Source organism: Paenibacillus sp. FSL P4-0176 (assembly GCF_037975265.1).
GTDB classification, from domain to species: domain Bacteria; phylum Bacillota; class Bacilli; order Paenibacillales; family Paenibacillaceae; genus Paenibacillus; species Paenibacillus amylolyticus.
Map to the genome: position 1 here is coordinate 2,652,891 of NZ_CP150242.1, position 115,343 is coordinate 2,768,233.

108 protein-coding genes (2 of these 108 cut by a window edge) are annotated in these 115,343 nt (G+C 46.3%); 99 read left to right on the forward strand and 9 right to left on the reverse strand.

Annotation, left to right across the window (positions count from 1 at the left end):
- The 54 genes from MKY95_RS12285 to MKY95_RS12550 all read left to right on the forward strand — a co-directional run.
- On the forward strand, positions 1-478 hold the 3' portion of the coding sequence (locus MKY95_RS12285; RefSeq protein WP_036670385.1) for a phosphatidate cytidylyltransferase. It extends 317 nt beyond the left edge of the window; 478 of the gene's 795 nt are visible here — the last part of the coding sequence; the start codon falls outside the window, past its left edge; its stop codon occupies positions 476-478.
- A 70-nt stretch (positions 479-548) separates the two neighbouring features.
- A complete protein-coding gene (locus tag MKY95_RS12290; protein WP_036670386.1) occupies positions 549-1,688 on the forward strand; it encodes a 1-deoxy-D-xylulose-5-phosphate reductoisomerase in 1,140 nt (379 codons plus the stop codon).
- 113 nt (positions 1,689-1,801) lie between these two features.
- Positions 1,802-3,073, forward strand: a complete 1,272-nt coding sequence (gene rseP / locus MKY95_RS12295; RefSeq protein ID WP_036609317.1) for an RIP metalloprotease RseP — start codon at positions 1,802-1,804, stop codon at positions 3,071-3,073.
- Positions 3,074-3,135: 62 nt separating this feature from the next.
- Positions 3,136-4,590 carry a proline--tRNA ligase gene (proS, locus tag MKY95_RS12300; RefSeq protein WP_036670387.1) on the forward strand — a complete coding sequence of 485 codons (1,455 nt, stop codon included), beginning with the start codon at positions 3,136-3,138 and terminating at the stop codon, positions 4,588-4,590.
- A gap of 382 nt (positions 4,591-4,972) precedes the next feature.
- A complete protein-coding gene (locus tag MKY95_RS12305; protein ID WP_036609313.1) occupies positions 4,973-9,292 on the forward strand; it encodes a PolC-type DNA polymerase III in 4,320 nt (1,439 codons plus the stop codon).
- A 256-nt stretch (positions 9,293-9,548) separates the two neighbouring features.
- Positions 9,549-10,010, forward strand: a complete 462-nt coding sequence (gene rimP / locus MKY95_RS12310) for a ribosome maturation factor RimP (RefSeq protein ID WP_036609311.1) — start codon at positions 9,549-9,551, stop codon at positions 10,008-10,010.
- Between the two features lie 123 nt (positions 10,011-10,133).
- Entirely contained in the window at positions 10,134-11,231 is a 1,098-nt protein-coding gene (nusA, locus tag MKY95_RS12315; RefSeq protein WP_036609309.1) for a transcription termination factor NusA, read from the forward strand.
- A gap of 25 nt (positions 11,232-11,256) precedes the next feature.
- Entirely contained in the window at positions 11,257-11,562 is a 306-nt protein-coding gene (locus MKY95_RS12320) for a YlxR family protein (RefSeq protein WP_036609307.1), read from the forward strand.
- On the forward strand, positions 11,555-11,884 hold the full coding sequence (locus MKY95_RS12325) for a ribosomal L7Ae/L30e/S12e/Gadd45 family protein (RefSeq protein ID WP_017689142.1): 330 nt from the start codon (positions 11,555-11,557) through the stop codon (positions 11,882-11,884). Before MKY95_RS12320 ends, MKY95_RS12325 begins: the two co-directional genes overlap by 8 nt.
- A complete protein-coding gene (gene infB, locus MKY95_RS12330; protein WP_074094581.1) occupies positions 11,877-14,462 on the forward strand; it encodes a translation initiation factor IF-2 in 2,586 nt (861 codons plus the stop codon). Before MKY95_RS12325 ends, infB begins: the two co-directional genes overlap by 8 nt.
- Before the next feature lie 25 nt (positions 14,463-14,487).
- Positions 14,488-14,847, forward strand: a complete 360-nt coding sequence (gene rbfA / locus MKY95_RS12335) for a 30S ribosome-binding factor RbfA (RefSeq protein WP_017689140.1) — start codon at positions 14,488-14,490, stop codon at positions 14,845-14,847.
- Positions 14,848-14,866: 19 nt separating this feature from the next.
- On the forward strand, positions 14,867-15,844 hold the full coding sequence (locus tag MKY95_RS12340) for a bifunctional oligoribonuclease/PAP phosphatase NrnA (RefSeq protein ID WP_076318527.1): 978 nt from the start codon (positions 14,867-14,869) through the stop codon (positions 15,842-15,844).
- Positions 15,838-16,761 carry a tRNA pseudouridine(55) synthase TruB gene (gene truB / locus MKY95_RS12345; protein ID WP_036670396.1) on the forward strand — a complete coding sequence of 308 codons (924 nt, stop codon included), beginning with the start codon at positions 15,838-15,840 and terminating at the stop codon, positions 16,759-16,761. Before MKY95_RS12340 ends, truB begins: the two co-directional genes overlap by 7 nt.
- Before the next feature lie 82 nt (positions 16,762-16,843).
- Entirely contained in the window at positions 16,844-17,770 is a 927-nt protein-coding gene (locus MKY95_RS12350) for a bifunctional riboflavin kinase/FAD synthetase (RefSeq protein WP_339199953.1), read from the forward strand.
- A gap of 159 nt (positions 17,771-17,929) precedes the next feature.
- Positions 17,930-18,199: a 30S ribosomal protein S15 gene (rpsO, locus tag MKY95_RS12355; protein WP_017689136.1), complete on the forward strand. Its 270-nt coding sequence runs from the start codon at positions 17,930-17,932 to the stop codon at positions 18,197-18,199.
- Positions 18,200-18,458: 259 nt separating this feature from the next.
- Positions 18,459-20,561 (forward strand): polyribonucleotide nucleotidyltransferase, encoded by a 2,103-nt coding sequence (gene pnp, locus MKY95_RS12360; protein WP_036609294.1) that lies wholly within the window; start codon positions 18,459-18,461, stop codon positions 20,559-20,561.
- A gap of 175 nt (positions 20,562-20,736) precedes the next feature.
- Positions 20,737-21,732, forward strand: coding sequence for a polysaccharide deacetylase family protein (locus MKY95_RS12365; RefSeq protein WP_339198943.1), 996 nt, complete (start codon positions 20,737-20,739; stop codon positions 21,730-21,732).
- A 99-nt stretch (positions 21,733-21,831) separates the two neighbouring features.
- Positions 21,832-23,115, forward strand: a complete 1,284-nt coding sequence (locus MKY95_RS12370) for a pitrilysin family protein (protein ID WP_339188203.1) — start codon at positions 21,832-21,834, stop codon at positions 23,113-23,115.
- On the forward strand, positions 23,075-23,521 hold the full coding sequence (gene dut / locus MKY95_RS12375; protein WP_017689132.1) for a dUTP diphosphatase: 447 nt from the start codon (positions 23,075-23,077) through the stop codon (positions 23,519-23,521). The genes MKY95_RS12370 and dut overlap by 41 nt, the downstream gene beginning before the upstream one ends.
- 157 nt (positions 23,522-23,678) lie before the next feature.
- Positions 23,679-24,578, forward strand: coding sequence for a dipicolinate synthase subunit DpsA (dpsA, locus tag MKY95_RS12380; protein WP_339198948.1), 900 nt, complete (start codon positions 23,679-23,681; stop codon positions 24,576-24,578).
- On the forward strand, positions 24,575-25,171 hold the full coding sequence (locus tag MKY95_RS12385; RefSeq protein WP_062833836.1) for a dipicolinate synthase subunit B: 597 nt from the start codon (positions 24,575-24,577) through the stop codon (positions 25,169-25,171). The genes dpsA and MKY95_RS12385 overlap by 4 nt, the downstream gene beginning before the upstream one ends.
- A gap of 377 nt (positions 25,172-25,548) precedes the next feature.
- The gene (dapG, locus tag MKY95_RS12390; RefSeq protein WP_036670402.1) at positions 25,549-26,769 is read left to right on the forward strand and encodes an aspartate kinase; all 1,221 of its coding nucleotides are present in this window, start codon (positions 25,549-25,551) and stop codon (positions 26,767-26,769) included.
- Between the two features lie 47 nt (positions 26,770-26,816).
- Positions 26,817-27,695: a 4-hydroxy-tetrahydrodipicolinate synthase gene (gene dapA, locus MKY95_RS12395; protein ID WP_036670403.1), complete on the forward strand. Its 879-nt coding sequence runs from the start codon at positions 26,817-26,819 to the stop codon at positions 27,693-27,695.
- 476 nt (positions 27,696-28,171) lie between these two features.
- On the forward strand, positions 28,172-29,851 hold the full coding sequence (locus MKY95_RS12400; RefSeq protein ID WP_076208870.1) for a ribonuclease J: 1,680 nt from the start codon (positions 28,172-28,174) through the stop codon (positions 29,849-29,851).
- Positions 29,852-30,072: 221 nt separating this feature from the next.
- On the forward strand, positions 30,073-30,846 hold the full coding sequence (locus MKY95_RS12405) for an ATP-dependent Clp protease proteolytic subunit (RefSeq protein WP_235193785.1): 774 nt from the start codon (positions 30,073-30,075) through the stop codon (positions 30,844-30,846).
- Positions 30,843-31,073 (forward strand): YlzJ-like family protein, encoded by a 231-nt coding sequence (locus MKY95_RS12410; RefSeq protein ID WP_339198953.1) that lies wholly within the window; start codon positions 30,843-30,845, stop codon positions 31,071-31,073. The genes MKY95_RS12405 and MKY95_RS12410 overlap by 4 nt, the downstream gene beginning before the upstream one ends.
- 90 nt (positions 31,074-31,163) lie before the next feature.
- Positions 31,164-33,902, forward strand: a complete 2,739-nt coding sequence (locus MKY95_RS12415) for a DNA translocase FtsK (protein ID WP_339198956.1) — start codon at positions 31,164-31,166, stop codon at positions 33,900-33,902.
- 195 nt (positions 33,903-34,097) lie between these two features.
- Positions 34,098-34,928 carry a spore cortex-lytic enzyme gene (sleB, locus tag MKY95_RS12420; RefSeq protein WP_076326812.1) on the forward strand — a complete coding sequence of 277 codons (831 nt, stop codon included), beginning with the start codon at positions 34,098-34,100 and terminating at the stop codon, positions 34,926-34,928.
- Positions 34,929-35,054: 126 nt separating this feature from the next.
- On the forward strand, positions 35,055-36,335 hold the full coding sequence (locus tag MKY95_RS12425; RefSeq protein WP_076326811.1) for a pitrilysin family protein: 1,281 nt from the start codon (positions 35,055-35,057) through the stop codon (positions 36,333-36,335).
- A 3-nt stretch (positions 36,336-36,338) separates the two neighbouring features.
- Positions 36,339-37,619, forward strand: a complete 1,281-nt coding sequence (locus tag MKY95_RS12430; protein ID WP_076326810.1) for a pitrilysin family protein — start codon at positions 36,339-36,341, stop codon at positions 37,617-37,619.
- A gap of 1 nt (position 37,620) precedes the next feature.
- Positions 37,621-38,391, forward strand: a complete 771-nt coding sequence (gene fabG / locus MKY95_RS12435; RefSeq protein ID WP_076326809.1) for a 3-oxoacyl-ACP reductase FabG — start codon at positions 37,621-37,623, stop codon at positions 38,389-38,391.
- A 164-nt stretch (positions 38,392-38,555) separates the two neighbouring features.
- Complete coding sequence (locus tag MKY95_RS12440; RefSeq protein ID WP_017689119.1) at positions 38,556-38,819, forward strand: DUF3243 domain-containing protein; 264 nt, start codon at positions 38,556-38,558, stop codon at positions 38,817-38,819.
- A gap of 197 nt (positions 38,820-39,016) precedes the next feature.
- Positions 39,017-39,784: a DUF3388 domain-containing protein gene (locus MKY95_RS12445; RefSeq protein ID WP_036609270.1), complete on the forward strand. Its 768-nt coding sequence runs from the start codon at positions 39,017-39,019 to the stop codon at positions 39,782-39,784.
- 66 nt (positions 39,785-39,850) lie between these two features.
- Positions 39,851-40,900 carry a RodZ domain-containing protein gene (locus MKY95_RS12450; RefSeq protein WP_076326808.1) on the forward strand — a complete coding sequence of 350 codons (1,050 nt, stop codon included), beginning with the start codon at positions 39,851-39,853 and terminating at the stop codon, positions 40,898-40,900.
- A gap of 67 nt (positions 40,901-40,967) precedes the next feature.
- Complete coding sequence (locus MKY95_RS12455; protein WP_192273551.1) at positions 40,968-41,138, forward strand: hypothetical protein; 171 nt, start codon at positions 40,968-40,970, stop codon at positions 41,136-41,138.
- Between the two features lie 155 nt (positions 41,139-41,293).
- The gene (locus MKY95_RS12460) at positions 41,294-41,785 is read left to right on the forward strand and encodes a YajQ family cyclic di-GMP-binding protein (protein ID WP_036609266.1); all 492 of its coding nucleotides are present in this window, start codon (positions 41,294-41,296) and stop codon (positions 41,783-41,785) included.
- A 319-nt stretch (positions 41,786-42,104) separates the two neighbouring features.
- On the forward strand, positions 42,105-42,692 hold the full coding sequence (gene pgsA / locus MKY95_RS12465) for a CDP-diacylglycerol--glycerol-3-phosphate 3-phosphatidyltransferase (RefSeq protein WP_017689114.1): 588 nt from the start codon (positions 42,105-42,107) through the stop codon (positions 42,690-42,692).
- A 107-nt stretch (positions 42,693-42,799) separates the two neighbouring features.
- Positions 42,800-44,056: a competence/damage-inducible protein A gene (locus MKY95_RS12470; protein ID WP_036670416.1), complete on the forward strand. Its 1,257-nt coding sequence runs from the start codon at positions 42,800-42,802 to the stop codon at positions 44,054-44,056.
- A 242-nt stretch (positions 44,057-44,298) separates the two neighbouring features.
- Positions 44,299-45,363: a recombinase RecA gene (gene recA, locus MKY95_RS12475; RefSeq protein WP_036609261.1), complete on the forward strand. Its 1,065-nt coding sequence runs from the start codon at positions 44,299-44,301 to the stop codon at positions 45,361-45,363.
- Between the two features lie 282 nt (positions 45,364-45,645).
- Positions 45,646-46,383, forward strand: coding sequence for a regulatory protein RecX (locus MKY95_RS12480; protein ID WP_036670417.1), 738 nt, complete (start codon positions 45,646-45,648; stop codon positions 46,381-46,383).
- Between the two features lie 310 nt (positions 46,384-46,693).
- Positions 46,694-48,235, forward strand: a complete 1,542-nt coding sequence (rny, locus tag MKY95_RS12485) for a ribonuclease Y (protein ID WP_036670418.1) — start codon at positions 46,694-46,696, stop codon at positions 48,233-48,235.
- 153 nt (positions 48,236-48,388) lie between these two features.
- A complete protein-coding gene (locus tag MKY95_RS12490) occupies positions 48,389-49,183 on the forward strand; it encodes a TIGR00282 family metallophosphoesterase (protein ID WP_036609256.1) in 795 nt (264 codons plus the stop codon).
- 117 nt (positions 49,184-49,300) lie between these two features.
- A complete protein-coding gene (locus MKY95_RS12495; protein ID WP_007430104.1) occupies positions 49,301-49,561 on the forward strand; it encodes a stage V sporulation protein S in 261 nt (86 codons plus the stop codon).
- Positions 49,562-49,646: 85 nt separating this feature from the next.
- A complete protein-coding gene (locus MKY95_RS12500; protein WP_339198965.1) occupies positions 49,647-50,648 on the forward strand; it encodes a dipeptidase in 1,002 nt (333 codons plus the stop codon).
- A gap of 193 nt (positions 50,649-50,841) precedes the next feature.
- On the forward strand, positions 50,842-51,414 hold the full coding sequence (locus tag MKY95_RS12505; protein WP_017689107.1) for a phosphate propanoyltransferase: 573 nt from the start codon (positions 50,842-50,844) through the stop codon (positions 51,412-51,414).
- A gap of 312 nt (positions 51,415-51,726) precedes the next feature.
- Positions 51,727-53,283, forward strand: coding sequence for a tRNA (N6-isopentenyl adenosine(37)-C2)-methylthiotransferase MiaB (miaB, locus tag MKY95_RS12510; protein ID WP_036609253.1), 1,557 nt, complete (start codon positions 51,727-51,729; stop codon positions 53,281-53,283).
- 256 nt (positions 53,284-53,539) lie between these two features.
- On the forward strand, positions 53,540-53,989 hold the full coding sequence (locus MKY95_RS12515; RefSeq protein WP_036609251.1) for a YlbF family regulator: 450 nt from the start codon (positions 53,540-53,542) through the stop codon (positions 53,987-53,989).
- 209 nt (positions 53,990-54,198) lie between these two features.
- Entirely contained in the window at positions 54,199-54,603 is a 405-nt protein-coding gene (locus tag MKY95_RS12520) for a PaaI family thioesterase (protein WP_036609249.1), read from the forward strand.
- Positions 54,604-54,681: 78 nt separating this feature from the next.
- A complete protein-coding gene (locus MKY95_RS12525; protein ID WP_100529416.1) occupies positions 54,682-55,485 on the forward strand; it encodes an NUDIX domain-containing protein in 804 nt (267 codons plus the stop codon).
- A 67-nt stretch (positions 55,486-55,552) separates the two neighbouring features.
- Positions 55,553-56,110 (forward strand): isochorismatase family cysteine hydrolase, encoded by a 558-nt coding sequence (locus tag MKY95_RS12530; protein ID WP_036670420.1) that lies wholly within the window; start codon positions 55,553-55,555, stop codon positions 56,108-56,110.
- A gap of 197 nt (positions 56,111-56,307) precedes the next feature.
- Positions 56,308-57,762: a nicotinate phosphoribosyltransferase gene (locus MKY95_RS12535; protein ID WP_339198972.1), complete on the forward strand. Its 1,455-nt coding sequence runs from the start codon at positions 56,308-56,310 to the stop codon at positions 57,760-57,762.
- 397 nt (positions 57,763-58,159) lie between these two features.
- Entirely contained in the window at positions 58,160-58,810 is a 651-nt protein-coding gene (locus MKY95_RS12540; protein ID WP_047842521.1) for a hypothetical protein, read from the forward strand.
- 111 nt (positions 58,811-58,921) lie between these two features.
- Positions 58,922-59,941, forward strand: a complete 1,020-nt coding sequence (locus MKY95_RS12545; RefSeq protein WP_339198977.1) for an oxidoreductase — start codon at positions 58,922-58,924, stop codon at positions 59,939-59,941.
- 74 nt (positions 59,942-60,015) lie between these two features.
- Positions 60,016-60,570: a hypothetical protein gene (locus MKY95_RS12550; protein WP_339198979.1), complete on the forward strand. Its 555-nt coding sequence runs from the start codon at positions 60,016-60,018 to the stop codon at positions 60,568-60,570.
- Positions 60,571-60,638: 68 nt separating this feature from the next.
- Here the strand turns inward: MKY95_RS12550 and MKY95_RS12555 are convergent, their stop codons facing one another.
- Complete coding sequence (locus tag MKY95_RS12555) at positions 60,639-61,157, reverse strand: MogA/MoaB family molybdenum cofactor biosynthesis protein (RefSeq protein WP_339198983.1); 519 nt, start codon at positions 61,155-61,157, stop codon at positions 60,639-60,641.
- 171 nt (positions 61,158-61,328) lie between these two features.
- Here MKY95_RS12555 and MKY95_RS12560 point away from each other — a divergent pair, with 171 nt between their 5' ends.
- From MKY95_RS12560 to MKY95_RS12590, 7 genes are all read left to right on the forward strand, one after another.
- The gene (locus tag MKY95_RS12560) at positions 61,329-62,441 is read left to right on the forward strand and encodes a GTP-binding protein (protein ID WP_339198985.1); all 1,113 of its coding nucleotides are present in this window, start codon (positions 61,329-61,331) and stop codon (positions 62,439-62,441) included.
- A gap of 73 nt (positions 62,442-62,514) precedes the next feature.
- Entirely contained in the window at positions 62,515-62,850 is a 336-nt protein-coding gene (locus tag MKY95_RS12565; RefSeq protein WP_036609230.1) for a four-helix bundle copper-binding protein, read from the forward strand.
- Between the two features lie 535 nt (positions 62,851-63,385).
- A complete protein-coding gene (gene argS / locus MKY95_RS12570) occupies positions 63,386-65,116 on the forward strand; it encodes an arginine--tRNA ligase (RefSeq protein ID WP_339198988.1) in 1,731 nt (576 codons plus the stop codon).
- A gap of 6 nt (positions 65,117-65,122) precedes the next feature.
- Positions 65,123-66,178 (forward strand): ABC transporter ATP-binding protein, encoded by a 1,056-nt coding sequence (locus tag MKY95_RS12575; protein ID WP_339198990.1) that lies wholly within the window; start codon positions 65,123-65,125, stop codon positions 66,176-66,178.
- Positions 66,175-66,885 carry a hypothetical protein gene (locus MKY95_RS12580; RefSeq protein WP_339198993.1) on the forward strand — a complete coding sequence of 237 codons (711 nt, stop codon included), beginning with the start codon at positions 66,175-66,177 and terminating at the stop codon, positions 66,883-66,885. Before MKY95_RS12575 ends, MKY95_RS12580 begins: the two co-directional genes overlap by 4 nt.
- A gap of 99 nt (positions 66,886-66,984) precedes the next feature.
- Positions 66,985-67,530 (forward strand): hypothetical protein, encoded by a 546-nt coding sequence (locus tag MKY95_RS12585; protein ID WP_051447120.1) that lies wholly within the window; start codon positions 66,985-66,987, stop codon positions 67,528-67,530.
- Positions 67,527-68,153 carry a YdcF family protein gene (locus tag MKY95_RS12590; protein WP_339198997.1) on the forward strand — a complete coding sequence of 209 codons (627 nt, stop codon included), beginning with the start codon at positions 67,527-67,529 and terminating at the stop codon, positions 68,151-68,153. The genes MKY95_RS12585 and MKY95_RS12590 overlap by 4 nt, the downstream gene beginning before the upstream one ends.
- 182 nt (positions 68,154-68,335) lie before the next feature.
- Here MKY95_RS12590 and MKY95_RS12595 read toward each other — a convergent pair whose 3' ends face one another.
- Together MKY95_RS12595 and MKY95_RS12600 are read right to left on the reverse strand one after the other, a co-directional pair.
- Positions 68,336-70,426 carry an ABC transporter ATP-binding protein gene (locus MKY95_RS12595; protein WP_339199000.1) on the reverse strand — a complete coding sequence of 697 codons (2,091 nt, stop codon included), beginning with the start codon at positions 70,424-70,426 and terminating at the stop codon, positions 68,336-68,338.
- 12 nt (positions 70,427-70,438) lie between these two features.
- Entirely contained in the window at positions 70,439-72,184 is a 1,746-nt protein-coding gene (locus MKY95_RS12600; RefSeq protein ID WP_036609220.1) for an ABC transporter transmembrane domain-containing protein, read from the reverse strand.
- 485 nt (positions 72,185-72,669) lie between these two features.
- On the opposite strand from MKY95_RS12600, the gene MKY95_RS12605 reads away from it, so the two are divergent.
- Positions 72,670-72,966, forward strand: coding sequence for a HesB/YadR/YfhF family protein (locus MKY95_RS12605; protein ID WP_036609218.1), 297 nt, complete (start codon positions 72,670-72,672; stop codon positions 72,964-72,966).
- Between the two features lie 76 nt (positions 72,967-73,042).
- Positions 73,043-73,492, forward strand: coding sequence for an NUDIX domain-containing protein (locus tag MKY95_RS12610; protein WP_036609216.1), 450 nt, complete (start codon positions 73,043-73,045; stop codon positions 73,490-73,492).
- A 99-nt stretch (positions 73,493-73,591) separates the two neighbouring features.
- Here the strand turns inward: MKY95_RS12610 and MKY95_RS12615 are convergent, their stop codons facing one another.
- From MKY95_RS12615 to MKY95_RS12625, 3 genes are all read right to left on the reverse strand, one after another.
- Positions 73,592-74,104, reverse strand: a complete 513-nt coding sequence (locus tag MKY95_RS12615; protein ID WP_036609214.1) for a hypothetical protein — start codon at positions 74,102-74,104, stop codon at positions 73,592-73,594.
- A gap of 193 nt (positions 74,105-74,297) precedes the next feature.
- Entirely contained in the window at positions 74,298-74,741 is a 444-nt protein-coding gene (locus tag MKY95_RS12620; RefSeq protein WP_036609212.1) for a DUF441 domain-containing protein, read from the reverse strand.
- A 5-nt stretch (positions 74,742-74,746) separates the two neighbouring features.
- Entirely contained in the window at positions 74,747-75,745 is a 999-nt protein-coding gene (locus MKY95_RS12625) for a YpdA family putative bacillithiol disulfide reductase (protein WP_036609210.1), read from the reverse strand.
- Positions 75,746-75,923: 178 nt separating this feature from the next.
- On the opposite strand from MKY95_RS12625, the gene MKY95_RS12630 reads away from it, so the two are divergent.
- The 6 genes from MKY95_RS12630 to MKY95_RS12655 all read left to right on the forward strand — a co-directional run bounded on the left by MKY95_RS12630 (position 75,924) and on the right by MKY95_RS12655 (position 81,167).
- Positions 75,924-76,517, forward strand: coding sequence for a metalloregulator ArsR/SmtB family transcription factor (locus MKY95_RS12630; protein ID WP_036609208.1), 594 nt, complete (start codon positions 75,924-75,926; stop codon positions 76,515-76,517).
- Positions 76,518-76,965: 448 nt separating this feature from the next.
- Positions 76,966-78,075: a ribosome small subunit-dependent GTPase A gene (gene rsgA, locus MKY95_RS12635; RefSeq protein ID WP_051447125.1), complete on the forward strand. Its 1,110-nt coding sequence runs from the start codon at positions 76,966-76,968 to the stop codon at positions 78,073-78,075.
- 56 nt (positions 78,076-78,131) lie between these two features.
- Positions 78,132-78,470 (forward strand): L,D-transpeptidase, encoded by a 339-nt coding sequence (locus MKY95_RS12640; protein ID WP_036609207.1) that lies wholly within the window; start codon positions 78,132-78,134, stop codon positions 78,468-78,470.
- A gap of 114 nt (positions 78,471-78,584) precedes the next feature.
- A complete protein-coding gene (locus MKY95_RS12645) occupies positions 78,585-79,124 on the forward strand; it encodes a GNAT family N-acetyltransferase (RefSeq protein ID WP_036609432.1) in 540 nt (179 codons plus the stop codon).
- Positions 79,125-79,293: 169 nt separating this feature from the next.
- Positions 79,294-80,769, forward strand: coding sequence for an aldehyde dehydrogenase family protein (locus MKY95_RS12650; RefSeq protein ID WP_076326805.1), 1,476 nt, complete (start codon positions 79,294-79,296; stop codon positions 80,767-80,769).
- Positions 80,770-81,014: 245 nt separating this feature from the next.
- Positions 81,015-81,167 (forward strand): hypothetical protein, encoded by a 153-nt coding sequence (locus MKY95_RS12655; protein ID WP_164783094.1) that lies wholly within the window; start codon positions 81,015-81,017, stop codon positions 81,165-81,167.
- 122 nt (positions 81,168-81,289) lie between these two features.
- Here the strand turns inward: MKY95_RS12655 and MKY95_RS12660 are convergent, their stop codons facing one another.
- Complete coding sequence (locus MKY95_RS12660; RefSeq protein WP_074094612.1) at positions 81,290-81,529, reverse strand: hypothetical protein; 240 nt, start codon at positions 81,527-81,529, stop codon at positions 81,290-81,292.
- 422 nt (positions 81,530-81,951) lie between these two features.
- Here MKY95_RS12660 and MKY95_RS12665 point away from each other — a divergent pair, with 422 nt between their 5' ends.
- The 11 genes from MKY95_RS12665 (at position 81,952) to MKY95_RS12715 (ending at position 97,203) form a co-directional block, all read left to right on the forward strand.
- A complete protein-coding gene (locus MKY95_RS12665; RefSeq protein ID WP_036609203.1) occupies positions 81,952-82,272 on the forward strand; it encodes a hypothetical protein in 321 nt (106 codons plus the stop codon).
- Between the two features lie 54 nt (positions 82,273-82,326).
- On the forward strand, positions 82,327-86,331 hold the full coding sequence (essC, locus tag MKY95_RS12670; protein ID WP_036609200.1) for a type VII secretion protein EssC: 4,005 nt from the start codon (positions 82,327-82,329) through the stop codon (positions 86,329-86,331).
- A gap of 16 nt (positions 86,332-86,347) precedes the next feature.
- Positions 86,348-87,178, forward strand: a complete 831-nt coding sequence (locus MKY95_RS12675; RefSeq protein ID WP_036609198.1) for a hypothetical protein — start codon at positions 86,348-86,350, stop codon at positions 87,176-87,178.
- 6 nt (positions 87,179-87,184) lie between these two features.
- Positions 87,185-87,733, forward strand: coding sequence for a WXG100 family type VII secretion target (locus MKY95_RS12680; protein ID WP_017689072.1), 549 nt, complete (start codon positions 87,185-87,187; stop codon positions 87,731-87,733).
- Between the two features lie 186 nt (positions 87,734-87,919).
- The gene (locus MKY95_RS12685; protein ID WP_017689071.1) at positions 87,920-88,195 is read left to right on the forward strand and encodes a WXG100 family type VII secretion target; all 276 of its coding nucleotides are present in this window, start codon (positions 87,920-87,922) and stop codon (positions 88,193-88,195) included.
- A 158-nt stretch (positions 88,196-88,353) separates the two neighbouring features.
- Complete coding sequence (locus MKY95_RS12690) at positions 88,354-90,429, forward strand: membrane protein (RefSeq protein ID WP_036609196.1); 2,076 nt, start codon at positions 88,354-88,356, stop codon at positions 90,427-90,429.
- Between the two features lie 32 nt (positions 90,430-90,461).
- Positions 90,462-91,214, forward strand: coding sequence for a vWA domain-containing protein (locus MKY95_RS12695; protein WP_017689069.1), 753 nt, complete (start codon positions 90,462-90,464; stop codon positions 91,212-91,214).
- Between the two features lie 10 nt (positions 91,215-91,224).
- The gene (locus tag MKY95_RS12700; protein ID WP_036609194.1) at positions 91,225-92,067 is read left to right on the forward strand and encodes a protein phosphatase 2C domain-containing protein; all 843 of its coding nucleotides are present in this window, start codon (positions 91,225-91,227) and stop codon (positions 92,065-92,067) included.
- Positions 92,068-92,256: 189 nt separating this feature from the next.
- Complete coding sequence (locus tag MKY95_RS12705) at positions 92,257-93,063, forward strand: SDR family NAD(P)-dependent oxidoreductase (RefSeq protein ID WP_017689067.1); 807 nt, start codon at positions 92,257-92,259, stop codon at positions 93,061-93,063.
- Positions 93,064-93,211: 148 nt separating this feature from the next.
- Positions 93,212-95,731 (forward strand): ATP-dependent helicase HrpB, encoded by a 2,520-nt coding sequence (hrpB, locus tag MKY95_RS12710; protein WP_339199007.1) that lies wholly within the window; start codon positions 93,212-93,214, stop codon positions 95,729-95,731.
- Positions 95,732-96,597: 866 nt separating this feature from the next.
- Entirely contained in the window at positions 96,598-97,203 is a 606-nt protein-coding gene (locus MKY95_RS12715) for a general stress protein (protein WP_017689064.1), read from the forward strand.
- 177 nt (positions 97,204-97,380) lie between these two features.
- Here MKY95_RS12715 and MKY95_RS12720 read toward each other — a convergent pair whose 3' ends face one another.
- Positions 97,381-97,773, reverse strand: a complete 393-nt coding sequence (locus tag MKY95_RS12720; RefSeq protein ID WP_339199011.1) for a DUF202 domain-containing protein — start codon at positions 97,771-97,773, stop codon at positions 97,381-97,383.
- Between the two features lie 72 nt (positions 97,774-97,845).
- On the opposite strand from MKY95_RS12720, the gene MKY95_RS12725 reads away from it, so the two are divergent.
- The 7 genes from MKY95_RS12725 (at position 97,846) to MKY95_RS12755 (ending at position 104,270) form a co-directional block, all read left to right on the forward strand.
- Positions 97,846-98,994 carry an acyltransferase gene (locus MKY95_RS12725; RefSeq protein WP_339199014.1) on the forward strand — a complete coding sequence of 383 codons (1,149 nt, stop codon included), beginning with the start codon at positions 97,846-97,848 and terminating at the stop codon, positions 98,992-98,994.
- A gap of 514 nt (positions 98,995-99,508) precedes the next feature.
- Positions 99,509-99,883 carry a helix-turn-helix transcriptional regulator gene (locus tag MKY95_RS12730; RefSeq protein WP_036609188.1) on the forward strand — a complete coding sequence of 125 codons (375 nt, stop codon included), beginning with the start codon at positions 99,509-99,511 and terminating at the stop codon, positions 99,881-99,883.
- Between the two features lie 2 nt (positions 99,884-99,885).
- Positions 99,886-100,893 (forward strand): Gfo/Idh/MocA family oxidoreductase, encoded by a 1,008-nt coding sequence (locus tag MKY95_RS12735; protein ID WP_076249771.1) that lies wholly within the window; start codon positions 99,886-99,888, stop codon positions 100,891-100,893.
- Positions 100,894-101,162: 269 nt separating this feature from the next.
- Positions 101,163-101,603: a ribonuclease gene (locus MKY95_RS12740; protein ID WP_339199017.1), complete on the forward strand. Its 441-nt coding sequence runs from the start codon at positions 101,163-101,165 to the stop codon at positions 101,601-101,603.
- Between the two features lie 14 nt (positions 101,604-101,617).
- Entirely contained in the window at positions 101,618-101,893 is a 276-nt protein-coding gene (locus MKY95_RS12745; protein ID WP_339199020.1) for a barstar family protein, read from the forward strand.
- 261 nt (positions 101,894-102,154) lie between these two features.
- Positions 102,155-103,444, forward strand: a complete 1,290-nt coding sequence (locus MKY95_RS12750) for an MFS transporter (protein WP_339199022.1) — start codon at positions 102,155-102,157, stop codon at positions 103,442-103,444.
- A gap of 133 nt (positions 103,445-103,577) precedes the next feature.
- Positions 103,578-104,270, forward strand: a complete 693-nt coding sequence (locus MKY95_RS12755; protein ID WP_076326798.1) for a helix-turn-helix domain-containing protein — start codon at positions 103,578-103,580, stop codon at positions 104,268-104,270.
- A 189-nt stretch (positions 104,271-104,459) separates the two neighbouring features.
- Here the strand turns inward: MKY95_RS12755 and MKY95_RS12760 are convergent, their stop codons facing one another.
- Entirely contained in the window at positions 104,460-105,026 is a 567-nt protein-coding gene (locus MKY95_RS12760) for a TraR/DksA C4-type zinc finger protein (RefSeq protein WP_036609176.1), read from the reverse strand.
- 199 nt (positions 105,027-105,225) lie between these two features.
- Here MKY95_RS12760 and MKY95_RS12765 point away from each other — a divergent pair, with 199 nt between their 5' ends.
- The 12 genes from MKY95_RS12765 to MKY95_RS12820 form a co-directional block, all read left to right on the forward strand.
- Positions 105,226-105,603, forward strand: coding sequence for a DivIVA domain-containing protein (locus tag MKY95_RS12765; RefSeq protein ID WP_017689054.1), 378 nt, complete (start codon positions 105,226-105,228; stop codon positions 105,601-105,603).
- A 42-nt stretch (positions 105,604-105,645) separates the two neighbouring features.
- A complete protein-coding gene (locus MKY95_RS12770; protein ID WP_076208829.1) occupies positions 105,646-106,080 on the forward strand; it encodes an Rrf2 family transcriptional regulator in 435 nt (144 codons plus the stop codon).
- Positions 106,081-106,336: 256 nt separating this feature from the next.
- Positions 106,337-106,834 (forward strand): metallophosphoesterase, encoded by a 498-nt coding sequence (locus MKY95_RS12775; protein WP_221825166.1) that lies wholly within the window; start codon positions 106,337-106,339, stop codon positions 106,832-106,834.
- A 342-nt stretch (positions 106,835-107,176) separates the two neighbouring features.
- Positions 107,177-108,091, forward strand: a complete 915-nt coding sequence (locus MKY95_RS12780; RefSeq protein ID WP_339199956.1) for a sugar phosphate isomerase/epimerase family protein — start codon at positions 107,177-107,179, stop codon at positions 108,089-108,091.
- On the forward strand, positions 108,088-109,260 hold the full coding sequence (locus MKY95_RS12785) for a Gfo/Idh/MocA family oxidoreductase (protein WP_339199027.1): 1,173 nt from the start codon (positions 108,088-108,090) through the stop codon (positions 109,258-109,260). The genes MKY95_RS12780 and MKY95_RS12785 overlap by 4 nt, the downstream gene beginning before the upstream one ends.
- A gap of 58 nt (positions 109,261-109,318) precedes the next feature.
- A complete protein-coding gene (locus MKY95_RS12790; protein ID WP_339199029.1) occupies positions 109,319-110,416 on the forward strand; it encodes a Gfo/Idh/MocA family oxidoreductase in 1,098 nt (365 codons plus the stop codon).
- Positions 110,417-110,722: 306 nt separating this feature from the next.
- Positions 110,723-111,121, forward strand: coding sequence for a hypothetical protein (locus MKY95_RS12795; protein ID WP_076318560.1), 399 nt, complete (start codon positions 110,723-110,725; stop codon positions 111,119-111,121).
- A 206-nt stretch (positions 111,122-111,327) separates the two neighbouring features.
- Complete coding sequence (locus MKY95_RS12800) at positions 111,328-111,825, forward strand: DUF2716 domain-containing protein (RefSeq protein WP_076318561.1); 498 nt, start codon at positions 111,328-111,330, stop codon at positions 111,823-111,825.
- Between the two features lie 210 nt (positions 111,826-112,035).
- On the forward strand, positions 112,036-112,503 hold the full coding sequence (locus tag MKY95_RS12805; protein ID WP_076318562.1) for a hypothetical protein: 468 nt from the start codon (positions 112,036-112,038) through the stop codon (positions 112,501-112,503).
- A gap of 395 nt (positions 112,504-112,898) precedes the next feature.
- Positions 112,899-113,339, forward strand: a complete 441-nt coding sequence (locus MKY95_RS12810; protein ID WP_076318728.1) for a hypothetical protein — start codon at positions 112,899-112,901, stop codon at positions 113,337-113,339.
- A gap of 588 nt (positions 113,340-113,927) precedes the next feature.
- Entirely contained in the window at positions 113,928-114,647 is a 720-nt protein-coding gene (locus MKY95_RS12815) for a ferritin-like domain-containing protein (protein ID WP_076318563.1), read from the forward strand.
- Between the two features lie 239 nt (positions 114,648-114,886).
- Positions 114,887-115,343: the 5' portion of an HAD hydrolase-like protein gene (locus MKY95_RS12820; protein WP_076318564.1), read on the forward strand. 188 nt of this gene lie beyond the right edge of the window; only the first 457 of its 645 coding nucleotides appear in the window; it begins with the start codon at positions 114,887-114,889; its stop codon lies beyond the right edge, outside the window.

Here is a 115,343-nt window from a genome sequence, read left to right on the forward strand (position 1 = left end):
GGCCATGCTTTTCCTCGGCGTGTTGTATATAGGGATCGGTTTCTATTACATTGCAGAATCCAGACATCTGCATCATGGGTTGTTCTGGACGTTCCTGTTGCTGGGCTCCATATGGGCCAGTGATGCAGGAGCTTATTTTGTAGGGAAACTCATTGGTAAAAACAAACTGTGGCCTTCTATCAGTCCAAACAAAACTATAGAGGGTGCACTGGGTGGCATCGTAATTGCAATTGTTACTTCTGTTATTTTTGCATTAGTATCAGATGGTTTGCTTTCCTGGCAGAGAGCGATTGTGATCGGAATTGCCTGTGCAGTTGTAGGTCAGATGGGTGACTTGATCCAGTCTGCATACAAACGTGTATATAATATCAAGGATTCAGGCAGTCTTCTCCCAGGGCATGGAGGCATTCTTGATCGGTGCGACAGCTGGATTGTTGTTTTTCCATTCGTACATATACTAATGCTACTGCCCTACTAAAGAAGAACATGAGTCTGAGATAACAGCATTGTTCGCCGTAGGCATTGGATAATTAAAGATGAGGTGCAGCATGAAAAAAATTGCGATTCTTGGGTCAACCGGTTCCATTGGAACCCAGACACTGGATGTAGTTGACATGCATCCAGAACTCTTTCAAGTGGAGGGACTGGCTGCCGGAGGCAATACAGACCTGCTGATCGAACAAACCAAACGTTACCGGCCGAAGAAAGTATCAGTGGGGTCCAAAGAACTGGCGGAGAAGATAGCTCCACATTTGCCAGCAGGAACGCAACTATTTTATGGCAACGAAGGACTCGTAGAAGTTGCGGCAGGAACCGATGCGCATACGGTTGTTACAGCGGTGGTGGGCAGTGTTGGATTGGAGTCAACGCTTGCTGCCATAGATGCAGGCAAACAGATCGGACTGGCCAATAAGGAGACATTGGTTACAGCGGGGCATATCGTTACGACAAGAGCGGCTGCCAAAGGAGTTTCTTTACTGCCCGTTGATAGTGAGCACTCTGCTATATTCCAATGTTTAAATGGTGAAAACAAAGAACGCCTGACAGGCATCACGCTCACCGCTTCAGGTGGATCATTCCGTGATCTTACCCGTGAACAGTTAAAGAACGTGACTATAGAGGATGCACTTAAACATCCAAATTGGTCAATGGGCTCCAAAATCACGATAGACTCGGCAACGATGGTTAACAAGGGGCTCGAGGTCATTGAAGCACATTGGTTATTTGGTCTTCGATATGATCAGATTAATGTATTGCTTCACCCAGAGAGTGTTATTCATTCCTATGTGGAATTTGATGACACAAGCATCATCGCACAACTGGGGAATCCGGATATGCGAGTTCCAATTCAATATGCACTGACTTACCCTGACCGCTTGCCATCACCGGCACAGCGTCTGTCTCTTGCTCAAGCTGGGAAATTACATTTCCGTGATATGGATATGGAACGGTTCCCGTGTTTAAGAATGGCGTATGAGTGTGGTAAAATGGGAGGAACCGCAACAACGGCGTTTAATGCAGCCAACGAGGTTGCTGTAGCCCGTTTCTTGCGTAAAGAGATTTCATTCCTTAAAATAGAAGATATTATTGCTTCTGTGCTGGAAGCACACCACAATGTGGACGAGCCTGATCTTCAGGAGATCGCGCGTTGTGATCAGGAGAGCCGTAAGCTTGCGGCGAGTCTGTAATCTCTTTTTTCATAACAAATTGGAAGAAGTGATTCTCTTGTGCGGCATCAGAGAATAATGATAATCTAGAGGGACAGACTGCGGTATGTGCCGTGAAGGAGGATGGATAGGGATTGGAAACCATACAAGTGGTATTTCTAACGGTGCTCATGTTCTTTGTCATCGTGACGGTTCATGAATGGGGGCATTATTATTTTGCCAAACGCGCCGGTATTCTTGTACGGGAGTTTGCGATCGGTTTTGGTCCCAAATTGTTCTCATATAAAAGAAACGAGACCCAGTTTACATTGCGTTTGTTGCCTTTTGGTGGATATGCACGGATGGCAGGGGAAGATCCGGAACTGGTAGAGATCCAGGAAGGACAGACCATTGCGGTAAGATCAGCGGATGACCAGGTGAAGATGATCTATCTGGATCAGCTGGATAACCGTAAAAATGTAATACGTGGTGAAGTCATCTCCATTGATATGGAGAGAGCGCTGAAGCTTCAACTCGATGTAGATGGAGAGATTCAGGAGTATCGTATTCATCCTCAAGCAATGTTGGTAAGTCGTGGTAAACAAACGCAGATTGCACCGAAAGATCGTCAATTCGGCAGCAAAACTGTTGGACAGCGTGCATTGGCTATTTTTGCGGGCCCACTCATGAACTTTATCTTGGCCTTTGTGCTGTTTGCTGTATATGCCCAGATGGCAGGAGTTCCAGTGGAAAATCCAAAAAATCTTGTAATTGGTGAAGTGCTTGAAGGTGGGGCAGCCGATGAGGCGAACCTGCAAAAGGGCGATATTATCGAAACCATCAATGGTACTGCAATTGGTACGGATTCACAAAAAATGGTGTCGATGATTGCCGATTCCAAAGACAAGCCGATGGAATGGACGCTGCGCCGGGGTTCGGATACGTTTAATATAACGATTACTCCACGTGCTGTAGAAGGACAAGAGGGCGGTAAAGTGGGAATCGTACCTACGTTACCAACCCGATCTGTTGGATTTGTAGAGACATTTAAAGTCTCAGGCGTGGCCATGGTTGATACAACCAAAATAATATTTGAAGGTTTTAAACATCTGATCAATCAGTTCAACATGGATGATATCGGTGGTCCAGTTCGCACATTTGAAGTGACAGGACAAATTGCTAAACAAGGGATTGAACAGTTAACGAGATGGGCAGCGATTTTGAGTCTGTACCTTGGGATTTTCAACCTGCTACCAATACCTGCACTGGACGGCAGTCGTCTGGTATTTTTGGGAATTGAAGCGCTGCGCGGCAGACCTGTTGATCCCAATCGCGAAGGCATGGTGCATTTCGTCGGATTTGCGATGTTGTTTGTGTTGATGCTGGCAGTAACTTACAATGATATATTACGTTTAATTAACGGATAATTACGGTTGGACTACGCTCTGGACATTCAGAGATAGTCGTTATGGGAGGACGCTGGAGTCTTATGTCAAAGGAAAATGATAAACAGTTCGTGACTGAAATCACACCACAGGGTGAGGATTTCTCACGCTGGTACATTGATGTTATCAAAAAAGCTGATCTCATGGACTATGCACCCGTACGCGGTTGTATTGTGTTCAAACCAGACGGATTTGAAATCTGGGAACATATTAAGGATGAGTTGGATCGTCGTTTCCGGGAAACGGGTCATCGCAACGCCTACTTCCCGATGTTCATTCCTGAGAGCTTCTTTCAAAAGGAAAAAGAGCACGTGGAAGGTTTTAACCCTGAATTACCATGGGTTACGGAAGCTGGCGGAGAGAAGCTGGAAGAACGTCTGGCAATCCGTCCTACATCCGAAACGATTATTGGTCACATGTATTCCAAGTGGATTCAGTCTTATCGGGATCTTCCGGTACTGATCAACCAGTGGGCTAACGTAGTTCGTTGGGAAAAAAGAACATTGCCTTTCCTTCGCACAAGTGAGTTCCTGTGGCAGGAAGGTCATACAGCGCATGAGACGGAAGAAGAAGCACGTGAAGAAACGATGAAAATGCTTCAGATTTATCGTGAAGTGGTTGAGGAATACTTGGCTATTCCTGTAATTGTGGGTCAGAAAACCAAGTCCGAGAAGTTTGCGGGTGCGGTGGATACCTACTCGATCGAAGCCATGATGAAGGATGGACGTGCAGTACAAGCAGGTACATCTCACTACATGGGGACGAACTTTGCAAAAGCATTTGAAATCCAGTATCTTAGCCGGAATAATGTGCTGGAGCTGGCTTACACTACTTCATGGGGAGTAAGCACACGTTTGATCGGTGCATTAATTATGGTTCATGGAGATGACCGTGGTCTCGTACTTCCTCCTAAAGTCGCACCGACTCAAGTGGTCATGATTCCAATTGGACCTCCTAAAACACGTGATGCTGTGGTTGGGCGTGCAGATGAGTTGTTCACTGAGTTGAAAAAAGCTGGAGTCCGTGTGAAAATGGATGATCGCAGCGATGTTCGCCCAGGTTGGAAATTCAATGAATACGAGATGCGCGGTGTTCCGATTCGTCTGGAGATTGGTCCACGTGATATGGAAAATGGCGTTTGTGTACTCGTATCACGGATCACAGGTGAGAAGAAAGTGGTAGAACAAGCAAACCTGGTAGAAGAGATCCAGGCTATGCTGACACAGATCCAGGTAGATATGTTAGAGCGTGCTCGCACATTTATGTCGGATAACTTCTACTCCGTGGATACACTCGATGAGATGAAAGAACTGATGGAAAATAAACGCGGGTTTACACTGGCCGGATGGTGCGGTTCGGAAACTTGCGAAGATAAAGTAAGAGAAGTCACAGGTGCAACAAGCCGGAACATTCCGTTCCAGCCTGCGGAAGAAAAGCATACGTGCCTGGCTTGTGGTGAACAGGCAGAACACACAGTTGTGTTTGCAAGAGCATACTAAGTCAGGGTCACATGACTATATACATTGAACTAAACATTTACATGAGAACGTAGAGAACAGAAATAACCTGAAGAAGCGGAGCTAAAAGCTTTCTGAAAGAAAGCTACATCGGAAGCATACACTGCGCCTTTATCCCCGGATTTTCCCCTTTGTAAATGGGAATCAAAAAATCTGGGGGTAACAGCGATCGGAAGGTTGTTCTGTTATAGGAGTGGTAAGTGTAAATATCTTTTTGTTCAATGTATATAATGGCACGTACGGACTGTAAGAGTAATGAATGGAGAGCTTCTGTCGGATAAAATGAGTCGGTGCGAGTTCGGATCGGTGACATTTTTGAATGCAGGGGCTTTTCATGCTTTAAGGGGGTACAAGGAGGAACACGATGAGCGGATTCGAGGAGAAAAGAAAACGGTTTGAGTTGTTGATGAAACAGGCAGAGCTTCCGGCTGGTCTGTTAGAGCCCTATTTTTTGGATGGATGGATTGAACAAGTAGAGACCAATCGAAGTAATCGGGATTGGAATATTCTGATTGCAAAGGATACGTTGGTACCCGCTCCAATCTATCGCACATTTTGCCTGCATATCCAAGAGAAAATGAATCATATCGCCAAAATTTCATTTGGCTTCAAATACACGGACCAAGTACAAAATGGTGATATCGTCAGTGAATATTGGAATCTCTTTCTGGAGTGGGTTACCCGTGAGATTCCATCTGTAAATGGTTGGATGAACCGGACAACCTTTGAATGTGAAGAGGATCTCCTACAACTGACAATGAGTGATGCAACGTCGATGGAATTGGCTCGTAAGAAACAGATTGATCAGGCTATTACGAAATTCTATGAAAAATACTTTCATCTACCTCTTCGCATCAAGATGCAAGTGGGTGAAGTGGGAAGCAATAAAGAGGCCATGGAACAGTTCCAAGCCCAAAAACGTGTAGAAGAACTTGAGGTCATCGAGAAGATGATGAGTGAAGTGGACACAGAAATCCCGGTGGATGAGGAGCAGGGTGATCTGCGTTTGCAAATGGGTTATGACATCAAGGAACCTGCAGTACCTATGCAGGAAATCCAGGATGAAGAGAAAAAGGTCACGCTTCAAGGTTCGGTGTTTGGACTGGATCGTAAAGAACTGCGAAACGGAAATACGTTGTTTACCTTCTACCTGACCGACTTCACGGACTCCATGCAAATGAAGATGTTTGCCAAAACAAAAGAGGATGTTAAAATTCTCAGTTTGTTGGCTAACGGTAAATGGGTAAAAGTGCGTGGTCGTGTAGAATATGACCGGTTTATGCAAATTCCTGAACTGGCCATGATTCCATCGGATTTGATTGAAGTTAAAGCACCGCCGTCTCGCAAAGATAATGCACCAGAGAAACGGGTGGAGTTCCATTTGCACTCTACGATGAGTACGATGGATGCTGTAACTTCAATCGACAAATACGTGAAAATGGCAGCAGAGTGGGGACATAAGGCGATTGCAGTCACTGATCATGGTGGGGTGCAGGTATATCCCGAGGCTTCCAAGGCTGCTAAGAAAAACGGGATTAAAATGATCTACGGCCTCGAGGCCAATGTCGTGAATGACTCTGTTGCCGTTGTAATGGCTCCTCAGCCATTGGATCTCCAAACAGCAACATACATCGTATTTGATATCGAGACCACAGGTTTGTCGGTAACACAGAACAAAATCATTGAGATTGCAGCCGTGAAGATGCAAGATGGTAAAGAAATCGACCGGTTTGCAACGTTTGTGAATCCGCATGAACGCATTCCCTACAACATTCAGCAGTTGACCAATATTAATGATGACATGGTAAAAGACGCACCTGAGCTGGAGCCTGTCATTCGTGAGTTTGTGCAGTTTGCTGGTGATGGTGTGCTTGTTGCGCATAATGCACGTTTTGATATGGGCTTTATCCAGGCTTCGCTGAAGCAAATTGGAATGCCAGAGCTTCCTAACCCTGTCCTTGACACGTTGGAACTGGCGCGATTGTTATTTCCAAAAAATAAGAACCACCGTCTGAATACGATGGCAGATAAATATAAGGTTGGACTTGAAAGTCATCACCGTGCCATTGATGATACGATTGCACTCGCGGGTATACTGATCGGATTATTAAATGATGCTGCTCAGATGAAAGGGTTAACGAGGCTTGATCGCTTGAACGATTATGTAGGTGTCGACTTGTCGAATACAAGACCTTTCCATTGTGGAATCTATGCATTGAATGATGTCGGTAAGAAAAATCTATACAAGCTGGTATCTCTCTCTCATACGGAACATTTCAAGCGGGTACCGTGCATTCCCAAATCAAAACTGATTAATTTGCGTGAAGGCCTTGTTATTATATCGGGCTGTGAAAAAGGGGAGTTTTTCGAAGCGGTGCTTAACAAATCGCTCGAAGAAGCGGAAGAGATCGCTGAGTTCTATGACATACTGGAGATCCAACCACTTACCATGTATATGCATTTGGTGGATAAAGGGTTGGTGGCTACACCCGAAGAAATCAAAACAGCGATCCGTAAAGTCATCGATATAGGTGCAAAATTTAATAAACCAGTCATAGCCACAGGTAACGTGCACTATTTGGAACCGCGTGACAAGTTATATCGGGATATTACCATTCACGGAATTACAGGTTTTAGTCCACTCAAAGATCAACGTAAACCGGATGCACATTTCAGAACGACAGAGGAAATGCTGGAAGAGTTCCAGTTCCTGGGCCAAGATAAAGCTTACGAAGTCGTTGTTACAAATACGGTAGAGTTATCTGACCGCTTTGAGGAAATTAAGTTATTCCCGGACAAACTGTTTACTCCAATTCTGGAAGGTGCGGACGAAGAAATCCGTAATACCTGCTATGACACTGCCAAGTCTATCTATGGCGAGGAATTACCAGAAGTAATCGTTGCACGACTAGAGAAAGAGCTCATTCCAATTATTAAATACGGTTTTTCTGCCAACTATCTGATCTCGGAACGCTTGGTTAAAAAATCGAATCAGGATGGTTACCTCGTAGGTTCGCGGGGATCGGTTGGCTCCTCTGTTGTTGCTACATTCCTGGGTATATCCGAGGTTAATCCACTACCTGCTCATTATATTTGTGTGAATTCAGAATGCAAACACAGCGAGTGGTTCCTGGACGGCAGTGTTCGGAGTGGATTTGACCTTCCAGAGAAAGAGTGTCCGGATTGTGGTGGCACACTTAAAGGAGAAGGCCAGGATATTCCGTTTGAGACCTTCCTTGGATTTAAAGGAGATAAAGTTCCCGATATTGACTTGAACTTCTCTGGTGATTATCAGCCTCATGCTCATAACTATACGAAAGTACTATTTAGTGAGAAGAGTGTTTTCCGTGCGGGGACCATCGGTACGGTGGCTGAGAAAACAGCATTTGGTTTTGCCAAGAAGTACGAGGAACATCATCAGAAGAAATGGCGTGGAGCTGAATTGAATCGTTTGGCCTCTGGCTGTACTGGGGTGAAACGGAGCACTGGCCAGCATCCCGGTGGTATTGTTGTAGTACCTGATTATATCGAGGTCGAAGACGTTACACCTGTTCAGTTTCCGGCTGACGACGTTAATGCGGAGTGGAAAACGACACACTTTGATTATCATGCTTTTGAAGAAAACTTGCTGAAACTTGATATTCTGGGGCACGATGATCCAACTATGATGCGGATGTTGCAGGATTTGACAGGGGTCGATCCAACGACCATTCCGATGAATGATCCGAAAGTTATGAGCATGTTTAACTCAACCGAAGCTTTGGGTGTTACACCGGAACAGATTAGGTCGCCAGTCGCAACGTTTGGCGTGCCGGAGATGGGAACGAAGTTTGTACGTCAGATGCTTGTTGAATCCCAGCCGACGTCTTTTGCCGATTTGCTGCAGATTTCCGGATTGTCCCATGGTACAGGGGTATGGCTTGGAAACGCTCAGGATCTGATTAAGAACGGAACGTGTAACATTAAGACGGTGATCGGTTGTCGGGATGATATCATGTTATTTCTGATCTATAAAACGGGAATGGACGCAAGTCTGGCATTTAAGATTACCGAGAGTGTTCGTAAAGGACGGGGTCTGCCACAGGAATGGATTGACGAGATGAAGAATTGTAAAGTGCCTCAATGGTACATTGATTCGTGTCTCAAAATCCAGTACATGTTCCCGAAGGCTCACGCGGCCGCTTATGTTATTTCGGCAGTACGTACGGCGTTCTTCAAGCTGTATCATCCGATTGAATATTACGCAACTTACTTTACTGTTCGAGCTGATGAGATTGATATCGAACTGATGTGTCAGGGATATGACGCGATCTATCGCAAAATTACGGAAATTGAGCAATTAGGTTTCCAGGCACCTCCAAAAGAGAAAAACATGTTACCTGTCCTGGAAATGGGTCTGGAAATGGCAGCACGCGGATTCTCGCTGAAATCCATTGACTTATACCGTTCAGAAGCGACAAAGTTCATCGTTGACGGAAAAACACTAATCCCTCCATTTTCAGCTTTGGCAGGAATCGGGGATAATGCAGCTCGCAATATCGCTGCGGCAAGAGATCATGGTGAATTCCTGTCAGTGGAAGACTTCCAGCAGAAGTCGAAAGCAAGTAAGACTATTGTTGAACTCCTGTCGAATATGGGATGTTTCCGTGGCTTGCCAGAGAGCAATCAGCTTTCCCTTTTCTAGGATTGAATTTGGATCTAACCATAGCGATTGTTGGGGGAACGTAATTTTTCCTTCATTAGTAAGTAAACTGCCTGAAGCATCGCTTACTTGTCACTATTACCAGACTATGTTATAATTTTTGAAGTGAACGAGATAGTACGAATTTCTAAAGAGTGGGGAAACCCACTCTTTAGTCTTTGGTATACAAGAATCTTGGGTATTGAATAATCTGCCAGTGCTTTTTTGCTGGTGTAACCTAAGTTGGAGGTTATTGGTTTTGAGCACAACGAACATTAAATCTACCGTGGAAGAAATGATCCAACCCTACTTGAACGAACAAGGCTTCGAGCTGGTTGACATCGAATACGTCAAAGAAGGCAGCAACTGGTTTTTACGGGTGTATGTCGACAAAGAGGGTGGCATCGACATCGACGATTGTGTCTTGATCAGCGAAAAGCTGAGCGCCAAGCTGGATGAGAACGATCCGATTCCAACCATCTATTTCCTTGAAGTGTCTTCTCCCGGTGCGGAGCGTCCACTGAAAAAACCTGAGGACGTTACCAAAGCTGTAGGCAAAAATGTTTTTGTTACAACCTACGAGCCGGTGAACGGATTGAAGGAATTTGAAGGCAAGCTGCTTTCCTTTGATGACGATGAACTCGTGATCGAAGCAGGCAAAAAACAGCATGCCATTTCTTATGATAAGGTTGCCAGTGCGCGCCTAGCTATTTTGTTTTAAGTGCCTTGTTCACTTTATTAATGAAAAAGACACATCTCACGATAACGGCAAGGTGCTCATGAGTTCAGAGCCTTTCGCCGTTTTACGTATGAGATGCCATGTTTGAAAGGGGGATCAACATTCATGAGTACGGATTTTATTGAAGCAATGAATGAATTGGAACGGGAAAAAGGGATCAGCAAGGATGTGCTGTTTGAAGCGATCGAGGCTGCACTAATTTCCAGCTACAAGCGGAATTTCAACACGGCCCAGAATGTGCGTGTTGACATGAACCGTAATACGGGAGTTATTCGGGTGTATGCCCGTAAATTGATCGTGGAAGAAGTCCTGGATTCACGTACCGAAATTTCATTGCCTGCTGCACGAGAAATCAACCCACACTTCCAGCTGGAAGATATTGCGGAGATTGAAGTTACGCCGCGTGATTTCGGACGTATCGCGGCACAAACTGCCAAACAGGTAGTGACCCAGCGGATTCGTGAAGCCGAACGCGGCCTGATCTACAACGCTTTCGTAGATAAGGAAGAAGATATCGTTACGGGAGTGGTGCAGCGTCAGGATTTGCGCAATATCTACATCGATCTGGGCAAAATCGAAGCGGCTTTACCGCTGACCGAATTGATGCCGAACGAGAAGTTTGTTCATGGTGACCGTATTAAGGCGTATATCACCAAGGTCGAGAATACGACAAAAGGGCCGCAAATCATTTTGTCCCGTACCCATCCGGGCCTCTTGAAACGTCTCTTTGAACTGGAAGTGCCTGAGATCTTTGACGGTGTAGTTGAAATTCGCTCCGTCGCTCGCGAAGCAGGGTTCCGCTCCAAGATTGCCGTTCATTCCCGCAACGAGGAAGTTGATCCAGTTGGATCTTGTGTAGGTCCTAGGGGAATGCGCGTGCAGACCATTGTGGGTGAGCTGCGCGGTGAAAAAATCGACATCGTTCGTTTCTCCGATCAGGTAGACGAATATGTTGCTAATGCACTGAGTCCTTCCAAAGTATTGGAAGTTCATGTATTTGAGGAAGAAAAGATGGCTCGGGTTATCGTTCCGGACTATCAACTGTCCCTCGCAATTGGTATCAAAGGCCAAAATGCCAGATTGGCAGCCAAATTAACCGGCTGGAAAATCGACATTAAGAGCGAGAGCCAGGCGGAACAGGAATTCGGCAGAGAAAAAGATTCTTCTTCTGAAATGCATCAGGATTCCGTCTCCGTCGACTAAAGTAAAGTACGGGGGGCGCTGACGTATGAAACCAAAAAAAGTGCCGCTGCGCAAATGTGTGGCATGCCAAGAAATGATGCCCAAAAAGCAGCTGATTCGCATTGTTAAAACGCCAGAGGATGAAGTGCTGATCGATTTGACTGGCAAAAAATCCGGACGTGGTGCCTATTTATGCGGCAAAGAGTCCTGTTTTAAGCTCGCACTCAAAAACCGGGCTTTGGATCGGGCGTTAAAAGGCAAAGTCTCACCTGAAATTTACGAGCAATTAGCAGCTGACTTCATCGCGGTTGAGGATGAATTCATAGCAGCACAGGAGCGTGAACATGACTAATATTAAAACGCTGTCTTATTTGGGACTCTCTATGCGTGCAGGTAAACTTGTAACAGGTGAAGAAATTGTACTTAAAGCGATCCGTTCTTCCGAAGCTAAAATGGTTATTGTTGCGGGTGACGCCTCAGCCAATACACAAAAGAAATTTCGCGATAAATGCGGAACTTATAAGGTTCCTCTGTTGATCGGATTTGACCGGGATAGTCTGGGTTCAAGTATCGGTAAAGACACGCGTGTTGTTCTTGCAGTAACGGATCGAGGGTTTGCAAAAATGATCTCCAAGCAAGTCGGTATAATGTCGGAGGTGGAGTATATTGAGTAAACAGGAAAACAAGGATAAATTGCGGGTTTATGAATATGCGAAGTCCCTTAATATGAGTAGTAAAGAAATTATAACCATTCTTAAAAAGCTGGAAATTCCCGTAAACAATCATATGAGTGTCATGGAGAATGGTTCAGTCGGTAAGGTGGAACAATTTTTTAAAGATATAAAATCCACTGCTGCTTCGAAACAAGGCAACGATGCAAAACCAGTTGCAACTTCGGCAGTACGTAGTGACAAACCAGTGGACAGCAACAAGCCGGCCGGCGGAGTGAACACGCCGATTAGCAGCAACCCATCCGGTAGTCCCGTACAAACAAAAATACAACAGGAAAAGCAGGTAGGTATGAACAATAGACCAAATTCCAACAATAACAATGGCACTCAAAGACCCAGCGGCCAAGACAGTCGCAACAGAACGAACTCTTCCCAAGGCTCAAGCCAAGGAGGACAATCAACTAACCGTCCAAGACCAGCTCAAGGTGGACAAAGCAGTACTGCATCCCGTCCGCAAGGAACGGGTCAACGTCCGAATAACAGCGGTGGCGGTCAAGTAAGAACTTCAGGCCCTAACAGCGGTGGTAATACAGGTACTGCTGGCAACCGTAGCGGTGGCCAAGGTCAGAGCCAAGGACAAGGCCAACGTAGAAGCGGCCCAGGTGGTACTACTGGCAGCAACAACAATAGTGGTAACCGTTCGAACAGCGGTGGCGGTGGACGTCGTTATGATGACAACCGTGGCGGTAACTTCCGTGGTAACCGTGGTGGCAAGAACAACCGCAACAGAAATCAACAACAGTACCAACAACGTGAGAAAATTGATAACACACCTAAGAAAATCATCGTTCGTGGTGATATGACCGTTGGTGAAACAGCGAAGTTGCTCCATAAGGATGCTTCCGAAGTTATCAAAAAGCTCATCGCTATGGGTGTTATGGCAACAATCAACCAAGAGCTTGATATCGAAACGATCCTTCTGCTTTCAGGTGAATTCGGTGTTGAGGTTGAAGTGAAGATTGTGCTTGAAGATGACCGTTTCGAAACACTGGAAGAGAATGATGATGCTGCTGACTTGCAGGCTCGTCCACCAGTAGTTACGATCATGGGTCACGTTGACCATGGTAAAACTACTTTGCTGGATGCGATTCGTTCTACGAATGTATCCGATGGCGAAGCAGGCGGAATCACGCAACATATCGGTGCTTATCAAGTTGAAATTAACAACAAAAAAATCACGTTCCTGGATACTCCGGGTCACGAAGCGTTTACAGCGATGCGTGCACGTGGCGCACAAGTTACGGATATGACGATTATTGTCGTAGCTGCGGATGACGGTGTTATGCCACAGACCATTGAGGCGATTAACCATGCCAAAGCTGCTGGGCTACCAATCATCGTTGCTGTCAACAAAATTGACAAGCCGGGCGCTGATCCAGATAAAGTGAAACAAGAATTAACCAGCTATGAACTCGTTCCGGAAGAGTGGGGCGGAGATACCATCTTTGTTAACGTGTCAGCGAAACAAAGAATGGGTCTGGAAGGTCTGCTTGAAATGATTCTGCTCGTTGCAGAAGTGAACGAATACAAAGCGAACCCGGACAAACGTGCCCGTGGTACAGTGATTGAAGCCGAGCTGGATAAAGGACGTGGCCCAGTTGCACGTATCCTCGTACAGCACGGTACATTGAAAGTCGGCGATGCTTTCGTTGCAGGTAACTGCTTCGGTCGTGTTCGTGCGATGGTCAATGACAAAGGTCGCAAATTGAAAGAAGCTGGACCTTCAACACCTGTAGAAATCACAGGTCTGACTGAAGTTCCAGGTGCGGGAGATCCATTCATGGTGTTTGAAGATGAGCGCAAAGCGCGTTCCATCGCTGACAAACGTTCGATCACGCAACGTGAATCCGATCTGGGTACGCATACTCGTGTGACGTTGGATGATCTGTTCCAGCACATCAAAGATGGCGAGATCAAAGATCTGAACGTAATCATCAAAGGTGATGTACAAGGTTCGGTTGAAGCATTGAAAGGTTCCCTTGCGAAGATCGAAGTTGAAGGTGTACGCGTGAAAATTATTCATAGCGGCGCTGGTGCAATCACAGAATCCGACATCATTTTAGCTGCAGCATCCAATGCTATCGTGATCGGTTTCAACGTTCGTCCTGATAACCAGGCGAAATCAACTGCAGATCAAGAGCAAGTAGACATTCGTCTGCATCGCGTGATCTACAGTGTTATCGAAGAAATTGAACAAGCGATGAAAGGTATGCTTGATCCGATCTACAAAGAAAAAGTTATCGGTCATGCTGAAGTTCGGAGCACGTTCTCCATCAGTAAAGTGGGTACCATCGCTGGTTGTATGGTTACCTCAGGTAAAATTACGCGTTCTGCGGAAGCACGCCTGATTCGTGATGGCATTGTCCTTTACGAAGGTAAGCTGGATTCCCTGAAACGTTATAAAGATGATGCCAAAGAAGTAGCACAAGGTTACGAGTGCGGTATCACACTTGATAAATATAATGATCTCAAAGAAGGCGACGTTATCGAAGCTTTCATTATGGAGACAGTACAACGATAAGCAAGGAAGCATGAGGTGAACAACAATGGCTAAGATTCGTACAGGTAGAGTGGGCGAGCAGATCAAGAAAGAAATAAGTCTGCTCATCCAGTCTGAACTGAAAGATCCACGTATCGGCTTTATTACGGTAACGGGAGTCGAAGTGACAGGAGACTTGTCGCAAGCCAAAGTTTATCTGAGTGTCTTCGGTGAACAGGAACAAAAAGATAACACGCTGAAAGCTCTGGCAAAAGCAAATGGATTTTTGCGTTCAGAGCTGGGCAAACGTATCCGGTTCCGTCATGTTCCCGAGTTGATATTTAAGATTGACGAATCCATCGCTTATGGCAGCCGAATTGAGAAGCTGCTTGGCGATATTGGTTCCGACAAGAACGAATCCCAGTAACAGAATAGAGGAGACGGCAATGCACACTTATGAACAGGCGCTCCAGGCCGGAAAGCAATTTCTGCTGGAGCATGATGATTACCTGGTCGTGTCGCATGTACAGCCGGACGGTGACGCAGTCAGCTCGACGGTAACGGTGGGCTGGCTGCTGTCATGTCTGGGTAAGACATTCACGATGATTAATGAAGGTGAAATCCCCGGGCGCATGCAATTTTTGTGGGAAGCAGGCAACATTGTGAACATGACCGAACAACCACCGCAGCGAAAATATAAAGCTGTTATCTGTGTGGATTGTGCAGACTTTGCCAGAGTAGGTCTGACACGTCATTATTTCGAAGATGATGCTGTTATCTTGAATATTGATCATCACCCTACAAATGACGGTTATGGTACAGTCAACATCATTAAGTCTGATGCTGCTGCAACGGCTGAAATCTTGTTCGATTTTCTTAACCTGTTCCAAGTAACATGGGATAAAGATGTTGCGACGGCAGTTTATACAGGATTGCTTACCGATACAGGTGGATTCCGCTATGCCAACACCAGCCCAAATGTAATGACAACGGCCTCCAGACTGCTTGAACATGGCGTGGATGGACCCTATCTCGCCCAGACCTTGTTGGAGCAGGTGACTCTTCCGCAAGTTCGGATTTTGAATCAGGCACTATCAAGCCTGCAGATGACAGATGATGGAAAGATAGCCTGGGTTGTTATTACACCAGATGATATGGTGGCTTGTGGAGCAGCTAATGAAGATCTTGAAGGGGTAGTGAACTATCCGCGCAACATTCAGGGCGTGGAAGTTGGTATCTTTTTCAAAGTCATTAACGAGAATGCAGTCAAGGTTTCTTTGCGTTCAGCTGGTAAAATTGATGTTGCTGCACTAGCACAGACCTTTGGCGGAGGCGGGCATGTGCTCGCAGCCGGATGTCGTCTGGAAGGCAGACTTGATGATATTATCGCAAAAGTACTGAAGCAGGTGAATTCACAATGGTAAAGCCATTTGAAGGTGTACTTCCGGTATATAAACCGGCGGGATTTACTTCTCATGATGTTGTAGCCAAAATGCGTCGCATTCTCAAAATGAAGCGCATTGGGCATACGGGCACACTTGACCCACAAGTTACAGGCGTTCTGCCGCTCTGTCTTGGACGGGCGACACGTGTGGTGGAGTACATGCAGGAGCTTCCGAAGGAATATCTGGCTACGCTCAGATTGGGACTGTCTACTGACACAGAGGATATGACAGGGGAAGTCATCGAGCGGGCTGAAACGACTGTGGAAGTAACACAGGAACAGGTTCAACAGGTGCTTGAGCAGTTTCTGGGCACGATCTCTCAGGTACCACCCATGTATTCTGCGGTAAAGGTAGACGGCAAACGTCTTTATGAGCTTGCTCGTGAAGGTAAGACGGTAGAGCGTAAGAGCCGTGAGGTTACAATCTATGAGCTCGAACTTACAGGGATTGAGACTCAGGGTGAGACCACCGATATATCCTTCCGGGCCTTATGTTCAAAAGGTACTTATATTCGGACATTGTGTGTAGACATTGGCCGGCAACTCGGATATCCATCAACCATGGTTCAACTGGAGCGTACGATATCGGCAGGTATCTCTGCAGATCGTTGTCTTCGAATTGAAGAAGTGGAACAACTTATGGCTGACGGGACTTTGGCGGAGGCGCTGATTCCTGTTGACGAGGCTATTGCTTCAATTCCGGCCCATAAGGTTGGAGAAGAACAGACCAAAGGAGCACTTCAAGGTCAGAAACTGTCTGCACGTCTTCTGGAACCGCCTGTAGAGCAACCTGGTTTATTGCGGTTGTATGCTCAGGATGGTACGTTTCTGGGGATATTTGAACGGGATGAACTAAAACCAACGGTGAGGGCAGTTAAAGTCTTTTTGCCGGAATAAAGAGGTTTCGGGCTTGGAGTTGTGGTGATGCTCTGGCTTGGCCTATCTAGTGAAATGCAGGTGAATGATTGTGAAAACCGTAATGCTAACCTATCCGCAGACGTTACATTCGACTGAGCTGAGCACACTGCCCCAAGTGCTTGCGATTGGTCAATTCGACGGACTGCATCTCGGACATGCAAGTGTCATTTTATCAGCTGTCCGCATTGCGCGGGAAACGGGCATGCAGGCAGCGGTCATGACCTTTCATCCACATCCGAAGGAAGTTATGCGCAAAGGGGATTACGAGGGTTATTTAACTCCCTTGAGAGATAAAGAAGAGATCTTGGCAGGAATGGGCGTTGATGTACTCTATGTGGTGGAGTTCAATGAAGATTTCTCACGTTTGACTCCGCAACAATTCGTACACGACTTGTTGATTCCTCTTCAGACACGAACAGCGGTGGTGGGTTTTGACTTCCGTTTTGGTCACAAGGGTGCAGGGGATGAACAACTTCTTCGTACTTTGGGAGAAGGAGAGATGACGGTGGAAACCGTTCCTCCTTTCTTGTTGAATGGTGAAAAAGTGAGCAGTTCTCTCATTCGTGGCCTGTTGAAGCGTGGGGAGATGGATGAGGCCAGTCAGTGGCTTGGCCGACCTTACAGCATCAGAGGAACCGTCATTCACGGGGAGAAGCGTGGACGAACGATTGGATTTCCTACAGCCAACCTTGAACTCACGGATCATTACGTTACCCCGTCGAAGGGTGTTTACGCTGTTCGTGTGCAGTATGGCGAACAGGAACTGCATGGCGTAATGAATCTCGGTGTGAAACCTACGTTTCACGAAAGTGGGATGAAACCTACGTTTGAAGTGCACCTGCTTGATTTTGATGGACACTTATATGACCAGGAACTAAAGGTTGAGCTCGTTCACTATATTCGTGCAGAACGAAAGTTTGACTCCATTGATGCATTAATTAGCCAGATTCGTGAAGATGCATTAACTGCCGGCCGCCTGTTATCTTAAAGGTTCAGGATTAAATGCATGTTTACATTTACTTTAACTAGGCAATTATGATATACTGTACTACGTTGTCGATTGAGACAACATTAACCTTGGCTTGGTTGCTTGCTCTCACCGGCGGTGACGAGGCTAATGGCGATTATATTGAAGGAGGTGAACAGGATGGCATTGACTCAAGAACGTAAACAACAACTGATCGACGAGCACAAAACTCACGAGTCCGATACAGGATCTCCAGAGGTGCAAGTTGCTATCCTTACGGAAAACATCACAAGTTTGACAGACCACTTGCGTACGCATAAGAAAGACCACCACTCACGTCGTGGACTTTTGAAAATGGTAGGTCAACGTCGTAAGCTTTTGGCTTATGTGAAAAACAAAGATGTTAAACGTTACAGCGCACTGATCGAAAAACTCGGATTGCGTCGTTAATTATCGTACATGTTTTCAAAATCAACCTGGCTGTTATCCGTCATTCTTTTGTCTAAAAGGACAAGCGGAACTTACAGCCGGGTTGTTTTGTAGATGAACATGTTGCCATATATTTGTAGATGGGGCTCCGTGAGGAGCTTTTGTTGTGCAGGTTAGCATGTTGAAAGTTCCATACATAGCTAATGAATGCAGGACAAGCAGGAAATACTGTGAATATGCAGAATCCATTGAATTAGGAACGAATAAAAGGAGGGGTTTCATGGAACAGCGTGTTGAAATGCAGCTTGGTGGAAGAAAACTTACGCTTGAGACCGGGCGTTTGGCCAAGCAGGCTAATGCTGCCGTTAAGGTAACATACGGGGATACCGTGGTATTGTGTACCGTGACAGCATCAAGTGAGCCGAAAGATCTGGACTTTTTCCCATTAACGGTGAACTATGAAGAAAGATTGTACGCCGTAGGTAAAATCCCGGGAGGATTTATTAAACGTGAAGGCAGACCGAGTGAGAAAGCGATTCTTTCAAGCCGTCTGACAGACCGTCCAATTCGTCCTTTGTTCCCGGAAGGCTTCCGGAATGATGTACAAGTTCTGAATATCGTTATGAGTGTGGATCAGGACTGCGAACCGCAAATCGCTGCAATGATTGGTACATCAGCAGCATTGAGCATTTCGGATGTTCCATTCAGCGGACCGATTGGTGGCGTGAAAGTTGGACGTATTGATGGCGAGTTCATCATTAACCCAACGATTGCACAGCTTGAAGTTAGTGATATTGAACTGGTTGTTGCAGGAACCAAGGATGCCATCATGATGGTTGAGGCCGAAGCAAACGAAGTGGCGGAAGAAGTGATGCTCGAAGCAATCATGTTTGGACATGATGAGATCCAAAACATTATTGCTGTAATCGAACAACTTGTGCAAGTTGCTGGAAAAGAAAAAATGGCTGTTAAGTTGCGTACCGTTAATGCTGAAGTTAACAACAGTGTGCGTGAATTCGCCAGCGCTCGTCTGGTCGAAGCGGTTAAAATCGCCGAGAAACATGCTCGTCAAGATGCAATCGATGTAGTGAATGACGAAACCGTTGCTCACTTTGAAGAGAAATATATTGAAAGTCCGGAATTGTTCAAAGACGTGAAGGAAGTTCTGCACGATATCGTCAAAGAAGAAGTGCGTCGTCTGATCACGCATGATAAAGTTCGTCCAGATGGACGTGGACTTGCTGAAATTCGCCCAATTGAATGTGATACATCTCTGCTGCCACGTGCACATGGTACAGGACTGTTTACGCGTGGGCAAACGCAAGCACTTAGCGTTTGTACACTTGGTGCACTGGGTGATGTTCAGATTTTGGACGGAATCAGTCTTGAAGAAACGAAACGATTCATGCATCACTATAACTTCCCACCATTCAGCGTAGGCGAAGCGCGTCCATTGCGTGCTCCAGGCCGTCGCGAAATCGGACATGGTGCTCTGGGTGAGCGCGCACTTTCCAAAGTGATTCCTTCCGAAACGGATTTCCCATACACGATTCGTTTGGTATCTGAAGTTCTTGAATCCAACGGCTCATCATCTCAGGCAAGTATCTGTGCCAGCACTTTAGCTATGATGGATGCAGGTGTACCAATCAAAGCTCCAGTTGCGGGTGTAGCTATGGGTCTGATCAAAGACGGAGATCATGTATCCATTCTGAGTGATATTCAAGGTATGGAAGATCACCTCGGTGACATGGACTTTAAAGTAGCTGGAACACCTGAAGGTGTAACTGCAATCCAAATGGACATCAAAATTGCTGGTATTAATCGTCAAATTTTGTCTGATGCATTGGCGCAAGCCAAAGAAGGCCGTATGCACATTTTGGGCAAAATGAACGAAATTTTGAAAACTCCACGTGAGCAGTTATCACAATATGCGCCAAAAATTACAACGATGCATATCAATCCGGACAAAATCCGTGATGTGATCGGTGCAGGTGGTAAAATTATCAATAAAATCATCGAAGAAACCGGTGTTAAAATTGATATTGAACAGGATGGACGTGTCTTTATCGCTTCTTCCAACCAGGAGATGAATGATAAAGCCAAAGCGATCATCGAAGGTATTGTGCGCGAAGTATTGGTCGGCGAGATTTATGTCGGTAAAGTAAAACGCGTAGAAAAATTCGGTGCATTTGTTGAAGTACTTCCGAACAAAGAAGGTCTGGTACACATCTCGCAACTGTCAACTGAACGTGTTGCCAAAGTGGAAGATGTTGTAGCTATCGGTGATTCCATTACGGTAAAAGTAACGGAAATTGACCCACAAGGTCGAATCAACTTGTCCCGTAAAGCAGTTTTGACTGCTGAAGCTCCGGCTCAATCCTAGGATACCGAAGCGACAGGTTATAAATGGATAGATTGAATGAAGAGACAGAATGTGAATTTCTGGCTCTTTTTTTAACGTTTAAATACGTAAAGCAAGGATGAAACCATGGCTTAGCATTCATATTTTTGCCCTTGTCCTCATATGATGGGGACAAAGACGGCGGGAGGATGGAGCTGTGGGAAACCAATCCAAAAAGCTGGCGGCTGTTCTGGCGGGTGTGACTGCGGTCATATTGATCGGACAAGTTGGCAGTGTACGTACATACATTACGGAGATCCGTGATGGGCCAGGTACGCAAAATGCTTTTGACATGTTTAAGGAGGCAACTGGAGAAGATGCGCTGTTGTCTGCGATTCGGGATAAAGCGGCTGAAACGAAAATTGCTCCGGTAAATGCCAGAGTGGATCGGGTATGGAAAGCGATTCCTGGTTATAATGGCATGGAGATTGATGTGGAAGCGACATACCGTAAGGCGCTGAGTGGAACGTTGAATACCAAAATAGCGTATGTCTACCGTCAGATTGAACCGGAGATCCAGCTTAAGGATTTGGGTGCACATCCGATCTATCGGGGGAATGCAAACAAACCGATGGTTTCTTTTATGATTAATGTGGCCTGGGGGAACGAATACATTAAATCGATGCTCGATACGCTTGATGCCGAGAAAGTGAAGGCTACTTTTTTTCTGGATGGAAGTTGGTTAAGCAAAAACGTTGAACTGGCCAAAGAAATTCAGAAACGTGGGCATGAGATGTCCAACCATGCATATTCTCACCCTAATATGAGTCGATTGAGCGCAGAACGGGCTAAGCTGGAAATTAGCAAAACCCAGGATCTGCTCCATAAAACACTGGGCGTAGAGAATCGTTGGTTTGCTCCGCCTTCCGGTGACTTTAATCAGAAGACCGTTGACATTGCTTCATCCATGGGACTGCAAACCGTGTTATGGACAGTAGATACTGTGGATTGGCGAAAGCCAAGCCCAGATGCCGTTGTTGCCAAAATTGCAAAAAATACCGAGGCTGGAACGTTAATTCTAATGCACCCTACAGCTGCTTCTTCGGGAGCTTTAAAGGGCATGATTCAATTCATACGGGCCAAAGGTTTGGTGCTCGGAACAGTAAGTGAGACGCTGTCTTCGGAACGTGTAAATACGTCTGCGGTTGAGTGAACGTTGTTTTTTTGTTAATATCAAACAGTTGGAACCAAATGTCGATTTCAATTTCAAGGTTGAGATCAAGGCAATTATAGAGATGTAGGAGGGCCAACCATGAAAAAAATTCAGCTGGGCAATGGCCTCAGAGTTGTCATGGAACAGATACCGACCTGCCGTTCTGTGTCTTTCGGAATATGGGTCAAGACAGGTTCGCGCAATGAGCAACCTGCAAGTAACGGAGTATCACATTTTATTGAACACATGTTATTCAAGGGAACAGATCGTTATGATGCCAAGGCGATTGCGGAGCAGTTCGATGCGATTGGCGGTAACGTGAATGCATTCACTTCCAAAGAATATACGTGTTATTATGCTAAAGTGTTGGATGAACATTTGCCGATTGCGGTTGATGTATTGTCTGATATGTTTTTCCGCTCCAAAATGGATGATGGTGAATTGATCAAGGAGAAAAACGTCATTCTGGAAGAAATCTCGATGTATGAAGATACGCCTGATGATATGGTTCATGATCTGATGGCCTTGGCCGCTTATGGTGAGCATCCACTCGCATACCCAATCCTGGGTACGGAAGAACGTCTCAAAGTGATGGATTCCAGCCATCTGCGTGCATATATGAAGGAGCACTACACGATTGAGAACACGGTCATTAGTATCGCGGGTAATATTGATGACAGTGTAATCGATCTGATGGAGAAGCATTTTGGTGCTTTTGATGTAAATGGAGTATCGGAAGCAGTCACGATGCCAGCCTTCCAAAGCGGACAGCTCTTTCACAAAAAGAAAACGGAACAGAATCATATCTGTATTTCGTTCCCGGGCTGTAAAATCGGAGATCCGCTGCAATTCGCTATGGTTGTTCTGAATAACGCCATTGGTGGAGGCATGAGCTCCAGGCTGTTCCAGGAAATTCGTGAGAAACGGGGTCTTGCGTACTCCGTGTATTCCTATCATAGCTCTCATGCGGACAGCGGACTTTTCACGATATACGCGGGTACAGCACCGAAACAGACCAAAGAAGTGCTCGATCTGACCAAAGAGGTTCTACGCGACTTGGCTGTTAACGGCTTGTCCGAAGATGAACTTCGTAAAGGAAAAGAACAGCTGAAAGGTAGCTTGATTCTGAGCTTGGAAAGCACAGGCAGTCGCATGAATCGTCTGGGTAAAAACGAGCTCATGCTGGGCAGACACCATACACTGGATGAGATGATTGCCAAAATTGAGCAAGTTACCATGGACGATATTAACGCGGTACTTGATCTGATGTTTGCTGAACCTTTTGCACTTGCTATGGTTGGCGCTTCAGATAAGACGATCGCTGGATTGAGAAGGGATGATTTTGTTGCATTACGTTCAAATACAGAAACTGCCGGGCAATGAAGATATTAAACTGCCTCAAAAAATGTCGGAGCTGGCATCCGGCTTTGATGTAGTAGCTGCACTTCAGGAAGATGTTGTATTGCAGCCGGGTCAGCGTACGCTGATTCCTACCGGACTTGCGATGGCAATGCCAGCTGGATTGGAAGCACAGATTCGTCCTCGGAGCGGACTGGCTTTCAAACATGGTATTACTTGCCTCAACACACCGGGGACCATTGATGCGGATTATCGCGGAGAAGTTAAAGTTCTGTTGATTAATCTGGGTCAGGAACCGTTCACAATTGTACGGGGAGAGCGCATCGCACAGATCGTCTTCCAGACCGTGCCTGCGGTTGAATTGACGGAAGTGAATGAACTTTCGGAAACGGTACGTGGCGAAGGTGGATTCGGTCATACCGGGAAATAAGCAGCGTAAATATACCTATTCTTTAGAGTCGTCCCTGACAGGGGCGGCTCTTTTTTACATTTGAGAAACGGACGGTGGAATGCAATTATTGTTTTCACCCCCCTGTGGGCCCCTGCATACGATAAGGCATACATGTGGTGAAAGGAGTGACGTCCCGATGCTGACCGGAGTCCGGATTGTAGTCCTGGGCGGAGATGCGCGGCAGCTTGAAGTCATTCAAAAGTGCGCTGAGCTGGATGCAACGGTAAGTGTGGTGGGTTTCGATAAAATAGAGCGTTCCATTCCAGGGATCGAGCACCAGGAACTGGAGGATGAAGTGTTTGCTTCCGCAGATGTACTCGTACTGCCTGTTGTCGGTTGCGATGAGCAGGGAAAAGTAAGTACTTCATTCAGTGACACACCGATCTATTTGAAAAAGGAACATATTGCAGCATTACCAGAGCATTGTATTGTGTTCACAGGTATGGCAAAGCCGTTCTTGCGCGAACTTTGTCTTGAAAATGGGCTGCGACTTGTTGAAGTACTTGATCGTGATGATATTGCACTTTATAACTCTATTCCAACAGCTGAGGGAGCCATCGCCATAGCTATTCGGGAGACGGACTTCACAATCCATGGTTCGGAATGCATTGTGCTTGGCATTGGTCGAACAGGATTCACAATGGCCAAAACACTGCAGGGACTTGGAGCAAATGTACGGGTGGGAATCAGGCGGGAAGAGGATGTTGCCCGCGCTACAATAATGGGCTGGAAGCCTTTCATGACAACGGATTTGGCCGCTCAGACCGGGGAAGTTGACTTGCTTTTTAATACGATACCGACTATGATAATCACAGCACAAATCCTGTCCAGAATGCCGCAAAATGCTGTCATTATCGACCTCGCATCCGCTCCTGGCGGCTGTGATTTCAGGTATGCCGACAAACGCGGTATCAAAGCGCTACTTGCGCCTGGCCTCCCCGGCATTGTTGCTCCCAAAACGGCTGGCGGCATTATTGCCGACGCGTTGATCCGTTTGCTTTTGGAAGAACAGAACGCACGGGAGGTTAAATCATGAACTGGCAGGGAAAAACGGTAGGTTATGCAATTACGGGTTCTCATTGTACGTTTGAAGAGGTTATGCCGGTAATTAGCCGCTTCGTAGCTGAAGGTGCCAACGTCATTCCGATTATTTCGAATTCGGTTCTGACGACGGATACACGCTTTGGTACGGCGCAAAATTGGCAAAAACAGTTGAAAGATATAACAGGTAATGATATCATTTCTACAATTGTTGAAGCGGAGCCATTAGGGCCTTCCAAGCTGCTTGATGTGCTGGTTATTGCTCCATGCACAGGGAATACAACAAGCAAGCTGGCTAATGCGATGACCGACAGTCCAGTGCTAATGGCAGCCAAAGCGCAGATGCGCAATCAGCGTCCACTTGTGCTCGCGATTTCCACGAATGACGGTCTGGGCTTGAATGCTGCGAATATCGCCAAATTGCTCGTGGCTAAATACTTGTATTTTGTGCCATTTGGGCAGGACGATCCAGTGAAAAAACCAAACTCGTTAGTCGCCAAAATGGAATTGATTCCAGAGGCTTGCTGGAGTGCTCTTGAGGGCAAACAGTTGCAGCCGATGATTGTGGAGCGTTCTTCACAGGCTTGATGGAACAATGATTCGGTGACAACGTTTATACGCTTGGAGAAATGAAGAAGGGTTCGAGAGACAAAGAAAATCATGGGGGACAATATGCTGGATTGAACAGCTACTATGTCCACGTTCCTGTCTATAAGGCATTCCTGCTTGCGGGCAGTACAGGTTAAGCAAGCGGGAGAGGTCTATTGTGAATGTATGCATCATGACCTCGATAACAACCGCGACCTTTGATTTGCGATTGTCCCAGACAATTACAGAAAATAAGGAGCGGCATGGAATGCCGTATAAAATGCTGAAATTATCGCATCAGAACGCTCCCTAGAGTGATCCATTTGTTGATTTGACCCGTGTCCAGTCTTCTTGCGTACACAAATGGAGGAATAAAGATGCGTATCATGGTACAGAAATTCGGAGGCACGTCTCTCTCCACTGTTCAGGCGAGAGAGCATGTGCTCCGTCATGTTAAACGTGAACTTGAAGCAGGATTGAGTCTGGTCATCGTTGTGTCTGCGATGGGGCGCCGCGGCGAGCCATATGCGACCGATACGTTGCTGGACTGGGCTGCACAGAACGGAAACGCACTATCCGCACGCGAAAAGGATTTACTGCTGTGCTGTGGTGAAATCATATCGGCGACAACGTTGAGCAGTTTACTCGAACATGAAGGCATTCCAACTACAGTGCTGACCGGTGCACAAGCAGGTTTTGTGACGGACGACAATTTCGGGAATGCCCGGATATTGGATGTCCGTCCTGTTCGTGTGTTGGAGCAGCTTCAGCTTGGCCGTGTCGTTGTTGTAACCGGATTCCAGGGGCAGACAGAGAACGGAGACTTCACGACATTGGGTCGTGGGGGAAGCGATACGTCTGCTACAGCTCTCGGTGCAGCATTACGTGCTGAAATGGTGGATATCTACACAGATGTGAACGGGATACTCACCGCTGATCCGCGAATTGTTGAGGATGCACGTCCACTGACTGTTGTGAGTTATGCAGAGATCTGTAACATGGCCCACCACGGGGCCAAGGTAATCCATCCACGTGCGGTTGAGATTGCGATGCAATCCCAGATTCCAGTGCGGGTAAGATCTACTTTTGCAGACACGGAAGGAACGCTGGTTACGCATCCGGAAGGATTCCAGGATGTGCAGACAGGCATTGTTGACCGTTATGTAACAGGCATCGCCTACGTGAGCAATGTAACGCAAATTACGGTGGATGTGCCTGGTGGTGGTGCAGATCGATTGCAACTAAAAGTGTTCAAAACCATGGCTGAGAATTCAATCAGCGTTGATTTTATTAATGTTACCCCCTCGGGAGTTGTCTATACGGTTTTTGACAGTGATTCCGAGAAAGCCATACAGGTATTGCAGGAGATAGGTCTCAAGCCACAAAGCCTGTCCGGTTGTGCCAAAGTGTCCGTCATTGGCGGAGGCATTAATGGTGTACCTGGAATCATGGCTCGAATCGTGGAGTCCTTGACACTGGCAGACATTCAGATCCTGCAATCGGCAGATTCGAATACAACAATCTGGGTACTCGTAAAAAAAGAAGATATGGTTCAGGCCCTGAGGGCACTTCACGCCTCATTCGAACTTCATTTGTAAATAACTGAAGTTAGAGGAGCCAAACCTGTTTTGAAGGAGGAATCGAATTGGACTTTGGAAGATTGATTACAGCAATGGTCACTCCGTTCAATGAACAAGGAGAGATTCATTGGGAGGAAACGGCACGTCTAATCGACTATCTAATTGTAGATCAAAAGTCGGAGACGCTTGTGGTTTCTGGAACAACAGGGGAGTCTCCAACACTTAGTGATACTGAGAAAGTTCAATTATTCGAATTTGCAGTGAAACATGCGGCCGGTCGGTGCAAAATTATAGCCGGAACGGGAAGCAATAACACGGCACATTCCATCCATTTGACACAGGAAGCTGAACGTGCCGGAGTGGATGGCATTTTGTTGGTTGTTCCGTATTACAACAAACCTAGCCAAGAAGGTTTGTTCAAACATTTTGAAGCGATTGCAGGCTCCACCAAGCTGCCAATTATGCTCTACAACGTGCCTGGGCGTACAGTAACCAGCCTGTCAGCAGAGACAACGCTTCGTCTTGCACAGATTCCTAACATCGTCGCTACGAAGGAATGTGCATCTATGGAGCAGGTTACGCTGATTGCAGCAAGTGCTCCAGAAAATTTCAGAGTTTATTCCGGTGATGATGCTTCAGGCTTACCAGCGATTGCGGTTGGAGCACATGGAATTGTCAGTGTGGCCAGTCATGTCGTAGGGGCAGAAATGAAGAAAATGATTGACGCCTTCTATGGCGGAGCACCTCTTCAGGCTGCTCAGATTCATCAGCAGTTGTTCCCGGTGTTCAAAGGCCTGTTTGAGTGTCCACAGCCTCTACCAAACCCTGTAGCGGTGAAATATGCGCTGACATTGCGTGGTCTAGACGTTGGTTCCGTACGGTTGCCCCTTATTCCCCCAACGGAAGAGGAGCAGGTTTATATCAAAGGTTTGCTTAATTTGTAATCATTTTGGTTGTATATGGACTATTTTATTAATCATGGGAATATCCTTCAGATCAGCAAAAGAACCGCTCCTCTTCGTAGAGGCTGCGGTTCTTTTTTTTACGAGTAATGTGAGGTTTCTTTTCCACTGCTAAGGGGAAACCTACAGGTTAACGAGAGAGTGACTTGTTTTTTTTGTTTTTAATCATGTATAATGATGTCAAGTGACTGGGTGCGGTATTTTTTTGAAATTGAAAGCGACATCGTTTCGTGGTGTAGCTTTGCGGTGAAAAAGGAAGGAACGGCTAAGAGGGAATTTCAACTCCAACTTGTTGGTCAAAGGGAATAACTTCGAAGAACTTCTTCCAAATATCGTGAATAAAGGTGTTCTTTTGCATTCATCCCGATAGGTGGGTATGTGATGTATGGACTACTTTTCTTAACTTACAATAAATAATAAGGTACGACGTCCAACTACCATAGGAGGTTTAGATTCATTTGTCTAAGAAAAATAATAACGATAAACTGATGATTTTTGCTTTGGGCGGCGTAGGCGAGATTGGTAAAAACATGTACGTCATCCAATACGCCAACGACATTGTAGTCGTAGATGCTGGTCTTAAATTCCCGGAAGAAGATATGCTTGGTATTGATATTGTCATCCCTGACATTTCTTACCTGACTGAGAACCGTGACAAAGTAAGAGGAATCATTCTTACTCACGGACATGAGGATCACATTGGTGGTCTGCCATATGTTCTCAAACATCTGAATGTTCCTGTATACGGAACAAGACTTACGCTTGGACTTGTAGAAAACAAGTTGAAAGAAGCGAATTTGCTGGGTGAAACAAAACGTATTCTGATTGATGCTGATTCCGAGATCCAACTTGGATCTGTTCTGAAAGCATCGTTCTTCGCTACTAACCATAGTATTCCGGATTCTGTTGGTGTATGTGTCGAAACACCGGAAGGTGCAGTTGTTCACACAGGTGACTTCAAATTCGACCATACTCCAGTCAATGGTCAATATGCAGATCTTCAGCGTATGGCACAGATCGGAACAAATGGCGTGTTAGCGCTGTTGTCCGACAGTACGAACGCTGAGAAACCTGGATTCACACCATCGGAGAAAAATGTGGGTATCGTGCTGGAAGATATCTTCCGTAAAGCAAGTCAACGTGTTGTTGTAGCGACATTTGCTTCCAACGTACACCGTATCCAACAGGTGATCAATGCAGCAGAAGTGACTGGACGTAAAGTTGCAGTTATCGGACGCAGCATGGTGAACGTGGTTGGTATTGCTTCAGAACTGGGTTATCTTGAGATTCCGGATGGCATGATCATTGAACCTGAAGAAGTAGGCAAGATGGCAGCTGATCGTGTCGTGATTCTCTGCACAGGAAGTCAAGGAGAGCCAATGTCAGCACTGACACGTATGGCTCGTTCCACACACCGTAAAGTGGACATCCTGCCAGGTGACACTGTTATTATTGCAGCAACTCCGGTTCCAGGTAATGAAAAATATGTAGGCCGTACGATTGATGAACTGTTCCGTCTGGGTGCTAACGTGCATTACAGCGGTGCTAACAGTGGCGTCCACGTATCTGGTCACGGTAGCCAGGAAGAGCTGAAACTGATGCTCAACCTGATGAAACCGAAATTCTTCTTGCCAATCCACGGTGAATTCCGTATGCAGCGTCGCCACGCGGTTCTTGCTGAATCTGTAGGGGTAGAACCTGAGAACATTTTCATCACGGATATCGGTGAAGTGATTGAAATTCAAGGTGGAGCAGCACGTAGAGCAGGTAAAGTTACTGCAGGTAATGTGTTGATCGATGGCTTGGGTGTAGGCGATGTGGGTAACATTGTACTTCGTGACCGCAAATTGTTGTCACAAGATGGTATCCTTGTTGTTGTGGTAACACTGAGCAAACAGGATGGAAAAATTGTTTCCGGTCCTGACATCATCTCTCGCGGATTTGTGTATGTACGTGAATCGGAAGGACTATTGGATGAGGCCAACCGGATCGTTAGCAGCACATTGCAGAAGTTGATGAGTGAGAACGTTAACGAGTGGGCTTCACTCAAAACAAATGTTAAAGATGCACTGGGACGCTTCCTGTATGAGCAAACTCGTCGTAGACCGATGATTTTGCCAATCATTATGGAAGTTTAAAATAAGCTAAACAAAAACATATATTCAGGCACACAGTCGCCTCTTCTCTACGAGTAATATTGGACGGTTCCTCGTAGAGAAGGGGCTTTTTTTGCGTTTTCAGGAAGATCTGCAATAGCGTCAATATGTGAAGCAATTTGATGTAGCGGGTATAAGGCGGTTGGAAAAATCCCCATACTAAGGAAATACATTAAATGTTTCTGGAGAAGGGGATTATTGAAATGAATGAACGTATGAATGACAAGCAGGCGTCAAGATCCAATCAACCGGAAGTTGAAGCGCCGGAAATTCCGATTCAGGAGGAAAAGGCCATCTCTCCCGTGACAGAGACTATTCAGCAATTTGGGCAGACACAGTCGCCTGCAGGTGAGTCGAATATTTTCTGTATGACCATTATTGGACAGGTCGAAGGGCATTTGATTTTGCCGCCACAAAATAAAACAACAAAGTATGAGCATATCATTCCACAGCTGGTGGCTGCAGAACAAAATCAGCGTATTGAAGGTATACTGATCATTTTGAACACGGTAGGTGGGGATGTAGAGGCGGGTCTAGCCATTGCAGAGATGATTGCTTCCCTAAGCAAACCTACGGTGACTGTGGTCATTGGAGGTGGGCATAGCATTGGAGTACCGATTGCTGTAGCTTCAACATATTCCCTGATTGCGGGAAGTGCAACGATGACGATCCATCCGATTCGGATGAACGGCCTTGTCATTGGTGTACCTCAAACGTTTGAGTATATGGAGAAAATGCAGGAGCGGGTTGTTCGGTTCGTGACTTCGCATTCGAATATCTCTGAAGAGATGTTCAAAGAACTGATGTTTAAGACCGGTGAGTTGAATCGGGATATTGGTACAGCTGTAGGAAGCGCAGATGCAGTGAAACATGGATTAATGGATGCAGTGGGCGGGATTGGACAGGCTATTGCTCAGTTAAATCAGCTCATAGGAGACAAGAGACAGACTCTGCAAGCGGGAGGTTATACCCAATGACATTATATACAGTGATGCCCCCGGAACAACTCTGGTCGGGAATGTGGAAAGAGGGCGAAGATACAAAGGAGATCAAAATGAATGGTTTGTTAATGCAGGTGAGACCTGTTAATGACAATGAAGCCGTTATCGTACGTTTGCTGGATTGTCCACTTGAAGCCTATCTCAATCCTGCTAATATGCCCGGTTCGACCGTTCCGCTTTCGGGTAACTTGGGATCAGCATAACGCGACGAATTCAGACAAATTGAGCAGAAAAAGAACATATGTACGGATTATATTTGTATGGTATAATATTCTTCTGGGGGTGACCTGATTTTGGCCAGAAGAAAAAAAAGGAAAAAAAAGGGCGCTGGTTTTAGTGGCGTTTTAAAATATGAAATTTACGGGATTGTGCTTATTACCCTTGCTGTCATAGCATTATCGGGTGAAGCCACCGTTGGACGTTCGCTTTCCAAGATGTTCGGACTGATGCTTGGTAAGTTTTATTTTGCGATTCCACTTGTTGGTATTTATTATGGTCTCATGGTGATGATTCACCGGAAATGGCCGAGTGGTTGGACCACACGCAAAACAGGACTTGTTTTGCTGGTCTTTGCCTTAACCTTGATGAGTACTGTCTCTGCAATGCACCAGAAGCTCATTCCGGTTGGTGCGCTTGAGCCTGGTGCTGTGATTACGCAGGTACATAATGATATGCAAACCGAGTTGCTAACCCCTGCTGCGCCAGGTGAGAGGGACTCCATGCTTAACAAGGACATCAGCGGTGGTTATCTCGGAGCTGGGCAATTTGCTCTTTTCTTGTGGCTGTTCGGCAGCCTTGGGGCGAGACTCATCATGATTGTCATGTTTATCATCAGTTTTATGCTGATTACGAGTCTATCTTATGTGGATTTGATTCGAATATTCCGAACCAAGATTTGGGATGCCGGGAGTTCGATGTACAAAAAGCTGGAGTCGAGACCGTCTGCACGTTCTGCTTCAGCATCTGATGGAAGGAAGAAAGGTAACGCTCGTAAAGTGGTGCCTGTTCCTGTTGAAGATGACGAAGACGAGTATGAGGATGAATTAGAGGAACAGCATCTGCCAAAACGAAACTCGCCCATATTCTTCCAACTTTTCGGAAAATGGGGAGCTAAACGGGAACAGGCGACATCAGGACGTGAAATGGATGAGGTCGATTCGGCAGAAACAGAACAGATTTTATACCGCGCCGAACAAGATCACAATCTAGAGGCGTGGCAGGATGCAACCGAAGACGTAGCGAACAAATCAGCTTCATCACGTGTTCCTGTTCAGGCTAAACCTAACTCAGCGCCGATCATTCGAGACTTTTTCGAGCACGTCAGAACAGAAGAGGCAAGCATTGAAGATGATCTGGACGATGCTTATCCTTTCCCGGATAATCTGGCCGATCCAAATGTAGTACAACAGGGCGAGCATGCCATTAAAATAACGGATGAACTGGTAGAGACGGAGTGGTCTGCATCCGATGCGGGTACAAACGGGATGAATGCTGTGGATGAGATTCAGAGTGGAGAAGAAGTACCTAATGATGCAATGCAGGGAACAGATACTCCAACTCCTGAAGGGCAGGACACACAACCGGTGAAACCACCACCGCCACCTCCTAAGCCGTACAAGCTACCATCATTCCGTCTCCTTGCCAAGCCAAACAATGGGGGCAAGGCGGGTGACCAGAAGGATTATATGCAGACAGCACGCAAGCTGGAAGCTACACTGGAGAGTTTCGGTGTTCGCGCCAAAGTGCTTGAAGTGGTCCGGGGCCCTGCCGTTACAAGGTATGAAATTCAGCCTGATATTGGTGTTAAGGTCAGCAGAATTGTCAGCCTAACTGATGATATCGCGTTGGCTCTGGCGGCAAAAGATATTCGGATGGAAGCACCGATTCCCGGAAAGTCTGCGATTGGTATTGAAGTACCTAATGGTGAAGTATCGGTTGTAACGATGCGGGAAGTAATGGAGACAGCAACGTTCCAGGATGCAGAATCCAAAGTGACCATTGCATTTGGCCGAGATATCTCGGGACAGACGATTATTGGTAACTTGGCTCGTATGCCCCATTTGTTGGTTGCGGGTGCTACAGGTTCTGGTAAGTCGGTGTGTATTAACGGAATTATTACCAGCATATTGTACAAAGCCAAGCCGGATGAAGTGAAGTTCCTGATGGTCGATCCCAAGATGGTTGAGTTGAACGTATATAACGGGATTCCCCATTTGCTGGCACCGGTAGTAACTGATCCTAAGAGAGCGTCACTTGCTCTCAAAAAGATCGTGGTTGAGATGGAGAAACGATATGAACTGTTCTCCAAATCAGGCACGCGTAACGTCGAGGGTTACAATAATCTGATGAAAGATAATCCTGCGGCTGTTCTGCCTTATATCGTTGTCATTGTGGATGAGCTTGCAGATCTCATGATGGTTGCTGCCGGAGATGTTGAAGATGCGATTGCTCGGCTTGCCCAGATGGCTCGTGCAGCCGGTATCCATCTGATTATTGCTACACAGCGGCCTTCTGTGGATGTTATTACTGGCGTAATCAAAGCCAACATACCTTCTCGTATCGCCTTCGGTGTATCCTCACAGGTGGATTCTCGAACCATTCTGGATATGGGGGGGGCTGAGAAACTGTTGGGTCGCGGAGACATGTTATTCATGCCAATGGGCGCATCAAAACCGGTTCGTGTACAAGGTGCTTTTATGAGTGATGAAGAAGTGGAAAATATTGTTAATTATGTACGTGGTCAAGGTGAAGCACAGTATGATGAGTCCCTTGTACCTGAGGTGGACGACTCTATCCAGGCTGAAGATGAAGTACAGGACGAGTTATACGAAAAGGCAGTACAGATTATTCTGGAGGCCAAGCAAGCGTCTGTTTCTCTGCTACAACGTCGAATGCGAGTAGGATACACCCGTGCTGCACGTTTGATTGACTCCATGGAATCCCGGGGCGTGATTGGTCCTTACGAGGGTAGCAAACCACGGGAAGTGTTGGTCTCGCTTGAAGAGTACCAACAAAACAAAATAAGCTCGTAGCTTGTAATGCACATGAATATTCAGGCGATTCGAGCCCTCAACCTTAATGGTTGGGGGCTTTTTTCATACAATTTGACTGAAGTTTTACCATGATGTCCAATGATCGGATGATTTGGTGCATAGGAAGCAAGCAGGCTTGTCATAATAACCTTAGCGATTCTGTTAATCCCACAAGAGAAAGGTAGAGCACAGTCGATGCGAAAAATGAACATATGGCTTTTCACTGCTATTTTGCTGATGTCCGCATTGGGAATCCGCTATTTGCTTCCTGAGAATGCAGCAACCGAAAGTTCGAATCAAAACACACCACAAGTTGAAGAGAAAGCCTTGCCTACTTTCAGCAGCAACGCTGTGAAATATGGAAGTTACGGTCAGGATGTGTATGAGCTTCAAGGCCGGCTCAAGTATTTGGGATTTTACAAAGGTAAAATCGATAGCAATTTTGGCAACAGCACGCTGAAATCCGTCAAATGGTTTCAATCCGAATTTGGTATGAAAGCCGATGGTGTCGTTGGAGCTGAAACCAAACTGAAATTGTATAATGCTTCAACCAAATGGTCGCCAACGGAAACGCCATTGCACAAGGAAAAAACTTCAGGTGGAAGTGATAGTAGTAACAATACGGCAGATAAAGAGCAAGATAATATGGGATCTGCCAATGCACTCGGTCTCTCGGAGAATGAACTCAAAATTATGGCTAACGCAGTATATGGTGAGGCCCGAGGGGAACCGTTTGAAGGTCAAGTCGCAGTAGCGGCAGTAATTATGAATCGCGTGAAATCACCAAGCTTTCCAAATACGCCTTCTGGCGTGATCTTTCAGCCAGGTGCATTTACGGCTGTAGCAGACGGACAGATCTATCTGGAACCGAACGCACAAGCCAAAAAGGCAGTTGAGCAGGCCCTGAATGGATGGGATCCGTCCGGTGGATGTCTCTATTATTTTAACCCGAAAACAGCAACATCCAAATGGATCTGGACCCGCCCACAAGTGAAAACAATCGGACAGCATATCTTTTGTATGTGATGATGTTGGAAGCAACCAGAAGGCGTGACTTCGGTTGCTTCTTGCCTTTTGAATGGGTTAAAATGGTTGTTACGTTTAGCTTAATACGATTGCATGATAAATGACGCCGTAAAGGGGTTTTGACATTTGAATACATCAGGATTCGAACGAGGTAGCAAGAGAGAGTTTCGTATACATGTGCTTCCGACTAAACGTTTTAAAACGTTTGCTATATCGTTATATGCAGGAGTTCCCTTACGAGAAGATACAGTAACCAAAGTAGCGCTGACACCTTTTGTTCTGCGACGCGGCACGGAGTCCTATCCGGAAACAACGCAATTTCGTGAGCAACTGGAGCATCTGTATGGAGCAGGTTTTGGTTTTGACGTCTATAAACGCGGGGATTACCAGATTGTACAGTTCCGAATGGATACCATTAATGATTCCTTTGTTGGAGGGGATGAGCAGTTGCTGGATCGTTCATTTGCCTTCCTAGGAGAGGTTCTTACACGACCTGCACAGGAGAATGGACATTTCAGGACGTCTTATGTACAAGCAGAGCGAGAGACTGTTCGGAAAAAGCTGGAGTCCATCGTGAATGATAAAATGCGCTATGCGGCTGAACGCAGTATCGAGGAAATGTGCAAGAACGAGCCATACCGTCTTCATCCATTGGGTGAGCGAAAGGATCTGCCTGGGATTGAGCCCGACACACTGACTGCGTCTTATCAGGAGTGGCTGCAGCAGGCGAGTATGGATCTGTACGTGGTAGGGGATACGACACTGGAGGAGGTCGAGAACCTTGTTCAGCGTCATTTCAATGTAGATCGAACGTCCTCCTCTGATTACCAGACACAGGCAGCGGTTCGAGGAAATAAGGAAGTGGAGACCGTTGTTGAGCGACTGAATGTGAGTCAGGGAAAACTCAATATGGGACTCCGTACATCTATCACTTATGGAGATCCTCAGTATGCCGCAGCACTAATGTACAACGGGATTCTCGGTGGTTATCCTCATTCCAAACTGTTTGTCAATGTTCGTGAAAAAGAAAGCCTGGCGTATTACGCGTCTTCGCGATATGACGGACATAAGGGCATTGCAACGATTCAATCCGGGATTGAAATCCCTAATTATGAGAAGGCTGTCACCATCATCAAGCAGCAGCTGGAAGAAATGAAAAGCGGTACAATCAGTGATCTGGAAATGTCTCAGACCAAAGCAATGATCCGTAACCTGCTCAAGGAAATGCAGGATTCTGCTTTTGAGATGATCGCTTATGACTTCAATCGACAGTTGTCTGGCAAAGAGAGAACGGCTGAAGAACTTTTGGCTCAGGTAGAACATATTAGCAAGGAAGATGTACGTGAGGCGGCAGAACAATTCCGTCTGGATACGATTTATTTCTTGCGGGATGAGAAGGAGGAATAATCGGTGGAGAGCATTCGGTATGAGCATTTGCAGGAGACACTATATTACGAAGTAATGGATAACGGACTGCATGTCTATATTTTGCCTAAACCGGGGTTCCAGAAAACGTATGCTACGTTTGCAACCAAGTATGGATCGGTGGATAATCATTTTCAGGTTGAGGGGCAGGAAGAAGTGAAGGTCCCGGATGGGATTGCTCATTTCCTGGAGCATAAAATGTTTGAAGAACCAACAGGCGATATTTTTGCAACATTTGCGTCTCACGGTGCCTCAGCTAATGCGTTTACGAGCTTTGATCAGACGGTTTATTTGTTTTCAGCGACTGAATATGTGAATGAAAATATACAAACATTAGTCCACTTTGTGCAAAATCCTTACTTCACGGATCAAAATGTGGAAAAGGAAAAAGGCATTATTGGACAGGAAATTGACATGTATGCTGATAATCCGGATTGGCGTGTTTATTTTGGATTGATCGAAGCCATGTATCAGAAACATCCGGTGCATATCGATATTGCAGGAACGGTGGAATCCATCCGTACGATTACCAAAGAGATGTTATATGAGTGTTATAACACCTTCTATCACCCGAGTAATATGCTCTTGTTTGTGGTGGGTGGTGTAGATCCACAAGAAGTCATTGATATGGTTCGATCGAACCAGGAGCAGAAGGACTATAAGCCACAGGGGAGCATTCAACGTTTCTTTGAACCTGAGCCTGAGCAGGTAGGAGAAGCCAGACGGGAAGCGAAACTGGCTGTTTCACTGCCCAAATGTCTGTTTGGATTCAAGGAGACGGACGTTGGACTCACGGGGGAACAATTGTTACGGCGAGATATGACAACGCAGCTGATGATGGATCTTTTGTTTGGCTCAAGCACACGATTATTTCAGAAGCTCTACGATGAAGATCTGATCTCGGACAGCTTTGGACATGAGTATAACAGTTCGCCGCAATATGCGTTTTCAGCCATTGGTGGTGATACAAAAGACCCGGATCAACTGCTCGCGCGTATACGTGAAGAAGTGGATGCCATTGTAGAAAAAGGGTTCGATTCCACGGATTTTGAACGTGCACGCAAAAAGAAAATAGGCGGATATTTGCGTATGCTCAATTCTCCGGAGAACATTGCGCATGAATTTACACGTCAGCAATTCCGTGGCGGTGATTTTTTCAATATGCTGCCGCTCTATGAATCGATTACACTGGAAGATGTAAATCTCAGACTGAGAGAGCATATTCGGTGGGATCATCTGGCTGTATCGCTAGTCGTGAGTCCTTGATATGGAGAGGGGAACGGGACAATTGAAGGCAATCGGGGAAATGACTGTACTGGTAACTGGCGCAAGCGGTGGCATCGGAGCGGCTATCGCAGAACGCTTTGCCAGAGTGGGAATGAATGTTGTTATACACTATATGAAATCGCATGAAGCAGCGAATGAAGCCGCCAGACGGTGCATGGAACAAGGCAGCGGAAAAATCATGACCGTGTCTGCGGATCTTCGCAGCCGGGAACAGATTGAGCGTATGCGTGAGAAGCTGGAGTCGCACAATCTCATGCCAGATATCCTTGTGAACAATGCAGGAATCTCGCACTATGGGATGTTGGCTGATGTTACAGAGGAGATCTGGGATGAAGTGATGGCGATTAACCTCAAAGGCACGTTTATGTGTACACAGGAAATGATGCCTCACATGATCTCCCAAAGGTACGGACGGATCATTAATGTATCGTCGATCTGGGGACTGTCTGGTGCTTCTTGTGAGGTGCTGTATTCCACAACCAAAGGTGGGGTGAATGCATTCACCAAAGCGCTTGCGAAAGAACTCGCACCTTCCGGAGTAACCGTAAATGCCGTTGCTCCTGGTGCCGTTCAGACATCCATGCTGAACCATCTGGATCAGAGTGAACTGAAGATGCTGGAAGAGGAAATTCCGGCAGGAAGACTTGCTCAACCTGATGAAATCTCATCATTGGTTTATTTTTTGGCTCTCCCTGAATCGGGTTATATCAATGGGCAGATCATCAGTCCAAATGGCGGTTGGTTAACGTAAAAAAAGCAAGAAAACTTGACTGGCTGTGAACGAACCAGGTGAAGGTTGCTGAGAAGCAGTCGTCTTCCGGATTATTTTCAAAATGCTCGTATATAAAATGCCTCGAAAGCACATATTACAACTGTTGATTTTAAATCTCATGCGTCATCTAAGGAGGATTTATCATGTCAACAGAAAAAACAGTGCTCTCCAGTTTTGACACATGGAAGAAGTTCCTGGGTGACCGCGTACTGCAAGCAGAGAAGATGGGGATGAGTGAAGAAACCATCAACAAACTTGCGTATGAAATCGGCGACTTCCTTGATGAGAAAGTCGATCCGGCGAACCATTCCAACCGGGCATTGAAAGAGTTATGGGATGTCGGCGATGCTGATGAGCGTCGTACGATTGCGTGCCTGATGGTCAAATTGGCCAAACAAAACGCATAAGATTACAGATGAAGAGCTCCCGCAAGGGGGCTTTTCTCTAATGATTACAAACGGATTACAGAGCTGTTCTTGTAATTCATTTTCATTTTATATATCATTAACGTGACCCATTTTTAGAAGATGTCTCAGATTGTTGTCCAGTGGATATGTTCTGTTGCTGTCGAATAATGGGGAATAATGCATTACGGGGTGTTGAAATGGAATCTAAACAATGGTACATGGAATATAAAATACATAAGAACAGACCCGGTTTGTTAGGCGATATTGCCTCTATGCTGGGGATGCTTGAAGTGAATATATTGACCATTAACGGTGTTGAAGGCAAAACTCGAGGCATGTTGCTTGAATCGGATGATGATGAAAAAATCCGTTTGCTTGGTGAAATGCTTGGCAAAGTAAACAGCATCACCGTATCGGCTTTGCGGCAACCTAAATTGGTGGATATTTTGGCCGTACGTCATGGCAGATACATTGACCGTGACTCGGATGATCGCAAGACATTTCGTTTCACACGAGATGAACTTGGGTTACTTGTGGACTTTTTGGGTGAAGTATTTAAGAGGGAAGGCAATCAGGTCATCGGTTTGCGCGGAATGCCTCGTGTTGGCAAAACGGAGTCTATTATTGCGGGCAGCGTATGTGCAATGAAGCGATGGACGTTTGTTTCCTCCACACTTCTTCGTCAGACGATAAGGAGTCAAATGTCCGAAGACGAATTGAACCCAAACAATGTCTTCATCATTGACGGAATTGTAAGTACGATTCGTTCCAGTGAGCGGCATTACAACCTGTTGCAGGATATTATGTCCATGCCTAGCACCAAAGTTATTGAACATCCGGATATTTTTGTACAGGAATCCGAATATGATTTTAATGATTTTGATATTATTATTGAATTGCGTAACATTCCCAATGAAGAGATTATTTATGATACGTTTACGGCTAGCTACACCGATGAATTGTAAGGAACCGTACGGAATCATGGAATAGATTAGCAACAACTCAAGAGATAAACATAAGGAGGAGATGGCATGTCTGAACTGGGTCAGCAGTTAAGGGAGGCCCGGCTGCAAAAAGGGATGAGTCTTGACGATGTACAGGAAATGACAAAAATTCGCAAGAGGTATCTGGAGGCCATAGAAGCAGGAGACTATAAAGTGCTGCCGGGTAGCTTCTATGTGCGTGCTTTCATCAAAACCTATGCGGAGACCGTGGGACTGAACCCTGATGAGCTGCTGGAGGGACACAAAAAAGACGTACCCGAAGAAGAGACGGAAGCAACGATGGAACCGGTTATTCAGAAGCGTTCCAGCCGTCCGGTTGAGCGTAGTAATCGGTGGATGTCTGTCGCGTTGATGTGGACATTCCCTGTTTTGATCGTAGTACTGTTGTATGTATACGTGGTGTATAACAATGGTGATGAATCAGATAATCCGGGTCTTGATCAGGTCAAAATTACAGACAGTCAACAACAGCCTGAGGATAAACCGGATCCACCTGCCGACAACGGACAGGCATCTAATCCGCCTGCGACAGACTCAGGTACTGACGGTACTGGTGAGGGCGACGCTGGCGGTAACGGTGGCGGTACAGACACTGAAGGACAGACGGACGGTCAAACTGATGGCCAAACGGACGGACAGACGGATGAAACTGAGGAAAAACCAACTGACAATTCACCGTCTAATGTGACTGTTGCAGAAGATGGGAAATCAGGGAATATTACGAACTTTAAAGTTAACGGTAGTGCAGGGCAACCTGTAACGGTTACGATCAAAGCAACAGGTCATAGCTGGCTGGAAGTGTATAAAGGCGAAAACTCCAGTGGAGAGAAGTTGGAGTATGGTAACACAGCCGAAGGTGACAGCTATACCTTTGAGTTGGATAGTGTAGGTATGTATATTAAGTCTGGTTACGCTGCAGCGACCACGATTGAGGTTGGCGGGCAGGTTGTAACGGATGGCAAGGCGACCAATCGGATCCGTTTGAAGCTTGGTGAAGATAGTAGTGACACTACTTCTTCCACAGGTGTTGAAAATGGATCAACGGACGGTACAGGGGGTACCACGGGTAGCGAATAACCGGGTCAACTGCAGGAGACAATAATCGTGTCTTAACTTGCAGTTAACTTTTGGTGAAGTGAGGTGGATGGCTGTGACAGTCAGCTGGATCGTAACAGGTTTAGGGATCATTGTCAGCCTCCTGGGTTATTACCTGACTCCAAGTGCTTGGGGTTACGGAATATTGGGTTTTGGACTTGCACATATACTTTTGGGTGTGCTCGATATGTTCAGACAGCCCAACCGCAGCCGCTATTAGGTTGGAAGCTAAACCAGCGAGCATTTTTGGCAGCCACTTGAAGTGGAAGCCAAAAATGCTTTTTTCTTTGTGTAAAACAGCTTGAAATTAGACTTTTGCTTAAGGTATCCTCTATAATGTTACAGAACATACGATTAACTGAAAGGGTGACTGGTTTGAGCTCAGAAAATTCATTTGATATCGTGTCCAAAATGGACTTGCAAGAACTGACAAATGCCGTTACACAAACCGAGAAAGAAATTGGCGCTCGTTATGACTTCAAGGGCAGCAAGAGCAGCCTGAAACTGGATAAGGATGCGTTAACGATCGTATCTGATGATGAGACCAAACTCAAGGCTGTCATTGAAGTGCTGCAATCCAAAATGGCGAAGCGTGGTCTACCATTGAAAAACATTGATTACGCAAAGGTAGAGCCAGCGTCTTCTGGTACAGTCCGCCAGCGTTTGAATTTTAAACAGGGGATTGATCAGGACATCGCCAAGAAAATCAATATCCTGATTCGGGACTCCAAGATGAAGGTGAAGAGTCAGATTCAGGGAGATCAACTTCGGGTAACTGGTAAGAGTAAAAATGATTTGCAAGCTGTCATGCAGCTGCTAAATGGTGCTAACCTGCCTCTGGATTTGCAATATACAAATTTCAAGTAATAAGGCCTTTTTGTAGCAAAAGTGTTTTTTGACACGGTATTGGGCGTATATTATACTAAGTGTGCATTGCTGGCAGTCAAGCATCAAGTCCAGTCCTCATCGTTTGCTGACTTTGTGAAAAGCAGTACATCTTCTGGAAGTCACCGGAACGTTTAAAGCGTTTTGCTTTTGAGCGGTTGACTTTATTTTTTGCGTTTCTACATAGTGGGATCATGTTAATATGGATTGACATTGAAACTGTACATTTCATGTTCCGGATGATGATAACGGGATTATGATGATTGTTTGGAGTAATGGAGGATATGAGGGAGGGCGTCTTGTGAATTTACCCAACCGGATTACGCTTGCACGAATTTGCTTAATCCCTTTTTTGATGGTGTTCCTGCTCGTGGATTTTCCATTTTATCCAGAGCCGTTGCAGCTTGGAAGCTTGTCGCTTCCGTATAATCAACTGATTGCTGCTGTTATTTTTATCATCGCCGCAAGCACAGATGGAATTGACGGATACCTTGCGCGGAAAAATAACATGGTTACCAATCTGGGGAAACTGCTCGATCCACTCGCAGACAAGTTGCTGGTTACTGCAGTTTTGATCTCGCTTGTGGAGATGGGCAAGCTGGATTCCTGGATTGCAGTTGTGATTATTAGTCGTGAATTCGCAGTTACCGGCTTGCGTCAAATTGCATTGCTGGATGGTTCGGTTGTTGCCGCTAGTGCTTGGGGCAAGCTGAAGACTGTAGTGCAGATTGTGGCGATTGTGCTGTTGCTGTTGAACAATTTCCCGTTTTCATACACGGGTATTCACGTCGATATTATCGCGGTATGGGCAGCAGCGCTTATTACTATCTGGTCGGGTATCGATTACTTTATCAAAAACAAAAATTTGCTTCATTTAACAAAAGCATAATGGTTTGTTCTTAAATGGGTAATCATGAAGGAAGCATTGGGTCAGGGGCAATAGGAAATTATCCTATTGCCCTTTGATCACTCACCACGTGTACAGGAGGATGCTCAATGAAGGCAGAAATCATTGCAGTTGGCACAGAGCTACTGCTTGGACAAATCGTCAATACCAATGCCAGATACCTATCCCGTGAATTGGCTGCGATGGGGATCGATGTATATTTCCAAACGGTGGTTGGGGATAACCTGAACCGACTTAGTGAAGCTATTCGCATTGCGCAGAGCCGTGCAGACGTTATTTTATTTTCCGGTGGCATCGGACCTACCCAAGATGATCTGACCAAGGATGCGCTCGCAGCTGTTCTTAACCGGAAACTGCATACAGATCGAATGGCAATGGACAAAATTGAGAGCTTTTTCAGAGATCGTAATGTGGATATGACAGAGAATAACAGACGTCAGGCGATCGTTATTGATGGCGGAACACCTCTGGCCAATGAAACGGGCCTTGCGGCAGGAAATGCGATTTCTGACAATGACAAATATTATGTTGTGATGCCTGGACCACCTAAAGAGTTGATTCCAATGTTTGAACAGGAAGTCAAACCTTGGCTGTTCCAGCATGTACTCACAGAAGAGATGCCGATCTATTCCCGAATGCTCAAATTCGCAGGTATTGGTGAATCTGCTCTGGAAGATCGACTTCTGGATCTGATTGACGCGCAGACAGACCCTACGATTGCTCCTTACGCGAGCGAAGGCGAAGTTACGGTACGTGTCTCCACAAAGGCTGCGAGTGAGGGAGAGGCGAAGCTGAAGCTGGATGCGATGGAGGTTCAGATTCGGGAACGTTTGACAGAACATCTCTACGCGAACGAGGATGTGCCTATAGAGTACACGATTGTAACCATGATGTCTGACATGGGGCTGACACTCAGCGCTGCTGAGAGCTGTACAGGAGGGCTTGTCATGCAAAGTCTGACCTCTGTACCCGGAAGTGCATCAATGCTCAAAGGTGGAATTGTTTGTTACTCCAATGAAATTAAAGAAAAGCTGCTGAATGTGCCTCATGATTATCTGGAGGGTGAAGATGCACCTGGGGCGGTAAGCCCTGAGGTTGCAAAAGTGCTTGCTGAGCAGATCCGCATGATTGGCGATGCTGATTTTGGCTTGGCTGTTACCGGTGTAGCTGGACCGGGATATTCGGAACGCAAACCACCCGGACTTGTCTTCATCGCTCTTGCTGAACGTGGAAAAGAGACGGAAATTCATGAGTTGCGTATTAATGGTAATCGCGAGACGGTTCGCATTCGTTCAGCCAAAGCTATTCTCTATCGCTTATGGCAAAAACTTGTGGCGATGGATTGATTAGTTAATAGCTTCGATTGCATTTACAGTTCCAAGCAAGTATAATTAAGGAAGACGGAAGAACCGTAGAATTAGGCTTTACAGCCTTGTTTACGGTTCTTTTTTCTGTTTAATGGAAAGTTTCCTTGAGGAAGAGGCGCCTCGGCCTTCACAAAAAAACGAATGTATGTTCGAAAAAAAGCTTGGCAAACGTGTTAAAACAAGGTATCATTATCTTATAAACAGTAAAGGGTGTGAGCTTATTGTCAGACCGTCGTGCCGCGCTTGATATGGCGCTCCGTCAAATAGAGAAGCAATTTGGTAAAGGATCCATCATGAAACTGGGTGAGTCCACTCATATGAATGTGGAAATTATTCCCAGTGGTTCCTTGGCTTTGGATATTGCATTAGGAACAGGCGGCTTGCCTAAAGGCCGTATTGTTGAAATATATGGACCCGAATCCTCTGGTAAAACAACCGTAGCATTGCATGCTATCGCTGAAGTACAAAGAGCGGGTGGACAAGCTGCATTTATCGATGCCGAGCATGCTCTTGACCCACAGTACGCAAGCAAACTTGGTGTTAATATTGATGAATTGCTTCTGTCTCAGCCAGATACGGGTGAGCAAGGGCTGGAAATTGCAGAAGCTCTTGTACGCAGTGGTGCAGTAGATATCGTCGTTATTGACTCTGTAGCCGCATTGGTTCCAAAAGCAGAGATTGAAGGCGAAATGGGCGATTCACACGTTGGTTTGCAAGCGCGTTTGATGTCTCAGGCGCTGCGTAAACTGTCTGGTGCAATCAGCAAATCCAAAACAATCGCAATCTTCATTAACCAGCTTCGTGAGAAAGTCGGCGTTATGTTTGGTAACCCGGAAACAACACCTGGTGGTCGTGCTCTGAAGTTTTATTCCACAGTACGTCTGGATGTGCGTCGTATTGAGAGTATCAAATCAGGCAATGACATGATTGGTAACCGTACTCGTATTAAAGTTGTGAAAAACAAAGTGGCACCTCCGTTTAAACAAGCGGAAGTGGATATCATGTATGGCGAGGGTATTTCGAGAGAAGGCAGTATCATTGACATTGGTACAGAGCTGGACATCGTTAATAAAAGTGGTGCTTGGTACTCCTACGAAGGCGAGCGTTTAGGACAAGGCCGTGAGAACGCAAAGCAGTTCATGAAAGAGCATAAAGATATTGCTGACATCATTGAACAAAAAATTCGTGTAGCCAGTAACTTGGTTACTGCAGTTCCTGCGCCAACTAGTGAAGAGCAACAAAAAGAAGCAGCAGAAGAACAAGAATTGTTTGAAATCAACGAGTAATCTCTCAAAACCTCTCTTGTAGGGAGGACCCTGAGGGTGTTCCCCACTGGACTCCGTAAACTTATCTGATTGAGCTTGGATCAATCTGGATAATGGATTGTAGTGGGAGTACTCGTGCTGTCTAACAGCCCCTGTCCCAATGGACAGGGGCTGTTAGCACGCTAACTGTGGAGTAAAGGCCGGGCAGAGTTCCCGGTCTTTTGTATTATTGGTGTTCTTTGTCTTATGTGAAGATGTGCTTGGCGTAGTCAGAATGAAAATGTTATGAAAGGGGAGACCAGAATGGATCAACATGACGAGGATTTATATGAAGAAGCAGAACAGGACGGCCTATCCCAATTTCCGGACAACGAAGAACTTATTATTACACGTGTAGAACGAACGAAGAGCAGGCAAGCTCGTTATCGAATCACTTTTGGCATCCACTCCATTACGGTTCTTGAAGATGTGATGATTAAATACAGGATGACTCAAGGTAATACGTTTATGAAGAAGGATCTGGAAGATATCATTCTAGCTGATGAGCGACAGCGGACGTATGCACAGTCTCTGCGTTTTTTGGAGCATAAGCCACGTACGCGCCATGAATTAAGTCAGAAACTTCGTCAGAAGGAGTTTGCTGCACCTTTGATTGAAGAGGCGCTGGATCGGCTTGAGCGGGAGAACCTGGTGGATGACGATCTATTTGCGAAGGAATGGACAAGACAGCGTATGGAGGGCAAGCGGAAGGGAAAACTGTGGATAAGGCAAGAGCTGCGTCAAAAGGGCATTGCCAATGATCTCATTGTTGAGGCACTAGAAGGGATCAGTACAGATGCGGAATTTGAGACTGCCTTGAGTGCCGGACGCAAAAAATGGAATCAGGTCAAAGGGGACGTCAAAGAGAAGAAAAATAAAACGCTTCCCTTCCTAATGAGACGTGGTTTTTCAATGGATATGGTGCGCAAGGTCGTGAATTGTTTAATTGAAGAAGATGAGGCTGGGGACCCTGAAGATGACGAAGCGTTGTTATGGGATTAGCAGACTAGAGTCTCTATACTGCATTCTCTTGACAATTTCTTTCGTCAAATACTAAAATGGACATGAGTCTGTAAGAAATGGACAACCCTTTTTCCTTCCAAAAAAGCGGTTTCGGTTTCTTAAGATTTATACCATTCTTAATTATGGGTTCGCTGGAAACAGTGAATAGTACGTGGAAACATGTACATGTGAAATGAAAATCGGCGGGGGATCGCCGTGAGTATTCGTTATTCCCAAACATATGTAAGGTTTGAAAACTGCAAATTGACCCAAGGAATGCCTTGGAGGAACCAACGAGGAGGTGAACAGTATGGAAATTGCAATCACGATCGCTCTCGTTGCAGCCGCGCTATTCATTGGGTTCGGAGTAGGATATTTTATTCGCAAATCTCTTGCAGAGGCTAAAATCTCTAGTGCGGAACAAGCTGCCGTACAAATCGTGGAGAACGCGAAGAAAGAGGCAGAAGCACTGAAGAAAGAAACGGTGCTGGAGGCGAAGGATGAAATCCATCGCATTCGCGCTGAAGCTGAAAAAGACACTCGTGAACGTCGGAATGAAATTCAACGACAAGAAAGACGATTGTTGCAAAAAGAAGAGTCGCTGGATAAAAAATTGGAATCACTCGAACGTAAAGAAGAGCAAGTGGCTAACAAAGAGAAACGAATTGATGAGACTCAGCAGCAGATCGAAATGATTTACAAAAACCAGGTGACAGAGTTGGAACGTATATCCAACCTCACCATGGAAGACGCACGCAGTATCATACTGTCCAACGTAGAACAGGAAGTTCGTCATGAGACGGCTCAAATGATCAAGGACATTGAACAACAAGCGAAGGAAGAAGCGGACAAAAAGTCCCGCGAGATTATTACACTCGCCATCCAACGCTGTGCGGCTGACCACGTAGCGGAAACAACGGTATCTGTTGTTACCCTGCCAAATGAAGAAATGAAAGGCCGGATTATCGGTCGTGAAGGACGTAACATCCGTGCGCTTGAAACCCTTACAGGGATTGACCTCATTATCGATGATACGCCAGAAGCTGTTATTCTGTCGGGCTTTGACCCGATTCGCCGTGAGATCGCCCGTACTGCCCTGGAGAAACTGGTGGCTGATGGACGTATTCACCCGGCACGGATTGAAGAGATGGTTGAGAAATCCCGCAAAGAAGTGGATGAGCGCATCCGTGAATACGGTGAGCAAGCTACCTTTGAAGTGGGCGTGCATGGTCTGCATCCGGATCTGATCAAAATTTTGGGCCGGTTGAAGTTCCGTACAAGTTACGGTCAGAACGTCTTGAAACATTCCATGGAAGTCGCTTATCTGGCTGGACTGATGGCTGGCGAACTCGGAGAAGACGTAACTCTGGCAAGACGTGCAGGTCTATTGCATGACATCGGTAAAGCGCTGGATCACGAAGTGGAAGGATCACACGTCGAAATTGGCGTGGAACTGGCGAAGAAATACAAAGAACATCCGGTTGTAATCAACAGTATCGCGTCCCATCACGGAGATTGCGAAGCGACTTCGGTCATTGCCATGTTGGTTGGCGCAGCAGATGCGCTCTCCGCAGCAAGACCAGGCGCACGCCGCGAAACGCTGGAAACGTATATCAAACGACTGGAGAAGCTGGAAGAAATCTCAGAATCCTTCGAAGGTGTCGAGAAATCGTACGCCATTCAGGCCGGACGCGAAGTTCGCGTTATGGTACAGCCTGAGAAGATCGATGATGCTGAAGCCTTCCGCTTAGCCCGTGACATCACGAAGATGATTGAGAATGAACTCGACTATCCGGGTCACATCAAAGTCACCGTCATCCGGGAAACCCGTGCGGTTGAATACGCAAAATAGAGCATTACGGAAAAGTGGCCGCAGTAGTGGGCCACTTTTCCTGTTGATAGCCTGTTAAAAGGCAACTACACATCATGTAGCATGAGATAGAGTCCTGCAAAGGTTCAACATTTGAATAAGAGGACTTTGCAGGAATTGAGGAGGCAGTAATCAATGAAAGTTTTGTTTATTGGTGACATTGTAGGCAACGTGGGACGTAAGGCATTAAAGGAAAATTTACCATACCTGAAATCGAAGTATAAGCCACATGTGGTGATTGTGAATGGTGAAAATGCGGCAGCAGGTCGCGGCATTACCGGTGCAATCGCGAATGAGTTTTTCAACTGGGGTGTACATGGTATTACACTTGGTAATCATACTTGGGACAATAAGGATATTTTTGATTTTATAGATGATGAGCCCCGCATGATTCGTCCAGCGAACTTTCCACCAGGCACACCAGGACGAGGGTACACGGTTGTCAAAGGCGAAGGGAAAGAGCTAGCGATTGTCAATCTTCAAGGAAGAACGTTCCTGCCTGCTCTGGATTGTCCATTCCGTGTAGCTGATGAAATTGTAGATGAGCTACGCCAAGACCATAAATGTATTTTGGTCGATATGCATGCTGAAGCGACGTCAGAAAAGATTGCTATGGGATGGCATCTGGATGGACGTGCGTCTCTCGTTGTAGGTACACATACGCATGTACAGAGTAATGATGATCGGATTTTGCCTGGAGGAACAGCTTACTTGACGGATGCGGGCATGGTAGGACCTCGTGACGGCATATTGGGTATGGAGCGTGAGGCCGTGCTGCGTAAGTTCTACACCCAGCTACCTGTACGTTTCGTTGTAGATGATGGCAAATGGCACTTCCATGGTGTTTTTGTTGAAATTGATGAAGCCACAGGTGCGGCAACACGCATCGAAAAAATTCGTCTGACGGAGGACGAGTGGCGCATGGAATAGGGGTATTGTCCCAATTTGCAGGGAAACCCGTCTAAAAAGAAGGAATTTTTTTGCCTCCCGCGAATAACATCTAGTAAGTGGAAACAAACTTTCAACATTCCCAGGGAGGTACTTACCATGGATGTATTAAAAGTTTCAGCAAAGTCCAATCCTAATTCTGTAGCCGGCGCTCTTGCAGGGGTTCTTCGTGAACGTGGAAATGCTGAACTGCAGGCAATTGGAGCGGGAGCACTGAACCAAGCCATTAAAGCGGTAGCGATAGCCCGGGGATTTGTAGCACCAAGCGGAGTTGACCTGATTTGTATTCCAGCTTTTACAGACATTGTGATCGACGGCGAGGACCGAACGGCCATTAAGCTGATTGTGGAGCCCAGATAATACATGCAGTATGCATTGAACCTGTTTACGATGTAGACAGGTTTTTTTGCGTTTTTTTGCAATAACATATGGAGGAGGGTTTAAGATGTCCATGTCTGATTGGCGTGTAGCTGATTTTCACTGTGATGCACTGAGCAAAATTTTGATGCAGCCTGCTCTTTCATTTGAAAATGCTCCACAACTGGATGTGAACTTGCAACGTTTGAAAGAGGGGAATGTAGGGTTGCAGGCGTTCGCCATCTATTTACCCGAAGTACTTGGCAGAGGCAAGTTTGAACATGTGATGGGGCAGTTGGAGATCTATCGTAGACGTGTGGAGAGAAGTCAGGAGCGGCCTGGCGGCACACAGACGTTGTTATGGCGTGAACAGGTGGCTCAGGTGGGGCAAACAGGGGGGCCGTGGGGATTAATCACACTGGAGGGTGTGGATGGCCTGGAGGGCAACCTGTTCTATCTGGAGTTATGTTATCAGATGGGCGTTCGAATTATTGGACTAACGTGGAATTATGCCAATTGGGCGGCTGACGGAGTAATGGAGAAGCGTGGAGCAGGTCTGACCGAGAAGGGGAAGGAACTGGTGCGCCAGTGTAATGAAATCGGAATGCTGCTCGACGTGTCACATCTGACAGAGAAAGGGTTTTGGGAACTGGCTGACTTGAGCAAACGTCCTTTTATCGCCTCCCACTCCAACAGTTATAGCGTATGTCCCCATGTGCGTAATCTGAAAGATGATCAGATTCAGGCTATTGTTGCCCGGGAAGGGCGGATCGGACTGACGTTTGTACCCTGGTTTGTCAAGCAGGAGGGTGAGGTACGTATAGAAGATCTGCTGCCTCATATTGAGGAGATTTGTTCTCTCGGCGGGCAGCATCATGTGATGATGGGGTCTGATTTTGATGGAATTTCAACGTATATTCAGAGACTTGAACATTCAGGACATTATCCGAGACTGACGGAAATCCTGCTCAAGCATTATGATGAACATTTAGTGCGCGGCTGGTTGTGGGGGAATGCGATGAGTTATCTGGGGGAACACTTGCCAGAGAGCAATCCGAAGATGCAGATGAAGGGGAATTCCATGAAATAGTGAACTGGTGTGTGCTTTGAATGTGTTGAATTGAAACTTGTTTTCCAAATAAAGGAGGGGAATGATGGTGAAATAAGTGTATTTCATGAATTTTCACCAGTTCGTTTTCATTTCACTCCAAAAAGGGGTATAATACCATTGGATTGTTAAGAGCCTGAGTACAGGCCATAGATAAACAAGGAGTGAATTTACAATGAGTAAAACAGTACCTGTGGGCGTATCTGCCCGTCACATTCATGTATCCCAAGAGCACGTTGAAATTTTGTTTGGTAAAGGTTATGAACTGACTGAATTTAAACCTCTGTCCCAGCCTGGCCAATACGCTGCTAACGAAACTGTAGCGGTAATTGGTTCGAAAGGACAGTTTGATAAAGTGCGTATCCTTGGACCTGTTCGTCCTGAAACGCAACTGGAGATCTCCATGACAGATTCATTTGCGATTGGTGTTAAAGCACCTGTACGTGAATCTGGAAGCATTGAAGGTACACCAGGAATCACAATTAAAGGTCCTGCTGGCGAAGTAACGATTGATAAAGGTGTTATCGTTGCTGCTCGTCACATTCACTTCCATACTTCTGATGCTGCTAAATGGGGTATCGAGGACAAACAAATGTTGAAAGTTCGTCTGGGTGGAGATCGTGGTCTGGTACTGGAAAATGTACTGGCTCGTGTATCCGATTCTTTTGCACTGGACATGCATATTGATACAGATGAAGCTAACGCTGCTGGCGCTCGTAATGGCGACACTGCTGAAATCATCGATTAATTACATGTAATAGCCTCAGCCCCCAATTATGGCGGTCTGAATAACAGTTAAACCTGAGCACAGCCAACAGGGGCCGGTTAATTCCAGCCCTGATGGCAAGGCTCAGGTTTTTGTGTTTTCTGAGTGTTCTTCTGAGCATGGCATGTTTCGGATTAGACGAAGGGAGATGCGCTTTGGATGTGGAACTACAGCCCAATTCATGCTATAATTTGCTGTAATGCTCTTTTAATGTTCCAAGCAAGATATTCATGTGGAACAGGGATGAATGAACGATTTTTTATTAATAGAGGCTGTAAGGAGTGACCGAAGGAAATGGCTAAAGACTCAAAAAAGGATTACTCCCAATATTTTGATTTCTCCGATGCCAAAGTAATTTCGCAAGATGAATTCAGCAAAAAGATAAGAATCCGGGGCCGTGAGATTAACATCAAATCGGAACCCAATCATCGTCAGGAGAAACAGCGGGGCAAGGAAGACGTCCAGGTGCTTTACGAAAATGCCGTTCCCGATGAGCTGAAAAACATAGGGAAAGGTAAACACTATATTGTATATACGTATGGATGTCAGATGAACGAGCATGACTCGGAGACCATCAAAGGACTCCTTGAGTCTATGGGATATCAGGCTACAGAGAATCGCAAAGAAGCTGATATTATTCTGCTCAATACGTGTGCCATACGAGAAAATGCGGAAGATAAAGTATTTGGTGAGCTCGGTCACCTGAAAACGCTAAAACTTGAACGGCCGGGATTGTTACTTGGCGTATGCGGTTGTATGTCCCAAGAAGAAGGAGTCGTCAACCGAATCATGCAGAAGCATGGCTTTGTGGATATGATCTTTGGTACACATAATGTGCATCGACTGCCACATCTAATCCAGGAAGCGCTGTTCAGCAAAGAAATGGTTGTTGAGGTATGGTCCAAGGAAGGCGACATTATTGAGAACCTGCCAAAGAAACGTGAGGGTATGCGCGGCTGGGTGAACATTATGTATGGCTGCGACAAATTCTGTACATATTGCATCGTTCCGTTTACGCGGGGCAAAGAACGCAGTCGTCGTCCGGAAGATGTCATTGCTGAAGTACGTGATTTGGCACGACAAGGCTTTAAGGAGATCACGCTGCTTGGTCAAAATGTGAATGCGTACGGCAAGGACTTCACCGACCTGAACTACAGTTTTGGTGACTTGATGGATGCCATTCGCCAAATTGATATTCCGCGGGTACGTTTTACAACCAGTCACCCACGTGACTTTGATGACCACTTGATTGAAGTGCTGGCCAAGGGCGGAAATCTGGTGGAGCACATTCATCTTCCGGTGCAATCTGGCAGTTCAGAAGTACTCAAACGTATGAGCCGCAAGTATAACCGGGAACACTATCTGAAGCTGGCTGACAAAATTAAAAAGGCCATCCCGGATGTTGTGTTAACAACGGATATTATTGTTGGTTTTCCGGGGGAAACGGAAGAACAGTTTGAAGATACACTTTCCCTTGTCCGTGAAGTAGGGTATGATTTTGCCTATACCTTTATTTATTCCCCGCGTGAAGGTACACCGGCTGCAGTGATGGAAGACAACGTACCGATGGAAGTGAAGAAGGAACGTTTGAAGCGCTTGAACGAAACGATCAACGAATACAGCCACCGAAGCAATGAAGAGCAACGCGGCAAAATCGTTGAAGTGCTCGTTGAAGGCGAGAGCAAACGGAATTCCGAAGTTCTGGCAGGACGTACACGCAGCAACAAGCTGGTACATTTTGAAGGACCTAAAGATTTGATCGGTACTTTCGTACAAGTGGAAATCACCGATCCGATGACTTTTTATATTAGGGGCAACCTGCTCTCCGAGCCGGTAGCTGCCAATCAGTAATACACACACAAATAAGATGAATGATTTTTTGCACTTAGCGGGGTTACGCCGAGCGTAGCGAAGGTGACGGAATCGATTCTGTAGAAGCGAAGCGTTCGCCTTTGTCTCCGAATTTTAACCTTGAACAATCTCAATCGAAAAAATTCGGAGACAACAGCGATCAAAAGAACGATCCGACACCGCAGCGGTCACTTAGCTGAACTTAGTGCAACAGTGAGTTTCATCTTATATCATCTCATAGAATGGAGCGATTTCAGTGGCGCAGGAAGAAGTGCAGTACAACCATTATGGAATGCCAACCTACGATACGCGCAATCTGGTCATACGCGACGACATTATGGGAAAAGCCAAAGAATTGGCTGATATGCTCGGAACGAGTGAGGAAGTTAGACAGTTTCAACAGGCTGAAACCAAAATTCGGGATCATGAGCGCATCCAGCAGTTGATTGCAACGATCAAGAAAAAACAAAAAGAGATTGTTGCTTTTGAAAGCTTCAAAAATGTGGAGATGGTCAGCAAAATTGAACAGGAAATTGAAGATCTGCAAAGCGAACTGGACAGTATTCCATTGGTTACGGAATTCCAGCAGAGCCAGAGCGACATCAACTACTTGCTTCAACTAGTGATCTCTGTAATCCGGGATACGGTTTCTGAAAAAGTAAACGTGGAGGCTGGAACGGATTCACCTCCGACCAGTTGCGGTTAAATGACGGAAGGGTGCGGACGCTGTCCGTGCCTTTTTTGACATTACATAACCGTTAATGTGGAGTGGCTATCGCCAAGTACTCGGAATATAATTCCAAGCAAAGCTCCACGCTGTGGGGTTATTTTGTGTGGCGCGGCTGATTTTTAATGATAAAGGCACATGACATCAAGAGAGCTTGATACGTACAGTGAATAAAGGAGAAATGAATAATGAGTATTTTGGACAAAATGGTGGAAGACGGAGACGGACGATTCTGGGGATTTCTCGGCTGTCGTTATATTAAAGGAGACGGAAAAGAAGTACAGATTGCGTTGACAGCAGGCGAACATCATACCAACTCCATGGGGATTATTCATGGGGGTGTATTAACTTCACTGATGGATCAGGCGATGGGTATGGTTGCAACAGCAGCAATGGAAGTGGACGGCTGTGTGACAACAAATTTGAACGTACATTTTCTCGCACCAATGAAACAAGGGGAATTAACGGTGACAGCTACGGTACTGCATCAAGCAGGCCGCAGTGTTACGACTCAATCGGAGGTTCGTGATGCATCGGGCACGTTGGGATGTATGGCTACGGCGACATTCCGCATAGCACGCCCGAGAACGTAACGCATGAATCCTGCGGTTGACAAAAGATATTATTATGTCATAATGAAATTATCAAAATGAAAATAGTCGGTGGTGCCCATGAGCGAAAACTACGAACACTTTAATGCAGAGAGCGACGAACAAGCAGCACTTGCTTATAGTTCCCAAAAATATCGTACCCCCGATGGTGTTCCTGCGGATATCGTTATGTTCACCTTGACCAAGCGGGAGCGCAAGACGGTGACGAAGACACTTCCCATTCGGGAACTGAAAGTGATGCTGATCAAGCGCAAAGGCTGGCCTTTTGCAGGCAGATGGGCATTACCCGGTGGATTTTGTCAGGAAAATGAATCCATCTATGGTGCAGCTAAGCGTGAGCTGATGGAAGAGACAGGGGTAGACGGTGGACATCTGGAATACTTGAATGTATACAGTCAGCCGGGTCGTGACCCGAGGGGCTGGATTATCTCCCACGCATTTTTCGCGCTTGTGGAAGAATGGATGCTGGATCAACGCCAAGCAGCAGATGATGCTGAGGATGTTGGATTGTTCACCATTCAGGAGGCGCTGCAAGAACTGGAACTGGCCTTTGATCACAGAACAATCATTGAAGATGCTTATCGACGTATTCAACAGCAGATGCTGGAAACGACGATTGCTCGTCAGTTCCTGCCACGTGATTTTACATTAAGTGAATTATATCAGGTTATTCAAAGTGTTGTACCGGATTTTGAAGAACCAAACTTCATTCGCAAGATTACGTCTACCCGCAGCCGTAAAGGCATTGTGGAAGAAGTAAGAGATGAAGAGGGGAACCTGGTGAGTTCCAACCAGTACTCGCAGCGTCCGGCGCAGTTATATCGTTTTACAGAACTCGTACCACGCCTGTCCATCTACACGTAATAAGGTGTAGATGTGTCAATCTGATTGAATCAGGATCAACCATTTCTGGGCTAAGGGAGTGTTGACGATGAAAGCACTGATTGTCATTGATTTTACGAAGGATTTTGTGACAGGTTCTTTGCCTGTAGGTCAGCCGGCAGTAGAGATCGAAGAGACAATTGCAGCTGTAACCGAGGCCTACTGTAAGAACAAACATGAGGTAATCATGGCTGTGGATCTACACGAAGAAAATGATCCGTATCACCCGGAGACTGTACTTTTCCCACCTCATAACATCAGAAATACGGAGGGAAGACAGTTATATGGTCGTCTTGCCCGAGTGATGGAAGAACGGAAAACAGATATACAGTGGATGGATAAGACGAGATATAGTGCATTCTGTGGGACCGATCTGGAACTCAGACTGCGTGCACGTGGTATTACGGATATTGCACTGATTGGGGTATGCACGGATATTTGCATATTGCATACCGCAGTGGACGCTTACAATAAAGGTTTTCATATTACGGTATACGAAGATGCCGTTGCCAGCTTCAATCCGGCAGGGCATGAGTGGGCACTTGGACATTTTCGTTCCAGCCTTGGTGCTTCGGTGGTTAAGGCGAGCGAGACAGTCTTGGCTTAATTTACTCCATAGTCATGTTTGGTTGACTCCATGTTAGGAACCGGATGAATGTGGTGAATGGTGTATAGAGTTTTTTACGGGAGACTTGTTTGTTTAATACGGATGAACAGAATCATGAAGAATGAGTCTCCATATGTTAACCCGTGTTCACAGATGAAATCTGGGGGCACGAGCGGAAGTCAGAGAGGATGAGACAAATGCAGACAACTAGCCTGGCTTTACATACGGATAAATATCAGATCAATATGATGTACGCCCATTGGGTGAATGGTACTCACAAGCGGAAGGCGGTATTTGAAGCCTATTTCCGTAAACTTCCTTTTGGTAACGGATATGCGGTATTTGCCGGATTGGAACGTATTGTGAACTATATCAGCCAGCTTCGGTTTACGATGGACGACATCAAATTTTTATCCAAACAAGAGGAAAATTACGATCCGGTCTTTCTGGAAGAGTTGCTCCAGTTTTCATTTCAGGGGACGATTCATTCCATGAAGGAGGGTGCAATTGTTTTCCCTGACGAACCGCTCATTCGGGTAGAAGGCTCCATTATGGAGACACAATTGGTGGAGACGGCGATACTTAACTTCATGAATTATCAGACGTTGATTGCAACCAAGGCTTCGCGGATCAAACAGGTAGCGCAGCAGGATACGTTGCTCGAATTCGGCACACGGCGTGCACAGGAAGCGGATGCTGCCATCTGGGGCGCACGTGCCTCGTATGTAGCAGGCTTCGATGCAACGTCTAATATGCTGGCCGGAGAGCGCTTCGGAATCCCAACAGCAGGTACACATGCCCATTCCTGGGTACAGAGCTTTATGACCGAGCAGGAGGCGTTTGACGTGTATGCCAAAGTATTGCCAGATCAGGTTACACTGCTGGTAGATACCTTTGATACATTGAACAGTGGGGTACCTCACGCTATCAACACAGCCAAAAAGTTGGAGAGCCAAGGCAAAAAGATGAATGCGATTCGTCTGGACAGTGGTGACCTTGCGTACTTGTCGATTCAGGCACGTCAGATGTTGGATGAGGCTGGGCTGGATTATGTGAAAATTGTAGCATCCAATGATTTGGATGAAAATACGATTTTCAACCTGAAGGCTCAGGGAGCGCGGATTGATACATGGGGTGTGGGCACACAGTTGATTACGGCTTCTGACCAACCATCTTTGGGTGGAGTATATAAATTGGTGGAGCGTGAAGTGGACGGTGCCATGCTGCCTACGATCAAAATATCTGCCAATCCTGAAAAGGTGTCCACTCCAGGTAAAAAGGAAGTGTTCCGGATCATTGATCCGAAACATGGCAAAGCGATTGCAGATTATATCTGCTATCCAGAGGAAGAGCAGCCGCTACAGGGCGGACCGCTCAAGCTGTTCAACCCGCTACACCCTTATCTGAAAAAGACGGTTACCCGCTACGAAGCGGTGAACATGCTGGAGCCAATCTTTGTGAATGGACGTAAAGTGTATGAACTGCCTAATTTGGATGAGATTCGGGCGTACCACCGGGAACAGATGAACCTCTTCTGGCCTGAATACCAACGGAAGCTCAACCCGGAGATCTACCGTGTGAACATCAGCCCTGCGGCATGGAATATGAAGCAGAAGCTCATTGCGGAACATGTGAAATCCACAGAGGAATAATTCACACATAAGAATTACAGAGAGGCATAACCAGTGAGGTATACTGGCTTATGCCTTTTTGATGCCTATAAAATGTATACGTTCTTAGCGGAGTTGAACGATTCGATGATTGCAAGCAAAATTTCCGCTATACGCGGTCTGTCTTCTGTGAGAGTACGTCGATAGTTGATAGACGTTATTCTTATATGATCCCGATGAGGTGGACCAGTGATGTAAGAAATCTCATGGACAGGCTGCCAAGGTAGCAGGCTATACTGGAAATAGTCATGCACAATTCAAGAGGTTGTAGGGGAAAAACAGTAATTATTTCTCGGGAAAGCGCAGGAGCCGCCAAATTCTGCATCGCATTGTTTCAATCCCGTAGCTGTAGGGGATGAAAGTAAGAGGAGGTGCAGACATGAGATGGATATTAGGACTGGTCTGGATCGCTTTTATTGCCTATGCATTGTTGTTGGCACCGGGGCAGTCACCTGGAAGTGATCCGATATTCAAAGAACTGATTACAATGCAAAGCAAAGAACCTTGGTTACTTACGGTATTTTCGTGGTTAGGTATTTTCCCAGCAGTGTATGCCTGTATGCTGTTAAGAACATCTGCGAAAGAACGAGGCCGTGTTCCGGCTTGGCCGTTTGTCATACTTTCTTTCGGACTGGGTGCTTTTGCCCTGCTTCCCTATTATGCATGGTCATCATCCGCAAATAGAGCTTCGGGTTACGCAAGCTTGCATTTTGGTCGTCAGCGGGAGACGGGAATTGGACGGGTAGCAGCCCACAAGCTGACGCATGTAGTCCTTCTGCTGTTGACGCTGGGGACAGCTTTCTATGCCGTGACGCAAGGTCATCCGGATGTATATATGGAAGCATTCAAGCAATCTGCCTTTGTACATATCATGACGATTGATTTTGTGCTGCTGACCTTACTTTCCATGATTGCGATATACAGGGATACTAAACTGAGTCGACGTTCAGCAGCTTGGACCGCGGCAGGCATCATCCCTATTGTGGGTCCACTAATCTATCTGTTGACGCTCAGGAGAGACAGAGCTTGATCATCCACATCTGAAGAATCCAGAAGTAAAAGGTAGCCGTTAAGCCTGAATGCGAACAATTCATGTGCTTAATGGAAAAATATATACAATCCAAAGAAGGAGTGGTTATCGATGAAAAATCATTTTAACGCATATGTTGTCCGTAAAGAAGAACAGGGCGGAGTGAAAGCTGCTATAGAGCAACTGAAGCAGGAAGATCTGCCAAATGGAGATGTAACGGTACAGGTGCAGTATTCCAGTGTCAATTATAAAGACGGACTCGCTACCCTTGAGAAAGGTGGTGTCGTTCGTGAGTACCCGATGGTCCCGGGGATTGATCTGGCCGGAACGGTAGAGGAGTCGGTCAGTGGACGTTTTGCACCAGGAGATCGGGTGATCAGTACAGGATTTGAACCTGGCGTATCCCATTATGGAGGCTATAGCGAGTATGCTCGTCTGCGCAGCGAATGGCTGGTGCCTCTGCCACCGGGTCTCAGTGAGAAAGAAGCCATGGCAATTGGAACCGCAGGATTTACGGCTGCACTTTCGGTAGATGCGCTGTTACAGGCTGGAGTGACACCGGAGATGGGCAAGGTTCTGGTTACGGGTGCAACGGGTGGTGTTGGCAGTATGGCAGTAGCGATTCTGGCGAAGCTTGGCTTTGAAGTAACAGCCAGCACAGGCAAGAAGGATCAGGAGGAGTCATTGCTCCGAAACTTGGGCGCCTCAGAGGTTATTACTCGTGAAGAAGCTGATGCTCCAGCTAAAGGAGCGATGGGGAAACAGCTATGGGCGGGAGTTGTTGATCCAACAGGAGGACCGGCTCTTGCGGAGCGATTGAAACAGATTCAATACGGAGGTGCGGTAGCGGTATCCGGGTTAACTGGAGGCACAGCTTTTGAATCCACGGTACTTCCGTTTATTTTGCGTGGCATCCAGCTTATTGGTATAGACTCTGTATATTGTCCGATGGAACGTCGGGAACGATTGTGGAAACTGCTCGGCGGAGAATGGAAACCGGAGCGCGCGCTGGAACTGGGAATTCGGGAAATTTCCTTGGATCAATTGCCTCTTACGCTGGAGACGATACTCCAAGGTGGTGCAGTGGGTCGTACGGTGGTCAATACAATATCAGATCTGCCATCCGCATAAGATTCTAAGTCCTTAGACATGCTAATTCTACCTGATTGGGTCACAGCACACGTGGCTGGAAAGGAAGGATTGGCATGTGGTTTGCTAGAAAAGGGCGAAGTCTGGTTGGAAAAACAATGAAGTCGGTACTTGTAAGTGGTGTGTTGATCACGAGTGTCTGGTCCCTGGCGGCTTGTTCGGCATCATCCATTGAGCAGGAGCGGAAGGTCTACACCCGTGAAGCGACAGATGAAGGAAATGTGCGGGCACAGAGTCAAGGACACGGATTAAACGGTGAATTGGTGAGTGAGATCAGTAAGAGTTTTGAAGCAAAAGGCATTCAACTGATGAATAATATGTCTGCCGATGACGGTCATGGTGGGATCTCTTATATGTATTTGTTAAATGGAAGTGGCAGACACATCGTGAAAGTCCATATTTTCAGTGATGCTGCAACCCGGGCTGCCAGTATGAAACAAATGTATAGTGAGAATCGTGATGAGGCTGTCTTGGAGAATGCGCTTGGCCGGACAACGATTCGTAGCAAAGGATACGTCTCACTCGTTTATACAGCTTCTGGTGGGGAAAAGGACAAGTATGAACAGGATGTGTTGCAGGTGTTCCAACATGTGCTGGGGCAACTAAGGTAAGTTGAGCGAGAACCCCTTCGTAATTTACCATACAGCTGAAAATAAACCCGAAAAACCCGTCTGATCTTTCAGACGGGTTTATATATTTCACGCATCACATGCCGCAGCTCGGGCAAAATGAGTTTTTCCATGGCCAATTTGACGGCTCCTTTGGAACCCGGCATGGAGAATACGGCTGTGCGTCCAATCGTTCCAGCGACGGCTCTGCTCAGGATGGCAGCGGAACCGATATCTTCGGTGTAACTGAGAAAACGGAAGATCTCACCAAAGCCCGGTAGTACCTTGTCCAGTAGTGAGGATACTGCTTCGTAGGTTGTATCTCGGGGTGCAATCCCTGTCCCGCCGCTAAGCAGCACGGCTTCAATATCATCACGAACAGCTGCATCTTGCAGGATGCTTCGAATGTTCTCCGTTTCATCTGGTGTGATGATGTATTCAACGATCTGATAACCTGCTTCATTCAGAAGCTGGTGCATGAGCTGGCCACTGGTGTCAGTGTCTTTAGTGCGTGTGTCCGATACTGTAACAATCATGCACGATACCGTGGTTGGAGCTTCCTGGCGATGTTGTTCCACTGAATTAGTCATGAAACTTCCTCCTTCAATCAACATGTCCTCATAGCATAGACCATCCGGTAGAATCAGGCAATGTACTGGGGAAGAGTTGAACGTTATTGCACAACGAATGCGGGATGGTGTACACTCGCTAGATATAGATAGATCAGGTTACAAGAAGGACAATCAGAGAGGTGTATACGCATGAATGAAACGATTTTAAAAGAACAATCCATACCTGTATATATACTGTCAGGTTTTTTGGGGAGTGGCAAAACAACACTGCTTGTTCAGTTGATCGAACATTGGCAACAGCAGGGTTTGCGTCCCGCAGTAGTGATGAATGAGTTAGGCGAAGTCAATCTGGATGGTCAGATTGTGGATTCCACTGTTCCGATGACAGAGATGTTAGGTGGATGCATCTGTTGTACCGTACGTGGTGACTTGGGATTGCAACTTGCTGATCTCGTTCAAGAGGAATCACCGGATGTGATTATCATTGAAGCAACCGGTGCGGCGAATCCAATGGAGATTCTGGATGCGGTAACGGAGACCTCACTCTACATGCGACTGGAACTGAAAAGTCTCATTACCGTTGTGGATGCAGCACATCTGTCTGGTCTGTATCAGGAGCAGAAGGGGCAGACGTTCAAACTGATGCAGGAGCAGATTCGTTGTGCGTCTGTGCTTCTCTTGAACAAAACGGATCGGGTGAGTGCACAGGAACTGCAAGATCTGGAGCAGCTTTTGGCAAAATGGAATGGCTTCGCACCTGTAATCCCTACGGTCAAATGTGAGGTGGAGATGGATCTGTTGCTTCGCAGCGGGGCAGACGTACACGTGCGTGATTCAGCTTCTGAAGCAGGTAAGCCGGCTCACCAAGAGCATCATGTGCATACGGAAGCTTGTGGTACACATGGCTGCAATCATGGTCATGAACATACAGATCATACAGTCCAAGGCGATGATACGAATACTGACGCATCCCATAGCCATGCCCACGGTCACGAGCATTCCGCTCCTCATGCATCACACGAACATGTCATGGTGTATACGCATTATTTCAGTCATCCGGTGAACAGCGAAGCATTTGAACAATTTGTATCTGCTTTGCCACGGGATGTATATCGAGCAAAAGGCATCTTATCGTTTAGTGACACGGCGAGCCGTTTCTGGTTCCAGTATGCCTACCGTGAATCGGATTACATGAAGATCACACCTCAGGGAGAGGTCCCTAATGTTGCTGTGTTTATAGGTGAACATTTTGACCAAACTGTCATTCGTGACCAATTACTGGAATTGGAAGCGATAAAGTAGGTTAGATGATTCAATATTCCTCCGAACTGGGTATTAAGATGCATAGCAAACTTTGCCTGGGAGGTAACTTTAAATGACACAACAACAATATCAACAATGTATCGATGCTTGCCTGGAGTGCATGAATGCATGCAACGTATGTTACATATCGAGTCTGAAAGAATATGATCTGGCGATGTTGCGTGATTGCATTCGTTTGAATCGGGAATGTGCGGAGATCTGCAGTTTTGCTGCACAAGCGATGACGCGTGGAAGTGATTTCATTGCTGAAATATGCGAATTGTGTGTGAAAGCTTGTGAAGCTTGCGCCGCTGAGTGTGGCAAACACCACCATGATCACTGCCAAGCATGTGCAGAGGCTTGCCGCAGATGTGCAGAAGCTTGCCGGTTGATGGCAGCAGTAGCGTAAATATTATTTCACTGGAATATATAATTAAACCGATAATGACCGTTGTCCCCTAAGGGAAGGCAGTGAACACAAGCATCTGAGACGATGTGCCTATGTGTTGCCTTTCAGTAGGGGATTTTTAATGTAGGTTGCCAAGTCTGATCGTGGTATGTATAATGATGGCAATGAATTGAAACGAAGAATATCAATGATCGGGAGAGTAGCCAGATCCATACATGACAGCGAGCCGGAAGAGGTGGAAGCCGGTATGACATGACCTGAGTGAACCGCACCCGTGAGATGGTTATCCGAAAAGATGTACGTATCCCGATTGGGATAGGCCATATCTGTCTGAGGGTAATCCGGCTTGCGACCGTTATACGCATCGAGCGGAACAGGTTCTACTGGTATGCATGTTGATGCATATTAAGAGTAAGCTGTTCACCTAGAGTGGTACCGCGGGAACTGTTAAGTCAGCTCTCGTCTCTTATTTAGAGACGAGAGCTTTTTTTGTGTTTATTTTCAGCCAATAATGAATGGATAAGGAGTGTTTGACATGTTGATGAAGCAGGCTGCGGCCGATATTGCCCCTTTAACGGGATTGAATGAACAAGAGGTTCTGAGATTACTGGAAGTCCCACCACAGGCGGAGATGGGTGATGCAGCATTCCCTTGTTTTGCATTAGCGAAGTCATTAAAGAAAGCACCGGCAGTCATTGCAACTGAGCTCGCAACGGGATTGCAGGCATCTGGAATTGAAGCGACTCCCGCCGGGCCGTATGTAAATATCCGTTTTAATCGGGAGAAGCTCGCGCCGAATCTGCTGAAAGAACTGGGGAATGCGGCATTTGGTAAGCTTCAGCTTGGTCGAGGTTCACGTGTTGTAATTGATATGTCTTCCCCTAACATCGCAAAACCCTTCGGAATTGGACATTTGCGTTCTACTGTAATCGGTGCAGCACTGTATCGGCTGTATAACGAAGCGGGTTATACCTCCGTAAGTGTGAATCACTTGGGAGACTGGGGAACCCAGTTTGGCAAGCAGATCGCAGCGTACAAACGGTGGGGCAATGATGAAGCGTTGCAGGCAGACCCGATCCGTACGTCCCTGGAACTGTATGTGCGCTTCCACGATGAGGCGGAGAACGATCCTTCTCTGGAGATTGAGGCACGCGAGTGGTTCCGCAAGCTGGAGCAAGGGGATGATGAAGCACAGCGGTTATGGGCGTTCTTTGTGGAAGTGAGCATGAAGGAATTCAACCGGATGTATGAACGCCTGAATGTACAGTTCGACCATACGCTGGGAGAAAGCTTTTACAATGACAAGATGGGCGCAGTGGTTGAAGAACTGAAGGCAAAAGGTTTACTTGAAGAGAGTGATGGTGCACTCGTGGTACGTCTGGAAGATGAGAACATGCCCCCATGCCTGATTATCAAAAAAGATGGAACAACAATCTATCCTACTCGGGATTTGGCTACGGCAGTTTATCGTCATGAGGTGATGAAGGCAGATCGGTTGTTATACGTGGTCGGAGGCGAGCAGAAGTTACATTTCCGTCAGGTATTTGCGGTCCTATCCCGGATGGGGCATGAATGGTCTGCAAAGTGTGAACATATCCCGTTTGGCTTAATGCGTTTTGAGGGAAGGAAAATGTCCACCCGCCGCGGTAAAGTCGTCTTTTTGCAGGAAGTGTTGGATGAGGCAGTTGCTCGTGCTTTACAGATTATTCAGGAGAAAAACCCGAATCTGGAGAACCCTCAGAAGGTGGCTGAGGCGGTCGGTGTAGGTGCCATTGTCTTCGGTGATCTGCGTAATAATCGGCTTAACGACGTGGACTTCTCATTGGAAGATGCGGTGAGTTTTGAAGGGGAGACCGGACCTTATGTGCAATATACCCATGCCCGGATTCAAAGTGTGCTTGCCAAGGCAGAAGAGGCGATCCGCGTGGCAAATGAAAACACTCTGACTAACGGCACGATTTCAGATGATGTAAATGACACAGGGACTACTTCATCCAGTATCGGAGATACCTCATGGGCATTGCTGAAACTGCTCGGGGAATATCCCGAGTATCTTGAAAAAGCAATTCATCGGAATGAGCCTTCGGTCATTGCCAAATATACAATAGATGTCGCTCAGGCGTTCAACCGCTTCTATCACGCTGAGCGGATTGCGGATGCGTCATCTGATGTAAGATCCTTCCGGGTGGCATTGGCCAAACGGACTGCCGAACGCCTCGCGTACAGTTTACATTTGCTAGGTGTGCAAGCTCCAGAGCGGATGTGATCCCAGGTGATATGGAGTACACGTGGACTTTTCAAGAAAGCCAATCAAGATGTACCAGACTCATCAGGTCGAGGTATGTTGCTTCAACAAGTGAGCAAGCGATTAGGTAATGCTCAAGTACTTGATGAAATTAATCTGGAAGTGAAGCAGGGCGAATGTGCTGTACTTGTTGGCAGAAACGGCTCGGGCAAAAGCACGTTGCTACGTATGTTGGCAGGTATTTTGTTACCCGATACAGGATCGATCCAGCGCACAATGAAGGGTTCTGATGGGTATGCAGTAGATGGCCTGCCACGTTTGCCCTTTACCTCTGGAGAGTATTTGTGGGACATGGGTCGGATTCGGGGCATTCGCCCCGAAGTACTGCGTGGGCGGATTAGAGAACTTAGTGAACTTTTATATCTCGATACCGCGATAGATCAGAAGTTACCCCTATTATCCAAGGGCACATTGCAAAAAGTGAATTTGATTCAGGCCCTGTTACCTGGACCGGGTGGTCTTTTGTTACTGGATGAACCTTTATCAGGCTTGGATATTCCAGCTCAAGAGGCAGTGGTATCCTTATTGGGACAATGGAAGGATGAAGGGACATCCATCGTTACAGCTTGTCATGAACCGTTGCTAATTGAACGTTTGGCAGACCAGGTGATTGTGTTGAAGAAAGGCCGCGTGCTCCGCTATTGGAGTCGTGAAGATATACTTCAAGCTGGCGAACCCGTTGTACGTATTCAAAGTCTGATGGAAGCTGGAGAGGATCTGGCTAACGATCTATCGATTGTACAACAACCGGGAGTACTTTCTTTAGTTCGTAATACAAGCTTGGAGAAATCCAATGCTTGGTTGTGGGATTGGAAAGTAGTTCAACAATCAACAGATGATGTCCTCAGAATGATTCTGGCTTCCGGAGGTTCGGTTGTGTCTGTACAACAGGAAGAAAGTCAATTACATATGGAAAGTCTGCTGGAAGGACAACATCCAGCTGTACATGCGAGTCGTGAAGGTGTCACAGAATCTGTGGACTTAAGCTCTTCCATGGATGATGCGGGGGGAGAAGTCAAATGATCTATCTGACCCGATATTTGTTAAGGCATCACATTCGCTCACAGAAATATTTTGCACCGGTTATCTTTTATATCATCGCCATGCTGCTGATTTATTCCTACAAACCCAACCCTATTGCGGACAGTTACAGTGTTACGGCTATGCTGTTATTTCTGGCAGCTGCTTGGCTCGGAGTAATGGTGATGAATACCGAACCTGCAAAGCAGTATCAATTACTCGTCCTTCATGCAGGAAGCAGGCGTAAGGTTGTAACAAGTCAACTCATCTGTGCCTGGATAATGCAATTCATGCTCACTGTAATCACTGTGCTGTATCCCGTGTTCGCGGGAATGTTCGAGAAACAACCTACAGGTGAGGAGTGGATGATGACTTGGTTAGGACATCTGGGGTTATCGTTGCTGGGATTGGGCATCAGTGTATTTTTTCAAAAATCGTACATTCCCTTGCTTAGTCGAAGTATGCCTGCTCTCATTATTGTATTATTACTATCGTTTATCCAAGGTTCCTTAAGTGAACGTTTGCCTGAATCGTTAGAATGGCTTGGCCGCATTCTTCCGCCAGCTTTTTATCTGGTTCGTGAGATGATGTTATTTGATGAATCAAAGATGGACTCTTTTGTTTCGGTTATGCTGTGGACTGTGCTCTATGCATTAGGGTTACTAATCATCCATGTGTGGCTGTCCGGAAGAAGAGATCTGCGGAGTTAGAAGACGTGCTTCCCGATAACTTGAATGTTGCTCTTGGTTTGGTTAGGATAGAGGGACATGGAATGGTTAACATTGTACGGTTGAAGGGGGCGCTCGCATATGCAAAATACAGATATCCAGAATGGTGACATGCTGGACAGCGAACACTCCAGGGAATTGTTTGCCTATTACGGATTGGCAGTGTACTACGGGCAGGCGCTTGAACAGCAGCTGGTCAATCTGATTTTATTAATGAAAATGTCTCAGGGCAAAGCCGTGTCTGAAGAGGATCTGGAAGATCTGTACGAACGAAAGATGAGCAGTTCACTGGGGCAGCTCATTCACGAAGTGCGCCATCATTTTACATTCTCCGAGGAAGAGACTCTTCAATTGAATGAGTTATGGCAGCAACGTAACCGTATCGTACATCACTACTTCAAGGAACGAATCCATGAGACATTCAGTCCGGAAGGACGATCACGTATGATTAAGGAATTGGAGGATTTCAAAGACCGTGCACAGGAGTTGGAGATCCGTCTTCAGCAATATACGGGTGCCTGGATCGCAGAGCTTGGTCTGGATGCCGAATCCGCAGCAGCTCTGCAAACGCTGGAGCGGATGCATACCGAGAGTATGCAAGCAAGGGCTTTGGAAGAGGATGAATGACAAGCAAACGGATAACGAAACGCTGGATTGTAATTACGGCTCTAGCTGTAGTATTAGTTGGAATCCTGTGGACAGTGGTTACCGCAATCCGTATATCAGCATATACGGATGAGGGTTCATCCAGGATATCGGATACAGCAATCATTCTGGGCGCAGCTGTGGCGGGGGATAACCCTTCACCTGTATTTCGCGAACGTATTGAACACGGGATTGAATTATACCGTCAGGGTACCGTTCGTAATCTGCTTTTCACAGGTGGATCAAGTGGTGATGGAGAACATACGGAAGCTGAAGTGGGTCAGAAGTATGCCATCGCACATGGAGTAGATCCTGCGGACATTCGCATAGAGACCAAATCCAGAATTACCGAGGAGAATCTAATCAATTCAATTCCGATTGGTGAACAGGCCGGTTATCAAACCTATACGATTGTGAGTGATCCATTACATATGAAACGGGCCATGAAGCTGGCTGCCGGACTGGGTATGGATGCCGTACCATCTCCGACACGAACTACGGCTTATCGAACCTGGCGAAGCAAGTTTCCTTTTCTCGCAAGAGAGACCGTGATGTATATGGGATATACGATCAAAGGATGGATAGACAATCCGCAGCAACCATGAGGTTGCGCGCGGATTGTTTTTTTGTCTGGCCGAAATAAACAGTAACGGAATTTGAATCCCGATGAAAATACAAAAAAACGATTTACACCGCAAACCCTGAGGTAGCTGTGTAGATCGGTTTTGTTTTGCCGTCGAGTACATCATTTTGATCGGTTACTTAAAGAGCTTTCTGTTTTACTCTGTTATGCATTGCCTCCGGCAAAGGAGGTTGAGGTTGGAATGATCTCACCCGACGGATTCCCGTTGGTTGCACTCGCTGTTGCTTGCGCACCTTGCTGAAGCTGATACATCTTATAATAGCGGCCTTTAAGCTCCATCAGTTCATCATGTGAACCTTGCTCAACGATACGCCCGCGATGCAGAACCAGAATTTGATCTGCCGAACGAATGGTGGAGAGACGGTGAGCAATGATGAAGGTGGTACGTCCTTTTTTGAGGACTTCGAGTGCGTTCTGAATTAATGCTTCCGTTTCCGTATCAATATTGGCTGTCGCTTCATCCAAAATGAGGATGGCCGGATCAAACGCCAGTGCACGAGCAAAGGAGATCAACTGACGCTGTCCAGCAGACAATGTGCTTCCTTTTTCGATGACAGGTTCGTCAAAGCCTTTAGGCAAATGAGCCAGTATGCGTTCAGCACCTACATCACGCAGCGCCTGTTCAATTCGTTCACGGGAGATCTTCTCATCGCCGAGACTGACGTTGGAAGCAATGGTGCCTGTGAACAGATACGGGTCCTGCAATACAATCCCCATATGCTCGCGAATCCACTGTTTAGGCAGATCTTTGACGTTCTGACCGTCAATCGTGATCTTGCCTTTTTGCGGGTCATAGAACCGGAATAGCAGGTTGATAATTGAGCTTTTACCTGAACCGGTATGACCGACCAGAGCGACCGTCTGACCTTGGGATGCTTTGAATGAGATATTGTGAAGCACGTAATCTTTTTTATAGGCAAAGGATACATCATCGAAGACAACATTCCCTTTGTATCTTGGCATAGAGCCATCGGTTACGGCTTCTCCCTTTTCATCCATCAGCTCAAAGACGCGTCCAGCAGATACGAGGGAGGAGTCCAGGTTGGCGAGTTGATTCACCATACCGGTGATTGGCTGGAACAAGCGACCCAGAACATCTACGAAGGCATACAGAACACCAAGGGAGATAATACTTGTGCCATCCAGCACACTGGAACCGAAGTACCACAGGACCACCGCAAATGCGATATTCCGTAATACGTTAACCAGGTTGTGTGAGGTGAAGGCATTCAGGTTCAGCATTTTGTTCTGGTGTTTCATATAGTCATCATTCAGATCTTCGAATTCCTGTTTGGTTTGTTTCTGATGGCGGAATACGCGGATAATGGACATCCCCTGAATGGACTCGTTAATGATTGCATTGATCTCACTCAGTCGGGATCGAATGATCGTGTTGTAGCGAGTAGCGAATTTGCGATAGAGCACAATCCATGTAATGAGCATCGGCACAACGAATAATGAGATTAGACCCAGGCGAACATCAAGCAGGAAGAGTGCGACATACACACCTGTAATCGTGATGATTCCTGAGAAAAAGTTCGAAAGAACAGCAACGAACAGATCTTTTACGGCTTCTGTATCGTTTGTGACCCGAGATACAACTTTACCTGCGGGCAGGTTATCAAAAAAGTGCACCGGCAGTCGCTGAATATGGGCATACACATCGTTACGCAGTCTTTGAATGACCTTGTTGGCCGAGGATTGCAGCCAGAAAGTTTTACCAAACTCCATAATGACCGAGATCACGAGGAAGATCATGTAATACACAATTAATTGATAGATGCTGGGCATCTCCGGTTTGTAAAAAGCAAACAGTTCACCAGCGGACAGGGGGTGTGCCGCATATTGGCCTGTTACCTCACCTGCGCGTGTAACCGTGAGGGTTCCATCCGTATATGTGCGGTCCCCGTCAGGTGCGCTTACCGGTTCGTTTACAAAATAAAAACTTCTGCCGGCTTGTAATACCCGCACTTCGGAACCTTTGTTTTCATCCGGTTCGAACAAGCCTTCGCGTTTGTAGTTCTTACCGTTGTAGACTGCGGCTTCATCTGAAGCTGTCGTCTCATAGAAAGGCTGCTCAATCGCGAGCAAGTGATTGTCGATCATGGATTTGGCGATGAACGGCCCGGCAAGCTCGGCCGCAACACCAATGGTAAGCATAATTAATGCAGCGATAAATGTTCCTTTGGCTTTCAAGGCGTAATCAAGCAGCCTTTTGCCTGTATTAGACTTCAATGAATTGACCTCCTACGTGGACAGATTGGACTCGACCTGTTGCCGTTCATACTGTTCACGGTACCAGCCGTTCATGGCTAACAATTCCTGGTGAGTGCCTTCTTCCGTAATTTTCCCGTGCTCCAGTACGATGATTCGGTCAGCGTGTTCAATAGCAGACAGGCGATGAGTCGAGATCAGCGTGGTTTTGCCCGAGCGTTTGTTGCGTATATTTTCAATGATTTTGGCTTCAGTACGTGCATCGACAGCAGATAAGGCATCATCAAGGATCAGGATATCAGGATTAGCAATAAAGGCACGCGCCAGCGATACCCGCTGTTTCTGTCCACCGGACAGAGAGATTCCTTTTTCACCAACGAGTGTATCCAGTCCATCGGATAAGGTCCCCAGATCCCCGTCAAAAGCGGCGGTACGAATGGCTTCCATGATGACTTCATCACTGGCCCCAGGTTGACCGAATTGAATGTTTTGACGAACTGATTTGGAGAACAGAACTTGTTCCTGTGGTACGTACCCAATCCAGCTGTGCAAGTCATCTTTGGCGATATCCTGAATTGGATGACCCGAGATGCTTAATGTGCCCGAACCGGCAGGGTATTCATGAAGCAGTTGTTTGAGCAAAGTAGACTTACCGCTACCCGTACGACCCACAACACCTAATGTTTGACCCCGTCGTAGCGAAAAGCTGATGTGACTGAGATTGTCGACAGTGGAACTTGGGTAACGGAATGTAACATCCTGCATCGCAATTTCTTCCGGATTCGTAACGTGAGCAGGTTGCTCCACATCTTGTACGGCAGGTTCTACCGATAAAGTCTCGTTGACCCGATCAAGCGAAGCGCTACCACGTTGCATCAGGTTAATTAATTCGCCGATGGCAAACATGGGCCAGATCATCATCCCCAGGTACATGTTAAACGATACGAGATCCCCCAGGGTAATTTCATTATGAAATACAAGATAAATGCCGTAGGCAAGTGCAATCACATAACTGAGTCCAACGAAGAGGCGGATGGTGGGTTCAAATAGGGCATCCATTCTGGCAACAGCCAGGTTTTTGCGATACACATCTTCGGTCACGTCGGCGAACCGTTTCTCGTCCAGACGTTCCTGCACATAAGCACGCACGACACGAATCCCGGCGATGGATTCCAGCACCTGGTCGTTCATATCTCCGAATGCATCCTGTGCCAGGGTGTAACGTTGATGTACAGCTTTACCATAGATCATCATGGCAATGGCGATAAAAGGTAATGGCAGGATTGCCGCCAAGGTCAGTTTCCAACTAACCAGGAAACCCATGGCGAACAATACGGTGGCCAGAAAGGCTGTAGAGTCTGTTAAGGTCAGCATGCCGAAGCCTGCTGTAGTGGCAATGGAACGAAGATCATTGGTGGCCCGAGCCATCAGATCTCCTGTTCTGTTTTTCTCAAAAAAGGGAGGAGTCATCCGTAACAAGTGGTCCATAAAGCGTGAACGAAGCAGCCGCTCCACTAGGTTGGCACCACCAAACAGTTTGTGCATCCAAACGTATGTAACCAGATAGATAATGATGACCGTTCCTAGAATAAGCAAAATATAACGCGTAAGTGAGGTGCCGGTAATGGAACCGCGCACAATCTCGTCGATGGCATTACCAAGAAGACGAGGAGGCAGCAGTTCGGCAATGCCCACCAGAATAAGCAAGATGACACCGGTTAGGTATCGTTTGCGTTCCAGCCGGAAGAACCAGGCCAGGTTTTTAAGTACAGAGAACAAGTGTTATCCCTTCCTTTCGATGTCCGAGAGATGCAAATTCCGTTCATGAATGCCGAAATGTACCCATAAAAAAAGACATACCGCACGCAGGCGGTATGTCTTCATATAATCATACGGCAGCATGGCTCAGAGAACAGAGCCGTCACCATATATAAGTTCGATTGTGAGTATACATCACAGAGGTTCTAATGAAAGATCGCCTGTCATGCCGACTTATGAACGGAATAATGATTTCGGGTGTGCTCCGGTATTTAGTTGTGTGCTGAATTGACCTATCATATGTTTGTTAAACACCGTAATCACCCTTTCTTTTTTTGGAAATAAATACAATGTAGACCTCGTATGTTTGCATCTTAACACCGGCTTTTACAATCTGTCAAACATTTTTCACAACTTATTTTGTCTTTATGTGGTCACTCGGGTTTGTATTCAAGTCCCTGTCGAGATATGATGGAACATATATATACAGAAGGAGCTGACACCAAATGAGTACCATACATGTATCCGATCAAGCTGCTCGCTGGTACAAGGAAGAGCTGAATTTGAACGAGGGAGACAGCATTCGATTTTTTGCACGTTATAGCTCTGGCGGAGGTCTTCACCCTGGATTTTCGCTAGGTATTGCTGTAGAGAAACCAAGACATCCTGCGGATCAAACCGAAGTTTCGGGGATTCAATTCTTTATGGAAGATCACGATTATTGGTATCTGAAAGGGCACCAACTGCATGTGGACATCGTTGATGAAGGTCAGGATATCGAATATCGTTACACGGAAGTCTAATGCTTGAAGTATTCTGTTAAGCAATAGGTGGATTACAGGTCGCCACCGGCTTCCGAGTAGGAGGAGGGGATAAGCAGTGAATCTGCCACCACGAGATTTGGCCCAGTATATCGCAAAACGCTCTCATATTGTTGTAAAAGCGGCGGTGCGGGCTGAGAACGAACAAGGTGAATTACTGCTGATTCAGCATGCTGAACATGGTCACTGGCGGTTGCCAGCAGGTGAGATGCGCCCGGGTGAGGCTATTGAAGATGCTGCACATCGGGAGTTATGGGAAGAGACAGGTTGGACTGCTGATACCATGACACTGGAAGGTCTCTATTCGGGGCCTGACCTTCGGTATCTGCATTCAAGCGGAGATGAAGAGTATTATGTCATTGCCCTGTTTCGGACAGTGATCATTCAGGATGACCTTGTGGAGTCGCGTGTAAATAGTGATGCAGGTCTGAAGTTTTTTGCGCTGGAGTCGTTACCACCTCTTAATCAGATTAGCCGAATCCTGTTAGCGCGGGATATTGCAGAATAAAATAAGTGTTGACCGCAAAAAAATGACCTTGGCATGCACGATAAAGTGGATGCCAAGGTCATTTTTTTAAAAATCCGATTCTGGTGCTCAGAGCATGAATTACACCTGATCCAATGGTTCATCATCCATCGCAAAATCAAAATCATCAATATCAAATACCTGTACAGGTGATTCAGACTCAATTATGCGTGCAATCAGTTCAACCTGATCGGTGAGAATCGGGATACTCAGGCGCTGAGATGTCAGCAGCAGTTCGGTCTCAATGGGATCGAAATACTCCCCGTACTGTGCCGTATCTATTGCATTGATAATGGCAATGGATACTTGGTCACCAAATAAAATGGAGGGGCTTTTGGCCCATGGAACAAGTAACGCACGCTCTATTTTTTTCTTATTCAGCGGTTCCTCGAAATAAGAAATCATTTCATTGATTTTGGATTTCACATGCTGATCATCTGCCGGGTTATCCATCATGGGATCAGGACTGGTCTGGAATTCATATAGCTCAAGGATGGTGGTATAAGGAACAATATATTCAACAGGCGCGGGCGGCGCTAGCAATTGACCGTAAATGGCCACCATCACGGCTTCTGTAATAAACTGACGTGACATGGTTCCTTAATCCTCCTGCGCCATTAATAGTTGCAAAGTGAATCTATATTTTCATGCAACAGCATAACCACAATATGCATTATACTGCTGTAGACTCGTGTACATGATTTGCATGAATAGAAGTATATCACACAACGGTGGGAAATACAGCCAATCTGCATAGCATGTAAGGTCACAAGCTTCACAATTTGATTCAGGATTTGCCCAGCAGCAATGATAAAATTCCCGCCGCAATCAATGGACCCACAGGTACACCCTTGAATAGGGCAACCCCAAGTACCGTTCCGATTAACAGCCCTGCAACGACAGTTGGCTGTGTACCCATCAACGTAGCGCCACGTCCTCCGAGATATGCCACCAGTAATCCTACGCCAATAGCGAGCAGTGACTTCCAGTGCAGGAAAGACTCACCGATCGTCTGCAGACTCATCTTGCCACTGGCAAGAGGTGCCATCACGCCAATGGTCAGAATGATAATGCCCAGTGTAAGTCCGTATTTTTCAAGCCATGGAAATGCCTGATTCAGGTTCAGGACTCGTAGCAACAACAGAAATACCATCGCTACGGTCACAGGTGTGTTGCTGCTGATAATCCCGAGAGCCGCAAATACGAGCAACAGCAGGGAAGTCATATCCATTGTTTTCATTTCCCTTCAGTCTGTCCACGTTGTTTGCTAACGATATGTTCCGCAATGTAACGTCCATGCCAGCGCCCGGATTCAATAAAGACTTCATTGGCATTACGACCCGAAGCGATGACTCCGCCTACATATACACCAGGTACGCTGCTTTCCATCGTTTGTGCATCATATAGAGGTTTATCCATATCATCAGACATCTCCACACCTACCGACGTGAGTAGTTGACGATCTGGCCGGAAACCGGTCATTGCTAGTACGAAGTCATTATCCAGTTCCCGAGTGGAACCATCCGCGTGTATCAGGCGAATCGAATCATCCAGTATTTCATTCACGCGTGATTCCAGGTGGAGTGTGATATGACCTTTTGTCACCATGCTCTCGAATAGCGGACGTACCCATGGTTTAATATGCTGGGACAGACCACTGCCGCGATAAACCATATCAATATGTGCTCCGACCCGAACCAGTTCCATGGCCGCATCCACGGCTGAGTTGCTTCCGCCAATAATGGCGACACGTGTACGGGTATACGGGTGGGCTTCCCGGAAGTAGTGGGTTACCTTATCTTTATCTTCTCCAGGGATGCCGAGATAGTTAGGATGGTCAAAATAACCGGTAGCTACAACTACATTGCGTCCAACATGTACGATGGCCTCCCCGCGGCGATTGAGCGTATGTACCTCAAACGTACCATCATCCTTGCGTTTAATTTCACGGGCTTCCTCATAGTTATGAACACGCAGACCAAAATGTTCGGCTACCCTGCGATAATAGGCAAGTGCTTCATAACGAAACGGTTTATCATTAGGTGTGCTGAACGGAACGTTTCCGATCTCAAGCAGCGGGGCTGTGCTGAAAAACTGCATATGGGTTGGATACAGATAAATAGATTGAACGATATTGTATTTCTCAACGATCACAGCGGACAGTCCCAGCCGCTCACATTCAATGGCAGCAGACAGACCGCATGGGCCTCCGCCGATAATAATGACATCTTCCATGTTCTTAATCCTCCTTATTTCAAGCAATATAATCCTACCGTAAATAACGAGCCAATGCCAGTTCAAGCGTGGAGTTTAATTAGACAAGCTTACTTGAAAGCAAAGGAGTTGACGTGTAGAGGAGAAAAGACTAATATCAAATTAGATATATATCTAATTGAAAGCGAGATGAACGATGATGCAGCTGGAGAAAATTGTGGCTTATCATAAAGCGTTGGCTGACCCGACCCGGCTTCGAATGCTGCTGTTATTGGCACAGGGTGAACTGCACGGACAGGCACTTGCCGAGCGGCTGAATCTGTCACAGCCAACCGTGACACATCATGCATCCAAGCTGAGAGAGGCGGCGCTGATTAAGGAACGACGGGAGAAAAATACAGTGTATTTCACACTCAATCCTTCGTTTATCCGTGAGAATGCACAGGCTTCGATTGATTTTATCTTTAATCGAGAGGAGGTTACGGATATGAGTGATGTGAACGAAACATTGAAAGCGTCGGTCATGAGAAATTTTTTCTCCAAAGATGGACGACTGCGTCAGATTCCGGCTCAATACAAGAAAAAACTGATTGTACTTGGTCATCTGGTCGAGCAGCTTGAATTTGGTCGGAAGTATACGGAAAAAGAAATCAATACATTTATAAAGCAATACCATGAAGACTTTGCCACGATTCGGCGGGAATTTATCATGCATCAGTTCATGTATCGGGAAGAGGATATCTATGAATTGAATCCGAAGGAAATGTGGACACGCTGGGATCAGGTTAAATAGAGTAGCTGGTGGTGAAAAAAGTTTGGGCTTGACAACTGTTAAGCTCAGTGTGTAACATAATGGATAATTCTACAAGGGAGGCGATTGTTTATGACAAATTTAAATGCAGTATACGTTAATTTGAATATGAACAGCGTCTCCGGAACGGATCAAAGCATGTAATTTTGCGTTAGATGGATAGCAGTATCCATTGTAACGTGAAGTATCGCATGCTCAGATGAAGCCACGGGTGACGCACCCGTGGCTTTTTTGTTTGCCGATAAAAGGGTGTTCCTGAATGGTTTATATCGGAGGGTTAAGTATTCTATCCGGTAGATCTACAAGAAGGGGTGATCTTTGATTCGGCTAACTACCTATTGCCACGGGTGTATTTCTACTCGTGGTTTTTTGTTTTGATCTGAACCGGAGATGATTGTTCACTCGGCTTGAACGAAGTAAACAACTTATTTTGGGAGGAATTTTTATTTTAGATAACCATATTGAGAAGTACGGCTGGTCAGCAAAGTGGCAGGAACTGTGGCAAGAGACAGGGATGGAAGAGCAGGAGAAAAAGCCAGCCAGAATTATCGCAGACCATGGACATCTGCTACGTTTGATTACAGAAGAGGGCGAATGCTGGGGAAGGATTTCGGGCCGAATGCGTCATGATAGTCTGGAGACCAGCTTGGCACCGGCGGTTGGAGATTGGGTGGCCATTACAGGTCAGTCGGGTGAAGAAGCAATTATTCACAATCTGGTGCCACGTCGGAGCAGGGTATCAAGGCAGGCGGCAGGTCCGGTGACCAAGGAACAATTAATCGCCGCAAACGTAGATACACTGTTAATCGTGGCAGCACTTAATCATGATTTCAACCTTAGAAGGCTCGAAAGATACGTGCTGATGGCTTGGAATGGTGGCGTAAGGCCAGTCATTGTTCTGAGCAAAAGTGATCTGTGCAACAATGTGGAAGAACAGATCCGAAGTGTAGAAGGGATTGCTCCAGGCGTTGAAGTGCTTGCGATATCTGCAGTGGAGGGTCAAGGTAAATCCTTACTGGAACGATATTTGCAGCCAGGGCTGACTGTTGCGCTCACAGGATCTTCTGGCAGTGGCAAGTCTACGCTGGTGAACTGGATGATGGGTGAGGATGTGCAGCTTACGCAATCCGTTCGCGAGGGAGACAGCCGTGGGAGACATACGACAACACACCGGGAGATGTTTGTACTTCCACAGGGAGCCGTATTGATCGATACTCCAGGAATGCGCGAGCTTAATCTCTGGGATGAGGGCAATGATGGGCTGTCACATGCGTTTGGAGAAATTGAAGAACTTGCGGCCACGTGCAGATTTCTGGATTGCAGTCATACGCGGGAAGCTGGATGTGCAGTGAAAGAGGCCATACAGGATGGTTCATTGGATGAAAAAAGACTGAATAATTATCTGAAAATGCAGAAGGAATTGCAATATCAGCAACGCAAGGAAGAAGTGGCATCCAGAAGGCGTACTGCTTCCAGCAAACCGGCCAATAGTCGCAAACCCAAGCACTCCCGTAGTGTGAAAGAGTGGGAGGAAGCCTGAAATCAGGCGGGCATCATCCGGTATCTTGCATAAGATAGGTCAGGAGGGATGTCATTATGCCAGATTACAGGATTATTGTAGATCTTTCTGACCACATGTTATATCTTCTGGACGGCAATCAGGTGATTAAGGGCTATCCCGTAGGCACCGGCAAGATGCTCACGCAGACTCCAAACGGGGAGTTCACTATTATTAACAAACAATCGAATCCAGGTGGGCCATTTGGCGTATTCTGGATGGGACTGTCTGCTCCCCATTATGGGATACACGGAACCAATGAGCCTTGGTCTATTGGCAAATCCGTCTCCCATGGTTGTATACGCATGTACAACTCGGATGTACTGGATTTGTCTTCCAAGGTATCTGTAGGCACTAGGGTAACGATCCGGCCGTAGGGCCGGATTTTACTTTTATAAGAGGTAATTTAGTGGATGAATTTGGAATTAAAGAAAGAAGAATATATAATATGGTAAAGTTGCGGCAGTTACGAGAGAAAGCGAGTGATAGCTATGCTGATCAGGCGGGCGCGTGAAGGGGATGCGCAGGGGATAGCTTATGTACATACTGAGAGTTGGAAAACAACATATCGGGGAATTGTGCCTGACGATTTTTTGGATCATTTGACTATAGAATCAAGATTGCCCCAGTGGGAGAAGACCATTCGTTCTGGCGAAAAGGATCAGATCTTGGTGGTAGCTGAACAGGATGATGGGAACATTGTCGGATTTGCTTGTGGGGGTAAGGAGCGTGAAGGAAAATTACCTTATGATGGAGAGTTGTATGCTATATATTTGCTGAAGGAAGTACAACAAAAGGGGATAGGTCAGCAACTGGCGACACATGTCGTTCATCATCTACAGACCCACAATATGAAACGTTTGATCATATGGGCTTTGGAGCGTAATTCAGCTTGTGGCTTCTATGAAAAGATGGGAGGCACTCCAGTCCAGACACAGTCCCTCCGCTTTGGTGGTCAAGATCTGATCGAAGTTGGCTACGGATGGGAAGACTTGAGCCTCTTTGGAGAGAAGAGCCTGCCCGACTGTTGAAAGACGTCCAGATGGCGAGAGAATAGTGTGGGTTGTATTGTTTCCTTAAGCTTAAAGAATGGAAGAGCTAATTCAGGTCTTCACGTTTGCGTAATTCTGAACAAGGTTAATGATGTATTACACCGTTGTGCAGGTGTGACATTTAATCTTGATCAGGAGGCGTATTCACATGACTTTAATGGACACTGAACATACAACATGGACGAAACAATATATTAATGGCAGCTGGGTAGATGGCTCCGGTGAGAAAACAATGGAGAATATCAATCCTTATTCGGGAGAAGTTATTGCCACATGGCGCTCTTCCAATAAGAAAGACATAGATAAGGCTTATGAGTCAGCTCAGAAAAATTCGGTTGAATGGGCGAAATCATTGCCTGCTGCGAAAGAAGAGGTATTGCGTAAAGTTTCATCCCTGATGGCGGAGCGCAAAGAGGAGATCATTCAACTGTTGATCACGGAATCCGGGAGTACCCGAATCAAATCGGAGGCGGAGTTTGCAGCGGCTAAACGCATTGTGGACGAAGCAGCATCTTTTCCTTATCGCATGAAGGGTGAGATTATCCCGTCCAATACCCCTGGCAAAGAGAACCGTGTGGTTCGTGAGCCGAAGGGAGTGATTGGTGTTATCGGGCCATGGAACTTCCCTTTGCATCTATGCCTGCGATCTGTAGCTCCAGCGATTGCTGTTGGTAATGGTGTAGTGATTAAACCAGCATCGGATACTCCGATTACGGCAGGTTGGCTTATTGCTGATTTGTTTGAACAAGCCGGTCTGCCTGAGGGCGTGCTGAATGTCGTTGCGGGAAGTGGTAGCGAGATCGGGGATTACTTTGTCGCTCATCCGGTTCCCAAAGTAATTTCATTCACGGGTTCCACAGAAGTTGGACAAGGGATCGGTAAACTGGCGGGTGAACATTTAAAAGAAACGGCACTGGAACTTGGCGGCAACAACGCGATGGTTGTGCTTGAAGATGCGGACATTGAACGTGCTGCCGAAGCGGCGGTCTTTGGTAAGTTTCTGCATCAGGGACAGATCTGCATGGCTCTGAATCGTATCATTGTGCATGCCGATATTTACGACCAATTCGTCGAAACATTTGTTGCCAAAACGAAGAATGTTCAGGCAGGTGATCCGGCGGATGTTAACACACTCGTGGGTCCTCTCATTCGGGAAAAAGAGGTAGAACGATTACAGGAGCTTGTGAACAAAGCCAAAGCTGAAGGAGCCCGGTTATTGCTAGGAGGGACCAGTAAAGGCAGTGTGCTGTCTCCTACTGTACTTGCCGATGTTAAACCTGAACAGGATATCGTGCAGCAGGAATTGTTTGGCCCGGTGGCAGTGATCATGAAGGCTCATGATGAGCAGGAAGCTGTACGTTTGGCGAATGATACTCCTTATGGACTTAGTGGTTCCGTATTCACCCAAGATCTGAATCGGGGATATCAGGTTGCCCAGCGCATTGAATCGGGTATGGTGCATGTAAATGATCAGTCTGTGAACGATGAAGCGCATGTGATGTTTGGCGGTGAAAAAGCTTCAGGGATTGGACGTTTCGGTGGGGATTGGGCCATTGAGAAGTTTACACGTACGCGTTGGATCAGCATTCAGCACCAATATCGGGAATATCCGGGAGTGAAATAAGTCGAAAAAGAGTAAATTAGCAGGGGCATTTATGAATGATTAGAGCGGGTTACAAAAAGATCGACAAATCATGCGAAAGTCCGTCTCCAGCTTGGTGGGACGGGCTTTTTGCACAATATTACACCTTGGCAAAATACGGCTTAATATAAGAGTGGAAAAGCTGTTTGGGGCTGACGCTATCTGGTTATTTATGGATACACGGAAGAATCGATCCGTAAATCCAATGGCAAAGGGGCTTTAAATTCATGTCCATTGACCGCTTTATTCTGAGGAAACTGAATACCTGTCAGGAAGAACATACACGTGCCAATTTGGTTCGGCTGTTTGTCATTCGTATTCGTAAAGCCGAGATTGCGGAAGAACATGATGCCGCCTATGTCCTGAGCAAACTGCACTGAGCGATGGCTGATAATAATTGCGATCCGCTGTTAACGTGTATACAACTCAAAAAAGGAAGCTTGTCTATGACGACAGCTTCCTTTTTCATGTCTTGTAATGAATGTGTCTTGGTTGACTCCTTTTAATATAACGATAAAGCAAGGGAGTCGTTTTCACTTCGACTGTGGAGAATGGCTTCTCCATTAACAATCTCAATACTAATTAAAGAATGCAGACATTTTTGAATGGCGCGTTTACCGTTGCTAATTTTATGCTCAAGAGCACTGCTAAGCAATCTTAATGTCTTCTGCATAGGTTGTTTGTTTTCTTGATTAAAATATACAGGGATTGATTTGTTTTGAAAGGTTATTAGGGTTCTCACTTGAAATCACCTCACGGTTGTTATTTCATACAGCTAATATTAAATTCCAATGCTTAAAATTACCTTAAAATCAGCTTATGAAAACATAAAGGTGGGTAATGTTTGAAAAGTGTTCACAATTCAATTGTGAGCGAAGGAATAAAAGTCCTGAAAAACGTAACTTAATTACCATTTAAATGGAACAAAAAACGAGAGTTTTCGTATCCTCGCAATATTTAATTGCATAACTGCCACGAAAGTTCTGAGTCGAATGTACGATATTTTAATATATACGTGGGTCATATGTAACAAAATTACAGGTGGTACATTGCAAACAGGGTGTTTATGTAAGAAAATAGGGTTGATATAACGATTCATTCTCTTTTTTTTGATTTAATCTGACATTAGGACAATTTACATATGAGACCATGGGAGGGATTCGGATGATTCTAACCGTGCATTCCGGCCGCGAGGAAGGAGAATGGTTCGACATCGATGTTCCGGACGAATGTACCATCGAACATTTGAAGACATTACTCGGCGTTCGCATTTTTGGACAGGCACCGGGAGACGGCATTCAGTACATCCTTGAAGCCAAGTTTCCGGAAGGTCTGTGGTTCTCTCCGCAGAACGCACAGCAGTTAATGGAAACAGGGCTGCGACAGGGCAGTTGCGTACGTGTACAGCGGGCTTTTTCAACGACTTCGGAAGAAGCGCCTGTATATGGAAGACGTTCATTGTTTCAGCAGGACAGCAACGAATAGGGCTTTTGAACGTATACATTCATTATTGAACGAACTAAAGGAGGTCTTCTCTTCGTGAATGTGTTATATCAGCGTTCTCCAAGAATGACACCGGTTCTCAAGGAAGAGAGACTCGAAATACTCAGGCCTCCAACAGAACCGAGCAAACCCACGTTTTCCATGATATCCATTATTGTGCCGATCATGATGACCATGGTTAGCATTGGTTTCTACGTATATATCAATATGACCGGCAAAATGGGCAATAGCAATTATATGATGTTTCAGATGATGACGGTCATGATGATGCTTACTTCTTACACCATTCCATTCTTCGTGTATCTGAGCAACAAGAAATCATATCGCAAAAAATTGGAAGAACGAAAAATAATGTATCTTGCCCAATTGGACAAACACCGGGAAGAACTGAAAGAAGCTCAGGCGGAGCAAGTGAAGAGCCTGTACGAAATTCATGGTGATCCGGGTGTGTGTCTTCAAGTGGTGAAGAACCGGAACAGTTCCTTGTGGGAGCGTTCACCAGAGGATGATGATTTCCTTCAGGTGCGCATTGGTACGGGAGAGATTCCATTCCGAATCAAACTTCAGGTTCCGCGGATTGATGGTTACGAGAAGGATGAGCTGATTGAAGCGGCCCATGAACTTGCGGCTGAATTCCAGACGGTACCAGATGCTTCCATTACATTGCCTTTGTTCCAATCGAAGGTTATGGGACTTGTCGGTGATCGGGAGGAAGTGCTTGCTTCCCTGCGAGTCATCATCTCACAACTGACGGTACGCCATTCCCCGGATGAACTGAAGCTTGCTGCTTTCTATGAAGAAAAGGACAGCAAGGAATGGGACTGGCTTCGCTGGATGCCCCATATCTGGGATGAAGACCAAGGACAACGCTATATGGCCGACAGGCACAGCGGTGCGCATCAATTGGCGGACAGCTTGTTTTCCGTGTTGAATCGGCGTCGTAACAATAAGGAAGACCGCTACAAGAAAAGCGTACAAACGCCGTGCTACGTTGTAATTCTCTCCGATACGCAATTAATTGAAGAAGAACCGTTGCTTCCGCTGCTGCTGGAGTCGGCTCACGAGATTGATGTATGCACCATCATACTGGCTAATCGCAAGGAGTCTCTACCGATGCATTGTCAGTTGATCATGGATGCCTCCAAAGGCAAAGGGGTGTATATCAAAAAAACGGAAGATGCGGATGTTATTCAACAAACGTACAAGCCTGATGTGATCTCGAAGGAGATGGCAGAGGCGCTTTCCCGTTATATGTCACCGATCCGGTTGAAGCGGTCATCTGCTTCAGATATCCCGCAAGTGCTTCCGTTATTCGATATGCTGAGTACATCACGCGTGGAAGATCTGGATGTGGTGTCCAGGTGGGGACAGACGAGATATCCTGATACGCTGCCTGTACCAATGGGTGTACGCGCTGGTGGCAAAAAAATTGCGATAAACCTGCATGACAAAATTGAACGTCAGGGTCATGGTCCCCATGGTCTGATTGCAGGTACAACTGGTTCAGGTAAAAGTGAAGTTATCCAGTCCATCGTAGCTTCACTCGCTGCAGAATTCCATCCACATGATCTGGCCTTCATGCTGATTGACTATAAAGGTGGCGGGATGTCCAATACATTTGTTGATCTGCCTCATGTGGTAGGGACAATCACCAATCTGGATGGGAATTTGATCGAGCGGGCGAATATTTCACTTCGTGCCGAACTGGTCAGAAGGCAAAAAATATTAAATGATGCGGGAAACCTCCAGCATATTGATGAATATTACAAGATTCTGCGTTCCAGACATGAACAGCCACTTCCACATCTGGTTATTATCATTGACGAGTTTGCTCAATTGAAGCGGGACCAGCCGGAGTTCATGGATGAATTGATCAGTATCGCGGCCATTGGCCGGACACTTGGGGTTCATCTAATTCTGGCAACCCAAAAGCCAGCCGGTGTTGTGGACGATAAAATATGGAGTAATTCGCGCTTCCGGATCTGCCTTCGCGTACAGAGTGAGGGAGATAGCAGGGATATGATCAAGATTCCAAATGCTGCCTGGATTACAAAGCCTGGTCGTGGATATTTCCAGGTTGGTAGTGATGAAGTGTTTGAAGAAATGCAATTCGCTTGGAGTGGTGCACCGTATAACCAGCAGGAGGATTCAACAACGGTATTGCCTGTTATGGAAGTGCGCCTGAACGGTAAGCGGGAGCCTCTGTTAACTGGAGAGCGCAGAGCCGTTCTCAAAGGTGAAGATGTTCCGAAACAGCTTCAGGTATTTATTGATTATGTTGCGCAGTCTGCAGCGGATGCGGGTATCCGTCGTTTGCCAGGACCATGGTTGCCACCTTTACCAGAGACACTGGAATGGGAAGGTCTTCAGGAATGGCAGGAAGAAGAGAATCGGGATCTGCTGCTTGATGGCGGAGCGAGTGGTCTGAAACCACTGGTTGGTTTGCTGGATGATCTCCCTAATCAGCGCCAACAACCGCTCGCATTGCCTGTGGATCAAGGCCATCTGGTCGTGTACGGTATGCCAGGACTGGGCAAAACAACATTTGTTCAGACCTTGCTTATGTCTCTGGCCCGTTCCCACAGAACTGAGCCCTGGCATGGTTACATTATCGATATGGGTCGCATGATGAAGGACTTTGCAACACTACCTCAGATCGGTGGCGTGATGATGGCTGAAGAGGAAGACCGGATCAAGCGGTTATTCCGCTATATTCTCAAGCTGTCAGCACAACGCAAAGATATCATCTCGGAGGCGGGGGTTAAAACGATTTCGGCCTACCGCCGGACAGCTCATGCGGCTGTCCCGCAGGTTGTGGTCGTTATTGATGGTTATCTTTCATTCCGCAATGCCTATCCGGAAGAAAATGAACTTCTGGAGACGATCCTGCGTGAAGGCGGAAGTTTGGGTATCACTTTTGTGCTTACTGCGAATCGGGTAACCGATGTATTTGAAAAATTCAGAAGCAATATTCCCAATGCGGTTTCATTTGAGTTATCCGATCCAAGCGATTATTATTATGCCGTGGGAAGACCTTCCAAGGCACCAAGCCAACTTCCGCCAGGAAGAGGCCTGGTCAAAGGGCAAGTGCCTCCATTAATGTTCCAGGCGGCATTACCTTCTTCAGGGGCAGATGAGGGCAAGCGTTCATCGGCACTGCGCCGTACGATTGCTGAGATTCGCCAAGGCTGGACAGGGGAAGAAGCGCCGCAGATTGCTCCACTTCCGGAAGAGATCAAACTGAAGGATCTGCTCATTCGGACAGGATCATATGGTCAGGCTTGGGATACATCGTCTGTAACTGTCCCTGTGGGATTGCTTACGGATGATCTGGAACCATTCGAGCTTAATCTGCGTGAAGGTCCGCATTTCATGGTAACGAGTCCGATGGAAGGCGGCAAAACGACATTTTTATTGACATGGATGTTATCACTGGCTTATCATGCTTCTCCGGAAGATGTGCAAATATACACAGTAGATATGCGTTATGGCTCAGGTGGGCTGGGGGAAATCAGCAGTTTGCCCCATGTCCGTGGACATGTATCGCGAGAAGAACAGCTTGCACCTGTCATTCAACAGTTGTACGATGAAGTTCTGAAAAGAGGCGAGATTTCCGGTGGACCGGAACTTGTGCTCGTCATCGACGATGCGGACACCTTGTCCAAGCAGCTAAACGATTTTAATGTGAAAGATCAATTGGGAGCGATTGTTCGTCAAGGAAGGGATCGCGGTGTACACGTGATTCTATCCGGAGTTCCGGCAGACTTCCCAACCTTTGGTTCTGACTGGGTAACGGATGTGAAGGCTTCCCAGAGTGGAATGCTGTTCGGGACTTTAGACCCTAACGATCTCTCGTTCTTCCGTATACCTTATTCCGAATCTGGAGGTAGTTCAGGTGGGCTGAAGGTACTGCCTCCGGGTCAAGGTTATTATGTAAAACGTAAATATTCCAGGGTTAAAGGTGCAGTTCCATGTGATGACAGCTGGAAAATGACCGATTGGATTTCTGAAATTCGTGACCGATGGCATGTTGTAGTTTGAGGGGAGGTGGCTCATAATGTTGACGGTTCATGATTCTAAGCAAAAGGTAGTCACGTTGCAAACAAAGGAACTTTTTTTCCTGGCTGGTATTCTCGGTTCAGACCGACTGCTTGGTGTGGAAGATCCGTTTCGCGGCTATATGGCGGAGGATATCGCGATGGAGTGGGAGCGTGTCAAAACCTCCCTGCTTGACAAAGGATATCTGATTCGGGATCAGGATACCGATGAGCTGATCATGACACCGACCGTTTTCTCCAGGGTAGCCATTGCCGGATTGTCCGACAGAGCTTGTTGGATTCGCTACACGATCAACGGCAAGTCGTATGAGAGTTATATCCATTGCACGGATGAGCGGGTCGTTGAAGTTTCCCGTGTTGACGACGTACCGGACTCGTTCCGGCTCAGCGATCTGGGAAGTGTTCGTGAAGCCATCGATGTTCTGATAGAGCGGATGAAATGGAGCGGCCATTCTCCTGCGGAGAAACCGGCCCTAATGTGCTCCAAGAAAAAATTTTATGATGTCATGAATGAGCTCGAAAACAGCGGAGTACAGACCGTAGCAGCGGAACTCGAACAGGAGACAAGTGATCCTGAGGGCTCACTTGCACTGGCACGCTGTCTGGTGGGTAAGGAGTCAGACGGGGAGCTTAGGTTGCTTGTATGGAATGAAGACGGGTGGAAGTCGCAGTCGGCAGCATTTGTTGCAAGTGCGGTATCCAACTGGTTGTTCCGGATGAGCACTGCGGCTTCAGATGATTGGCTTGTTGCAGCACTAACGACTAGAGAACAGTTTCACGAGATGCTGCTGGACTGGCTTAAACAGCCTGCAGGGGAAGAGGAAAGGTGATGGTAAATGCGCATTCGTGTGGAACCGGATGTGCTTCGGGCACTGAGCAAGCAGATTCAGTATGCAGCGGAGCAAATACAGCAAAAGATGACAGTGTTGGATCAGGCGATTCATTCGCTGGAGTGGGAGGTTGAATCCCGCGCAGCGGTGATGAATGAATGGAATCACAGTAAACGACTGGGCGAGGATGCGCTGCGTCGATTAATGGACTTAAGCGTACAGCTGGGACGCAAAGCGTTGTTATTCCAGCAGGCAGACATGGAGTATCGTTCCGTGCTGAGTCATGTGAACACAGCCTATGGTAATGCGGTCAATATGCTGAATGTTCTTCAGAACAATCGTACAGGAGAAATCATGCCTGCACATTCTGCAACTGTAGCTGTAGTATCCGATCCCCTTTCCGCAATGGCGGCCGTATATCGTGTACAGGATGCCGCTCCGCCTGATGGCTCCCCGGCTACACTGGTGCAGGCTATGCAGCCTGAGCCTGTAGCATGGAGATTCACAGATCCTTCCTTTCGGGGAAGAAGAGGGACCGAGCCTGTTGTTTCCTGAACAGGGTGATTAAAAGTAACAGCAGAAAGTGAATATTTTTTTGTAAATAGGCTGTTAGGAGAAGTTTCAAGTGCTGAAAATGGGGTAAATAGGATTAGGTCCTTCGGCTTTTGTCCGATCGATCCTGGTATAGTACAATTTGAACAAGTAAAAATTTAATTGCACAAACCAAGGAGGAATTTACAAATGGCAGGACGTATTTTAGTTACCCCAGAGCAGCTTGATCAGGTTTCCAACCAATTTAAACAAAGCGGTGAGCAAAGTCAGCAAATCGTATCTACATTGACTCAATCCATCACAAGCATGGAAGGACAATGGGAAGGTATGACAAAGCAACGCTTCTTCCAAGAGTTCCAAGAAGCTAGCAAACAAATGCAATCATTCGTTCAAACGCTGAACAGTATCAGCGCTGAACTTACAGCTATTGCTAACAAATTCCGTACAGCTGACCAAGCTCGTTAATCTGCTTTACATAGATCAGGCCGATGTGAAGTCTGAATTCGTCCTGAATTATAGGTGGATAGCAAGCTGAAGATGTACAACTACAGCAAAAACCGGGCGTTTTCACAACACCCGGTTTTTGTTGCAACTATGACACTAGGACAGAGAGAGGGATAAGCATGTCTTTTCAACCAAATCCCGGGGATGAAGTGGTGATTAACGACATTGCCTATACGATTGGGCAACATCCGGCTGCGCCGGGTCTGGCTTATGCCCAAGCCGGGAGGCAGGGGATTGTTTATCAGTTGTTACCCCGAAATGGTTCCATTCATGGGGCTAAAGCACTAAAAGTATTTTTTCCTAAATTCCGTATTCCGGCTATGGTATATCAGTCTGAGCATATGGAGTCTTATAGTGAACTGCCAGGTTTGCAGGTATGCAAGCGTGATGTGCTCACTCCGGAAAGAAACGGAGCGCTCATTGGAAAACATCCCGATCTGTTATATGCGGTGTTGATGCCATGGGTGCAAGGTCAGACCTGGTTCGATGTGATCAGTGATCAGAGACAGTTGACGGCTGAGGAGAGCCTGAAGCTGGCTAGAGCGCTTGCTGGAACAGGTTCGGCTATGGAACAACGTGGACTGGCTCATTGCGATATGTCCGCTCCCAATGTAATGATTCCGTTTTTTTCCGAAGTGGAGAACCTGGGGAAGATGTCTGCGGTAGAACTTGTGGATGTCGAGCAGATGTACGGTTCAAAGATGGATCGTCCGGATGCCCTGCTTGCCGGTTCACCCGGTTATGCAGCTCATCGAACAGTGCACAGCGGTTTGTGGAGTTCATATGCTGACCGATTTGCCGGAGCGGTTATCATTGCTGAAATGTTAAGTTGGTCCGACCCTGTGATTGTAGAGAAAGCGTGGGGCGAAAGTTATTTTGATCAGCATGAAATGCAAACGGTGAGTGAACGGTATTATGCCATGCGGGAGTCCCTTGAGAAGCGTTGGGGTTCCAAACTGTCCGATCTGTTCATTCGAGCTTGGGAAAGTCACGATCTGAGCAGTTGTCCAACGTTTGGTGAGTGGTATGTTGCATTGGCTGCGGTAGACGTGGATCAGGCCAATGCAGCGGCTGCTGTGACAGCGGAAGAAGAAGCTGCCAATTCGTCCGAAGCTGATGTGAATCTGAAAAAGAGCTCAGAACCAGTAAGTGAACCGGTGAATACGCAAGACGGGAACCGTCCTCAAACGCCGCACTCTCCCGATCAGGAAGCGGTTGTGAACCGTCTGTTCCTGCAAGCAAGAGCCCTGGAGGATGAAGATAAACCGGCTGCAGCACTGGAAGTGTACCGCTCGCTTTATCATTTTATTCCTCATAACAGCGCGATGCAGATGGAAGTCGAGGCTGCAATTAAGGAACTGGATGCAAAGCTTAATCCAAAAGAAGACACAGACAAACCTGTACCTGTGCCATTCTACAGATCCAAAAAGTTCATGATTTCCTCCGCTGTACTTATTGTATTGCTGGCAGGTGGCGTGCCAACGGTCAAAATACTCGCCGATCAGGCAGAGGTGAAACAGAAAGAACAGCAGGAAGCCACACGACTGGCAGATATCAAAGCTACGGAAGAGGCTGAAGCAGCAAAGGCAGCTGCGCTCAAACAGCAGGAAGAACAAGAGAAACAAAAGGCCGCAGATGCTGCAAAACTGGACGCGGAGGAAAAGAAAAAACTTGCTGAAGCCAAGCAGAAGGCAGCTGAAGCAAAGAAAAAAGAAGAAGAACGTAAGGCGTTACAGGCCAAGTACGACAAACAGGCGAAATATGAGGCCTTTCTGGTGAAGCAGGAACAGCAGAAGAAAGAAGCGGCTAAGAGAGCGGAGCAGGAAAAATACGATAAACAGGCGAAATATGAAGCTTATCTGGTCTGGAAAAAAGAGAATGATGCCAAGCTTGCAAAACAGGAAGCGGAGCGTAAAGCGGCAGCTGAAGTTAAACGTCAACAGGAGATTGCTCAGAAAGCAGCTCTGAAGAAAAAACGTGCTCAGAATGTGGTCACGCTGATTGCTCATTACAATAAAACGTATAACGCGCAAAAAGGCAGAAAAATTGAAAATGCGGAAGCATATGCCCGTGATTTCAAAAATCTTTACAATACCGATGCTTCCTATTTCAAAGGTGTTGGCAAAGTAGCCGCTCGAATGAGTGCCATTAACAAATTCCTGAGCAACAACAGTTACAAGTTGCCCAACTTATAAATAACGTGAATGATGGAGGTGACTCACCCTAGATGAACTACACGATTCAAGCATCACAGCGTACACCTGCACTTATTATATATTTAATTGATATTAGCGCCTCCATGAATATGGTTCTGGAAAATCGTCGACGGATTGATGTCGTCTATGATGCCTTATCTCTCGCGATCCGCCAAATGGTGTTTCGGTCTACCAAGGGAAATCGTCTGACACCTCGCTATCGTATAGCCATATTGGCTTACAGCGATGATGTATATGACTTGTTGAACGGAATCAAAGGAATTGACGAGATCGCTGCCGTTGGTTCTTTGCCTGACCTGACACCGAGACGGTTTTCAGATTCTGCGAAGGCTTTCCTGCAGGCGGAAAAGATTCTACAGGCCGAAATTCCGAATATGCAGGATTGTCCTGCGCCACTTGTATGCCACATGACCGACGGGGTGGCTACAGGTGAAGATCCCGAGCCGATTGCCAAAAGAATCATGGGCATGAGTGTGCCGGACGGCAATGTGTTGGTCGAGAATATTTTTATATCGGATCATCTGCTGGAAGGGCCAATTGCTGAACCTCGAAGATGGAAGGGAATCTCTTCGGAAACGAATCTACAGGATGAGCATGGAGAGAAGCTGCGGAATATGTCATCCGTTCTGCCCGAAAGTTATCGGGAAATGCTTGTTGAAGCTGATTATTTGCTTGCACCCGGTGCACTCATGATGCTGCCAGGTACATGTGCAGAATTGGTATCAATCGGGTTCCAGATGTCCGCTGCTACGCCTGTGAGATAGGAGGGGAATCATGAGAGCGATGCGTTTGGCAACATTGTCTGCTGGAGATAAGGGGGGCCATGCTGAGCAACGGCATGGCAACTTTCGCTATGTGAGTGTACAGACCGGGGAACAGCCGCTAACTCGCTATCAAGGCACATTCAAGTGCAGATATGGTTATGGCAGAGCGGCTGAGACGGTACATCAGGGAGATACCGGACAGGACTTTGCTGCGGTACGTATGAAAGGGAATATCTGCAATTTTGTTTTGTGTGATGGCGTAGGCATGAGTTACCTGGGCGATTTTGCAGCGCGTTTTCTAGGGAATGCTCTGTTGGATTGGTTGGAAACGACGCAACACACAACGGTAGAGGGTGTTGAGCGTCTTCTCCATGATCTTACCCTTCCCGCATCGGAGCAATTGGAGAAATTACAGCCACTGGAAAGTTCCCCTTTGTTGCTGCGTGAAGTGTTGATGGAAAAGCGAAGTCGGGGCAGTCAGGCCATGTATGTGTGTGGGCGGATCGAGCTCACGGGAGGCGGCCGCAAAAGCCGGGTATGGCTTGCATGGCAAGGAGATTCCCGTATTCGCCTGTGGCGTAATGGTCAGGAACAGTCTGAATTATTTCAGACTCACTGCAAGACAAATGAGCGTTGGTCTACACTTGAAGGACCAGTTGGTGGTAAGCCGCACATCTGCGAGATGAAAGGGTCCGCAGGAGATTCACTGCGTCTTCAGTTATATACGGATGGACTGAACGATCTGGATGCCATTCAAGCCTATGTCCCGGATGAACACATTCAGGTATTGCTGGATGCGACACATACCGGCGGTCTTGAAGATGATGCCGCTTTCATTGAGCTGGAATGGTGAGTGCGGGATATCAAGTTGTGGATCGATCCGGATGAAGCTGTGACAGCGGCGAAGATCAACTGTGAAAAAACTTGTTGGTGTTGATTTAAAAGACACTCTTTTTGGGTAATCTTGTGAAGAATTGGCTTTCACGATGAGTATGAACGTACATTCTTACATAATTGCTAAAATGAAGGAGTGGAATGGATAATGACACAACATAACGGCAAGTCACGGTTCCAAGGCAAGGTTGCGATTATTACCGGAGCAGGCTCCGGAATTGGGAAGGCCACTGCGGTCAAGCTGGCTAAAGAGGGTGCACATGTTGCATTGTTTGATCTGGTGAATGATCGGATCTCGGAAACGGAAGCAGAGATTAATGCGCTGCACCCCGGTGCGGCAAGAGCATTTGATGTAGACATTTCCGACCCGGCACGTGTGGAAAAGGCTGTACTGGAAACCGTTGAGTTATTCGGCGGTTTGGATATTGTTTTTGCCAATGCGGGCATTAACGGTGTATCGGCACCCATTGAGGAAATTCAGGTTGAAGATTGGCAACAGATTATTACGACCAACCTGAATGGTACGTTTTTCACGATTAAATATGCATTGCCTCACGTGAAAAAACGGGGTGGCGGCAGTATTATCATTACGAGTTCCATCAACGGCAATCAACGCTTCTCAAGCTTTGGCATGTCGGCGTACAGCACGTCCAAGGCAGGACAGGTTGCTTTTGCGAAGATGGCTGCGCTTGAGCTGGCGAAGTTCAAGATACGTGTAAACGTGATCTGCCCAGGAGCGATTGCGACAAATATCGATCAAAGTACGGTCAAAACGGATGATCTACAGCAGATCATTATTCCGATGGAGTTCCCGGAAGGACAGCAACCACTTGCGGACGGGCCGGGTCAACCGGAACATGTTGCCGATCTGGTAAGTTTCCTCGCATCGTCCGAATCCAGACATATTACCGGAGCAGAGATCGTCATTGACGGTGCCGAGTCATTGCTCAGCTAAGTGAGTATTCTGGATACATTTCTACTTAGGTGTGTCTTAGGGTGTGTCTGCGATAGTCGTTCCTCTGGAACGGCTTTTTTTGTTATAATGCTAACATTCGAATAGAGATACTGAAGAGCAGTAGGGTACATTCATTAGGAGCGATTATATGCATATAGAGTTACCGATACAAGAGATTATTCCTGAGTTAAGACAGTTATTTCGGGATCAAGATACAGGTGTGTTAATTGCAGAGCCAGGAGCGGGAAAAACGACGGTTGTACCGCTGGCTTTGCTGGAGGAGCCGTGGGTTGCGGGACGGAAAATCATTATGCTGGAACCCCGAAGGCTGGCCGCGCGTTCAGCGGCATCGAGACTGGCGGCTACGCTTGGAGAAAAAGCGGGTCAGACCGTAGGATATCGTGTACGCATGGATACCCGGGTGAGTCAGGCGACGCGTATTGAAGTTGTGACGGAAGGGGTATTGACCCGGATGTTGCAACAGGACCAGGGGCTTGAGGATACGGCGATGATTATATTTGATGAATTCCATGAGCGGCATCTACATGGGGATTTGGGTCTGGCTCTAGCCTTGGAATCGCGAGCGATGTTACGTCCGGATCTGAAACTGTTGGTCATGTCGGCGACCCTTGATCCTGTTCCGGTCTGTGCATTGCTAGGTGAAGGCACAAAATCAATTCATTGTCCGGGCCGTACATTTCCTGTAGAAACACGTTACTTGCCTAGACCAGCAGCCATGCCACTGGAACAATTTACGGCTCAGACGGTGACCAAGGCATTAGCCGAACAGGAGGGGGACGTGCTTGTTTTCCTTCCTGGCGCAAGAGAGATACACCGTACAGAGCGGGAGTTATCGAATGGTTCTCTTCCTGGACATGTGAAAGTTCATTCCCTGTATGGCAGTATGCCGGTGGAACAACAGGATGAGGCCATACGGCCGGCGGCTGAGGGGTCGCGCAAAGTTGTGCTGTCCACTTCCATTGCGGAATCCAGTCTTACACTCGCTGGGGTTAAGATTGTGGTGGATGCAGGGCTGAGTCGTGCATCGGCATTTTCGCCGCGCACGGGCATGAGCCGGCTTGTCACTCTGCCGGTGTCCAAGGCGTCAGCCGATCAACGGCGGGGTCGTGCAGGGCGAATTGCCCCGGGGGTGTGTTACCGGCTATGGAGCGAAGAGGTTCACGGGGGACTGCCTGAGGCAGCTCGCCCGGAGATCACCTCCGCGGATCTTGCGCCGCTGGCGCTGGAGCTTGCCGTCTGGGGTGTCCAGTCCCCAGCAGAGCTGCAATGGCTGGACACCCCGCCTGACGCCGCCTACGGCCAGGCACAGGCGCTGCTGCGCCAGCTGGGCGGCCTGGACGACGCAGGCCGCATCACGCCCTTCGGGCGGCGGATGAACACGCTTGGTGTGCATCCGCGACTGGCCAGCATGTTGCTCCGCGCAGCGGAGCTTGGGCTGGCCAGCTACGCCAGCATGCTGGCGGCACTGCTGCAGGAGCCTGCCGGCCTCCGCAGCAGTGGCAGTGCAGGCGCGGGCACGGACCTCCGCCCGCGCCTAGAAGCGCTGCTGACCGCGGACAGCAGCGGCATGCCGCAAGCGGCAGCGGCTGTCGCAGACGGCGCGGCCGTGCGGCGCATGCTCCAGGAGAGCCGCCAGCTGCGCTCGGCGCTCGGCCCGGCGGCCGATCCGGTGCGGCCGGATGAGGGCAGCTGCGGATTGCTGCTGTCCTTCGCCTATCCGGACCGGATCGGGCAACGCCGGGAGGACGGCCGCTATCTGCTGAGCAGCGGCCGCGGCGTACGGCTCGCAGCGACAGAATCGCTGAGCCGTGCAGCGTATCTGGTCGCAGCCGAGGCAGACGACCAGGGCGCAGATGCGCGCATCCTGCTGGCTGCGCCGTTGCAGGAGCAGACATTGTTGCAGGCAGGTCAGCACTTGCTGCACAATGAAGTGCAAGTGGCCTGGGATTCCAATACACGCAGCGTGCGCGCACATAAGAGACTTCGTATTGGAGCCCTTGTGATTAAAGAGAGCAGTATTGCACAGCCGCCTGAAGATCAGGTGCTGGAAGCACTGTTAAACGGGATACGGATGGAAGGGCTGGATTGTCTGCCCTGGACAAAAACGTCCAAACAACTTGCGGACAGGCTGCGGTTCCTGCATCTCCATCTACCTGAGTGGCCTGACCTGATTGAAGATGATCTGACCGAAGAGCTGGCAGAACATCTTACCCCTTATCTGACAGGCATGCGATCGGCAGCCGACCTGAAGAGATTGTCGATGCAGGATGTATTACTGGGTGGATTGAGCTGGACGCAACGACAACAACTGGACGATGAAGCTCCGACGCATATACAGGTGCCCAGTGGTTCTCGTATTCCTGTGGACTACAGTCGTCCAGAGGACCCGGCGCTGGCGGTAAGATTACAGGAGATGTTTGGACAACAGGAGACACCGCGTATAGCGGGTGGGCGAGTCCCGTTGACCATCCACTTGTTATCGCCAGCTCAGCGACCTGTACAGGTTACACGAGACTTGGCCAATTTCTGGCGAGAGACGTACTTTGACGTCAAAAAAGATCTGAAAGGTCGTTATCCGAAGCACTACTGGCCGGATAATCCACTTGAAGCGGTCGCCACAAATCGAGCCAAACCACGGGGCAAATAGATGAATTATTTCGTTTTTCAAATATCAACGATTTGGTTCCCAAAGGGCGCGTATCAGGGTTAGACTCTGCTGAACAACAGTCAGTTTTGTAGCTGATCGAATCATTCTCTGTCTTAAAGAATCACCCTTTAACCAGGACGTGTCTCCAAACTCGCTAACGTGCATCTTCTACTATCTTTTCGCTCCATGTTACGTCACTTTGCCTTTTCGTCCCATGCTGCGTCACTTTCCCTTGACGTGCCCCGGCACGCCTGCCGAAAACTTCCGGCATGGGACGAGAATTCGGCAAAATCTGCTTCTTTAGAGGTCGAAGGCACACCCCAGAGCGTATCTTCAAACCTGCCGAAGCCAAAGCGTAACTGCACGTGCCTGGGGAGCTGAACATGGAGCAGAACCATGGAGCGGAGCGCTAACGAACTTGTGACGTCTTATTCAGCGATTTGAAGCGCCCACAGTAACCTAAGGAATCTGAAACACGCTATATTTGAATAACCAGCCATTTACAACGGGTTTTTCAGGTGATTTTGGTAAATAACGTGTCTCATGTTCCTTACAAAATAAAAGGAGGACCCGAAGGCTAAATAAGACGTCCTCGGTTCCTTAGAAAATCGTCTGGGACAATTCGTCAGGATCAGCCAGTCTGGACTTCAAGATGTTTTGGACGCCCACGTCCTTCAACGTAGAACATGCCTGACAACGTATCACATACCTGAGTTTGTAGGCACACCCTGATGAGGAATAAAAAGGAATGAACTTCAGCAAGTATTTGCTATCAACACATAGTATATTCACTTGCAAACGTTTAAAAGAAACTTAGGCGGGTAATAACATAGCGAACCACTCAATAATATGAGGAGGGATTCACTATGCAGAAGAAAATCGTAGGTGTGTTTAATACAGAACGTGAAGCATCGCAGGCTATCGAGGGTTTGAAAGCACAAGGATTCACTTCAGACGAAATCTCCGTTGTTACACAGGATCGGGATGAACTGAAGGCAATTCGGGAAGAGACAGGTACCAAAGCCCCTGAAGGCGTGGCTGCGGGTGCAGCAACAGGTGGCGTCCTTGGTGGCGTAGCCGGTCTGCTCGCAGGTATCGGTGCACTAGCCATACCCGGCATAGGACCGATTCTGGCCGCAGGCCCTATCGCAGCAGCATTTACCGGTGCAGCTGTAGGTGCGGGAGCTGGCGGATTGGTGGGTGGACTTGTGGGTCTTGGTATTCCGGAAGAGGACGCTAAACAGTATGAGGAGTATGTACAGAATGGTAAAATCCTGCTGCTCGTAGATTCTACGGATCGGGACTCCGATGTGTATGATGTGTTCAGTGGCAATAGCCAGCTTAACCGAGACAGAGCCGAAGCAGCTCATCGCGGAGATGTGCCAGCCGAACGTCCGGATCTGGATATGGAAGAACGCAGATTGGAAGCCCAAAACAAGGCAGCGCGATTCGGTAACAATACATTCCTGTAATCTTGCCGCGAATTTAATCGATATGAAATAAAACCCAATGACTTATTATCTGTAAAATGGAATGACATATATGATCCACCAGATGGTCATTAGCCGGTTTCCTTAAGGGAAGCCGGCTTTTGTCCCTGTGTTGCATATGGGTGGGTGTCAATAATGTCGGATGGTGTTTTTACCGAGTCAAGCAGGGAATAACAATACATATAACAGTACAGCCAAAGCGAGTCCAATCAGCAGTAGCATCATGGTAAGAAACCGGATTAATCCGGTCGATGCCTGAAACGTCTGTTCATTGATTTGGGTACGCTTCCGATGATAGGCTGCTGCCGAATACACAATGATGGATATGCCGCCAATCAGAGAAGTGATACCCGTAATAATCGCCGCAATATGTGCAAGCCGATCATACGCCGACGAGTTGAAACCAAATCCGGCAGCAAGAAATCCGATGCCCGCCATGGCAATACCGGTGCGTACCCAGGCCAGAAAAGTTCGCTCGTTAGCCAGATGTTGCTGGACATACTTGGAATCGGTAGTGGTTACGTCTTTGTCTGTTAAAGAAATGTGAATCAACTCCGTTCAATAAATATACGGCTTCATTGTACTTTGTTTTTATCGCAAAACCAAGAAAGGATGGCTGAATGTATGCCTCGCAAAGAACGAATTACAGAAATAGAGAGCTTAAGGGGAATTGCCTTTGGAGTGGTGGTTCTCCAACATTCCATCGCACATTACTCATTAGTCCCGGAAACGAGACTGGAGGATGGGGTGTTACTGGCCATACTGCTGATGCTCTCCAAATTTGCAGTTCCTTTATTCATATTCATAACAGGTATGGTGCTGTTTTATAACACGGGAGACAAGCTGCATTACGGCAAGTTTATGAGAAAAAGAGTAAACGACGTGATCGTGCCTTACCTGATCTGGTCACTCATTTATTTTACACTTGCACCGAGGGGCTGGACCGGATTTGGATGGAATGACATCCCAGACCTAGGCCTGAAGTTGCTTACGGGCAAAACGACTTCACACTTTTGGTACATCATTATGTTGATCCAGTTTTATCTGTTATTTCCGCTCTTTTTGCGTGCCATTCGTTATGTATATAACCGATATGAGGCCAAGGGGCGCTTGATCGCATTATTGATTTCTGGTGTGGTGTATCTTGTACTTGCGGATCAATTAAGAAACATCGCCAAGTTCATGGAACAGGTGAATATCCCGGTGCTGACAGATGCTTTTACAACGTATGCAGACCGTAATTTCCTCTATTTCTTTATTTATTTTGTACTTGGTGCAGCAGCGGGGTTATCCGTCCAGCACTGGAATGAATGGATTCATCGATTGCGCTGGATATACTGGACAGTGTTTATTGTTCTGGGTCTGCGGTTTACTTATTTATTAATGCTGGAGTTTCAAAAGCCGGAGGGAATCAAAATTACGTTCTACACAGTCAGCTTGATCCGCCCTGATATGGCACTCTTTCTGATCGCTTCCATTATGGTCATGTACCAGCTGGCCGGAAAACTTCACAACCTCAGGGCTAAACGATTGCTGGGATGGATTGGTGGTGTATCGTATGGCGGTTATCTGATGCATATGTTGATGCTGCGGTATAGCTACATTCCGGATGAGTTGTTTTACGTTGCTATGGGTTGGAACCCTGTCGTCCGAATGATCATCACCTGGTTGTTGGCTCTTACATTATCCTGTGTAGTGACATGGCTTATCTCGCGTGTAAGCTGGGGCAAATGGATTGTGGGAGCCGTACCGAAATCTGTCCGCGATAAATGAATCCATCAACATATGAAAAATTCACAATAGATCACCACAGCCGCACAGAAGTGTACGGGAGTACGAGAGTATACGAACACTAGATACAGAGCACAGGTATTACAGCTTTTACAGCTTTTGCACAGACTTTCTTGTCATTAAAATTCGATCTCACGACACCCTGAGCCCTGAAATAAACAACTTTTGAATCAATTTCATAACTCACTAAAAATGAATTTCTGTAACTGGATATAGACAAATTGAACCGTTTCGATCTATATCCAGCCTTGATTGAAGCAGCTAAAGGTATTATGAAATTGATTCTTTTGAATAAAAAATAAAATTTCATTACATGAAAAATTCACAACAGAAAACCTTTTTCCGTGCTTCCCCCAGGTTAACGCGTATTCACACGATTTCTTGCTCGCCCTCCTTGAAGATAGATAAAAGGCAGACCAAGCGGAGAAAGATGGCAGAACCCGAACATAAGTTTTATAATACTAGATATATAGGTTCTGACAGGAGGGGAATGAACGTGGCTTTTATGATTGCACAGCGGGCATTTATCAAGCTGTATCTGATTACGATGGTTGAACAGCACAGAGGGTATGGTTACGAGATGCTGGAGGCGATGAAGCAGGAATTCAAAGACTACGGTTATGTACCACCCCAGAGCGAGGTATATCGGGCACTGCATGAATTGGTACAGCAAGGTGTTTTTTATCGCACAAAGAAGCTGAAGGGTAATGATCCAAAGGTCGATTTTCAGGAAATCGTTTTATATCATTTCACGGATGATGGTGCGGAAAAAGCTGAGTTATACAAGAAACAGGTCAAAACGGATCTGGATCGTTGTCTCGGCATGTTACACAAGGCAGAAGAGGACAATTACGGTACGAAAGGAAGATGAGCATGAACAGACAGTTACAGTGGGGTGTACTAGGTACGTCAACCATTGCCAAAAATGCAGTCATTCCAGCGATCCAGCAGTCCGAACGTGGTGAGGTGTTGGCAATTGCCAGCCGTAGCAAGGAAAAAGCGGAAACCCTTGCCGAAGAACTCGGCATTGCCAGATCGTATGGCAGTTATGAAGAGCTCATCGCTGATCCGGACATTGAAGCCGTCTATATTCCTTTGCCTAACCATATGCACAAAGAATGGACCATCAAAGCGGCACAGGCTGGCAAACACGTGTTGTGTGAGAAACCAGCTGCCCTGAATGCAGATGAATCGGCAGAAATGATCGAGGTATGTCATCAGCATGGTGTTCTTTTTGCAGAAGCGATTATGTATCGATATCATCCCAAGCACAGACGTGTGCAAGAGATTATAGCTAGTGGAGAGATTGGCATCGTCAGAGCCATCCATGGTAATTTTACCTGTAATACCGCTGATGACAAGGAGAATGTAAGGTTCAAAAGAGAGATGGGCGGCGGATCATTATTCGATCTTGGCGTGTATCCGATCTCGGCAGCCCGGATGTATCTGGGACAGGAACCGGAAGCGGTGACAGTTCACGCTCTATTCTCGGACGAGCATGATGGCGTGGATATGATGGCGTCGGGACTGGTAGAGTTTCCGAATTCAGTAGCTTTAACTTTTGACTGTGGCATGTGGGCTTCAGGTCGAGCGGAGATGGAGATTCTCGGGACGGAAGGGCGGATTGAACTGCCAAAAGTATTTGGCTGGGAGAACAGCGATATTCCACCTCAGATTATTGTGCACACCGATTCGGTCAGCCGTGAGGAACGTGTATCCGTGTCGAATTCCTATGTGCTTCAGGTGGAGACGTTTGCAACGGCTGTGCTTGAAGGAGAGGCCTTACCTTTCAGTCCGGAAAATACCATTCAAAACATGCGCGTTATTGATGCATGCCTGGAATCGGCTCGAACTCGTCAACGTGTGCAATTGATCGGTTAGATTAGGTCAGGTCAGTTTAAACATACTAGAAAAGTAGACTCCATCTTCAGGGATGAGAGTCTTTTTTTCTGTCTTAAAATGTTACCATTATAATATTTTACAAATTCAACGTCTTTATTTGATATTTCTACCAAAATGATGTGATATAAATAGTCATGAGATGACTTGTTTACTATAATCTAGCAGAACATACAACTAGACCATTACAGCTTGCAGAACGCATATCGTGACAACGTTCATCTACTTTGAGGGATCGGGAGGCCGGATTGATGAAAAAATTGATATCCACCGCATTACTGGCATTGTTGTTAACGTTTGTTTTCCTCACAGGTTCACAGTTCACTCCAGTCGCACAGCAGAAGGCATCTGCTGCAACATGTACCATCATCAATACGTTTACAGGTGTAACAAATTATTTGAGTGCAAATGGAACGTTGCCATGTAACTTTATTACCAAATCACAGGCAACAGGACTTGGCTGGGTAGCGTCAAAAGGAAACTTGGCTGTAGTTGCTCCTGGGAAAAGCATCGGTGGGGATACATTTGGCAATCGGGAGGGGCTTCTGCCTTCGGCCAGCGGACGTACATGGCGCGAAGCGGATATTAACTATACTTCCGGCTTCCGTAATTCGGATCGAATTGTGTACTCCAATGATGGACTCATCTACAAAACGACAGATCACTATGCATCATTTACACGTTTGAAGTAGAGGAAGGAGCAGCCATGAATACCGTGATTCTGGATGGAGAAGGCTTTACGAGTAGCGCTGAACTTCATCAACAATTAAGGGTTAAGCTTAAACTGCCGGATTTTTATGGCGGTAATCTCGACGCTCTGTGGGATTGCCTGACGGGTACAATTGAACTTCCACTTGAGCTAAAATGGACCAACTACCAAATCAGCGAAGAACGACTGGGGAATGAAGCAGGCCGGGTACGTGATTTGATGTTGGAGGTACAGGCTGAACAGGCTGGATTTCAATTGCTTGTTGAGAAGTAGGTAGCAAATAAAGACAGTTCAAATACAATACGTCCAGCCGAGCAGACCACATGTGGTCTGTTTTTTTGTGTTATAGGAGGTTGTTCAAAAAGGTTGTCCCAAAAGTCCCTGTGTTGATTACGAATTCTCTGAAAGAATAGCGGATTTTTTCTTTACTTACTTGTCGTTAAAATTATTTTCACGGAGGTATTGATTTCTGCGTAACTTACGTTAAAATAAAATTAACATGAAAAATATTTTAACGTTGAGGAGTGAAAAGGGATGAGCGATAACACAGGAGTTGGCAATCAAGGTATGGGTGAGTTAATACGAATCAGACCGTACATGCAATTTATGCTTAGTAAAGTTGTATCCAGATTTGGTGATTCGATTGACTCGATTGCCTACAGTTGGATGGTGTACATTCTAACCGGTTCGAAAGTGCTGATGGGTACGTTACTGGCGGTGAATTTTTTGCCCAATATCCTTCTGGGTCTGTTCGCCGGGGCTTTGGTTGATCGCATGTCTCCCAAAAAAGTGATTGTGATTACGAATACGGGTCGCGGGTTGTTGGTGGGTATTACAGCTTTGCTGTTTGGATTGGGCCAACTTGAAGTCTGGCATCTGTTTGTCATTACAATTCTGAATTCTTTGCTGGAATGCTTCACTAGTCCTGCAGAAGTGTCCAGTGTCCCCCGATTGCTTCCCCAATCGATGCTGCTTTCGGGTAATGCGATGTCCTCTTCCGCAACCAGAGTGGCCGAACTCGCAGGACTTGCAGTGGCGGGTGCCCTTATTGCTACAATAGGCATTGCCTGGACGATCCTGATTGATGCGGGGTTGTTTGCGCTAAGTGCTTTAATTATGAGCCGAGTAGGCTACCCTGAAGTCTCAACATCTGCTAACAATGAAGATAAAACATTAACTGAAATGAATTCTCTTTCATCCGACAAAAGTAGTATATTCTCCGAAATGGCGGAAGCTTTTCATTTTCTCCGTAAACATGCCTTATTGTTAATTGTCTCCATCCTGTTTGCCTTCGTTAATTTCTGCCTGATGCCGTTTAATGTTCTCCGTACACCCTATGTCATTGAAACGCTGCATGCTGGCGCTGGGGGATTAAGTCTGCTTAGTGGGCTGCTGGTGGGAGGTATGTTGCTCAGTGGTGTATGGTTGACACAAAGGGGAGCAAATTATCGTAAAAGTGTGCTGGTCATCAGCGGTATTGTCATGTTGGGTCTCAGTTATGCGATGACGGCACTACCCGCTTACATGACTTCCTTCCAACTGCCGGTTGCAGCGGCCTTTTGTCTACTGATGGGTATGGGGATTCCGCTGGCTACAACACCGCTGGCCACCTATCTTATGGAAGTTACCCCTTCGGAGATGCTGGGTAGAGTGTATGCCCTTCAGACTATGCTCGTCTTGAGTGTTGCACCCCTTGGAAGTCTGGCTTCGGGAGCACTTGCAGATTGGATGACCATGCCTGTTCTGTTTATCGTCTTTGGTATTATGCTTGCCATGTCAGCAGGTATGCTGTTATTTAGCAAAAGTTTTCGAAGTGCTCTGTGAAGATATTCAGATGTGATCATTAGCCAATTTTCTGTATCAAGTCATTTCTCGCTCGTTTTGACCGAAGTCCTGACGCAACGTTATAATAGAGATATCGATGGACAACAGGTACCCCGGAAATGAGGATACAGGGATGGCGCACAAGGTTCTTTCAACAATTGAAGAAATTAAAATCTACTCCGATCCGTATCGGATACAGATCATGAATATGTTTAACAAGCAGGGCAGACCATCCACTGTCAAAGAGATCGCCGACCAGATGGGTGAGGTGCCAGCCAAAGTTCACTATCATGTAAAAAAGCTGGAGAAAATTGGTCTGTTGACCATCGTTTCCACGCGTGAGATTAATGGGATTATCGCCAAATATTATGAACCATTCACCGGAGAGATCCATCTCCGTCACGAAGATGAAGACAAGGAAAACTCTCCATTGAAACAGGTGTTTCGGTCCGAGACGCTCAAATTATTAAATGAAATGTTCGAACAGAGTCGTCAGCGATTCATGCATCAGGCGGAAAACGAAGATCGGATGTTTCTCTCGGACATCACGCTGTATGCAACCCGTGAGGAAGTAGAGCAGCTGTATAAAAACATCATAAAACTCTGTGAACCCTATACTACAAAAGAGAATCGACAAGGGGAACATGAGGTCTTTCAGTTATTCTCTGCTCTCTCTAAACCTATAGTGAAAATACCTGCTTCTAAGACAGATGCAAAAGAGAAAAAGAAAGCTACGTCCAGTAAGGGTAAAGCAACTCCGAAAACGTCTCGATCTGTGTCTAAGCGGCAGGAATCTGCATCATCTGGTAGTGAGTCGGAAGAATAAATGGATGGAATACATGGGTTTAGCGTTATCGCAGGAAGCAAGTAACGGCAAATGTGAGAGACTGCTATGGAGAAAACTAGAAAAAGCCGCCCAATGGCGGCTTTTTAATGCGTGATAAGGAAGGCTAATGGTGGAGCGGTCTATGGAATCAATCAATTTTGACGCTTAACGTTTCGGTTCATAACAAAGTTACATGTTCTCATCGTAGCCCTTCACATCACGTTTAGCTGCGGTTGCGGGGGAGTTGGATGTACCATATTCTTCGACCGCTTCCCAGGCATCTGCGTTGTCGAACTTGCCGGCCCGCTGCTGTCTTCCTTCTCCAGCACCACTCGGAGGCATGGTCATTACCTCTTCTTCAACGGGCCGATCGTTGCTGATCTCCCGATTAGGCGTGTCGTCAATACAGTAAGCGGTATAAGGGATAGCCTCAAGTCGTTCGAAGGGAATATCTTCTCCGCACGTTACACAGGTTCCATATGTACCTTGCTCCATACGTTCCAATGCGTCGTTCACTTGATTGAATTCGTCTGTTAATGTATCGTCGATCGCCAGATCACGGCTGCGTTCAAATGTTTCCGTACCGGCATCTGCCGGATGATTATCGTAGGAGGACAGCTCACCGGTTGAATCTTTCAGCGACTCGACTGGAGCACCGTCTTCCATGCTGGATTCAAAATGACGCTGCAAGTTTTCACGTTGCTCCAAAAGGGCGTTTTTCAGTATTTGATGTTGATCTTTAGTTAATGTACTCATAAGGACATGCTCCTTTCCCGTTGTGGGGTGTAGTGAGTCTTTACCCGAATTGGATGAAAAGCAATCATTTTCGTGAGGAATAGGGCTGTATCGTTTTATATCTGACGGATTATGTGTTATAAAAAATAGAGAGAGAAATTGCCGTGTGTTCTTCCCAGGAAATAGAACTACGGCTTGGCTTATAATGGAGGTTGTCAATATGGATGAACATATGAAACGAAGATTGGATAAACAAAGACAATTGTTCAAACAATTGGGTGTGCAGCTAGATGCGTTATCGATACATGAAAAACAATTTAATTATAAACTTCGTGGTTATGATCCGGATGAGGTAGATGCTTATCTTGACCTGGTCATCAAAGATTACGAACGTTTCTATGCCAATATTGCAGATCTGATGGACAAATGGCAAGAACAGCAGTTAACGATCCGCGATCTCAAGTCATCCGCGAAACCGGTGGAAGATCCAACCAAGATTGATCGCAAACAACTGGATGATATTGTGAAACAACTGGAATACAGTGTGCGACAGCTCAAGATCAGAGCACGTCCCGAAAAGGATCTGTTCTCTGAATAACGTCAGCATGTCCTGGATTATATTAAATAAAGGTGGTTAATCATGAGTACTCATTTTTCGGTCAGTGTGCATTGTTTGTTGTTATTGTCACTCAGCGCGCCTGAACGAATCACGTCTGCACATATTGCAGGTAGCGTGAATACCAACCCTGTCGTCGTTAGACGTATTCTGGGCGGGCTGAAAAAGGCAGGATTGGTGAACTCCTCTCCTGGAACAAGAGGTTTCTACTTAGCGAAGCCATCAAGTGAAATCACATTAGCCATGATCTATCAGGCTGCCAAGGACGAAGGTCCATTGTTCCCGATTCATGGCAATTGTAACCCGGATTGTGAGGTAGGCTTGCATATAGACGGCTTGCTGACCAATCTGTATCAGGTTGCCGAGGCGAAGGTGGAGCAGTTCTTTGCATCCATTACACTTGAAGATATGGAACGTTCCTGTACTCAGATGCAAGCTGTTCCATCACAGACAGAGTAGATTGCAATAAAGACTTAAAGTGTATGTTCAAAAAGGGTGGTTTTCAGTACCGAGAAGATGGGATGAAGTTAGAAATGGAGTAGCGGAGCGTAGGAAACTACGTGAGCAACTACAATGTTTCCTAAGGAAACAACCTTCGTAAGCATATGCTTATTTCGGCTGAATTCCATATTCGATGTTGCGATGCCGTTAGGCATCCTTCGTAATCAAAAGCGGACTTTTTGAACGACCTCTTAAAGGAAAGGTGGGTTGTTATATGAAAATTGTAGTCATCTCTGACACGCATTGTTCACGTAAATCACGGAAGTTACCGACTAGGCTCCTGGATGTATTGCCGAGTGCAGATCTCATTCTTCATGCCGGTGACTGGTCGGATTGGAGTGTATACCCATTGCTTAGTGAGTATGCACCAGTTGAAGGTGTAGCGGGTAATACGGACCCGTCCGAAATCGCTGAAAAACTGGGATATTCTCGTATTGTTGAAGTGGAAGGGCTTCGTCTGGGGCTTGTGCACGGTCATCTGGGATCAAAGGGTACGGAGCAGAATGCAATTCATACGTTTGCAGGCCAGCATGTGGATGCTGTGATCTACGGACACTCACATATCCCGGTGATGCATACCGTGGACAACACACTGGTATTTAATCCGGGGTCGCCTACGGATCGACGTTTTCAGAAACAATACTCATTTGGCATCATGACAATAGATCAGGGGAAAATACAGGCTGAACATGTGTTCTTTGATCGGGATTAGAGAGATAAGCGCTGGTTGCAAGTTGGACGAGTACAAGAACCAGAACCAGCTACTGAAGTGGCGACTTGATAACTGATAGGGAACCTTCTCCTTAAATTTCATCTTATATATATGATTATTGTACAAGGCATCTTTGAGCAGAATTCAAATCTGTTCCAGAGATGTCTTTTTTGATTTCTGATCACATCATTCTCTTGAGAAGTTATCTCTGAATGGGGAATGTGCTCTGTTCGTTATCTGTCATTCATCTGTTGGTGTTTTCCCCTATGGTGACGTTCAGTGGAGTGATACAATGCCTTTACGACATGAAATGAATACGTTTACATAAGGAGATGGATCATGATGAAACTGTCTGTATTCACGGTGGCTACCCCTGATCTGAATGCAGAAGAACTGGCATCGGCTGCGGCAGCAGCGGGAATTGATGGAATTGAGTGGAGATTCCGTGGAATTCCTGAAGATGCTATGTCTGAAGAGCCTTCTTACTGGAGAAATAATCGATGCTCCGTAGATCCGAGCCGCTGGGAGGAACAGGTTCCTGCTTTTCGTAAAGCAGCGATAGGGCAAGGAAGGAAATCCATCGCACTTGTACCGTATCTGAATTGTGGAGATCTGCCTGCCACCGAGCAGGCGTTTCAGGCTGCGGTTGGGTTAGGAGCTTCAATGATGCGTGTGGGTGTTCCTGGATATGATCGCAAGACCAGTTATCCTGAGTTGTATCGTAAAGCCGTTGATTACCTGAGTGAAGTACAGGATTTGGCCAAACAGTACAACATCAAGGCGATTGTAGAGACGCATCATCAGACGATTGCACCGACCGCATCACTGGCCTATCGGCTTGTGCAATCGCTCGACCCGCAGCATGTGGGTGTATTGTACGATCCAGGCAACATGGTGCATGAAGGATATGAGAATCATCGAATGGGACTTGAGTTGCTGGGCCCTTATCTGGCTCATGTACATGTAAAAAATGCCGGGTGGTTTGAAGCAGAAGGGAAAGATTCGCAAAAGGCTAATGTGACTGAGAAGAGCAACGGAGTGGCTCTGAATACAGCCTGGAAATGTCACTGGACGCCGCTGACTGAAGGCATGGTCGATTGGGTACAGATGGTGCGGGATCTTCGTGCCGTCGGGTATGACGGATACTACGGAATTGAGGACTTTAGTGGTGCCTTGGAATCCAAGGCGATGTTACAGCATTTTGCAGACGTTTTTGCCGAAATTGAGCGTCGTGTGGACGAGGAGGAGCAGTCATGAGTATCGTACGAGTAGCGGTGATTGGTATAGGAAACATGGGAGCAGCACATGCCAGAACGTTGGTGGCTGGAGAAGTACCCGGTGCAGAGCTGGTCGCCGTATGTGATGTAAGAAGAGAGATGGAGAGCTGGGTATCCAGTCACCTTCCGGCAACGGTCACCTATTGGCAGGATGCAGAGCAGATGATGGCTTCGGGTACGATTGATGCAGTCATTATTGCAACGCCGCATTATGACCATCCGGAACAAGCCATTCAGGCGTTCCAGCATGGCTTGCATGTCATGATCGAGAAGCCGGCCGGTGTGTATACAAAACAGGTACGCAAGATGAATGAAGCGGCCGCAGCCAGTGGCAAAGTCTTTTCCATGATGTACAACCAGCGAACCAATCCACTCTACATTAAGCTGAGAGACTTGATTGCTTCGGGCGAACTGGGTGAAGTACGGCGTACCAACTGGATTATTACGAACTGGTATCGATCCCAAAGTTACTATGATTCCGGCGGCTGGCGGGCAACATGGGCAGGTGAAGGGGGCGGTGTACTGATTAACCAGGACCCCCATCAACTGGATCTGTGGCAGTGGACCATCGGCATGATGCCGGTGCGAATGCGTGCTTTCTGTTCGTTTGGCAAGTATCGGAATATTGAAGTGGAAGATGATGTAACAGCTTATGTGGTGTATGAAAATGGAGCAACAGGTGTCTTTGTAACGACTACTGGTGAAGCACCGGGTACGAACCGATTTGAGGTCAACGGAGACCGAGGTAAAATCGTGATCGAAGATGGAAAGCTTACCTTCTGGCGACTTCGGGAATCTGAGCCTGAATTCAATCAGCGGTTTACCGGAGGTTTTGGACAGCCAGAATGCTGGAAATGCGAGATTCCGATTACAGGTGTGGAAACGGGTCACCCGGGTCTGATTCGTAACTGGGTTGATGCGATTCGTACAGGCGTACCACTTATTGCTCCCGGTGAGGATGGTATACACGGATTGACGTTATCGAACGCTATGTTGCTGTCCACCTGGACGGATAACTGGGTGGATCTGCCGATCGATGAGGATCTGTTCTATGAGCATCTGCAGGAACGCATTGCTGGCTCAACGACGAAGAAAGACAAGGCATTCAGTGGCAGTCAACCTGCTGATTTGAGTCAAACGTTTAAATGAAGATGTCATATAAGAAGAGTTCATTGTAATCAACATTTTATAAAAAGGATGGGATGACATGGCTAAAGACGGGATGTTCTATGCACCAAAAAGTGTTACAAAAGAGGTCGTATGTGGTCCGGGTGAGTTCACGATTGCTGCTGTTGCGCTGGATCATGGACACATCTACGGCATGGTTGGGGCATTGTTGGAGGCTGGAGCTACTCTCAAGTGGGTGTATGATCCGGACTCGGCGAAGGTAGAGGCATTTCGGAAGCAGTTCCCACAGGCTCAAGTTGCTGGATCTGAAGCGGAAGTGTTTGCCGATGATGAGGTGTTATTGGTGGCAAGTGCAGCGATCCCTTCAGATCGTGCGCCGCTTGGCATGAGGGTTCTGGCCGCGGGCAAGGATTATTTTACAGACAAAGCCCCATTTACCACGCTGGAGCAATTAAAACTTGCACGAGAAGAAGTGAAGCGAACAGGCAAGAAGTATATGGTGTATTACAGTGAACGACTGCATGTAGAAAGTGCGATCTATGCGGGGCAGCTCATTGAACAAGGGGCAATCGGCAAAGTAGTGCAAGTTATGGGTACAGGCCCGCATCGCCTGAATGCTGGAGGAAGACCCGACTGGTTCTTCAAGCACGAGCAGTATGGCGGTATTCTCTGTGATATCGGGAGTCACCAGATCGAACAATTCCTGACGTTTGCATCATGTACGGACGCTGAGGTAGGGTTCAGTCGTGTGCATAACTTCAATCACCCACAGTTCCCGGAACTGGAAGACTTCGGCGAAGCTTCTCTGATTGGTGATAATGGAGCCTCCGGTTACTTCCGAGTGGACTGGTTCACACCGGATGGTCTGGGCACATGGGGCGATGGGCGTACAGTTATTCTGGGAACGGACGGTTATATCGAGCTGCGGAAGTATATCGATGTTGCAAGAGAGCCGGAAGGTGATCAAGTCTATCTGGTTAACCATGAGGGCGAGTTTAGGTACAGTGTGAAGGGCAAAGTCGGTTATCCGTTCTTCGGTCAGCTGATTCGCGATTGTCTGGATCGCACCGAGACAGCCATGACACAGGAACATGCATTCAAAGCGGCAGAACTCTGTCTGATTGCACAGCATAAAGCGATGAGCGAACGCGTGGTGTGGAGTAGCGGAGCGAAGTAAATGTTTTAGGTGAAGGGGAGCAAAGGCGGAGCATTAAAGATTATCCTTAATTCTTCTATTGTTTAGCGAAGAAAGAGCAGCCCAAATGTAAAACTGCATCCAACAGGTTAGTCTTTTCTAACAAATGGAGCAGTTCGCACTGGGGCTGCTTTTTTGAGTACGTTCGTGACTTCGCAGATGGATTAATATGGGTTATATTATATGTAGTTCGGATATTCGTTAAAAAGAGAAATGTATACGAAGTTCGTAGATATGATGTTAGTTGAAAGATAAGTAAAATCCATTCTTAAGAGAGAGGTTATTTATATGGGAGTGGCTTATACAATAAATTGCAAACAGTGCTCTTACAATCAAAATGTTTCTTTAGGAATTGGTTTTAACTACTTAGATTTGAAAAGTATTTTGGAATGGTATCAACAAGAAGAAGGGCGGCAACAAATCTTAAAATATATGAATGAAGAAGATACAAGTTTTGAATGTTATGACGGGCTTTATGTTTGTCAACAATGTGGATACTTATTAAATCGTACATTTCTGCATATAACATCAAAAGATTATTCTTATACAAATAACTTTGAGTGTCCATGTTGTCATATGCAAATGCCTAAAAAGCCTTTGCTAGATGAAATAGAAGAGAATTTTCTAAAGTGTCCTGACTGTAAGGACGAAGAATTAGAAATACAAGCATATTTGGACTGGGATTAAATACTTTTGTGTCAATCATAAAAGAGCCTATTGAACATTTGGAGAGCAACTCAACGAAGACTTATCCATCATCTAACATCATATTCACGCTGCGGGCATACGCCCTTGATCCGGCATTCACCGGATACCCGACATACGTCGGGTCGTGAATACAGTGAACGTTATAGGAAATAGGCCGGAAAACAATAATATATGAGGGTGAATCTATGAAAAACTGGATGAAGATCGATTCTTCTCTTAACTATCAATTATGGGAGAGAGTATGTAAAAACTTTAATTTCAAACCCAGTATTTATAAGGAAGAATGGCCAAGTTTTACTCCGCCTAGTCCCTTTATTGTTTATAATATTGCTCATCTATATGGACCAAATTTCGAGAAATTATATAGTGATTTAGAGACATGTATAACAAAGGCTATGATTAAGTGCTCTGATGAAGATGAATATTTGTATGTACTCGATTGGCAACATGAATCATATTTGTTTAACCCACGGCTTGATAGCCCCAGGAATGAGCTGAATGAATGGCCTATCCCTTTATACCCCAATGGGGACTACTACTTTTTTATTAAGAAGGATTTTTCATGGGGGTATTTAGGTCACCCATGGGAGAAATCAATTTGTATTTTTGGAGAAGAACTATTAAAAGCTACAGAAACAAATAAGCCAAAACTATTTAATCAGGAATTAAGAAGAAGTATTTGAAGGAGTATTCGAAGAAGCGGCCTACTACATATAACATAATATTCACGCTGTGGCTCCTTATGGAGCCTTGGTCTGCGAGGTGGATTTCGAAGAGGCATTTCAGCAGACAACCCCTTCGGGGTTCATGAATACAGGAACGTTATAGGAAATCAGCAAACACACAAAGAGAACTTGTTTTATTTAACATATTTTTTGAGGAGAAGTGATTGAGTGAATAAAGACATTCTACTTGAATGGGACAGTAAGCATAGTGCGATGAAACGCACGAAAGAAAATTACTGGAAAACCTATAGGAAGTGGCGTGACGAGAACAAAAGCGATTATCATGATACTTTTATAGGAAAGTTATATGATGAATTTATAAGTCTTGAAGAGCGTGCCATATACCTAAAATATAGTTTTAATACAACAGAAGCCGTGGTATTTTGCTCGATTAATATCTTTTACATAGAAGAGCAAATAGGCACTTATGATATAGAGTTCTTTTTGAACGGTGAGATCGCTGATGATTACCTGGATTTTGGAGACGTATTACTTAAAGATCGGATGATTAAAGTAAAGCATAATTTGAAGACTGCAAGAAGCGCTTTAAAACTGGGATTTGAAGTATCAGACATTTTGAAAATCACAGAAATCCCACTCAAATATATAGAAATATTAAAAGAAAAATATAGTTGATATAAAGGGAATGGTATAAGAGAAATAAGTGATTCGAAGAAGCAGATGACATCCTATAACATTATATTCACACTGCGGACATTCGTCCTTGGCCCGGCATTCGCCGAACACCCGACATACGTCGGGTCGTGAATACAGGAACGTTATACGCAACCCCTTAAGAATGTTAAACCATGCAACCAATTAATAACAAATAATAAATATAGGTGAAAGAATACATTTACAACGTAGCAGTTGAAAACCAGGATGAACGGAATATTAGAAGGTGTACCATATAACAATAAATTTCCACATCGATAGTTATGCTCCTTGGTCATCAAGAGGAATACCAGAGAAGCGGATTCATAATAAAGTGCAAACTAAAGAATATTTCTATTTGCGAAAGAGAGGATCAAATGAATTATCATTTTGGTTTTTCATGGAAGGGTCTGATCATCTTTTTATTGCCAATGATACCAAATATATTTTATTTTTTAACTCCTGCGTCAGATATATCAGGAAAAAATGCAAATAGCCATTTGATTTTAGATGTTTTGGAGCACGGAAGTCAGGCGATATTTTTCTTTCTTCTGATATTTGTTGTAAGAAAACAAGCATCTGAAATGCGATGTCCGTATATAATTGGTATGGCAATAATGTTGATTTTTTATTATGGGCTATGGATATTGTATTTTACAGGCAACGCAAACTCGATTATTTTTTTGGGGATGGCCGTTCTCCCGGTAGTATATTTTATATTAGCTGAGATTTGGCTTCAAAATTATCTGGCTATTATACCAACAGTACTTTTTGGTATTGTGCATGTCATTAATACATATTTGTCTATTGCGAATTAAAGGGAGGACAACAATCCTCTTAAATTTTGATTGTGCGTTCAGCATGTATTCTATATCAAGGATTAAGTCCCGAATGGTGAGGTTAGAAGTAAGCCACAGCTTAAGGCAGGGGTGTCCAACGTGAGCAGGAATCTGAATGAAGCCATCGGCAAATCTCCGGTCCGAGGAACACGAGCCTCTTATAAGGCTAGCGTTCATTGGATGAAGTTACTACACAAACCAAAGTTGATACTGCTGAAGGCTTACGAGAGTAAATGAGGGGATCTTTCCTATGCGGAAACGGATTTGATAGGAGCAAAAGATAGAACCAAAAGATAAAACACGTAAAGACATATTAAATACATGAAACACACAAGTGTCTATGAGGATGTGGAATCGAAGAAGAAGAGGTAGCGTATAACAATGCATTTTGCTTCGTCGCTGACGCTCCTCGGTCTGCCCAAAGAGGAATGACAGGAAATTGGAATCAGGCGACACATCCAGCCGGCTAAGAGGCAGAGCCACCCGGACCTCCGATCCTTAAGCCGTTTGGACGTCAGAAATGCGCAACGTTATCTGACATAAACTATTACATTTTAGGAGCAAATAATGAATATCACTTTTTCGAAATGGGTGCAATATTATCGAAGAAATAATCAGAATCTCAAATATATTCATTGGGATGACAACTATAAATTAACAACTAATGAAAGAGAAATAATCATTAAGTCAATTCAACAGTTTCAATTAGGAGAAAACTCTGAAGGTAAACATTTAATTAAACGTGCACAAGAATATGTACATCAGACACAAGAACAGGATTACTATGAAGCGCTTATAGAATTCATTAAAGAAGAACAGAGGCACGCTAGAGATCTAGGCAGATTTATGAAGGTACAGGGAATCCCACTCCTTCGTAGACATTGGGTGGACAATGTATTTAGAAGATTACGTCGACATGCGAGTCTAGAACAATCAGTCATTGTTCTATTAACTGCTGAGATTATTGCTAAGTTGTACTATAAAGCCTTGCAAAAATCTACAAAGTCAGAAGTTTTAATCGATTTATGTAATCAGATTTTAAGTGATGAGGAGAAACATGTTCAGTTTCAATCCGAAACACTTCATAAATTTGCTCAAAATAGAAACGTTCTCTTTAACAGAATAGTTTATATCCTTCGTAGAATCCTTTTTGAAGGAACGCTAATTATAGTGTGGTATCAACATAAGCCAGTATTTAAAGCTGGGGGATATAAACTCAAAAGTTATTACTATGAATGCCGTCATGAGTTTAACTTAACAAAGAAGATGATAGCTAATTCACAGTAGAGGTTTACGTCAGATAACATCATATCCAAGCTTTGGGGCCTGACGCTCCCAGGGTCAGCCCAGAGGGAATTGGCAGGAAAGTGGAATCAGGCGGGCGGACACATCCGCACCGACTAACCGCATCGCGTTCGCCCCTAACGTGACTTAAGTCGGTGGGGTGTCGTGGATACAGTAACGTTATAGTAAATCAGCGTAAAAATACAAAATAAATTATTCAAACTCTGAATAGGAGTGAAATCATGCTGGAAGCGGTTATTTTCGATATGGATGGTACACTATTTCAAACAAACAAAATCTTAGAGTTATCGTTAGAAGAAACGTTTTCTGTCTTGAGGTCTCGTAATGAATGGTCGAGTGAAACTCCAACTCAAAAATATCGTGAAATTATGGGAGTTCCTCTACCAGTAGTTTGGGAAACGTTATTGCCGAACCATTCAAATGAAATCAGACGAATTGTAGACGAAATCTTCTTGGAGAAGTTAATTGTAAATATTAATTATGGCAAAGGTGCGCTTTATCCGTATGTCAAAGAAGTTTTTGATTTTTTAAAACAGGAAGGTTGCTTAATTTTTATTGCAAGTAATGGACTAATTGAGTACCTCAATGCTATCGTTAACTGTTACAAGTTAAATAATTGGGTGACAGAAACCTTTAGCATCCAACAAATAGAGACTCAGAATAAGGATGACTTAGTCA

Excerpts from the sequence above, each read along its gene's own strand:
- MKY95_RS12290 (WP_036670386.1), top strand. The coding sequence starts at position 549 with ATGAAAAAAATTGCGATTCTTGGGTCAACCGGTTCCATTGGAACCCAG.
- proS (WP_036670387.1), top strand. The coding sequence starts at position 3,136 with ATGTCAAAGGAAAATGATAAACAGTTCGTGACTGAAATCACACCACAG.
- MKY95_RS12305 (WP_036609313.1), top strand. The coding sequence starts at position 4,973 with ATGAGCGGATTCGAGGAGAAAAGAAAACGGTTTGAGTTGTTGATGAAA.
- nusA (WP_036609309.1), top strand. The coding sequence starts at position 10,134 with ATGAGTACGGATTTTATTGAAGCAATGAATGAATTGGAACGGGAAAAA.
- MKY95_RS12320 (WP_036609307.1), top strand. The coding sequence starts at position 11,257 with ATGAAACCAAAAAAAGTGCCGCTGCGCAAATGTGTGGCATGCCAAGAA.
- MKY95_RS12325 (WP_017689142.1), top strand. The coding sequence starts at position 11,555 with ATGACTAATATTAAAACGCTGTCTTATTTGGGACTCTCTATGCGTGCA.
- rbfA (WP_017689140.1), top strand. The coding sequence starts at position 14,488 with ATGGCTAAGATTCGTACAGGTAGAGTGGGCGAGCAGATCAAGAAAGAA.
- MKY95_RS12340 (WP_076318527.1), top strand. The coding sequence starts at position 14,867 with ATGCACACTTATGAACAGGCGCTCCAGGCCGGAAAGCAATTTCTGCTG.
- truB (WP_036670396.1), top strand. The coding sequence starts at position 15,838 with ATGGTAAAGCCATTTGAAGGTGTACTTCCGGTATATAAACCGGCGGGA.
- MKY95_RS12350 (WP_339199953.1), top strand. The coding sequence starts at position 16,844 with ATGCTAACCTATCCGCAGACGTTACATTCGACTGAGCTGAGCACACTG.
- rpsO (WP_017689136.1), top strand. The coding sequence starts at position 17,930 with ATGGCATTGACTCAAGAACGTAAACAACAACTGATCGACGAGCACAAA.
- pnp (WP_036609294.1), top strand. The coding sequence starts at position 18,459 with ATGGAACAGCGTGTTGAAATGCAGCTTGGTGGAAGAAAACTTACGCTT.
- MKY95_RS12370 (WP_339188203.1), top strand. The coding sequence starts at position 21,832 with ATGAAAAAAATTCAGCTGGGCAATGGCCTCAGAGTTGTCATGGAACAG.
- dpsA (WP_339198948.1), top strand. The coding sequence starts at position 23,679 with ATGCTGACCGGAGTCCGGATTGTAGTCCTGGGCGGAGATGCGCGGCAG.
- MKY95_RS12385 (WP_062833836.1), top strand. The coding sequence starts at position 24,575 with ATGAACTGGCAGGGAAAAACGGTAGGTTATGCAATTACGGGTTCTCAT.
- dapG (WP_036670402.1), top strand. The coding sequence starts at position 25,549 with ATGCGTATCATGGTACAGAAATTCGGAGGCACGTCTCTCTCCACTGTT.
- MKY95_RS12405 (WP_235193785.1), top strand. The coding sequence starts at position 30,073 with ATGAATGAACGTATGAATGACAAGCAGGCGTCAAGATCCAATCAACCG.
- MKY95_RS12410 (WP_339198953.1), top strand. The coding sequence starts at position 30,843 with ATGACATTATATACAGTGATGCCCCCGGAACAACTCTGGTCGGGAATG.
- sleB (WP_076326812.1), top strand. The coding sequence starts at position 34,098 with ATGCGAAAAATGAACATATGGCTTTTCACTGCTATTTTGCTGATGTCC.
- fabG (WP_076326809.1), top strand. The coding sequence starts at position 37,621 with ATGGAGAGGGGAACGGGACAATTGAAGGCAATCGGGGAAATGACTGTA.
- MKY95_RS12440 (WP_017689119.1), top strand. The coding sequence starts at position 38,556 with ATGTCAACAGAAAAAACAGTGCTCTCCAGTTTTGACACATGGAAGAAG.
- MKY95_RS12445 (WP_036609270.1), top strand. The coding sequence starts at position 39,017 with ATGGAATCTAAACAATGGTACATGGAATATAAAATACATAAGAACAGA.
- MKY95_RS12450 (WP_076326808.1), top strand. The coding sequence starts at position 39,851 with ATGTCTGAACTGGGTCAGCAGTTAAGGGAGGCCCGGCTGCAAAAAGGG.
- MKY95_RS12455 (WP_192273551.1), top strand. The coding sequence starts at position 40,968 with ATGGCTGTGACAGTCAGCTGGATCGTAACAGGTTTAGGGATCATTGTC.
- MKY95_RS12470 (WP_036670416.1), top strand. The coding sequence starts at position 42,800 with ATGAAGGCAGAAATCATTGCAGTTGGCACAGAGCTACTGCTTGGACAA.
- MKY95_RS12480 (WP_036670417.1), top strand. The coding sequence starts at position 45,646 with ATGGATCAACATGACGAGGATTTATATGAAGAAGCAGAACAGGACGGC.
- rny (WP_036670418.1), top strand. The coding sequence starts at position 46,694 with ATGGAAATTGCAATCACGATCGCTCTCGTTGCAGCCGCGCTATTCATT.
- MKY95_RS12490 (WP_036609256.1), top strand. The coding sequence starts at position 48,389 with ATGAAAGTTTTGTTTATTGGTGACATTGTAGGCAACGTGGGACGTAAG.
- MKY95_RS12495 (WP_007430104.1), top strand. The coding sequence starts at position 49,301 with ATGGATGTATTAAAAGTTTCAGCAAAGTCCAATCCTAATTCTGTAGCC.
- MKY95_RS12500 (WP_339198965.1), top strand. The coding sequence starts at position 49,647 with ATGTCCATGTCTGATTGGCGTGTAGCTGATTTTCACTGTGATGCACTG.
- MKY95_RS12505 (WP_017689107.1), top strand. The coding sequence starts at position 50,842 with ATGAGTAAAACAGTACCTGTGGGCGTATCTGCCCGTCACATTCATGTA.
- miaB (WP_036609253.1), top strand. The coding sequence starts at position 51,727 with ATGGCTAAAGACTCAAAAAAGGATTACTCCCAATATTTTGATTTCTCC.
- MKY95_RS12520 (WP_036609249.1), top strand. The coding sequence starts at position 54,199 with ATGAGTATTTTGGACAAAATGGTGGAAGACGGAGACGGACGATTCTGG.
- MKY95_RS12525 (WP_100529416.1), top strand. The coding sequence starts at position 54,682 with ATGAGCGAAAACTACGAACACTTTAATGCAGAGAGCGACGAACAAGCA.
- MKY95_RS12530 (WP_036670420.1), top strand. The coding sequence starts at position 55,553 with ATGAAAGCACTGATTGTCATTGATTTTACGAAGGATTTTGTGACAGGT.
- MKY95_RS12535 (WP_339198972.1), top strand. The coding sequence starts at position 56,308 with ATGCAGACAACTAGCCTGGCTTTACATACGGATAAATATCAGATCAAT.
- MKY95_RS12540 (WP_047842521.1), top strand. The coding sequence starts at position 58,160 with ATGAGATGGATATTAGGACTGGTCTGGATCGCTTTTATTGCCTATGCA.
- MKY95_RS12545 (WP_339198977.1), top strand. The coding sequence starts at position 58,922 with ATGAAAAATCATTTTAACGCATATGTTGTCCGTAAAGAAGAACAGGGC.
- MKY95_RS12550 (WP_339198979.1), top strand. The coding sequence starts at position 60,016 with ATGTGGTTTGCTAGAAAAGGGCGAAGTCTGGTTGGAAAAACAATGAAG.
- MKY95_RS12555 (WP_339198983.1), bottom strand. The coding sequence starts at position 61,157 with ATGACTAATTCAGTGGAACAACATCGCCAGGAAGCTCCAACCACGGTA.
- MKY95_RS12560 (WP_339198985.1), top strand. The coding sequence starts at position 61,329 with ATGAATGAAACGATTTTAAAAGAACAATCCATACCTGTATATATACTG.
- MKY95_RS12565 (WP_036609230.1), top strand. The coding sequence starts at position 62,515 with ATGACACAACAACAATATCAACAATGTATCGATGCTTGCCTGGAGTGC.
- argS (WP_339198988.1), top strand. The coding sequence starts at position 63,386 with ATGTTGATGAAGCAGGCTGCGGCCGATATTGCCCCTTTAACGGGATTG.
- MKY95_RS12580 (WP_339198993.1), top strand. The coding sequence starts at position 66,175 with ATGATCTATCTGACCCGATATTTGTTAAGGCATCACATTCGCTCACAG.
- MKY95_RS12585 (WP_051447120.1), top strand. The coding sequence starts at position 66,985 with ATGCAAAATACAGATATCCAGAATGGTGACATGCTGGACAGCGAACAC.
- MKY95_RS12590 (WP_339198997.1), top strand. The coding sequence starts at position 67,527 with ATGACAAGCAAACGGATAACGAAACGCTGGATTGTAATTACGGCTCTA.
- MKY95_RS12605 (WP_036609218.1), top strand. The coding sequence starts at position 72,670 with ATGAGTACCATACATGTATCCGATCAAGCTGCTCGCTGGTACAAGGAA.
- MKY95_RS12615 (WP_036609214.1), bottom strand. The coding sequence starts at position 74,104 with ATGTCACGTCAGTTTATTACAGAAGCCGTGATGGTGGCCATTTACGGT.
- MKY95_RS12620 (WP_036609212.1), bottom strand. The coding sequence starts at position 74,741 with ATGGATATGACTTCCCTGCTGTTGCTCGTATTTGCGGCTCTCGGGATT.
- MKY95_RS12625 (WP_036609210.1), bottom strand. The coding sequence starts at position 75,745 with ATGGAAGATGTCATTATTATCGGCGGAGGCCCATGCGGTCTGTCTGCT.
- MKY95_RS12630 (WP_036609208.1), top strand. The coding sequence starts at position 75,924 with ATGCAGCTGGAGAAAATTGTGGCTTATCATAAAGCGTTGGCTGACCCG.
- MKY95_RS12640 (WP_036609207.1), top strand. The coding sequence starts at position 78,132 with ATGCCAGATTACAGGATTATTGTAGATCTTTCTGACCACATGTTATAT.
- MKY95_RS12645 (WP_036609432.1), top strand. The coding sequence starts at position 78,585 with ATGCTGATCAGGCGGGCGCGTGAAGGGGATGCGCAGGGGATAGCTTAT.
- MKY95_RS12650 (WP_076326805.1), top strand. The coding sequence starts at position 79,294 with ATGACTTTAATGGACACTGAACATACAACATGGACGAAACAATATATT.
- MKY95_RS12655 (WP_164783094.1), top strand. The coding sequence starts at position 81,015 with ATGTCCATTGACCGCTTTATTCTGAGGAAACTGAATACCTGTCAGGAA.
- MKY95_RS12665 (WP_036609203.1), top strand. The coding sequence starts at position 81,952 with ATGATTCTAACCGTGCATTCCGGCCGCGAGGAAGGAGAATGGTTCGAC.
- MKY95_RS12675 (WP_036609198.1), top strand. The coding sequence starts at position 86,348 with ATGTTGACGGTTCATGATTCTAAGCAAAAGGTAGTCACGTTGCAAACA.
- MKY95_RS12680 (WP_017689072.1), top strand. The coding sequence starts at position 87,185 with ATGCGCATTCGTGTGGAACCGGATGTGCTTCGGGCACTGAGCAAGCAG.
- MKY95_RS12685 (WP_017689071.1), top strand. The coding sequence starts at position 87,920 with ATGGCAGGACGTATTTTAGTTACCCCAGAGCAGCTTGATCAGGTTTCC.
- MKY95_RS12690 (WP_036609196.1), top strand. The coding sequence starts at position 88,354 with ATGTCTTTTCAACCAAATCCCGGGGATGAAGTGGTGATTAACGACATT.
- MKY95_RS12695 (WP_017689069.1), top strand. The coding sequence starts at position 90,462 with ATGAACTACACGATTCAAGCATCACAGCGTACACCTGCACTTATTATA.
- MKY95_RS12700 (WP_036609194.1), top strand. The coding sequence starts at position 91,225 with ATGAGAGCGATGCGTTTGGCAACATTGTCTGCTGGAGATAAGGGGGGC.
- MKY95_RS12705 (WP_017689067.1), top strand. The coding sequence starts at position 92,257 with ATGACACAACATAACGGCAAGTCACGGTTCCAAGGCAAGGTTGCGATT.
- hrpB (WP_339199007.1), top strand. The coding sequence starts at position 93,212 with ATGCATATAGAGTTACCGATACAAGAGATTATTCCTGAGTTAAGACAG.
- MKY95_RS12715 (WP_017689064.1), top strand. The coding sequence starts at position 96,598 with ATGCAGAAGAAAATCGTAGGTGTGTTTAATACAGAACGTGAAGCATCG.
- MKY95_RS12725 (WP_339199014.1), top strand. The coding sequence starts at position 97,846 with ATGCCTCGCAAAGAACGAATTACAGAAATAGAGAGCTTAAGGGGAATT.
- MKY95_RS12735 (WP_076249771.1), top strand. The coding sequence starts at position 99,886 with ATGAACAGACAGTTACAGTGGGGTGTACTAGGTACGTCAACCATTGCC.
- MKY95_RS12740 (WP_339199017.1), top strand. The coding sequence starts at position 101,163 with ATGAAAAAATTGATATCCACCGCATTACTGGCATTGTTGTTAACGTTT.
- MKY95_RS12745 (WP_339199020.1), top strand. The coding sequence starts at position 101,618 with ATGAATACCGTGATTCTGGATGGAGAAGGCTTTACGAGTAGCGCTGAA.
- MKY95_RS12750 (WP_339199022.1), top strand. The coding sequence starts at position 102,155 with ATGAGCGATAACACAGGAGTTGGCAATCAAGGTATGGGTGAGTTAATA.
- MKY95_RS12755 (WP_076326798.1), top strand. The coding sequence starts at position 103,578 with ATGGCGCACAAGGTTCTTTCAACAATTGAAGAAATTAAAATCTACTCC.
- MKY95_RS12760 (WP_036609176.1), bottom strand. The coding sequence starts at position 105,026 with ATGAGTACATTAACTAAAGATCAACATCAAATACTGAAAAACGCCCTT.
- MKY95_RS12765 (WP_017689054.1), top strand. The coding sequence starts at position 105,226 with ATGGATGAACATATGAAACGAAGATTGGATAAACAAAGACAATTGTTC.
- MKY95_RS12770 (WP_076208829.1), top strand. The coding sequence starts at position 105,646 with ATGAGTACTCATTTTTCGGTCAGTGTGCATTGTTTGTTGTTATTGTCA.
- MKY95_RS12775 (WP_221825166.1), top strand. The coding sequence starts at position 106,337 with ATGAAAATTGTAGTCATCTCTGACACGCATTGTTCACGTAAATCACGG.
- MKY95_RS12780 (WP_339199956.1), top strand. The coding sequence starts at position 107,177 with ATGAAACTGTCTGTATTCACGGTGGCTACCCCTGATCTGAATGCAGAA.
- MKY95_RS12785 (WP_339199027.1), top strand. The coding sequence starts at position 108,088 with ATGAGTATCGTACGAGTAGCGGTGATTGGTATAGGAAACATGGGAGCA.
- MKY95_RS12790 (WP_339199029.1), top strand. The coding sequence starts at position 109,319 with ATGGCTAAAGACGGGATGTTCTATGCACCAAAAAGTGTTACAAAAGAG.
- MKY95_RS12795 (WP_076318560.1), top strand. The coding sequence starts at position 110,723 with ATGGGAGTGGCTTATACAATAAATTGCAAACAGTGCTCTTACAATCAA.
- MKY95_RS12800 (WP_076318561.1), top strand. The coding sequence starts at position 111,328 with ATGAAAAACTGGATGAAGATCGATTCTTCTCTTAACTATCAATTATGG.
- MKY95_RS12810 (WP_076318728.1), top strand. The coding sequence starts at position 112,899 with ATGAATTATCATTTTGGTTTTTCATGGAAGGGTCTGATCATCTTTTTA.
- MKY95_RS12815 (WP_076318563.1), top strand. The coding sequence starts at position 113,928 with ATGAATATCACTTTTTCGAAATGGGTGCAATATTATCGAAGAAATAAT.